The 84,879-nt window shown below is 58.3% G+C and carries 76 protein-coding genes and 1 tRNA gene (1 of these 77 only partly in view); 37 read left to right on the forward strand and 40 right to left on the reverse strand.

What is annotated here, in order from left to right:
* Positions 1 to 505, forward strand: the 3' end of a protein-coding gene (locus AB8804_RS06715) for an inosine/guanosine kinase (RefSeq protein WP_371184443.1). It extends 800 nt beyond the left edge of the window; 505 of the gene's 1,305 nt are visible here — the last part of the coding sequence; its start codon lies beyond the left edge, outside the window; its stop codon occupies positions 503 to 505.
* Positions 506 to 623: 118 nt separating this feature from the next.
* Here AB8804_RS06715 and ybaL read toward each other — a convergent pair whose 3' ends face one another.
* Complete coding sequence (ybaL, locus tag AB8804_RS06720; RefSeq protein WP_371184446.1) at positions 624 to 2,300, reverse strand: YbaL family putative K(+) efflux transporter; 1,677 nt, start codon at positions 2,298 to 2,300, stop codon at positions 624 to 626.
* Positions 2,301 to 2,532: 232 nt separating this feature from the next.
* A complete protein-coding gene (locus tag AB8804_RS06725) occupies positions 2,533 to 3,735 on the reverse strand; it encodes an MFS transporter (protein WP_371184449.1) in 1,203 nt (400 codons plus the stop codon).
* A gap of 163 nt (positions 3,736 to 3,898) precedes the next feature.
* Here AB8804_RS06725 and ushA point away from each other — a divergent pair, with 163 nt between their 5' ends.
* Positions 3,899 to 5,551, forward strand: coding sequence for a bifunctional UDP-sugar hydrolase/5'-nucleotidase UshA (ushA, locus tag AB8804_RS06730; protein ID WP_371184451.1), 1,653 nt, complete (start codon positions 3,899 to 3,901; stop codon positions 5,549 to 5,551).
* A 90-nt stretch (positions 5,552 to 5,641) separates the two neighbouring features.
* Here the strand turns inward: ushA and ybaK are convergent, their stop codons facing one another.
* The 3 genes from ybaK to copA all read right to left on the reverse strand — a co-directional run bounded on the left by ybaK (position 5,642) and on the right by copA (position 9,665).
* Positions 5,642 to 6,121 carry a Cys-tRNA(Pro)/Cys-tRNA(Cys) deacylase YbaK gene (gene ybaK, locus AB8804_RS06735; RefSeq protein ID WP_371184454.1) on the reverse strand — a complete coding sequence of 160 codons (480 nt, stop codon included), beginning with the start codon at positions 6,119 to 6,121 and terminating at the stop codon, positions 5,642 to 5,644.
* 200 nt (positions 6,122 to 6,321) lie between these two features.
* On the reverse strand, positions 6,322 to 7,116 hold the full coding sequence (locus AB8804_RS06740) for a TraB/GumN family protein (protein WP_371184456.1): 795 nt from the start codon (positions 7,114 to 7,116) through the stop codon (positions 6,322 to 6,324).
* A 50-nt stretch (positions 7,117 to 7,166) separates the two neighbouring features.
* Entirely contained in the window at positions 7,167 to 9,665 is a 2,499-nt protein-coding gene (gene copA, locus AB8804_RS06745; protein ID WP_371184458.1) for a copper-exporting P-type ATPase CopA, read from the reverse strand.
* A gap of 108 nt (positions 9,666 to 9,773) precedes the next feature.
* On the opposite strand from copA, the gene cueR reads away from it, so the two are divergent.
* Positions 9,774 to 10,184 (forward strand): Cu(I)-responsive transcriptional regulator, encoded by a 411-nt coding sequence (gene cueR / locus AB8804_RS06750; protein ID WP_371184460.1) that lies wholly within the window; start codon positions 9,774 to 9,776, stop codon positions 10,182 to 10,184.
* On the opposite strand, the gene AB8804_RS06755 is transcribed toward cueR, so the two are convergent.
* From AB8804_RS06755 to AB8804_RS06770, 4 genes are read right to left on the reverse strand one after another with little or no spacing between them, the layout of a single operon-like run.
* Entirely contained in the window at positions 10,163 to 10,885 is a 723-nt protein-coding gene (locus AB8804_RS06755) for a DUF3142 domain-containing protein (protein WP_371184462.1), read from the reverse strand. The genes cueR and AB8804_RS06755 overlap by 22 nt on opposite strands.
* Entirely contained in the window at positions 10,855 to 13,002 is a 2,148-nt protein-coding gene (locus AB8804_RS06760) for a hypothetical protein (RefSeq protein ID WP_371184464.1), read from the reverse strand. The genes AB8804_RS06755 and AB8804_RS06760 overlap by 31 nt, the downstream gene beginning before the upstream one ends.
* A gap of 19 nt (positions 13,003 to 13,021) precedes the next feature.
* A complete protein-coding gene (locus AB8804_RS06765) occupies positions 13,022 to 13,480 on the reverse strand; it encodes an NfeD family protein (protein ID WP_371184466.1) in 459 nt (152 codons plus the stop codon).
* The gene (locus tag AB8804_RS06770) at positions 13,477 to 14,391 is read right to left on the reverse strand and encodes an SPFH domain-containing protein (RefSeq protein ID WP_371184468.1); all 915 of its coding nucleotides are present in this window, start codon (positions 14,389 to 14,391) and stop codon (positions 13,477 to 13,479) included. Before AB8804_RS06770 ends, AB8804_RS06765 begins: the two co-directional genes overlap by 4 nt.
* Before the next feature lie 135 nt (positions 14,392 to 14,526).
* On the opposite strand from AB8804_RS06770, the gene fetA reads away from it, so the two are divergent.
* A complete protein-coding gene (gene fetA / locus AB8804_RS06775) occupies positions 14,527 to 15,195 on the forward strand; it encodes an iron ABC transporter ATP-binding protein FetA (RefSeq protein WP_371184470.1) in 669 nt (222 codons plus the stop codon).
* Positions 15,188 to 15,970, forward strand: a complete 783-nt coding sequence (gene fetB / locus AB8804_RS06780) for an iron export ABC transporter permease subunit FetB (RefSeq protein WP_371184472.1) — start codon at positions 15,188 to 15,190, stop codon at positions 15,968 to 15,970. The genes fetA and fetB overlap by 8 nt, the downstream gene beginning before the upstream one ends.
* A 67-nt stretch (positions 15,971 to 16,037) precedes the next feature.
* Here fetB and AB8804_RS06785 read toward each other — a convergent pair whose 3' ends face one another.
* Genes AB8804_RS06785 through tesA form a run of 3 tightly spaced genes read right to left on the reverse strand, consistent with a single transcriptional unit; the run spans position 16,038 to position 18,374 of the window.
* Positions 16,038 to 16,892: a co-chaperone YbbN gene (locus AB8804_RS06785; protein WP_371184474.1), complete on the reverse strand. Its 855-nt coding sequence runs from the start codon at positions 16,890 to 16,892 to the stop codon at positions 16,038 to 16,040.
* A gap of 59 nt (positions 16,893 to 16,951) precedes the next feature.
* Complete coding sequence (locus AB8804_RS06790; RefSeq protein ID WP_371184476.1) at positions 16,952 to 17,761, reverse strand: SDR family oxidoreductase; 810 nt, start codon at positions 17,759 to 17,761, stop codon at positions 16,952 to 16,954.
* Positions 17,742 to 18,374: a multifunctional acyl-CoA thioesterase I/protease I/lysophospholipase L1 gene (gene tesA, locus AB8804_RS06795; protein ID WP_371184623.1), complete on the reverse strand. Its 633-nt coding sequence runs from the start codon at positions 18,372 to 18,374 to the stop codon at positions 17,742 to 17,744. Before tesA ends, AB8804_RS06790 begins: the two co-directional genes overlap by 20 nt.
* Between tesA and ybbA the strand changes: the two genes are divergently transcribed.
* From ybbA to AB8804_RS06810, 3 genes are all read left to right on the forward strand, one after another.
* Positions 18,345 to 19,031, forward strand: a complete 687-nt coding sequence (gene ybbA / locus AB8804_RS06800; RefSeq protein ID WP_371184478.1) for a putative ABC transporter ATP-binding protein YbbA — start codon at positions 18,345 to 18,347, stop codon at positions 19,029 to 19,031. The genes tesA and ybbA overlap by 30 nt on opposite strands.
* Positions 19,028 to 21,442 carry a putative ABC transporter permease subunit YbbP gene (gene ybbP / locus AB8804_RS06805; RefSeq protein ID WP_371184480.1) on the forward strand — a complete coding sequence of 805 codons (2,415 nt, stop codon included), beginning with the start codon at positions 19,028 to 19,030 and terminating at the stop codon, positions 21,440 to 21,442. The genes ybbA and ybbP overlap by 4 nt, the downstream gene beginning before the upstream one ends.
* 182 nt (positions 21,443 to 21,624) lie before the next feature.
* Positions 21,625 to 22,770, forward strand: a complete 1,146-nt coding sequence (locus AB8804_RS06810; protein WP_371184482.1) for a porin — start codon at positions 21,625 to 21,627, stop codon at positions 22,768 to 22,770.
* A gap of 87 nt (positions 22,771 to 22,857) precedes the next feature.
* Here AB8804_RS06810 and mnmH read toward each other — a convergent pair whose 3' ends face one another.
* The 5 genes from mnmH to ppiB all read right to left on the reverse strand — a co-directional run bounded on the left by mnmH (position 22,858) and on the right by ppiB (position 26,924).
* Positions 22,858 to 23,928: a tRNA 2-selenouridine(34) synthase MnmH gene (gene mnmH / locus AB8804_RS06815; RefSeq protein WP_371184484.1), complete on the reverse strand. Its 1,071-nt coding sequence runs from the start codon at positions 23,926 to 23,928 to the stop codon at positions 22,858 to 22,860.
* Between the two features lie 83 nt (positions 23,929 to 24,011).
* On the reverse strand, positions 24,012 to 25,079 hold the full coding sequence (purK, locus tag AB8804_RS06820) for a 5-(carboxyamino)imidazole ribonucleotide synthase (RefSeq protein ID WP_371184486.1): 1,068 nt from the start codon (positions 25,077 to 25,079) through the stop codon (positions 24,012 to 24,014).
* Positions 25,076 to 25,585, reverse strand: a complete 510-nt coding sequence (purE, locus tag AB8804_RS06825; protein ID WP_371184488.1) for a 5-(carboxyamino)imidazole ribonucleotide mutase — start codon at positions 25,583 to 25,585, stop codon at positions 25,076 to 25,078. Before purE ends, purK begins: the two co-directional genes overlap by 4 nt.
* Before the next feature lie 118 nt (positions 25,586 to 25,703).
* Positions 25,704 to 26,426: a UDP-2,3-diacylglucosamine diphosphatase gene (gene lpxH, locus AB8804_RS06830; RefSeq protein WP_371184490.1), complete on the reverse strand. Its 723-nt coding sequence runs from the start codon at positions 26,424 to 26,426 to the stop codon at positions 25,704 to 25,706.
* Between the two features lie 3 nt (positions 26,427 to 26,429).
* Positions 26,430 to 26,924, reverse strand: a complete 495-nt coding sequence (gene ppiB / locus AB8804_RS06835; RefSeq protein ID WP_028017583.1) for a peptidylprolyl isomerase B — start codon at positions 26,922 to 26,924, stop codon at positions 26,430 to 26,432.
* 174 nt (positions 26,925 to 27,098) lie between these two features.
* Between ppiB and cysS the strand changes: the two genes are divergently transcribed.
* Complete coding sequence (gene cysS / locus AB8804_RS06840; protein ID WP_371184492.1) at positions 27,099 to 28,484, forward strand: cysteine--tRNA ligase; 1,386 nt, start codon at positions 27,099 to 27,101, stop codon at positions 28,482 to 28,484.
* 86 nt (positions 28,485 to 28,570) lie between these two features.
* Here cysS and AB8804_RS06845 read toward each other — a convergent pair whose 3' ends face one another.
* The 5 genes from AB8804_RS06845 to folD all read right to left on the reverse strand — a co-directional run bounded on the left by AB8804_RS06845 (position 28,571) and on the right by folD (position 33,129).
* Positions 28,571 to 29,092, reverse strand: a complete 522-nt coding sequence (locus AB8804_RS06845) for a metal-dependent hydrolase (RefSeq protein WP_371184494.1) — start codon at positions 29,090 to 29,092, stop codon at positions 28,571 to 28,573.
* A gap of 73 nt (positions 29,093 to 29,165) precedes the next feature.
* Positions 29,166 to 30,182 carry a Mal regulon transcriptional regulator MalI gene (gene malI / locus AB8804_RS06850; RefSeq protein WP_371184496.1) on the reverse strand — a complete coding sequence of 339 codons (1,017 nt, stop codon included), beginning with the start codon at positions 30,180 to 30,182 and terminating at the stop codon, positions 29,166 to 29,168.
* Between the two features lie 84 nt (positions 30,183 to 30,266).
* The gene (locus AB8804_RS06855; RefSeq protein WP_371184498.1) at positions 30,267 to 31,766 is read right to left on the reverse strand and encodes a PTS transporter subunit EIIC; all 1,500 of its coding nucleotides are present in this window, start codon (positions 31,764 to 31,766) and stop codon (positions 30,267 to 30,269) included.
* 282 nt (positions 31,767 to 32,048) lie between these two features.
* A complete protein-coding gene (gene ybcJ / locus AB8804_RS06860; RefSeq protein ID WP_010428256.1) occupies positions 32,049 to 32,261 on the reverse strand; it encodes a ribosome-associated protein YbcJ in 213 nt (70 codons plus the stop codon).
* 1 nt (position 32,262) lies between these two features.
* Entirely contained in the window at positions 32,263 to 33,129 is an 867-nt protein-coding gene (gene folD, locus AB8804_RS06865) for a bifunctional methylenetetrahydrofolate dehydrogenase/methenyltetrahydrofolate cyclohydrolase FolD (protein ID WP_371184500.1), read from the reverse strand.
* Positions 33,130 to 33,436: 307 nt separating this feature from the next.
* On the opposite strand from folD, the gene fimA reads away from it, so the two are divergent.
* The 6 genes from fimA (at position 33,437) to sfmF (ending at position 39,477) form a co-directional block, all read left to right on the forward strand.
* Positions 33,437 to 34,000: a type 1 fimbrial major subunit FimA gene (fimA, locus tag AB8804_RS06870; protein WP_371184504.1), complete on the forward strand. Its 564-nt coding sequence runs from the start codon at positions 33,437 to 33,439 to the stop codon at positions 33,998 to 34,000.
* A 67-nt stretch (positions 34,001 to 34,067) separates the two neighbouring features.
* Complete coding sequence (gene fimI / locus AB8804_RS06875) at positions 34,068 to 34,613, forward strand: type 1 fimbrial protein subunit FimI (protein ID WP_371184625.1); 546 nt, start codon at positions 34,068 to 34,070, stop codon at positions 34,611 to 34,613.
* A gap of 43 nt (positions 34,614 to 34,656) precedes the next feature.
* On the forward strand, positions 34,657 to 35,349 hold the full coding sequence (gene fimC / locus AB8804_RS06880) for a type 1 fimbria chaperone FimC (RefSeq protein WP_371184506.1): 693 nt from the start codon (positions 34,657 to 34,659) through the stop codon (positions 35,347 to 35,349).
* A gap of 14 nt (positions 35,350 to 35,363) precedes the next feature.
* Positions 35,364 to 37,925 carry a fimbrial biogenesis usher protein gene (locus AB8804_RS06885; RefSeq protein ID WP_371184508.1) on the forward strand — a complete coding sequence of 854 codons (2,562 nt, stop codon included), beginning with the start codon at positions 35,364 to 35,366 and terminating at the stop codon, positions 37,923 to 37,925.
* A gap of 22 nt (positions 37,926 to 37,947) precedes the next feature.
* Positions 37,948 to 38,946 (forward strand): type 1 fimbria D-mannose specific adhesin FimH, encoded by a 999-nt coding sequence (fimH, locus tag AB8804_RS06890; protein WP_371184627.1) that lies wholly within the window; start codon positions 37,948 to 37,950, stop codon positions 38,944 to 38,946.
* 9 nt (positions 38,947 to 38,955) lie between these two features.
* On the forward strand, positions 38,956 to 39,477 hold the full coding sequence (gene sfmF / locus AB8804_RS06895) for a fimbria assembly protein (RefSeq protein ID WP_371184510.1): 522 nt from the start codon (positions 38,956 to 38,958) through the stop codon (positions 39,475 to 39,477).
* A gap of 51 nt (positions 39,478 to 39,528) precedes the next feature.
* On the opposite strand, the gene fimZ is transcribed toward sfmF, so the two are convergent.
* From fimZ to AB8804_RS06910, 3 genes are all read right to left on the reverse strand, one after another.
* Complete coding sequence (fimZ, locus tag AB8804_RS06900; RefSeq protein WP_371184512.1) at positions 39,529 to 40,161, reverse strand: fimbria biosynthesis transcriptional regulator FimZ; 633 nt, start codon at positions 40,159 to 40,161, stop codon at positions 39,529 to 39,531.
* A gap of 810 nt (positions 40,162 to 40,971) precedes the next feature.
* On the reverse strand, positions 40,972 to 41,688 hold the full coding sequence (locus AB8804_RS06905) for a helix-turn-helix transcriptional regulator (RefSeq protein WP_371184514.1): 717 nt from the start codon (positions 41,686 to 41,688) through the stop codon (positions 40,972 to 40,974).
* A gap of 24 nt (positions 41,689 to 41,712) precedes the next feature.
* Positions 41,713 to 42,411: an EAL domain-containing protein gene (locus AB8804_RS06910; RefSeq protein ID WP_371184516.1), complete on the reverse strand. Its 699-nt coding sequence runs from the start codon at positions 42,409 to 42,411 to the stop codon at positions 41,713 to 41,715.
* 267 nt (positions 42,412 to 42,678) lie between these two features.
* Here AB8804_RS06910 and AB8804_RS06915 point away from each other — a divergent pair.
* Positions 42,679 to 42,755: transfer RNA gene (locus tag AB8804_RS06915), tRNA-Arg, on the forward strand.
* Between the two features lie 48 nt (positions 42,756 to 42,803).
* On the opposite strand, the gene iraM is transcribed toward AB8804_RS06915, so the two are convergent.
* On the reverse strand, positions 42,804 to 43,175 hold the full coding sequence (gene iraM / locus AB8804_RS06920) for an anti-adapter protein IraM (protein ID WP_371184518.1): 372 nt from the start codon (positions 43,173 to 43,175) through the stop codon (positions 42,804 to 42,806).
* A gap of 822 nt (positions 43,176 to 43,997) precedes the next feature.
* On the opposite strand from iraM, the gene AB8804_RS06925 reads away from it, so the two are divergent.
* The 7 genes from AB8804_RS06925 (at position 43,998) to AB8804_RS06955 (ending at position 53,073) form a co-directional block, all read left to right on the forward strand.
* Positions 43,998 to 46,172 carry a TonB-dependent receptor gene (locus AB8804_RS06925; protein ID WP_371184520.1) on the forward strand — a complete coding sequence of 725 codons (2,175 nt, stop codon included), beginning with the start codon at positions 43,998 to 44,000 and terminating at the stop codon, positions 46,170 to 46,172.
* A gap of 101 nt (positions 46,173 to 46,273) precedes the next feature.
* On the forward strand, positions 46,274 to 47,662 hold the full coding sequence (gene pheP, locus AB8804_RS06930) for a phenylalanine transporter (RefSeq protein ID WP_371184522.1): 1,389 nt from the start codon (positions 46,274 to 46,276) through the stop codon (positions 47,660 to 47,662).
* Positions 47,663 to 47,782: 120 nt separating this feature from the next.
* Complete coding sequence (locus tag AB8804_RS06935) at positions 47,783 to 48,427, forward strand: hypothetical protein (protein WP_371184524.1); 645 nt, start codon at positions 47,783 to 47,785, stop codon at positions 48,425 to 48,427.
* A gap of 184 nt (positions 48,428 to 48,611) precedes the next feature.
* On the forward strand, positions 48,612 to 49,850 hold the full coding sequence (locus AB8804_RS06940; protein ID WP_371184526.1) for an MFS transporter: 1,239 nt from the start codon (positions 48,612 to 48,614) through the stop codon (positions 49,848 to 49,850).
* 15 nt (positions 49,851 to 49,865) lie between these two features.
* Positions 49,866 to 50,891, forward strand: coding sequence for a sugar phosphate isomerase/epimerase family protein (locus AB8804_RS06945; RefSeq protein ID WP_371184528.1), 1,026 nt, complete (start codon positions 49,866 to 49,868; stop codon positions 50,889 to 50,891).
* On the forward strand, positions 50,884 to 52,026 hold the full coding sequence (locus AB8804_RS06950; protein WP_371184530.1) for a Gfo/Idh/MocA family protein: 1,143 nt from the start codon (positions 50,884 to 50,886) through the stop codon (positions 52,024 to 52,026). The genes AB8804_RS06945 and AB8804_RS06950 overlap by 8 nt, the downstream gene beginning before the upstream one ends.
* 75 nt (positions 52,027 to 52,101) lie before the next feature.
* Complete coding sequence (locus AB8804_RS06955) at positions 52,102 to 53,073, forward strand: LacI family DNA-binding transcriptional regulator (RefSeq protein ID WP_371184532.1); 972 nt, start codon at positions 52,102 to 52,104, stop codon at positions 53,071 to 53,073.
* Here the strand turns inward: AB8804_RS06955 and AB8804_RS06960 are convergent, their stop codons facing one another.
* Together AB8804_RS06960 and AB8804_RS06965 are read right to left on the reverse strand one after the other, a co-directional pair.
* Positions 53,074 to 54,318 carry a mechanosensitive ion channel family protein gene (locus AB8804_RS06960; protein ID WP_371184534.1) on the reverse strand — a complete coding sequence of 415 codons (1,245 nt, stop codon included), beginning with the start codon at positions 54,316 to 54,318 and terminating at the stop codon, positions 53,074 to 53,076.
* 66 nt (positions 54,319 to 54,384) lie between these two features.
* On the reverse strand, positions 54,385 to 55,821 hold the full coding sequence (locus AB8804_RS06965) for an MFS transporter (RefSeq protein ID WP_371184536.1): 1,437 nt from the start codon (positions 55,819 to 55,821) through the stop codon (positions 54,385 to 54,387).
* 107 nt (positions 55,822 to 55,928) lie between these two features.
* Between AB8804_RS06965 and AB8804_RS06970 the strand changes: the two genes are divergently transcribed.
* Both AB8804_RS06970 and AB8804_RS06975 read left to right on the forward strand, forming a co-directional pair.
* Entirely contained in the window at positions 55,929 to 56,798 is an 870-nt protein-coding gene (locus AB8804_RS06970) for a helix-turn-helix transcriptional regulator (protein WP_371184579.1), read from the forward strand.
* 152 nt (positions 56,799 to 56,950) lie between these two features.
* On the forward strand, positions 56,951 to 57,553 hold the full coding sequence (locus tag AB8804_RS06975) for a hypothetical protein (RefSeq protein ID WP_371184581.1): 603 nt from the start codon (positions 56,951 to 56,953) through the stop codon (positions 57,551 to 57,553).
* 27 nt (positions 57,554 to 57,580) lie between these two features.
* On the opposite strand, the gene nfsB is transcribed toward AB8804_RS06975, so the two are convergent.
* The 3 genes from nfsB to AB8804_RS06990 form a co-directional block, all read right to left on the reverse strand.
* Positions 57,581 to 58,234, reverse strand: a complete 654-nt coding sequence (nfsB, locus tag AB8804_RS06980) for an oxygen-insensitive NAD(P)H nitroreductase (protein WP_371184583.1) — start codon at positions 58,232 to 58,234, stop codon at positions 57,581 to 57,583.
* Between the two features lie 120 nt (positions 58,235 to 58,354).
* Positions 58,355 to 58,723 carry an MmcQ/YjbR family DNA-binding protein gene (locus tag AB8804_RS06985; RefSeq protein ID WP_371184585.1) on the reverse strand — a complete coding sequence of 123 codons (369 nt, stop codon included), beginning with the start codon at positions 58,721 to 58,723 and terminating at the stop codon, positions 58,355 to 58,357.
* Complete coding sequence (locus AB8804_RS06990) at positions 58,713 to 59,303, reverse strand: TetR/AcrR family transcriptional regulator (protein WP_371184587.1); 591 nt, start codon at positions 59,301 to 59,303, stop codon at positions 58,713 to 58,715. The genes AB8804_RS06985 and AB8804_RS06990 overlap by 11 nt, the downstream gene beginning before the upstream one ends.
* A gap of 190 nt (positions 59,304 to 59,493) precedes the next feature.
* Between AB8804_RS06990 and AB8804_RS06995 the strand changes: the two genes are divergently transcribed.
* Positions 59,494 to 60,600 carry an MBL fold metallo-hydrolase gene (locus tag AB8804_RS06995; RefSeq protein ID WP_371184589.1) on the forward strand — a complete coding sequence of 369 codons (1,107 nt, stop codon included), beginning with the start codon at positions 59,494 to 59,496 and terminating at the stop codon, positions 60,598 to 60,600.
* A gap of 29 nt (positions 60,601 to 60,629) precedes the next feature.
* On the forward strand, positions 60,630 to 60,971 hold the full coding sequence (locus AB8804_RS07000; protein ID WP_371184629.1) for a RamA family antibiotic efflux transcriptional regulator: 342 nt from the start codon (positions 60,630 to 60,632) through the stop codon (positions 60,969 to 60,971).
* Between the two features lie 56 nt (positions 60,972 to 61,027).
* On the opposite strand, the gene AB8804_RS07005 is transcribed toward AB8804_RS07000, so the two are convergent.
* On the reverse strand, positions 61,028 to 61,276 hold the full coding sequence (locus AB8804_RS07005) for a DUF1158 domain-containing protein (protein WP_371184591.1): 249 nt from the start codon (positions 61,274 to 61,276) through the stop codon (positions 61,028 to 61,030).
* 488 nt (positions 61,277 to 61,764) lie between these two features.
* Between AB8804_RS07005 and AB8804_RS07010 the strand changes: the two genes are divergently transcribed.
* From AB8804_RS07010 to AB8804_RS07020, 3 genes are all read left to right on the forward strand, one after another.
* Positions 61,765 to 64,473, forward strand: a complete 2,709-nt coding sequence (locus AB8804_RS07010) for a cation-transporting P-type ATPase (protein WP_371184630.1) — start codon at positions 61,765 to 61,767, stop codon at positions 64,471 to 64,473.
* Positions 64,474 to 64,662: 189 nt separating this feature from the next.
* Complete coding sequence (locus AB8804_RS07015; RefSeq protein ID WP_371184593.1) at positions 64,663 to 65,727, forward strand: efflux RND transporter periplasmic adaptor subunit; 1,065 nt, start codon at positions 64,663 to 64,665, stop codon at positions 65,725 to 65,727.
* 9 nt (positions 65,728 to 65,736) lie between these two features.
* The gene (locus AB8804_RS07020) at positions 65,737 to 68,871 is read left to right on the forward strand and encodes an efflux RND transporter permease subunit (RefSeq protein ID WP_371184595.1); all 3,135 of its coding nucleotides are present in this window, start codon (positions 65,737 to 65,739) and stop codon (positions 68,869 to 68,871) included.
* Here the strand turns inward: AB8804_RS07020 and AB8804_RS07025 are convergent.
* Both AB8804_RS07025 and AB8804_RS07030 read right to left on the reverse strand, forming a co-directional pair.
* Positions 68,822 to 69,943 (reverse strand): YbdK family carboxylate-amine ligase, encoded by a 1,122-nt coding sequence (locus AB8804_RS07025; protein WP_371184597.1) that lies wholly within the window; start codon positions 69,941 to 69,943, stop codon positions 68,822 to 68,824. The genes AB8804_RS07020 and AB8804_RS07025 overlap by 50 nt on opposite strands.
* A gap of 360 nt (positions 69,944 to 70,303) precedes the next feature.
* On the reverse strand, positions 70,304 to 70,834 hold the full coding sequence (locus AB8804_RS07030; protein WP_371184599.1) for a helix-turn-helix transcriptional regulator: 531 nt from the start codon (positions 70,832 to 70,834) through the stop codon (positions 70,304 to 70,306).
* A 513-nt stretch (positions 70,835 to 71,347) separates the two neighbouring features.
* Here AB8804_RS07030 and AB8804_RS07035 point away from each other — a divergent pair.
* On the forward strand, positions 71,348 to 71,983 hold the full coding sequence (locus tag AB8804_RS07035; RefSeq protein WP_371184602.1) for a LuxR C-terminal-related transcriptional regulator: 636 nt from the start codon (positions 71,348 to 71,350) through the stop codon (positions 71,981 to 71,983).
* Between the two features lie 40 nt (positions 71,984 to 72,023).
* Here the strand turns inward: AB8804_RS07035 and AB8804_RS07040 are convergent, their stop codons facing one another.
* Both AB8804_RS07040 and AB8804_RS07045 read right to left on the reverse strand, forming a co-directional pair.
* On the reverse strand, positions 72,024 to 74,696 hold the full coding sequence (locus tag AB8804_RS07040; RefSeq protein ID WP_371184604.1) for an autotransporter outer membrane beta-barrel domain-containing protein: 2,673 nt from the start codon (positions 74,694 to 74,696) through the stop codon (positions 72,024 to 72,026).
* A 625-nt stretch (positions 74,697 to 75,321) separates the two neighbouring features.
* On the reverse strand, positions 75,322 to 75,777 hold the full coding sequence (locus AB8804_RS07045) for a hypothetical protein (protein ID WP_371184605.1): 456 nt from the start codon (positions 75,775 to 75,777) through the stop codon (positions 75,322 to 75,324).
* A gap of 505 nt (positions 75,778 to 76,282) precedes the next feature.
* Between AB8804_RS07045 and AB8804_RS07050 the strand changes: the two genes are divergently transcribed.
* Entirely contained in the window at positions 76,283 to 76,675 is a 393-nt protein-coding gene (locus AB8804_RS07050; protein WP_371184607.1) for a DUF1294 domain-containing protein, read from the forward strand.
* A 123-nt stretch (positions 76,676 to 76,798) separates the two neighbouring features.
* On the opposite strand, the gene AB8804_RS07055 is transcribed toward AB8804_RS07050, so the two are convergent.
* The gene (locus AB8804_RS07055) at positions 76,799 to 77,668 is read right to left on the reverse strand and encodes a LysR family transcriptional regulator (RefSeq protein WP_371184609.1); all 870 of its coding nucleotides are present in this window, start codon (positions 77,666 to 77,668) and stop codon (positions 76,799 to 76,801) included.
* Between the two features lie 102 nt (positions 77,669 to 77,770).
* Between AB8804_RS07055 and budA the strand changes: the two genes are divergently transcribed.
* The 5 genes from budA (at position 77,771) to AB8804_RS07080 (ending at position 82,446) form a co-directional block, all read left to right on the forward strand.
* Positions 77,771 to 78,550, forward strand: coding sequence for an acetolactate decarboxylase (gene budA, locus AB8804_RS07060; protein WP_371184632.1), 780 nt, complete (start codon positions 77,771 to 77,773; stop codon positions 78,548 to 78,550).
* A complete protein-coding gene (gene alsS / locus AB8804_RS07065) occupies positions 78,522 to 80,243 on the forward strand; it encodes an acetolactate synthase AlsS (RefSeq protein WP_371184611.1) in 1,722 nt (573 codons plus the stop codon). The genes budA and alsS overlap by 29 nt, the downstream gene beginning before the upstream one ends.
* Before the next feature lie 20 nt (positions 80,244 to 80,263).
* Positions 80,264 to 81,034 (forward strand): (S)-acetoin forming diacetyl reductase, encoded by a 771-nt coding sequence (locus tag AB8804_RS07070; protein ID WP_371184613.1) that lies wholly within the window; start codon positions 80,264 to 80,266, stop codon positions 81,032 to 81,034.
* A 130-nt stretch (positions 81,035 to 81,164) separates the two neighbouring features.
* On the forward strand, positions 81,165 to 81,638 hold the full coding sequence (locus AB8804_RS07075) for a cold-shock protein (RefSeq protein WP_371184615.1): 474 nt from the start codon (positions 81,165 to 81,167) through the stop codon (positions 81,636 to 81,638).
* Between the two features lie 109 nt (positions 81,639 to 81,747).
* A complete protein-coding gene (locus AB8804_RS07080; RefSeq protein ID WP_371184616.1) occupies positions 81,748 to 82,446 on the forward strand; it encodes a GNAT family N-acetyltransferase in 699 nt (232 codons plus the stop codon).
* A 210-nt stretch (positions 82,447 to 82,656) separates the two neighbouring features.
* Here AB8804_RS07080 and AB8804_RS07085 read toward each other — a convergent pair whose 3' ends face one another.
* Genes AB8804_RS07085 through AB8804_RS07095 form a run of 3 tightly spaced genes read right to left on the reverse strand, consistent with a single transcriptional unit; the run spans position 82,657 to position 84,462 of the window.
* On the reverse strand, positions 82,657 to 83,304 hold the full coding sequence (locus AB8804_RS07085) for an anti-sigma factor domain-containing protein (RefSeq protein ID WP_371184618.1): 648 nt from the start codon (positions 83,302 to 83,304) through the stop codon (positions 82,657 to 82,659).
* Entirely contained in the window at positions 83,301 to 83,855 is a 555-nt protein-coding gene (locus AB8804_RS07090) for an RNA polymerase sigma factor (protein WP_371184620.1), read from the reverse strand. The genes AB8804_RS07085 and AB8804_RS07090 overlap by 4 nt, the downstream gene beginning before the upstream one ends.
* A 43-nt stretch (positions 83,856 to 83,898) precedes the next feature.
* Positions 83,899 to 84,462: a fasciclin domain-containing protein gene (locus AB8804_RS07095; RefSeq protein ID WP_371184621.1), complete on the reverse strand. Its 564-nt coding sequence runs from the start codon at positions 84,460 to 84,462 to the stop codon at positions 83,899 to 83,901.
* Positions 84,463 to 84,879: the final 417 nt, after the last annotated feature.

The raw sequence follows: 84,879 nt of genomic DNA on the forward strand, positions 1-84,879 counted from the left end.
GCTGCTGGCTTCTGATAAAGCGCTGGACTGGGTCGACCTGGTGCTCTGCACCGCCGGGCCGGTGGGGCTGTATATGGCGGGCTTCACCGAGGAAGAGAGCAAGCGTAAAACCCAGCATCCGCTGCTGCCGGGCGCAATTGCCGAGTTCAACCAGTACGAGTTCAGTCGCGCAATGCGCCACAAGGACTGCGAAAATCCGCTGCGCATTTTCTCCCATATCGCCCCGTACATGGGCGGGCCGGAGAAGATCATGAACACCAACGGCGCGGGCGACGGCGCGCTGGCGGCGCTGCTCCACGACATCACGGCTAACGCTTACCACAAAACCAACGTGCCGAACTCCAGCAAACACACGTTCAGCTGGCTGACCTATTCGTCGCTGGCGCAGGTGTGCAAGTACGCGAACCGCGTGAGCTATCAGGTGCTGAACCAGCACTCGCCGCGCCTGACGCGTGGCCTGCCGGAAAGGGAAGACAGCCTCGAAGAGGCGTATTGGGACAGGTAAAAGAAGACCCCTCACCCTAACCCTCTCCCCATAGGGGAGAGGGGATCGCTCGGAGCCGTCTTTTCTCCCTCGCCCCTATGGGGAGAGGGCGGGGTGAGGGGGTATCAGGGCACAAAACCTACCCCGTTACCGCCTCTTCTACCGGCGGTTTCTCCAGCAGCGTCAGCATCGTATTCGCAATTTCACGCTCGCCCATCACCACCTGATTCGCACCGCGCTCGGTGATGTAGTCCACCTCGTCGTCATAGTGCGCGCGGGCGATAATCTCGATGGTCGGGCATTTTTCCCGGGCGGTAGCCACAATCTCACCCGCTTCATAGCCGTTCGGAATGGTCAGGAGCAGCCAGCGGGCGCAGTCCAGATGCGCCAGATTCATGATCTCTTCGTTGGCCGCATTGCCTAACACCGCGCGAATGCCGCGCTCGCGCAGCTCGTCAACGCGGGTGCGCGAGGTTTCAATCACCACCAGCGGAATGCCCTGCGCCATCAGCTTCTCGCCGAGCAGGCTGCCGACGCGGCCAAAGCCGACCAGCAGCGCGTGGTTGCAGATATCCACCGGGATCTGCTTCTCTTCTTCCGTCGCCTCTTCCAGCGTCTGCTCTTCAAGGGTTTCGGTTTTCTCGAGGTATTTCTCCAGCAGGGCAAACAGCACCGGGTTGAGCATAATCGAGAGGATCGCCCCCGCCAGCACCAGGTTTTGTCCGGCCTGCGGCAGCAGGTCCAGCGCCATGCCCAGGCCCGCGAGGATAAAGGCAAACTCACCGATCTGCGCCAGGCTGGCGGCAATGGTCAGCGCCGTGCGCGGCGAGTGGCCAAACATCCGCACCAGGAAGAAGGCGGCAACAGATTTACCGAAGATAATGATCGCCAGCGTGCCCAATACGGCCAGCGGCTGCTGAATCAGGATCAGCGGGTCAAACAGCATCCCCACGGAGACGAAGAACAGAACCGCGAAAGCATCGCGCAGCGGCAGCGTGTCGTGCGCGGCGCGGTGGCTCAGCTCGGATTCGTTCAGCACCATCCCGGCGAAGAACGCGCCCAGCGCGAAGGAGACGTCGAACAGCTCGACGGCGCCGAAGGCAATGCCCAGCGCCAGGGCCAGAACGGAGAGGGTGAACAGCTCGCGCGAGCCGGTCGCCGCGCTGCGGGACATGATCCACGGCACCAGGCGACGGCCCACCAGCATCATAATGGCAATAAACGCCACCACCTTACCGATGGTGATACTCATATCCAGCGCCAGCGAGGCAAAGCCGACGTTGTCTTTTTCCATCATTCCGGCGACGGCCGGCAGCAGAACCAGCGTCAGCACCATCACCAGATCTTCAACAATCAGCCAGCCAATGGCGATTTGCCCGCGCTGGCTGTCTATCAGCTGCCTCTCCTCAAGCGCGCGCAGCAGCACCACGGTGCTGGCGGTTGAGAGACACAGCCCAAAAACGATGCCGGTCATCAGCGACCAGCCAAGCAGTGCCGAAAGCGCCATCCCCAGCAGCGTCGCCACGCCGATTTGGGCGATTGCGCCGGGTATGGCGATGGACTTTACCGCCATCAGATCCTTCAGCGAAAAGTGAAGACCGACGCCAAACATCAGCAGAATCACGCCTAATTCCGCCAGTTCGGGAGCCAGTTTGGTATCCGCAACAAAACCTGGCGTAAACGGTCCCGCCAGCACACCCGCTAACAAATAGCCTACAAGAGGAGAAATACGAAGTTTATTGGCAATCATGCCAAGGATAAAAGCAAGCACAAGTCCACCAACAATGGTGGTGATAAGCGGTGTGGCGTGGTGCATTCCGTCTCCTTTCGTTGTGGGTGTTCCATTTTTGGCGAAAAACCAAAAAAACCGAGTAATAGTTTATGACAATTTATGCGCTTATGTTTATGAATAATTGTTGAAGTTTGATTAAAACAGCAATATCCGTGAAAAAAAGCGCATTTTGACAAATTCGAAGGAGAGGGTGAGAGGAAACCCTTATGGCAACAGGGGGGAAGGTCGCCAAAGTTACACTTTGGCGACCGGTAAATCAGGCTTTGTGACGGTTATCAGGCAGGAATATGGTCAACATCCCAAGAAGCGGCAGGAAAGCGCAGATTTTATAGACCAGGAAGATGCTGGTGTGGTCCGCAACCATCCCCAGCACCGCTGCGCCAAGGCCGCCCATCCCGAAGGCAAAACCGAAGAACAGCCCAGAAACCATGCCGATACGGCCCGGCAGAAGCTCCTGCGCATAGACCAGAATCGCCGAGAAGGCCGATGCGAGGATAAAACCAATGATCACGGTTAAAATGCCCGTCCATTCAAGGCTTGCGTAGGGTAAAACAAGGGTAAACGGCGCTACGCCGAGGATAGAGCCCCAAATGACGTATTTACGCCCAATTTTATCGCCAACAGGCCCGCCAATGACCGTACCGGCGGCCACCGCAAATAGGAAGGCAAACAGGTGGAACTGCGCGTTTTGTACCGATAATCCGAATTTTTGCATCAGATAAAAGGTGTAATAGCTGCTGATGCTCGCCATATAGAAGTATTTCGAAAAAATCAGCACCAGCAGCACGCTAACGGCCAGAATAACCTTATTGCGAGGGAGGGGATTGATTACCTTCGCTACAGGTTTGCCTTTATTAACGCGGTGCTGAGCGGCGTACCAGCGGCTGATCTGAATCAGCACGATAATCGCCAGCAGGGCGGCCAGCACGAACCACGCCACGTTGCCTTTGCCGTAGGGGGCGATAATGACCGCGGCCAGCAGCGGTCCGAGCGAGCTGCCGAAGTTGCCGCCCACCTGGAACAGCGACTGCGCCAGGCCGTGGCGGCCGCCGGAGGCCATCCGCGCCACGCGGGATGATTCCGGGTGGAACACCGACGAGCCGGTGCCCACCAGCGCTGCCGCCACCAGCACGGCTTCAAAGCTGCCCGCCATCGCCAGCAGCACCAGCCCGCTTAGGGTGAAGCACATGCCAATCGGCAGCGACCACGGCATCGGATATTTATCCGTCCAGTAGCCCACCACCGGCTGCAGCAGCGAGGAGGCGAGCTGGAAGGTGAGGGTGATCATGCCGATCTGCACGAAGGTTAATGAGAACTCTGACTGCAGCAGCGGATAAATCGCCAGAATCAGCGACTGGATCATATCGTTGAGCAGATGAGAGAGACTGATTGCGCCTAAGACCTTAAAAGAGGTGCGCGATTTTGGCGGCGAGGCCGGAGTTGTTTCACTGATTGCCATAAATACCACGTTGTTTTGTTATTAGAAGTGCAGGGAGTCATTATTATCCGACTAACATACCCGTCCGTGACTTTTGATGAAAGTCGCAATTCTGAAAACATATTTGTCTATTCTTATTACTCATTGTAATTTTTGCGTTTGTTTACGGGTCAGGGAGAGAGAAATGAAATTAATGAAGCGTGGCGTTGCGCTGGCGCTGTTCGCCGCATGGGGCATGGCAAGCCTGCCGGCGCAGGCCTACGAGCAAGATAAAACCTACAAAATCACAATATTGCATACCAACGATCACCACGGCCATTTCTGGCGCAGCGAATATGGCGAATACGGTTTGGCGGCGCAAAAAACGCTGGTGGACGGCATTCGCAAAGAGGTTGCGGCGCAGGGCGGCAGCGTGCTGCTGCTTTCAGGCGGCGATATTAATACCGGCGTGCCGGAATCGGATTTACAGGACGCGGAGCCGGACTTCCGCGGCATGAATTTAATCGGCTACGACGCGATGGCCGTCGGCAACCACGAGTTTGATAATCCGCTCTCGGTTTTGCGCCAGCAGGAAAAGTGGTCCAAATTCCCGTTCCTCTCGGCCAATATCTATCAGAAAAGCACCGGCGAGCGCCTGTTTAAGCCGTGGGCGCTGTTTAAGCGCCAGGATCTGAAAATTGCCGTGATCGGCTTAACCACCGACGATACGGCGAAAATCGGTAACCCGGAGTTTTTCACCGATATCGAGTTCCGCAAGCCCGCGGATGAAGCGAAGCTGGTGATTCAGGAACTTCAGCAGAACGAGAAGCCGGACGTGATCATCGCCACCACGCACATGGGGCATTACGACAACGGCGAGCATGGCTCCAACGCGCCGGGCGACGTGGAGATGGCGCGCAGCCTGCCTGCGGGGTCGCTGGCAATGATTGTGGGCGGTCACTCGCAGGATCCGGTCTGCATGGCCTCTGAGAATAAAAAGCAGGTGGACTACGTGCCGGGCACGCCGTGCGCGCCGGATCGCCAGAACGGCATCTGGATCGTGCAGGCGCACGAGTGGGGCAAATACGTGGGCCGCGCGGACTTTGAGTTCCGCAACGGCGAGATGAAGCTGGTGCACTATCAGCTGATTCCGGTCAACCTGAAGAAAAAAGTCACCTACCCGGACGGGAAAAGCGAGCGCGTGCTGTACACCCCGGAAATTGCCGAGAACCCGCAGATGCTCTCCCTGCTGACGCCGTTCCAGAACAAGGGCAAAGCGCAGCTGGACGTGAAGATCGGCACGCTCAACGGCCGCCTTGAAGGGGACCGCAGCAAGGTGCGGTTCGTTCAGACCAACATGGGCCGCCTGGTGCTGGCCGCGCAAATCGCTCGCACCGGCGCCGACTTTGGCGTGATGAGCGGCGGCGGCATTCGCGACTCCATCGAAGGCGGAAACATCACCTATAAAGACGTGCTGAAGGTGCAGCCGTTTGGCAACATCGTGGTGTATGCCGACATGAGCGGAAAAGAGGTGATTGAGTATCTGACCGCCGTTGCGCAGATGAAGCCGGACTCCGGGGCCTATCCGCAGTTTGCTAACGTCAGCTTCGTGGCAAAAGACGGCAAGCTTAACGATCTTAAAATTAAGGGCGAGCCGGTCGATCCTGGCAAAACCTACCGCATGGCGACCTTAAGCTTTAACGCCACCGGCGGCGACGGCTATCCGCACATCGATAACAAACCGGGCTATGTGAATACCGGCTTTATCGATGCGGAAGTGCTGAAGCAGTATATTCAGGAGAACTCGCCGATTGACGTGAATGCCTATGAGCCGAAAGGCGAGGTGAGTTGGCAGTAGCGCGGTTGTGTTGCCGGGTGGCGGCTATGCCTTACCCGGCCTACATTCGAATCGTAGGCCCGGTAAGCGCAGCGCCACCGGGCAATTTTCTCACTCCCGGCGCGCAATATCCGCAAATTTCGCGTCCAGCATTTTCGCCAGATCGCTCGCCGCCAGCTCAATATCCAGCCCGCGCTTGCCGCCTGAAATGTAGATGGTGTCAAACGCCTGGGACGGCGCATCAATCAGCGTCGGCAGCCGCTTTTTCTGCCCGAGCGGGCTGATCCCACCGACCAGATAGCCGGTCGTGCGCTGCGCCACCATAGGATCTGCCATATCGACCTTTTTCGCGCCCAGCGCTTTGGCCACCTTTTTCAGATCCAGCTGCCCGGCGACGGGCGTCACCGCAACGGCGAGGTGCTTCATGTCGCCGTTTACCGCGACCAGCAGCGTTTTGTAAACCTGGTCCGCATTCAAACCCAGCTTACGCACCACTTCATCACCAAAGTTGGTCTCGTGCGGATCGTGATCGTAGGTGTGGATCGTGAAGGGAATCTTGTTTTTTTCGAGTAATTTAACGGCGGGAGTCATAGCTATCCTTCTTACGACAGACAATTCATGCTGACAGCATACGCCTGACGTTTGTCTAAAAAATAGCACCATCTTGCGCATATAGTGTTGGCAGTGATGGTCACTTTGAGCGACAATCGGCTCAACCGAAGGTCTCCTTCGGCATAATAAAAACGATGAAATTCCTCTTTGACGGGCCAATAGAAATATTGGCCATTTTTTTATTTCAGCAGCGACGGCAAATTTCCTTCCCCGTACAAATGCAGCGCCCCAACCGCCACCACGTATCGTCCGGCCGGAAGATCGTGCAGCGTTTCTCGCCATGCCTGGTTACGCGCGTTCATCAGCACATCATACAGCGACGCGCTGAACGTTGACGGCAGGGAGAACTTTCCGTCCGTCGGCGGCGCGTCCAGCCACCAGCCGATCATCGTTTGCAGCAGTCGGGCGTTGGTGTGCCAGTGGGTGAGGGTATCATCCAGCAGCAATTTGCCATCGTCCGGCAGCTGGCGCAGGAGCGCTATCTGGCTGTCTGCGCCCTCCAGCTCAATCACCGGCAGGCTACGCGCGCGCGCAACGTTCAGAAGCTGGTAATCAATGCCGTAATCACCGCGCAGGCCCAGACGCTGCGCCTGCGTGGCTTGTAATACCATCGCGATTTGCCACAGCGGCAGGGTATCAATCATGGAGAGCGAGACGCCAGTCTCATCCGCGACGCGCGTCAGTTCCGCAAGCTGGGCTTCATTCAGGCGTTCCGCCAGCGGAACGTCGCTTTCCAGCCCGGCAAACGGCGATTCATGGCCGGAGATATCGGCCTCAACCACCAGCGCGTCGGCCTGCTTCATCAGCGTTAACAGGCCGGGAGGCAGCGGAGACATATCCTGCGTGCCCATATGGATGCTGCCCACCAGGTGCAGATGCTGGCCGCCGGGCAGCGAGATGTCCATACCGGGCCATGCATAGCGGCGGGGGAACAGGGCGCGAAAGGATGATTTTATACGATTAAACAGGCCCATACGCGCTCCATGAACGGAAAGGTTCATGCTAGCGCGTACGGGTACAAGGTTCAATCCTTCGGTTTAAACCGCAGCAGCCGGTTGGCGTTGCTCACCACGGTGATGGAGGAGAGCGCCATCGCCGCGCCCGCCACGACCGGATTCAGCAGGGTGCCGGTGAGGGGCCACAAAATCCCGGCGGCAATCGGGATGCCGAGCGAGTTGTAGATAAACGCCCCGAGCAGGTTCTGCTTCATGTTGCGCAGCGTGGCTTTTGAAATCGCCAGCGCGTCCGCCACGCCCATCAGGCTGTGGCGCATCAGCGTAATGGCCGCGGTTTCGATGGCAACGTCGCTGCCGCCGCCCATCGCGATCCCCACGTCCGCCTGCGCCAGCGCAGGAGCGTCGTTGATGCCGTCGCCGACCATAGCGACCTGACGCCCCTGGGCCTGCAGCCGTTTAATCGCCTCCGCCTTGCCGTCCGGCAGCACGCCCGCGATCACCTCGTCAATGCCCGCCTCTTTGGCGATAGCGTTGGCGGTAGTCGGGTTATCCCCGGTCAGCATCACCAGGCGATAGCCCGCGCGGTGCAGGCGAGCAAGCGCGTCGACGCTGTCCTGGCGCAGCGGGTCGCGAACGGCCAACAGCGCGGCGGTTTTGCCGTCTATCGCGAGCAGAACCGGCGTCGCGCCCCGGGACGCCTGGGCCGTCAGTTCGCCGTCGAGCGCGGAGGTATCAATGCCGTTTTCATTCAGCAGCGCCTGGTTACCCAGCAGCAGCGTATGGCCTTCGGCGTCACCGCTAACGCCAAGCCCGCGCAGGGTGCGGAAGTTAGTCACCTCCGGCAGGGCCGCATTGCCCGCTTTGTCGAGTATCGCGCGCGCCAGCGGATGGCTGGAGCCCTGCTCCAGCGCGGCGGCAAGGCGCAGCGCGTCGGCGTCTGATAAGCCAACGGCGGTCACGGCCACGACCTGCGGCTTACCTTCCGTCAGCGTTCCGGTCTTATCGAACACCAGCGTATCGAGCGTGCTGGCGCGCTGCAGGGCGTCGGCGTCGCGTACCAGCACGCCGAACTCGGCGGCGCGACCCACCCCGGAGATAATCGACATCGGCGTCGCCAGGCCGAGCGCGCACGGGCAGGCGATGATCAGCACCGTGGTGGCAATCACCAGCGTATAGACAATCTGCGGCGCCGGGCCGAAGACGTACCAAATCGCGGCGCTCAGCAGGGCGATACCCACGACCACGGGCACAAAAATGGCGGAGATTTTATCGGCCAGCTGGCCAATTTCAGGCTTGCTGCTCTGCGCCTGGCGCACCATGCGGATAATGCGCGACAGCGTAGTGTGGCTGCCGACCGCGCTGGCGCGGAACAGCACGCTGCCGTCCTGGACGACCGTCCCGGCATGAACCGCATCGCCCTGCGATTTTTGCTGCGGAATCGGCTCCCCGGTCAGCATCGCTTCGTCAAGCCAGGCTTCGCCCTGGGTAATTTCACCGTCAACCGGGACGCGGTCGCCGGTGGTCAGGCGCAGCGTCATGCCGGGTTGAACGTCAGACAGCGGAACGCTTTTTTCGCCGTCGTCGGTCACGACGCGCGCGGTTGGCGGGGTTAAGTCGAGCAGTCGTTCCAGCGCTTTCGAGGAGCGCTGGCGCGCGCGCGCTTCCAGCATATGGCCCAGGTTAATCAGGCCGATAATCATCGCGCTCGCTTCATAGTAGAGATGGCGCGCCTCCATCGGGAACCACTGCGGCCAGACGTTAACGCTCATCGAATAGAGCCACGCCGCGCCCGTGCCGAGCGCGACCAGCGTGTCCATCGTCGCGGTGCGGTTTTTCAGGCTTTTCCAGGCGCTGGTGTAAAAATGCCCGCCCGCAAAGACCATCACGCCGAGCGTAATCAGGCCAATCACCAGCCACAGCGTGCGGTTGTCGTCGGTGACCATCATGTTGTCACCGATCATGCCCCACACCATCACCGGAATACCGACCAGCAGGGCAACAATCGCCTGCCAGCGGAAGCGCTTCATGGTGGCGATGGCGGTTTCCTGCTGGCGCTCGCGACGCTTGATGTCATCCTCAATCGCCTCTGCGCCGTAGCCGGCTTTTTCTACCGCCTGTACCAAATCTGCGGCGGAGGCGCTGCCCATCACCAGCGCAGTGCGCTCCGCAAGATTCACCCGTGCCTGCGCGACGCCCGGTACGGCCTGCAAGGCGTTTTGTACCCGGGAGACGCAGCTGGCGCAGCTCATGCCGTTGATCAGCAGCTGTTGGCTGTCATCAATATCATCCGCTGCCGGAAGCTCAGGAGTGGCCGCTGTCAGTGCTTCCGACGGGAGTGATGACTCTGCCAGCGGTTTAGCCTTTGGGTGGCTCAGCTCCGCTCCGTAACCCGCCTGCTTAACGGTGTCGATCAGCGCATCCGCGCTGGCGCTGCCGATAACGACGGCGCTATCGACGGTCACATCAGCGCTTTCCACGTCTGGGCGCTGCTCCAGGCTTTCTTTTACGCGTTTGACGCAGTGGCCGCAGGAGAGGCCGTCCAGCGTCAGGTTGATAGTGTGAGACATAGCAAAACTCCCGTATAATGATGTGGTCACTTATTGACCTGTAGCATGCTTTTCGCTAACTGCTATAAAGGTTAAACCTTCCATCAAGGGGAAGGTCAAGGGGGAAATGTGAATATCAGCGATGTTGCCAAAAAAACCGGGTTAACCAGCAAAGCGATCCGCTTTTATGAAGAGAAGGGGCTGGTGACGCCGCCGCTGCGCAGCGAAAACGGCTACCGCAGCTATACGCAGCGGCACCTCGACGAGCTGACGCTGCTGCGCCAGGCGCGGCAGGTGGGGTTTAATCTTGAAGAGTGCGGCGAGCTGGTGAACCTGTTTAACGATCCGAAGCGCCACAGCGCCGACGTGAAAAAGCGTACGCTGGAAAAGGTAGCCGAAATCGAGCGCCATATTATCGAGCTGCAGGCAATGCGCGAACAGCTGTTACAGCTGGCGGATTCCTGTCCGGGTGATGACAGCGCCGAATGCCCGATTATCGACAACCTTTCCGGCTGCTGTCACCGCAAAATTCCGGGCTGACGGGGCGTTAACATGAATACCACCGTGCCGCGATACCACCTGGAGTGAAGCGGGGTACGTTGCTCATCCCACTCGCCATGCTGGACCACGCCAATTTTGAACGGGATGCGTATCTTATTCAGCGCGGGGAGGTAGTCGGCATAATGCGTAACGGTTTTACGACCCTGATAGGTTTGCACTACGATCTCATCGACAGGCAGCGCATTAAGCACATCCACCTCGCCCGTTTTAGCCCAGTCCAGTAAGCCCGTCACGCCTAACGCATATTTCCGCGGTATTTCCGCCCTCAGGCGGTGCAGGAATGTAGCATAAAGGTCTAATCGTGGGGTTGCCGCATCAAAATCAACCTGCAACCCTATCACATGATTTCCGGCATTACGCCAGTTTTCCAGCAGCCTCGTCAGCCGCTGCAGAACAGGTGTTGGCACATCAAGCGTGGTAAAGCGAACGGTTAACCAAAGTGCAGGGAAATGAAGCTTACTTACCGGTAGACCCAACTTTTGAAAGGTCACCCTTTTTCCACCTGCATTGATTTCTCCCTGGTGAAGATAAACCGTATGGGCATTTTTCATTTCAGACGTAGGCGTGACACCTGACCAGAGCCAAAACTCCTGATAGTGAGCGGCATTAACTCCGGCGCTAGCGCCGGATGTTAATAGCAGAGCGCCGATTACCAGTAGTATTTGAGCTTTTGCGCCCATGGGCTTCCGGGATACTGGGTTTTGAGCTGGTTAAACCACCCTTTACGCTGGAGCAGATCTACGTCCTCCCCGCCGCAATCGTTATAGCCGGAGGGGCTATAGCACATGATTGCGCGATAAAGCGCGAAGCTTTTGTCTTCATGTTCAGCTTTTGAGTCAGTGATAATCTGTTGGTAATAGCCCTGGCGCCCATCTGTCGCGGGGGAATTGGCATCAGAAATTGCGTCATCAAGAATATCGTTGCCGTAGAATTCTGACTCTATATCTATTTTTACGTTCGTTGTGCGGAAAAATTCTCCCAGACAATTAAGCGCATGCGCATCCTGAGGCTTTTTACTTAACGTAACTACCGTCTCTTTCAGTGCCGGACAGAAATAATTTTCTTCCGCATCCGTTCCATCCCAGTCAAATACCGCGAGATTCACATCAGAAAAGTTCTTCGTGATAACCGGCTGGAGAATATGGCTTTGTAATGCGATGTCATCCAGCCATTCTTTATAATTGCCGTAGATTAAATCTTTTAACAGCAGAGTGTGTAACGCAATGGTCTGCTCTTCCTTATTGGGACCTTGTTTGGCCTGCTGACGCAAAAGTTGTGGTGAAGCGACGGTTTTGAGCACCAGGGAGCGATAGCGGAGGTTCGTCACCTGGCTGTCCGGCATAAAGATGCGATCTATATGATTATCATAGATTTCTGTTGCCGCCAGATGAGCCTGCAGATATTGCTGCTGTTCAAAGCTCCGGTTCAAAGTCATTAATTTCAGCCAGTGCTTGCGTGCCGTTGGCCATTGATTGAGCATCATCAACGCTTTGCCATACAACACTTGTTCGCTAAAGCTTAATAACGTTTCGGACGGTGCCGTCGCCGGTACGATTGCATCAACAATGGACTGATAATTTTGTTGAAAATAGTGCCGACTGAGAACGAGATAATTCCAAAGCGGCAAGTTATGACTGGCCTCGAAGCCTGGCTTGATCTTCTCAAGCAGTGCATCATCTACAAGTATCGCATCACTACCACGAGCTTGCTCGCGCAACAGGCGTAAAATCTGGGTAAAGGTAATCAAAGGCGCTTCCGGGGCGCTAATAAATAACGTCTGCTGCTGGGTGAGATCTTTACTTTGCAGTTTGGCGTCATTTTCTGCCACAAGCGCAATAAGCTGCTCTGCCGTTTTCGCCTGCTGCATTTCCGTTTCATACAGTTTAGCGAGGGAATCCCAGTCCTTCAGATACCAGTTTATGCGACGTAAAAGCCCGCGGGTCGAGGCTGCATATTTGCCTTCAGGCCATTGTTTAAGATAAACATCAGCCCAGCTAAGCGCCTCAAGTGCAGCATCCCCTGAAATGTTGTTCACAGTAAACTCCCCATAACGCCCATTGGCATGCTCGCTACTTTGGTTCAGAGCAGTGCGCATCAGCATGTAGGTGGCGGTTTCTGCCAGCCAGGGGTGCTTTGCGTCTTTTAGCTTTGTGAAAAACTCTTTTGCAGTGAGATATGAGCCAGTATAAAAACTGTTGGCACCCAACAAATAATCTCGATACTGGGCGGCAACGGAATTCTCAGGCAGCGGGAGTTCGGAAATGAGCTTTTGATTATAGTCATTGCCCGTCGTCAGCAGTCTGGCTTTTGCCAGCACGGTACGTTGTTCAGACGTTAGCGCGTCGTCAGCAAGGATGGCGGCATAAAATTGAGAAAAAGCATCGATGTTATTTGATGCAAACCGATCGGATGAGTCATCATTCCTGAATTCAGCAGCGCTGAGCATGTCATTCGTGATATTCAGCGCTTTTAACTGCTCATCGAGTACAGGGTTTACGACGGGTTCGGCATCCTCTTTGTAAGGACGGGTATACCAGTCGTCAAGATGAAAAGCGAAGTAGTAGTCCCGGCTGCGTGAAATGTCGGGTGGTTCCGTTTGTGTGGTTAATGCTATATGCGCTCTATCTGCTGTGAGGCGAAGTAAATTATCGCGCGTATCATTAGTCATTGAGAGGAAAGGGGGACTTGTCAGGACACAATTTTCTGTCCCCCAGGAGCAATAGCTTACATCTACAGATGCGAATGCTTGGGTACTCAATAACAGTGTCAGTATCATCCCTGATTTACGTACAAACATATCCCTGCCTTAAGAAACGTTATCCCTGATACGCCTTCACCCGCAGCGTAATCCCTTCGACAGCCACGACCTCAACCTGCGTTCCCGCGCTGAGGTCGGCGTCGGCGATCACCGGCCACGAGCTGTCGCCCACGCGCATGTGCCCACGTCCGTTCACCAGCGCGTTATCCAGCGTAAAGCGTTGGCCGACGATCTGCAGACCGCGCTGGTTGAGCCTGGCGTCCGCGGGCTTTTGCGCCTTCACCTGGCGGTTCAGCCAGCGCCACCACAGCCAGGCGGCGGCCAGCGTCAGGACGGCGAACAACGCGCCCTGCGACGCCCAGCCGAAGGGCAGTATCCAGATAATCAGGCCCGTGATCACCGCGGCGATGCCGCTCCAGAGCAAATAGCCGTTACCGCCGAGCATCTCGGCGGCCAGCAGTAGCCCGCCAAGGCTCAGCCAGAAGGCGTGAGGATGCGCGACGATAATCTCGATCATTTTTTACGCTCGCTGCCGCTGTCTTTTATCAGTTCAGCGATCCCGGCGATCGATCCCATCAGGCTGCTGGCTTCCAGCGGCATCATCACCACTTTGCTGTTATTAGCAGAGCCAATCTCCTTCAGCGCGTCGGTATATTTCTGCGCCACGAAGTAGTTCACCGCCTGGATATCACCGGCGGCAATCGCCTCGGAAACCATCTGGGTTGCGCGGGCTTCCGCTTCGGCTGAACGCTCGCGCGCTTCTGCCTGGAGGAACGCCGACTGGCGATCGCCCTCGGCCTTCAGGATCTGCGACTGCTTTTCACCTTCAGCTTTCAGGATTTCGGCCTGGCGGATGCCTTCAGCCTCAAGAATGTAGGCGCGCTTGGTACGCTCGGCCTTCATCTGGGCGTTCATCGATGCGATCAGCTCTGCCGGTGGACGCACGTCGCGGATCTCAATGCGCGTAACCTTGATGCCCCACGGATTGGTTGCCTCATCGACGATATGCAGCAGGCGGGTGTTGATGCTGTCGCGCTGGGAGAGCATCTCGTCCAGCTCCATTGAGCCGAGCACGGTGCGGATGTTGGTCATCGTCAGGTTCACAATCGACAGTTCCAGATTGCTGACCTCGTACGCGGCCTTCGGCGCGTCGATCACCTGAATAAAGCAGACCGCGTCAATGGTGACGTTGGCGTTATCTTTGGAGATGATTTCCTGAGATGGAATATCCAGAACCTGCTCCATCATGTTGATCTTGCGACCAATTCTGTCCATAAACGGCACAATCAGGTTCAGACCCGGCGGCAGGGTATTGGTGTAGCGACCGAAGCGCTCGACGGTCCACTGGTAACCCTGCGGCACGGTTTTGACCCCGGCACCGACGACAACCAACACAACGAGGATAAGGACCGGAACAACGATGAGCATAAAAACCTCCTGTTTTGCATGCTGCTGTGGAAAAACGTGCGTGTTTGTTGACCCCCAGTATACGAGGAAAGTCGCATTACAATCACTAATGCCGTTAGACTACTCCTAATTATTAGGATAAAGACAGGGAATAGCATGAAAGATAACGACGCGATGCTAAACGTCGCGGATGTGGGCTACCGCGTGGGTGAAACCACGATTCTGGAGAGCGTCAGTTTCACCCTCTCGCCGGGCGAGTTCCGGCTGATTACCGGGCCGTCCGGCTGCGGTAAAAGCACGCTGCTGAAAATCATTGCCTCGCTGCTAAGTCCAACGTCGGGCACGCTTTTTTTCGAGGGAAAGGATATCGCGACGATCTCCCCTGAAGCGTACCGCCAGCAGGTCTCGTATTCGGTGCAAACGCCGACGCTTTTTGGCGATACGGTGTATGACAACCTGATATTTCCCTGGCAAATCCGCAGCAAAACGCCCGATCCCGAGCGCCTTTCCGCCGATCTGGAGCGCTTTGGCCTGTCGGGTGACACGCTCACTAAGTCCGTTTCCGAACTTTCGGGCGGCGAAAAGCAGCGCGTCTCGCTGATCCGCAACCTGCAGTTTTTGCCCCGCGTCCTGCTGCTGGATGAAATTACCAGCGCGCTGGACGAGGTAAACAAGCGCAACGTGAATGATATTATTCATCGCTACGCAAAAGAGCAGAATATTGCCGTGCTGTGGGTCACACACGACGCAAGCGAAATAGAGCACGCGGACGACGTCATAACGCTGCGTCCACACCGCAGCACGCAGGAGGCACACCGTGGGTGAACACAACATTACCAACGAATCGCTGGCATTTTCGATGGTGCTGGTACTGGTTGCGATTATCGTCAGCAACCGGGAAAAGCTGGGGCTGGAGAAGGACATCATCTGGAGCATTTGCCGCGCGGTGATCCAGCTGGTGATCGTAGGCTACGTCCTTAAATACATCTTCAACGTCGACCACGCGGTGCTCACGCTGCTGATGGTGCTGTTCATCTGCTTCAACGCGGCGTGGAATGCGAAAAAGCGGAGCAAGTACATTGACAGGGCCTTTACCTCCTCGTTTATCGCGATTACTGCCGGTACGGCGCTGACGCTGGCGGTGCTGGTTTTCTCCGGCTCAATTGCCTTCACGCCGATGCAGGTGATCCCCATTTCCGGGATGATTGCGGGCAATGCGATGGTGGCGGTCGGGCTGTGCTACAACAACCTTGGACAGCGCTTTAGCAGCGAACAGCAGCAGATTCAGGAGAAGCTCAGCCTGGGCGCCACGCCGAAGATGGCTTCCGCGCGGCTGATACGCGACAGCATTCGCTCGTCGCTGATCCCGACGGTGGATTCTGCAAAAACGGTGGGGCTGGTAAGCCTGCCGGGGATGATGTCCGGGCTGATTTTTGCCGGGATCGACCCGGTGAAGGCGATTAAGTATCAGATTATGGTGACGTTTATGCTGCTGTCGACGGCGAGCCTGTCGACCATTATTGCCTGCTACTTAACCTATCGGAAATTTTACAACGCGCGCCATCAGCTGGTGGTCACGCAGTTGAAGAACGTGCGCTAAGCGCGCCACCGTCAAGTTCATCAGCTTTTGTAGGCCCGGTAAGCGTCAGCGCCACCGGGCAATTTCGTTAGTACAGCAGAGCGTAAAGCTGACGACGATACTTCGACGCCAGCGCGTCACCCGTTCCCAGCGCGGCGAGAATTTCCTGGAACATCTTGCGCGCCTGGCCGTCCGCGGCCGCCAGATCCGTTTTCAGATGGCTAAACAGCAGCTCAAGCGCCTCTTCGTTGCGCCCTACCTGATGCAGCTGCAGCGCCAGCTGGCTGGCCAGCGCGGCGTCGGCCGGGTTGTCGGCAACCTGCTGCGAAAGCTGCTGGATCTCCGGCGTATCCGCCGCCTGCTTGAGCAGGTCAATCTGCGCCACCAGGCCCTGATAGCGGGTATCCTGATCCTGCATTGGGATAGTTTTCAGCACCGCTTCTGCATCCTCCGAGCGGTGCAGGGCAATCTGCGTTTCCGCCAGCAGCAGGCCAATCTGGCTCTCCTGATTCGACAGCTGCCACGCCTCTTTCAGCAGCGGCAGCGCCTCGTCGTACTTGCCTTCCTGCATCAGCGCCATGGCTTGCTGCGCCTTCAGCTCTTCTTCGCGCGGCAGCACTTTATCCAGCAGGGCGCGGATCGCCTCTTCAGGCTGCGGCCCCTGGAAGCCGTCCACCGGCTGGCCGTTCTGGAACAGGTAGACGGTTGGAATGGCGCGCAGGCCGAACTGCGAGGCCACTATCTGCTCGGCGTCGCAGTCGAGCTTTGCCAGAAGGAACTGGCCGTTGTACTGCGCGGCAAGGCGTTCAAGCACCGGCGTCAGCTCAAGGCAGTGCTGGCTGCGTTCAGACCAGAAGTAGAACAGCACCGGTTTCGTCACCGACTGTTCGAGCGTCTGGTGCAGGTTTGCTTCGTTAATGTTTACGATATTCTGTGCGGACATGCGGCCTTCTCTGTTTATCGGTTTGTTCTATACATGGGGATGCGCGACGAGGCTTCAACTCACCCCTGTAAAATTTTGTCCATCAGGCGGCCCGGCAGCAGGCGCTTGAGCAGGCCCACCGCGTGGGTGACCAGCGTCACCGGATAGCGAAGTTTTGGACGCTCGCTCTCAAAAGCGTGGCGCACTTTGGCGACAACGGCGTCGGGCCCGAGGGTAAATCGGGCGGCAATGCCCGGGTTTTCGACCGGTTTATCCGCCTGCGTCTGGTTAACGTTTTCGGTAAAGCGGGTGCGGATGGGGCCGGGCTCAATCAGGCTGACCTTAATCCCGCTGTGGCGCAGCTCCATGCGCAGGGCGTCGGACCAGGCCTCCAGCGCATATTTGCTCGCCGCGTAGGCGCCGCGCCCCGGTGTGGAGATCAGGCCCATGACCGAGGAGGTCATCACGATGCGCCCCTCGCCGTGGGGCAGCATGGCGGGCAGCAGGCGCATGGTGAGCTGATGTACGCCAAAGAAATTGGCGGAAAACTGCTGCTCAAGCTGGTCGCGGGACAGCGTTTGCAGCGGGCCGTACACGCCGTAACCGGCGTTATTAAACAGCCCGTACAGACGGTTGTCGGTCAGGGCGATAACCTCATCGGCGGCGCGTTCGATGCTCTGCGGCGAGTCCAGATCGAGCTCCACGCCGGTTAAGCCCATGCCGTTCATGCGGGCGACATCTTCGGGCTTGCGGCAGGCCGCCAGCACCCAAAATCCCTGGCGCTTCAGCTCAAGGGCGCTTTCAAGACCAATACCGCTGGAACATCCTGTAATTAAGACCGATTTTTGCATAACTTTACCTGTCATGAACTCAGCTTTTTGACGAGTCATGGTTAACTAAAGGGGCGAGCCGCGTTGCCATCCAGTCGGCAATAAACGGCTGCGCGTCGCGATTGGGGTGGATCCCGTCGTCCTGCATCCACTGGGGCTTCAGATAAACCTCTTCCATGAAAAAGGGCAGCAGGGGAATATCGAACTCCTTCGCAAGCTTAGGGTAGATTGCGCTAAAGGCTTCATTATAGCGGCGTCCGTAGTTGGCGGGCAGGCGAATTTGCATCAGCAGCGGCTCCGCGTTAGCGGCTTTGATAGACTGCAGGATGGTGCGCAGGGTTTGTTCGGTTTGCTGAGGCTGAAAGCCGCGCAGGCCGTCGTTGCCGCCGAGTTCGACCAGCACCCAGCGCGGCTGGTGCTGCTTGAGCAGCGCGGGCAGGCGCGAAAGCCCCTGCTGCGACGTATCGCCGCTGATGCTGCCGTTTACCACCGCCGGTTTGGTCTGCCATTTATCGCTGAGCAGAGCGGGCCAGGCGGCATTCGCCGCCATGCGATAGCCTGCGCTCAGGCTATCGCCGAGAACAAGTAACGTGTCCGCTGCCGCCGCGCGGAAGGTCATTAGCATCAAAAACAGGAAGGGCAAATGCCAGCGGAAAACAGTGTTGAAGTTCATCATCTTAAGAAGTCCGTCGGTCAGGGGGAACACGAGCTTTCCATCCTTACCGGAGTTGAACTCGTTGTCAAACGCGCCGAAACCATTGCGCTGATCGGTGAGTCAGGGTCCGGCAAGTCCACGCTGCTGGCGATTTTAGCCGGGCTGGACGACGGCAGCAGCGGCGAGGTGCACCTGGTGGGCCAGCCGCTGCACGCCCTGGACGAAGAGGCGCGCGCCGCGCTGCGGGCACGCCATATCGGTTTCGTCTTTCAGTCCTTCATGCTTATTCCCACGCTCAACGCGCTGGAAAACGTCGAGCTGCCGGGCCTGCTGCGCGGCGAACATACCCGCCAGAGCCGCGATCACGCCAAAGCTCTGCTGGAACAGCTGGGGCTGGGAAAGCGTCTCGATCATCTTCCGGCGCAGCTTTCCGGCGGCGAACAGCAGCGCGTGGCGCTGGCGCGCGCGTTTAACGGCCGCCCCGAAGTGCTGTTTGCCGACGAGCCGACCGGCAATCTGGACCGCAAGACCGGCGACAAAATTGCCGATCTGCTGTTTTCGCTCAACCGCGAACACGGCACCACGCTGATTCTGGTGACGCACGATCCGCAGCTGGCGGCGCGCTGCGACCGACGCCTGCGGCTGTTTAACGGCGTTCTTCAGGAGGAAGCATGATTGCCCGCTGGTTCTGGCGCGAGTGGCGCTCGCCCTCGCTGCTGATCGTCTGGCTGGCGCTGAGCCTGGCGGTGGCGTGCGTGCTGGCACTCGGCAGCGTGAGCGACCGCATGGAAAAGGGCCTTAGCCAGCAGAGCCGCGAATTTATGGCGGGCGACCGCACGCTGCAAAGCTCCCGCGCAATCCCTCCGGACTGGACGGAAGAAGCCCGCAGGCTGGGGCTGAAGGTGGGGGAGCAAATCACCTTCCAGACCATGACCTTCGCGGGGGATACGCCGCAGCTTGCCAGCGTTAAGGCCGTCGATGGCATTTACCCGATGTACGGCGAGCTGCAGACCAGCCCGCCGGACCTGAAGCCGCAGCCCGGCACGGTGCTGCTGGCCCCGCGCCTGATGGCGCTGCTTAACTTAAAACCGGGCGACAGCATCGACGTCGGCGACGCCACGCTGGAAATTGCCGGGGAGGTGGTGCAGGAGCCTGATTCCGGCTTCAACCCGTTCCAGCTTGCCCCGCGCCTGCTGATGAACACCGCGGACGTGGCGAAAACCAGCGCCGTTCAGCCGGGAAGCCGCGTCACCTGGCGCTACAAGTTTGGCGGCACGCCCAGGCAGCTGGCGGCGTATGAAAAGTGGCTGCTGCCGCAGCTTAAGCCGGAACACCGCTGGTTTGGGCTGGAGCAGGACGAAGGCGCGCTGGGCAAATCCCTTGAGCGCTCCCAGCAGTTCCTGCTGCTTTCGGCGCTGTTAACCCTGCTGCTGGCCGTGGCGGCCGTCGCCGTGGCGATGGGGCACTACTGCCGCAGCCGCTACGATCTGGTGGCGATCCTCAAAACCCTCGGCGCGGGCAGGGCGCAGCTGCGCAGGCTGATCGTCGGCCAGTGGCTGATGGTGCTGGCCCTATCTGCCGTGACCGGCGGCGCGATTGGCCTGCTGTTTGAAAAGCTGCTGATGGTGCTGCTGAAGCCCGTGCTGCCCGCCGCGTTACCGCCGGCAAGCCTCTGGCCGTGGCTGTGGGCTATCGGGGCGATGACCGTGATATCGCTGCTGGTGGGGCTGCGTCCGTACCGGCTGCTGCTGGCGACCCAGCCGCTGCGCGTGCTGCGCCGCGACGCGGTGGCTAACGTCTGGCCGCTGAAGTTCTATCTTCCGGTCATCATCGCCGTGGCGGTGGGCCTGCTGGCCTGGCTGATGGGCGGCAGCACGCTGCTGTGGGCGGTGCTGGCGGGGGCCGTTGTGCTGGCCCTGCTGTGCGGCGCGGTGGGCTGGCTGCTGCTTAATCTTCTGAAAAAACTGACCGTGAAATCCCTGCCGATCCGGCTGGCGGTGAACCGCCTGCTGCACCAGCCGTGGTCAACCCTGAGCCAGCTTTCGGCGTTTTCGCTGTCGTTTATGCTGCTGGCGCTGCTGCTGGTGTTGCGCGGCGATCTGCTCGACCGCTGGCAGCAGCAGCTTCCGCCGGAAAGCCCGAACTATTTTCTGATCAACATCGCCCCGGAGCAGGTGACGCCGCTGAAGGCGTTCCTTTCCGAGCATATGGTTGCCCCGGAATCGTTCTACCCGATCGTTCGCGCGCGGCTGACGCAAATTAACGGTCAGCCGACGGAGGGGAATAAGGACGAAGCGCTTAACCGGGAGCTAAACCTGACGTGGCAGGACGCGCGCCCGGACCATAACCCGATTACCGCCGGGAGTTGGCCGCCGAAGGCGGGCGAGGTCTCGATGGAGGAGGGGCTGGCGAAACGCCTGAACGTGGGGCTGGGCGACAGCGTGACCTTCACCGGCGACACCCAGGACTTCAGCGCCAAGGTCACCAGCCTGCGCAAGGTCGACTGGGAAAGCCTGCGGCCGAACTTCTTCTTTATCTTCCCTTCCGGCGCGCTGGACGGACAGCCGCAGAGCTGGCTGACCAGCTTCCGCTGGGAGAACGGCAACGGCATGCTGACGCAGCTTAACCGCGAGTTTCCGACGGTCAGCCTGCTGGACATTGGCGCGATCCTCAGGCAGGTAGGGCAGGTGCTGGAGCAGGTGAGTCGCGCGCTGGAGGTGATGGTGGTGCTGGTGACGATCTGCGGCCTGCTGCTGCTGCTGGCGCAGGTGCAGGTCGGGATGCGTCAGCGCCACCAGGAGCTGGTGGTCTACCGCACGCTGGGGGCCAGCAGGCGCCTGCTGCGCACCACGCTGTGGAGCGAGTTTGCCCTGCTGGGGCTGGTGGCCGGTCTGGTTGCCGCCGTCGGCGCGGAAACCGCGCTGGCGCTGCTGCAAACCCGGGTCTTCGACTTCCCGTGGCAGCCGGATCTGCGGCTGTGGCTGGCGCTGCCCGTCTGCGGCGCGGTGCTGCTGTCGCTGTGCGGCGGCTGGCTGGGAAGTCGGCTGCTTAAGGGCAAGGCGCTGTTCCGCCAGTTCGTGAGTTAGTTTACGGTCGTGATGATTACGCACCGGTTTGTATGCCGGTGCGTAATCCCTTGGTAGCACAAAAAGATAATACCCGGACGTTTAGTAGCACAAATCATTAAAAACCTGCCGACACAGCCCCTTTATTTCCAGTTAATATTCATCCGCTAAATATTTAGCAGCGTGTCTATCAAGGAAAAATAATGACTATAAAAACAACAGCGCTGGCAGCAGCTATTGGCGCAGCGGTGGCATTAACATCTTTCGCTTCTCAGGCGGAAATCACTGTTCTGAAACAAGATCCGCAGGCGGGTAACCCGCTGAGCCGTCTGAACTTCACCGTTGGCGGCAGCATCCGTCCACAGTTCCAGAACATGACCGGCAACGACGGTAAAAACAGCTACAAGCGTAACGGCTTCGACGGCGGCACCCGTTTCCGCTTCGCGGCAGATTACTACCTGTTTGATGACATTAGCTGGATCAGCTACTACGAGCTGGGCGTGAACATTCCTGCTCAGTTCAACTGGGATAACCACTACGCCGACGGCGCGCACGACACCAGCCGCCGCATGCTTTACACCGGCCTGAAGAGCGATACCTGGGGTACGCTGACCTTCGGCCAGCAAAACAGCGTTTACTACGACGTGGTGGGCGCAAAAACCGATATCTGGGACTACGACATGATCGGTCAGGCACCGGGTAACGGGATCAACGGCGACTACGACGGTTCCTACCGTTCACGCCAGATGCTGAAATACAAGAAAACCGTAGGCGATGCGGACATCTATGCATCCTACCTGTTTGAAGACAGCGAATACCTGCCGGGCAACGGCCTGCGCTACAAGCGTAAAGGCGGCGGCTCGCTGGGTCTGGATTACCACCTGACCACGGACCTGACCTGGGGCGCGGCGTGGAACTACACCCGCGCGGATATGCGTAACCCGCAAAACGGCGACAGCAAATCCTACGATCAGAACATCCTGGGTACGGCCCTGAGCTGGACGCCGGATAACTGGACCTTCTCCGCAGGCGGCGGCTGGTACCAGAACTTCCTGACCACCAAAAAAGTGTCTACCGATAACTACTTCGCGGGCGACGCGTGGGGTATTGAATACTTCGCAGGGTACAAATTCCCAATCGGCCAGTACGCGGTGAAATCTATCCAGCCTTACTTCATGGGCGATCGCATCGAGTACGTGAACGGTCGTAACTACCAGCGCATCGATAACGGCGTGGGTATCAGCTTCCAGCTGGACTACGGCTTCCGCGTGGATTACGAGCACGTGTTCACCTCAAGCACCGACAACTTGGGCGATATGAACCTGGTGCGTCTGCGCTACGACTTCTAAGGTCGTCAGTCCCCGGTGGCGCTGCGCTTACCGGGGCTACAAAAGCAATCGTAGGCCGGGTAAGGCGCAGCCGCCACCCGGCTTTTTTTAGCTCTTAAGCCAGTCAGCGACCTCGTCAAACGTGCCGCGATACACAATCTTCTCCGCTTTCTTTTCCAGCTGATAGCGATACATCGGATCGTAATAGTCGTTAAGCAGCGGCGCGAGCCAGCTGAAGTGCGCCTCGGTGCTGCCTGAACGCTGCTGTTCCGCCAGCGCGGCATCGAGCAGCGACGTAAACTCCGCAAAGCGCTGCAGCCCCAGGCGGCGGCGAATGGCGAACAGGCCGTGGTGCAGGTATTCTCTGTACTCTTTCCAGCCCGCTTCTTCACCGTATGCGGCGGCAAAATCGGCCCACATGTGGTCGAAATACTCTTCGCGCAGGCGCTCAAGACGAATATCAAACGGATCTTCGACGACGGCGATAGGGGCTTCAACCATGCGATCCCGCAGGCACTCCGGCAGGTGGTTAGAGCCAATCATCCGGCCTTCGTCCTCCAGCACCCAGCGCGCCGCGTCTTTTTTCAGCAGCTCAACCGCAAGATGGTTCTCGAAGCTCGCCTGAGAGAGCTGCGGCGTCAGCGTGCGGCCAAACGACGAGCCGCGGTGGTGCGCCAGCCCCTCGAGATCCACGCCCTGCGCGTGCTGCTTCACCAGCAGCGTTTTGCCGCTGCCGGTACAGCCGCCGATCAGCACCATCGGCTTTTGCACCTGCTCGGCGGTGGCCTGAATCGCCGTCTGGCGCAGGGCTTTGTACCCGCCTGTGACCAGCGGATAATCCACGCCAGCCTCCTGAAGCCAGGCCTGCGTAATGTGCGAGCGTTGCCCGCCGCGCGCGCAGCAGAGGTAGCCGCCGGGGTTGGCAAGGCAGGCCTCGCGCCAGGCGTTGATTCTTGCCTCGCGGACGTCTCCCTTTACCAGACTATGGCCGAGCGCGAGCGCCGCCTCGGGCCCCTGACGCTTGTAGCAGGTCCCCACGGCGGCGCGTTCGTCGTCGTTCATTAAGGGCAGGTTGACCGCGGCGGGCATCGCGCCCTGGGCAAATTCGATCGGCGCGCGAACGTCGATTAAAGGGGCATCGGACGCGAGGATCGCGCGATAGTCCGTTCCATCGTTCATGGTTATTCCAGAAGAAAACTGAGCAGCAATGGGCGGGATTGTACGCCGGGGAAGGGGAAGGTCAACTCCCCGGCGGGGGATACTTACTTCAGTTTTGACTGCGCCCAGACAATGCCGCTGGCATATTCAGGTGGCAGCAGAGGAACTATCGCTTCCAGCGTGGCGCTGAGGCGCTCGGTATCGGCGTCGTTCAGGTTCAGGTGGCCGACCTTGCGGCCCGGGCGCACCTCTTTATCGTACCAGTGCAGATGCACCAGCGGCAGCTTCAGCCAGTCGTCGTTCAGATCGGTGCCGATCAGGTTGATCATCACCGACGGGCTGTTCATCACCGGCTGCGGCATCGGCAGGCCGGTAATGGCGCGCAGGTGCAGCTCAAACTGGCTGATAGACGCGCCGTTTTGCGTCCAGTGCCCGCTGTTGTGCACGCGCGGCGCCAGCTCGTTGATCAGCAGCCCGGACGGGGTGACGAAGCACTCCATCGCCATCACGCCCACGTAGCCCAGCTCGTGCATGATGGCCGAGAGCATCTCTTCCGCCTGCGCCTGCTGGGCGGCATTGGCCTGCGGGAAGGCCACGCTGGTGCGCAGAATGCCGTCCTGATGCAGGTTGTGGGTCAGCGGGTAGAATACGGTGCTGCCGTCGTTTGCGCGCGCGCCCACCAGCGACACTTCGCCGCTAAAGTTGATGCCCTGCTCAACGATGCACTCGCCGTAGCACTCTTCCGGCAGCTCGGCGGTTTCATCGGCGCGCAGCCGCCACTGGCCGCGGCCGTCGTAGCCGCCTACGCGGCGCTTAACGATCGCCAGATCGCCGAGCATGGCGAAGACGTCGTTCCACTCGCTTTTATCCGAAAGCAATTGCCACGGCGCGGTGGCAAGCCCGAGCCTGTCGAACAGCTGCTTTTGCGTCAGGCGGTCGGCAATGATAGGGAAGACGTCGCGGTTCACGAAGGCGTTATGGCGCGCCAGCTCGCGGGTCAGGGCGGTCTCCGGCCAGCGCTCAATCTCGGCGGTGATCACGCTCTGGTGAAAGGGAACGGCTTCCGGTTCGGCGTCCAGCCCGACGGGCCAGACGGCGATGCCCAGCGGCTCGCCGGCCTGGCGCAGCATGCGGCCCAGCTGGCCGTTACCCAGTACGCAGACCTGCCTCATGCCGCACCCCGCGGGTCCGGATTGTCCAGCACCTCATCGGTCTGGGCTTGACGCCAGTCCGCCAGGCGCTGGCGCAGATCTTTGTCGTGGGTTGCCAAAATCTGCGCGGCCAGAAGGGCGGCGTTGGCCGCGCCCGCTTTGCCGATCGCAAGCGTGCCGACCGGAATACCGCGCGGCATCTGCACGATGGAGTAAAGGCTATCGACGCCGCTCAGCGCGGCGCTTTGGACCGGCACGCCGAGCACCGGCACCAGGGTTTTCGCGGCAATCATGCCCGGCAGATGTGCTGCGCCGCCCGCACCGGCAATAATCACCTCGTAGCCGTTCTCTTCGGCACCTTCGGCGAAGCTGAACAGCCTGTCGGGAGTGCGGTGTGCGGAGACCACTTCAACATGGTGCGGAACGTTCAGGATGTCAAAGATTTCGGCGGCAAACTGCATGGTGGCCCAGTCGCTTTTGGACCCCATCACGATGGCGACACGCGCCGGATTATTGCGGGAAGACATGCGTCTTAAAACTCCTGTGGTGCGAAACACACTGCTTTCGAGGGCACAGAGAATAGCATGGAATATCGGCAAGGAAAACGGTTGCGCGGCTAAAGACGCCGCAAAGTCGTGCGGATAATTAGAACGGGAAAGCGATAAGTTCGACGCCGTCAGGCGTGACTTTCACCATCGATCCTTCGCTGTGCCAGGCGCCTAATACCACGCGATGCGCGGGTTCGCCGTTTGCGATCAGTTCGTGGACGTCCGGACGATGGGTGTGGCCGTGGATCAGCCACTGGACGCGGTGCTTTTCCATTACGCCAATCACCGCCTGCGGGTTAACGTCCATGATGGTCACGGATTTGCTGCTGTTGGCGGCCTTGCTGCCCGCGCGCATTCTGGCGGCGATGCGGCGGCGGATAAACAGCGGCAGGGCGAGGAACAGCTTTTGGATCCACGGGGTGTGGACCTTCGCGCGAAACGCCTGATAGCCCGCGTCATCCGTGCACAGCGTGTCGCCGTGCATGATCAGAACCTTGCGGCCGTAGAGATCGAGAACCTGCTCTTCCGGCAGCAGCGTCATGCCGCTTTCGCGCGCGAAGCGCCTGCCGATCAGGAAATCGCGGTTGCCGTGAATGAAGTAGCAGGGGACGCCGGAATCAACCAGCGCCTTAATGGCCGCAGCCATGTCGCGGTGCAGCGGGTTAGGGTCGTCGTCGCCAATCCAGGCTTCAAACAGGTCGCCCAGAATGTACAGCGCGTCGGCGCTTTTCGCTGCACCACGTAAAAAACGCAGAAAACCGGCGGTAATCGCCGGTTCTTCCGTTTGCAGGTGCAAATCTGCAATAAAGAGTGTCGCCACGAATTACTCGCTGACGGTCACGCTTGTAATCACAACGTCTTCTTTTGGAACGTCCTGATGCATGCCGCTGCGGCCGGTGGAGACGGCTTTGATCTTGTCAACCACGTCCATACCTTCAACCACTTCTGCGAACACGCAGTAGCCCCAGCCCTGCAGGCTTTCGCCGGAGAAGTTCAGGAAGTCGTTGTCGGCCACGTTGATGAAGAACTGCGCGGTCGCAGAGTGTGGCGCCTGAGTACGGGCCATTGCCAGCGTGCCGCGGGTGTTTTTCAGGCCGTTGTTCGCTTCGTTTTTGATCGCTTCTTTGGTTTCTTTCTGGTGCATGCCTGGTTCAAAACCGCCGCCCTGGATCATAAAGCCGTTGATCACGCGGTGGAAAATCGTGTTGTTGTAGAAACCTTCGCGGCAGTAGTCCAGGAAGTTTTTAACTGTTTCAGGCGCTTTGTCATCAAAGGTTTTGATTACGATATCGCCATGATTAGTGTGGAAAGTGACCATTTTTTCATCCTGTTCCGTTATTGTGGTGCGTCGACCCGCGTTCGGGTCACATATAGGGGCTTGTTATAGCATAACCACAGGACGCGATCACCTTGCATTGTGTGCTGCTTCGGCGATGAATAATGGGTATGATAGAAAAGTTACTATCCACACACGTCTCACATGGAATCTTCGATGTTAAAAATCTTTAATACAATGACGCGCCAAAAAGAGGAATTTAAGCCTATCCATGCCGGGGAAGTCGGCATGTACGTGTGTGGAATCACGGTTTACGATCTCTGTCATATCGGCCATGGCCGTACCTTTGTCTCCTTCGACGTGGTGTCGCGCTACCTGCGTTTTCTGGGCTATACCCTGAAGTACGTGCGCAACATCACCGATATCGATGACAAAATCATCAAGCGCGCGAACGAAAACGGCGAAAGCTTTGTGGCGCTGGTCGATCGCATGATCGTCGAGATGCACAAGGACTTTGACGCCCTGAACATTCTGCGCCCGGACAGCGAGCCGCGCGCGACGCACCACATCCACGAAATTATCGAGATCACCGAAAAGCTGATCGAACGCGGCCACGCCTACGTGGCGGAAAACGGCGACGTGATGTTCTCCGTACCAACGGACCCGACCTACGGCTCGCTCTCCCGTCAGGATCTGGAGCAGCTCCAGGCCGGCGCGCGCGTGGACGTGGTCGACGTGAAGCGTAACCCGATGGACTTCGTGCTGTGGAAGATGTCGAAAGCGGGTGAGCCGAGCTGGCCGTCTCCGTGGGGCGAAGGGCGTCCGGGCTGGCACATTGAATGTTCGGCGATGAACTGTAAGCAGCTGGGCAAGCACTTCGACATTCACGGCGGCGGTTCGGACCTGATGTTCCCGCACCACGAAAACGAAATCGCCCAGTCCACCTGCGCCCACGGCGGCGAATACGTGAACTACTGGATGCACTCCGGGATGGTGATGGTGGACCGCGAGAAGATGTCAAAATCGCTGGGCAACTTCTTCACCGTGCGCGACGTGCTGAAGTATTACGACGCGGAAACCGTGCGCTACTTCCTGATGTCCGGCCACTATCGCAGCCAGCTGAACTACAGCGAAGAGAACCTCAAGCAGGCGCGCTCGGCGCTGGAGCGCCTGTACACCGCGCTGCGCGGCACCGACAAATCCGCTGCGCCTGCGGGCGGCGAGGCGTTCGAAGCGCGCTTTATTGAGGTGATGAACGATGACTTCAACACCCCGGAAGCCTACTCCGTGCTGTTCGACATGGCGCGCGAGGTGAACCGCCTGAAGTCAGAAGATATGGCCGCGGCCAACGCGCTGGCGTCGCATCTGCGCAAGCTCTCTTCCGTACTCGGCCTGCTGGAACAGGAGCCGGAGGCGTTCCTGCAGGGCGGCGCGCAGGCGGACGACGGCGAAGTGGCGGAGATTGAGGCGTTGATCAAGGCGCGTCTGGAAGCGCGTCAGGCGAAAGACTGGGCGGCAGCGGATGCGGCGCGTAACCGTCTGACCGAGATGGGCATCATTCTGGAAGACGGCCCGCAGGGAACGACCTGGCGCCGTAAGTAAGTCCTTAGTGCCCGGTGGCGCTGACGCTTACCGGGCCTACGGGTAAAAGTAGGCCGGGTAAGGCGCAGCCGCCACCCGGCTTTTTTTTACCTTCTTTTCCACCACAGCAACCCCATCAGCACTACCCCCGGCAGCCACACCCACTGCAGTTCCGAGATAATTACCTGATGCCCGTACGGCGTAGCGTAGCGCGACAGCGCAAACGGCGCGACCTTGATCACCTGCCACGGCGCGAAGAACCGTTCATCCGACCACGGCCACAGCCAGCCGACGCCTTTCCCCCCCGTGGTGATCGAATCCAGCAGGCTGTGCGACAGCAGCGAGACGGTTAAAAACAGCCAGCACCGCGTCAGGCTGGCCCTGAACCATCGTCGGCCAATCAGCACGCAGAGTATCGGCACCGCAAAGGCGAACAGCAGGGAGTGGGTAAAACCGCGATGGCCGAAAATATTTCCGTAGGCGACGCCGAATTTAAACGCCAGCACGTCGGCGTCCGGCAGCATCGCGAGCATGACGCCGGCAAACAGCAGGCGGGGAGGGATGACTTTAGTTCCCAGGCCTAAGCCCAGGCAAAGAGGTACAGCGGCGTGAGTGATAACGGTAGGCATCGCAATTATTCCCGGCAAATCATGGAAATATAGCAGCGAATTCGCCCCATCAAACCTGCGCCAAATTCTGAATTTACGCCGACTCGCGCGCGATAAGCTGCCCGGAAAGGGTAATGCGCTGGGTTTGCAGCTCCGGCTCCCTGAGCCTGCGGATCATCAGCCCGGCGGCCTGACGCCCGGTCTCTTCGCTGGCGGAAGAGACGTAGGTGAACGACGGCGAGGTCAGGTTGACGTGCAGCATGTCCTCAAAGCCCACCAGCGCCACTTGCTGGGTTAAAAACACGTCTTTCCCCACGGTGCGCCCCACCTGTTGAATGCCCGAAAGGGACCCAATTATCGCGTCCGGCGAATGGCAGAGCAGGGCGGTGATGGTATTGTTCTTTTCCAGCAGCTGGCGGGTGGCGAAACCGGCGGCCATCGTGTCGTCGCTGCAGGCGGGGGAGTAGTCGTCGCGCCAGACCAGACCGTTTTGCGTCATCGCGCTGCGAAAGCCGAGCAGGCGCTGCTCGCGGATCAGGCAGCCTTCGCGCCCGCCGATGTAGGCGATGTTGCGGTGCCCGCGTTCGATCAGGTAGCGCGCGGCCAGGTTTGCCGCCTGGCGGTTGTCGCGCATCACCAGGTTACATTTTTCATCAAGCAGCGATTGCGAAACCGCCACCAGCGGCAGCGGACACTGGCGGATCTGCTCCGGCAGCGCGGAGGTGCGGGTATCGGAGGCCAGATAGATCACACCCGCCACGCCCTGCTGCTTGAAGGAGAGCAGGCAGCGTTCGAGATGTTCGCCGTCGTTCAGCGGCTGGCCGAGGAACACCATGTACCCCTGTTTTTCCAGCTCCTGAACGATGCTCGCCATCACCTTAATGGAAAAGCTGTCGCTAAAATCACGCAGGATCAGGCCGATCAGGTTGGAGGTGTTGGCGCGAAGGTTTGCGGCGGCCACGTTGTGCACGTAGCCCAGCGTCGTGATGGCATCATTGACCTTTCCGATGGTGGCCTCAGAAATTTTCCCTTTCTGGCGCAGCACCAGCGAGACGGTAGAAACCGACACGCCCGCGTGCTTTGCCACATCAATGATGCTGACTTTCTTCAAAACCGCTCCCTGAAATTCACTGATTATCAGCCAGATAAGACAACGTCTCCCAGCGTACAGGAGACGTATCCTCCCGGCATCTTATTATTTGCCGATCATCGTGGACATGGTCTGGGCGATAAACTGTGCTCTGGCACCAAAAATCACCTGAATGCCGGTATCGCCGACGAAGACCACGCCGCGCGCGCCGAGCCCGTTCAGGCCGTCTTTGTCTACCGCATCGCTCTTCGCCACTTCCAGACGCAGGCGGGTGATGCAGGAGCCAACGGAGTCGATGTTCTGCGCGCCGCCCAGCAGGCCGATGATCTCGGTGGCGATTTCAGTATCGGTTTTATCGTCGGCGCTGGCGGTCACTTCGGTACGCCCCGGCGTTTTCACGTCGAAGCGACGGATCACGAAGCGGAAGGTGAAGTAGTAAATCAGCGCCATCGGAATGCCGATAATCACGGCGTTCAGGAAGTTGGTCTGATAGCCGTTGAACGACGGCAGGATGCCGAACGACAGGTAGTCGATAAAGCCCGCGGAGAAGGACTTGGCGATATGCGCATGCATCAGGTACATGGTCATGTAGGCCAGGCCCGCCATCACGGCGTTAAAGACGTAAAGGATGGGCGCCACGAAGATAAAGGTGAACTCGACCGGCTCGGTGATCCCCGTCAGGAAGCAGGTAAGCGCGGCGGAGAACAGGATCCCGGCAGCGATCTTTTTATTCTTCGTGTGGGCTTCGTGATACATCGCCAGGCACGCGGCGGGCAGCGCGAACAGCATCAGCGGGAACTCGCCCTGCATGAACTTGCCGGCGTTCTGGTAGGAGTCGCTGCTGAAGGACTTCACGCCTTCTTCCAGCATCTTGAACCAGATGGTCTGGTCGCCGTGGATCACCTGGCCCGCCTGCGTGGTGTAGTCGCCAAACGAATACCAGAACGACGGATACCAGATGTGGTGCAGGCCGAGCGGGATCAGCGCGCGCTCCACCAGCCCGAAGATAAAGGTTGAGGCCGCCTGGTTATCGCCGTTGACGACAACGGAGAGCGCGTCAATGCCGGACTGAATGTGCTGCCAGACGTACGGCAGCAGCAGCCCGAGCAGGAACGACAGAAACGCCGTCGCAATCGCCACAAAGCGCTTGCCGGAGAAGAAGCCGAGGAACTCGGGCAGCTGCATGGTGTGGAAGCGGTTATAGCACCAGGCCGCGAGAATACCGCAGATCAGGCCGCCGAAGACGCCCATCTGCAGCGTCGGGATGCCGACGACCATCGCGTATTTCCCGCCCTGGGACGCCATCTCCGGCGTGATGCTGAGCACGGTGCTGATGGTAATGTTGGTTACGAACACCGACACCGCCGCGGAGAGCGCCGCAATGCCGGATTCCGACGCCAGACCGACGGCGGAGCCGATGGCAAACAGCATCGGCAGGTTATCAAAAATAACCCCGCCCGCGTTCATCATCAGCGGCAGGTGGAACTTATCGCCGAAGGCCAGCAGCAGCCCCGCGGCGGGAAGCAGTGAAATTGGCAGCATTAGGGCGCGACCAATCATCGATAACTTAGACAGCGATTTAACAAACCCTGATATCAGACTCATGCTGATTTCCCCCGAGTAGCGCTTTTTTAGGCGCTGTTATTGTAAGTAGAACGTTTTAGTAGAACGTTCTACTTATCGTGAGGAAAGCCTGAAATTCGCGCAACAACATTTTCACCTTTCATCAGATGAAATAGTGATTATTTGAAGTTGATCGATAATTAACCTGAATGGATGTGGGGGATTGGCAGGGTATTGCCGGGTGGCGGCTTCGCCTTACCCGGCCTACAAACGGCGTTCGGACTGTTCCCTCTCCCTTTTGGGGAGAGGGTTAGGGTGAGGGGATCAGGCCGTAACCGTCACGCTCTGGCCTTCAAAGCTCACGGTCTGGCCCGCGACGATTTTGCAGCGCTTGCGGGTTTCCACCGCGCCGTCGACCTTAACCCGCCCGTCGGCAATGACGATTTTCGCCTGCGCGCCGCTTTCACTCCAGCCTTCCAGCTTAAGCAGATCGCACAGCTCTACGTGCGGGTGTTTACCTAATGAAAATGTTGCCATCTTACGCGTCCTCTACGTCGTGATACTCCTCGCAGGCCTGCAAGGTATTCTGAATTAATGTGGCTACGGTCATCGGGCCTACGCCGCCCGGCACCGGGGTAATGTATGACGCGCGCGCGGCGGCATCGTCGAACACCACGTCGCCGACCACTTTGCCGCTTTCCAGACGGTTAATGCCGACGTCCACGACAATCGCGCCTTCTTTAATCCACTCGCCCGGAATAAAGCCCGGCTTGCCGACCGCGACGATCAGCAGATCGGCGTTTTCGACGTGGTGGCGCAGGTTTTTGGTGAAGCGGTGGGTCACGGTGGTGGTGCAGCCGGCCAGCAGCAGCTCCATGCTCATCGGACGCCCGACAATGTTTGATGCGCCGATCACCACGGCGTTCAGGCCGTAGGTATCGATGTTGTAACGCTCAAGCAGGGTAACGATGCCGCGCGGGGTGCACGGACGCAGGCGCGGCGCGCGCTGGCACAGGCGGCCCACGTTATACGGATGGAACCCGTCTACGTCTTTATCCGGCGCGATGCGCTCGAGCACCTTCACGTTGTCGATGCCCGCGGGCAGCGGCAGCTGAACCAAAATCCCGTCGATCGCTTTATCGGCGTTCAGGGTGTCGATCAGCTCAAGCAGTTCTGCCTCGCTGGTGGTTTCAGGCAGATCGTAAGAGCGGGAGACGAAGCCCACTTCCTCGCACGCTTTACGCTTGCTGCCGACATAGATCTGCGAAGCGGGGTTGCTGCCAACCAGCACAACCGCCAGCCCCGGGGCGCGTTTTCCGGCGGCTGTTCGCGCCTTCACTTTTTCCGCGACCTCAGAGCGCACCTGCTGCGCAATCGTTTTACCGTCAATAATTTTTGCTGCCATCAGAGAGAGGATTCCGTCTGTAACGTTTGAAAGGGGGGATGGCTATATTTTGTCAGAAGCGAGCGCCGCTGTCAGTCATCCTTTGCGAGATTTCGGCGGTTGACGGTAAACCCCGGTGATTACAGGGCCAATTTCCGAGGCCGGATTAGGATGTGTCCTGGTGGAATCGCAGCGTTTTGACATATTTAAATATCACTTCCTGAGCTACTTTATCTCCTCCGAAATAAGCCTTCAATTGCACAATTGAATGTATTTCAATATTCCCGACGAGCACGGGAAGGGTTATTTATATTTTAAAGGAATAGACATGAAACTCAGCAACATTGCTACGACTGTTATTGCAACTTTGGCCCTGGTCGCGGGCGCCGCTCACGCAGAAGATCCAAAAACGCCGGTTTCCGTTAATGGCGGTACCGTGCATTTTAAAGGTGAATTAGTGAATGCCGCATGTTCAGTAAATACTGAATCTTCCGAGCAGACCGTTAACCTGGGTCAATATCGCACGGCGAAATTCACTAAAGTGGGCGACACCACGTCGAATATTCCCTTCAACATCGTGCTGAACGATTGCGATCCTACCGTTGCAACGACCGCTTCCGTAGCGTTCACCGGTCAAATCGACGCAACCGATAAGACCCTGCTGGCGGTCACCTCCGGCAGCAACGACAACACCGCGAAAGGCGTAGGTATCGAGATCCTCGACAGCAAATCCACCACGCTGACGCCGGACGGCGCGACCTTCTCCGCGGCGAAAACGCTGATCCAGGGCACCAACACCCTGAGCTTCACCGCGCGTTACAAAGCGACCGCTGCGACCACGTCACCGGGTCTGGCAAACGCCGACGCGACCTTCGTGATGAAGTACGAGTAAGACCTTCTTTACAGGGATGTTTCGGCCTCAGGGATGAGGCCCGTCATACGCTAACGCTGAGAATATGATGATAAGGATCGGAACACTGCTGCTGTTAACGCTGGCGATGGTTCATCAGGCAGTCGCGCACACCGTGGTCATAGACGGCGGGAAGGTGTACCTCCGCGGGGAGTTAGTCAACGGCGGCTGCGCGGTAGCGCCTGACAGCGAGAATATGCGCATTGACATGGGGCAATATCGCACCAACTCCTTTTCCGGCGTGGGCAGCTTTTCTACGGTCAACGTGCCGTTCACCGTGCGCTTGCTCGACTGCAGCGTGGACGTCTCTCGCACCGTGGGCATTCAGTTTCAGGGCGTTACGCCGACGGAAGATCCTCAGGTCTTTCTGGCGACATCGCGGCCCGGTGAAACGCCCGTCAGCAGCGGCGTAGGGCTGGCGCTATTTGACGAACAGCAGCGCCAGATTGTTCCCAACGCGGCCGCCGTCAGCTTCTTGCCCATCGACACCAGCGAGCTGGCCTTTCATTTTAGCGCCCGCTATCGCGCTATTTCCGAACACCTCGTGCCAGGCCGTATTCAGTCAGACGTCTGGTTTACGTTGATTTATCCATAACGCCTTCTACGCCTGCGAACACATTAATAAAGGTATTGTTGTGATGAACACCCTAATTAAACCAGGACTGATTTTTTCTTTTATTTTGATGATGATTTCCACCTGCGCAAATGCATCGGGTGGAATTGCGCTGGGGGCCACGCGCGTTATTTATCCGGCAGACGCCAAGCAAACGTCGCTGGCCATCACCAACAGCAATAAAAAAGAGCGTTATTTAATTAACGCGTGGATTGAAAATGCGAGCGGGCAAAAAGAAAAAACCTTTGCCGTCACGCCGCCGCTGTTCGTCAGCGAGCCGGACAGCGAGAACACGCTGCGCATCATTTATGCCGGTCCGGCCCTGCCCGCCGATCGCGAATCGCTGTTCTTTATGAACGTGAAGGCCATCCCGTCCGTGAGCAAAGCCGCCCAGGACGGCAATAACGTCCTGCAGCTGGCGATTCTGTCGCGCATTAAGCTGTTTGTGCGCCCGAACAACCTGGCGATGCAGCCGGAAGAGGCGCTGTCGCACCTGCGCTTTGAGCGCGCGGGCAACCATCTTAAGGTCAGCAACGCGTCACCGTACTACGTCACGCTGGTTAACCTGAAGATGGGCGGCCAGACGCTGGAAAATCTGATGGTGGCGCCGAAAAGCAGCGCGCAGCAGGTGATTCCTGCCGGTGCGGGCGGCGCGCTCTCGTGGCAGAGCGTGAATGATTACGGTGCCATTACCCCGGCGCGCAGCGTCAATCTGTGAGCAGAGTCAGGGCGATGACAAATCACCAATGGCGATACTGCCCGGTTGCGCTGGCGCTGATGAGCACGCTCTGGCCGCAGGCCGGCTGGGGCGAAAGCTACTTTAACCCGGCGTTTCTCTCCGACGACACCGCGAACGTGGCGGATTTGTCGCGTTTTGAACAGGGGCACCAGCAGGCGCCGGGCGTCTATCGCGTCGATATCTGGCGTAACGATGAGTTTATCGGAACGCAGGACGTGCGTTTTGAACAGGCTGACAACACCCCGCCCGTGGCGGGCGGGCTGGCGGCCTGCGTGACGCGCGCGATGCTCGACCGGTTCGGCGTGAACATTGCCGCCTTCCCCGAGCTGGCAAACCTTCAGGGCGACGCCTGCGTGCCGCTGGAAACCGCCATTCCCGGCAGTGAAATGGCGTTCAACTTCGCCTCCCAGCGCCTTAACGTCAGCCTGCCGCAGGTAGCGATGGCCAACAGCGCGCGCGGCTACATTCCGCCCGATCAGTGGGACGAGGGGATCCCCGCCGCGCTGCTGAACTACAGCTTTTCCGGCAACCGGGGAAGCAATGACGACAGCTACTACCTCAACCTGCAAAGCGGGCTGAACTACGGGCCGTGGCGGCTGCGCAACAACGGGGCCTGGCGCTACTCCCAGAGCAGCGGCGAACGGCACAGCAGCTGGGAAAACATCGGCACCTGGGCGCAGCGCACCGTTATTCCGCTCAAAAGCGAGCTGGTGCTCGGCGACAGCAACACCGGCAACGACGTCTTTGACAGCGTCGGCTTTCGCGGCGGTCGGCTTTACTCTTCCGACAGCATGTATCCCGACAGCCTGCAGGGCTACGCCCCCACCGTGCGCGGGATTGCCCGCACCCCGGCAAAAGTGGTTATCCGTCAGAACGGCTACGTCATCTATCAGAGCTACGTTCAGGCCGGGGCGTTTGCCATTACGGACCTGAACCCGACGTCATCGAGCGGTGACCTTGAGGTGACGGTTGAGGAAAAGGACGGCAGCAACCAGCGCTACACCGTACCGTACTCCACCGTTCCTCTGCTCCAGCGTGAAGGACGCTGGAAATACGACCTGGTGGCGGGGGACTACCGCAGCGGCAACGGCGAGCAGGATACGCCGTTCTTCTCGCAGGGCACGCTGATTGCGGGCCTCGCCAACGGCTATACGCTGTACGGCGGCACGCAGCTTGCCTCGCGCTATACCGCGATGGCCGTCGGCGCCGGGAAAAACCTGGGCGACTGGGGGGCGGTATCACTGGATATCACCCACGCGCGCAGCCAGCTGGCGGACGACAGCCGCCACGAGGGGCAGTCTCTGCGCTTCCTGTACGCAAAATCGCTGAACGGATTTGGCACTAACTTCCAGCTTCTCGGCTATCGCTACTCCACGAAGGGGTTTTACACCCTGGATGACGTTGCCTGGCGCACCATGGAAGGCTATCAGTACGGCGACGGCAAGGACAACGACGGCGTCCCGGACGTGCAGAGCTACCACAACCTGACGTGGAACAAGAAGGGGCGCTTCCAGCTGAATATCTCCCAGTCGCTGGGGGATTACGGTTCGCTCTACGTTTCCGGCAGCGAGCAGACCTACTGGGGAACGGATCAGACCAACGTCTGGTATCAGCTGGGCTACGCGGGCGGCCTGAAAGGGGTGAGCTACTCCGTCTCGTGGTCCTGGAACAAGGCCGTGGGCATCGACGGGACGGATCGCATTGCGTCGTTCAACGTCTCCGTGCCGCTCAGCCTCTTTACCGGCCACGGCTATCGCCGCGATAACGCCATCGACAGGGCTTACGCCACGGCGTCGGCCAGCCGCAACAGCAGCGGCGACAGCAGCTGGCAGACCGGGGTCAGCGGCACGCTGCTTGAGGATCGTAACCTCAACTACAGCGTCACGCAGGGGCACGCCAGCAATAACGGTGCGAGCGGCAGCGCCAGCGCCAACTGGCAGGCGACCTACGGCACGCTGGGCGTCGGGTATAACTACGCGCGCGACCAGCACGACCTCAACTGGCAGGCTTCCGGTGGCGTGGTTGGGCATGCGGACGGCGTGACCTTCAGCCAGCCGCTTGGCGACACCAACGTCCTGATCAAAGCCCCGGGCGCGACGGGCGTGAGCGTCGAGAACCAGACCGGCGTGAAAACGGACTGGCGCGGCTACGCGGTAATGCCTTACGCCACCGTGTACCGTTACAACCGCGTCGCGCTGGACGTCAACTCAATGAACAACAACACTGACGTTGAGAATAACGTCTCGAGCGTCGTCCCGACCAGCGGCGCGCTGGTTCGCGCCAGCTTTGACACCCGCATCGGCGTTCGCGCGCTGATGACGGTCAAGCGCGGCGGCCACCCCGTGCCGTTTGGCGCCGTGGTGCGTGAAACGCGCAGCGGCGTGACCAGCATGGTGGGCGATGACGGGCAGATTTACCTGAGCGGCCTGCCGCTCACGGGGCAGCTGCTGATTCAATGGGGCAACGGCGCAAGCATGCAGTGCCGGGCGTCCTACAGCCTGCCGGAAGAGAGCCTGAAGCAGGCGATCGCGCAACAGGAGATTACATGTGATTAATCATCAAAATACGCGCCGGGCGCTGCTGGCGCTGGCGCTGGTGAGCCTCCCGGTGACGCACGCCCTGGCTACCGTCTGCGTGAATGAGAACGGCGTGGCCACCGATATTTTCTACGACCTGACCGATAAATTTAACAGCTCCAACAACCAGGTCGGGCAGATTGTCACCCTCAGCGAGAAATCGCAGTGGGTAGGGGTCAACGCCGTCTGCCCGAAGGGCACGTCGGGCACCACGACCAAGCGTAGCTACGTGACGAACTTTCCGGTGACGTCGACGATCGATGGCTATAAGTACCTCAAGCTGAATGATTACCTCGACGGCGCGATGAAGATCACGGACAGCTATGCCGGCGTTTTTTATCCCCCGCAGAATTTCATTCAGATGGGCAGCCACCCGAACGTCGCAAAGAATCAGCCGTTTCCGGTTAAGGACTCCAACCTGGTGTTTCGGCTCAAGGTGACGCGCCGGTTTATCAACATGGTGGAGATCCCGCGCGAGACGATGTTCCGCGTGTATGTCACCACCTCGTCGTCGGATCCCATCAACGGCACGCCGGTCTATACCATCAGCTACAGCGGCAGGGTTCAGGTGCCGCAGAGCTGTGCCATCAACGCCGGGCAAATCGTCGAGTTTGACTTCGGCGACATTGGCGCATCGCTGTTCAGCCAGGCGGGGGCGGGCAATCGGCCGCAAAAGGTGTCGCCGCAAAGTAAAACCATCGCCATCAAATGCACCAACGTTGAGGCAAACGCCTACCTGACGATGCGCATTGAGGCGGACAGCGGCAGCGTGAACGGCAACATGCTGGTGTCGGACAACAAGGACGTGGGGTTTATCGTGGCTAACAGCAGCGGTACGCCGTTAACGCCAAACAGCCTGAGCAGCAAAATTCCGTTCCGCCTGGACGACAGCGCGCAGGCGCAGGTCGGCATCCGCGCCTGGCCGGTGAGCGTGACGGGTAACAAGCCGGCGGAAGGCCGCTTCACCTCGCGCGGCTACCTGCGCGTGGATTACGATTAAGGAGGCGCGATGCGGAAACTAACCCGATATGCGGCAGCAGCGCTGCTGATGCTTCACGCCAGCGCCGAGGCGAACGACGCGCTGGGCGAAATTAACATCCAGCTTTACGGCAACATCGTCGATTTCACCTGCGTGGCGGAAGGAAGCGATAGCGACAAGACGGTGCAGCTGGGCACCTGGCCGACGAAGCAAATCAGAACCGCAGGCAGCCGCACCCAGGCGGTGCCGTTTACGCTGAAGCTGACCGGCTGTCCGCCGGGGTCCGCATCGATCACCTTTTCGGGAAAACCGGCAGGCAGCGATAACAGCCTGCTGGCGCTTAACGACGCCAGCGCGGCCAGCAACGTGGCGGTGGAGATTCGCGATCGCGATAAAACGCGGCTGGCGCTGCAGCAGGCGAGCCAGGAGGTGGCGGTGGATGCGCTGGGGAATGCGGAACTGTCGTTTTACGCTAACTATATTGCCACTGCGGATAATCCCCAGCCGGGGCGGGCGGATGCCGATGCAACCTTTATGATTAATTATAATTAGCCCTAACCGCACTCCCTGCAACTCACGCAAGTTGCAGGGAGTGATTTCAGGTTATAGCAGCTCGTGCGCCTTCGCGTAATCAATTAATTCCACGATGCTTTGCACGCCGAGTTTTGAATAGATATTTGATTTGTGCGCGCTAATCGTTTTATTGCTTAATAAAAGTTGTTCAGCAATCTCCTTATTCGATAATCCATTTGCCAGATAGCGCAGAACCGTCACTTCCCGATTTGACAGCGGCATATCCACGGCGGCCCCCGTACGTGACCCGAGGTGGTTTATAAAGCTCAGCGTCTCGGATGGGAAGAATGAATAGCCGGTTAATATCATCTCGACCGCATTGTAGATCTCACCTAAATCTTTACGCTTGCTGACAAAGCCGTTTGCCCCGGCGCGGATAGCGCGTCCGGCGTAAAACGCTTCCGATTTTGATGAAAGAAACAGAACCTTAATGTCTTTGTTTAAGTTCCTGATTCTTTTGAGTAAAGCAAACCCGTCGGTTCCTGCCAGTTCAATGTCGAGGATCACCAAATCAATGGCGTGATTGCGTATGCAGTCGAGCACTTCGTGACTGTCGCCAGACTTCAGTTTGACGATGATGTTTTTATTTTTCTGTAGCAGGACTTCTATCGACATTCTGACGATAGGGTGTTCGTCCATAATGATAACGGATGCCGGTTTCATTTTTTATGCCTCAGATTGTTAAAAGCGTTATGTTGAGTTTTGTAAAACTCTCGAAAAGCCGGAAGGATAATTGTGCAGATCCTTATACGGTAGTATTTCCCTGGAAAGAGCGTGAGCATCCTTGTTTACGTAGTGATGAAGTCAATGCCTTAGCGCGGTTATATCATTTGGCTATTAACGGCAAAAGGTTTTTTCTTATTAATGTTTGAAACACGTCTTATTATACCGTTTAAGCTTTCTCCGAAAAGACTGTAAATTAATTTCGATTCCTTGTTGTATATTATGTTCTGGATATTATGATCTAAGTTTTTAAATTTAGCGGAATTATCCTGGTATTCCAATTACCGCAATTTTTCATCTTTATGTAATAACAAAAAATAAAACATATCTCTATATGTTGATCATTTGTTAATGAAATGGAGGCGCATTTTCCTGTTCCTCTTTCCTCCTGAGGGCGGAAGTTTTCCTTCCTCACGCGTCTCGCCTTCAGTTGAAAGCCGCAATGCTCCCCCGTCAACGCCCCTCAGACCAACAGAAGGATATGCTGGGCGAACGGGCTCACCCGCGCCGGTCAATCCGTCAAAATGTCTGTTTTAAAAGAAAATATATCCTGACGAGGCTAGTTTGTTTTGCATCAAAAATGAAATAAAGCCCTGGCGTTATGGCATTTTTCAGCATTAATAAGGGTTGGGCGGAGGAAATTAGGAATAGTTTTAATTTTTAATAAAATGTTAAAATTAAACAGAAATAAAACATTGTTGATAAGTAATTTCTTAAAGGTCTTTAGGAATGAAGGGGTTAGTGCGTGAGTTAAAGTGTGAAGTCTGAGAGGTTATTGAGAAGATGCAGTAGCTCCTGCCGATGGTTCAGCCCAAGCTTCGTCAGAATACAGCTAAGACGATAAATAATGCGGTTATAGGGGCGGTTGTGCAGAAGCGCAATTTGACGCAGCGAGCGGCCGCGGGCCAGCTCCTGTACGATGGGCCACTCCTTTCGCGAAAACCACTCCTTTTGATTACGCTGAACCGGCTGGGCTTCCAGCAGCGCCTGCTGCAGGGTTTGCGCCGTGAGCTGGCGCTCCAGCACGTTAAACGGGCCCGCGGCCTTGCAAAAAAGCCGGGCATCATAGTCATCGGCGCGAATTAACAGATTGGGCATGATAAACGGCGGGTACAGGCTGTGGCGCCTGAGCCTGTCCAGAAGCTCAATCATCGGGCTGGCGCGGCCGTCAATGTCTACGACAAGCCGGGCTGAAGGCCAGTGGTTAAGGGCGAGCAGCGCCGCGTCCAGCGTGGTGTAATCGCAGCAGTTGCTTAAGGGAGATTGCCCCTGTAAAAGCCCGGCGCGAAGGAAGTTATCCTGCGTGACCAGGATGATAAAAGGCGAATCGGTTTTGCGAGTCTGGTTGATAGACTGGCTCAAAAATTCAAGGCGATCGAAAAAAGGAGGAGCAAAAGGCGAATGTGTAAATCCCAGTGAATCACTTCCCGTTCGACGCCGCCTGTAACGGCGTACTGTCATTCGCATGGCTTCCCTCTCGGCGATGACCGCTTATTCCTCCGGCCATGTCCAGGATGGCCAGTAAAATCCCTGACCGAGTCCCGCGCCAGCCTGCCGCGCGCAGGCATAATCTTCGTCTGTCTCAATACCTTCAATAAGGACGTGCCGGGCAATCTGTGAACAGAGCGTAACCAGCTTCGCCAGCGCAGGCGTGCCGCGCAGCCGCCAGAATGCCAGCTTATCGATCTTGATCCCGCTTAACGGTAGCTGACGGGATAAAAACGGTAGCGCCATGACTTCGTCAACGTCGTCGAGCCAAATCTGATGTCCCCGTCGGTGCAGCCACCTTAAACGCCGGATGACGTCACGCTGGCGCGGGGCAGGGAGAGCAAAAAAGGCCTGCGGATCGACAATCTCAACGTTCAGCGGAGGCGCGTTGAGCGCAAGCAGCCGCTGAAAATTTTCGCGCCCGCTAAAAACCGTTATCGGCAAATTGACGAAAAGGCTGTAACGGGCAAGCGCGCTTTGCAGCACGGCAAGCTGGGCCTCAAGCAGCATAAGCGACTGTTCGGCCGATCGATCGCGAAAAAAACGTTCACTTTGCCGGTGTGGAGATAGCACGCTCAGCACCTCCACCCCCACGCGTCGCGATGAGGCGAGGGCGACGATGGGTTCAAGCTTGATTCCGGTAATATCGTGAGAGATGTGCTGCAAGCGGGAAGAGGTTGATGCCAGATTTAACGCAGTCACTCCGTTGTCCTGTTGTCTGCCGTTCAAGATGCCTTAGCAGAGTGTGACGGGGTGATTTGAAAGAGAGTAGCGGGCGTTACTTAAATGTGACCAGGCTTTTTCGCAGCGGGCGTGCGGGTGCTGAAAAGAGAGGGAAATGTTGAAAAAACAGCCGAATTTACAACCAGCTAGCCCTTCACGGCGCAGAAGATGGAAAAGGCATTGACTCACCTGTCATTGACCGTATAATTCCACGCGTTTCATGCCGCGAAGTTCACTCTTCTCCGTGCGCCCTTAGCTCAGTTGGATAGAGCAACGGCCTTCTAAGCCGTAGGTCGTAGGTTCGAATCCTACAGGGCGTACCATTCAATCGTACATCACGTTGCTTTAGTTCAGCCCTGTTTACCACATCCTTAATGCTTTACGTCCCTGATATTCAGCGCCAGCGGGTTCGTCATGAAACCGTGAGGGCATTTCTTCGCCCGACAGTGCAGGGAATAGGTGCAGACGGTATTTTCCACTTGCTTATTAAACGGGCAGGTCATTTTGTCTTCGATCTCTTTCCACAGCGTTGCGTTAAACGGTGAAACATTATAGACGATCAGAGATTGATGAACGCCGTTGATTATCATCCCGTTTTTAGATGGCTTGATGATGTCTCCGGCCCGCAGGAAAACATTGCTTTCATACCAGATGATCATTTTGAGAAATTTCAGACCAACAATGGCGGTATAAACAATCCCTGTGTTTGGGCAAATTACCGAGCTCATCACTTTCCAGGCCATAGGAGTACCTTATATGCAGCGTGATAGACGAAATAACGGAGTGTAAAAATCACTGAGCTTAATTTTTAACATGAGTGTGGATTACAGGCAAACATGTAACTGATTGATATAGATCATATTTTTATTGTTCTTAAGTGAAATTACTTTTATTTCATGGAGATAAGTAAATTCTTTCTTGTGTAAATTTTTATGGCATTTACAAATCGTTTACCTTTTTCTGTTCGATTTTTGATCACCGCGAAAATCTTATAAAGAATATATTCTTTACATGATGGCGCTTTCTTATCTCGTGCCTGAGGTCACATTTTTCGGGGCATCTCGTCCGGCAGGTAATGTTTCAGTGAAAATGCACCTTATATAGACTGTGCCTCTCTTTAATTTTATAAGAATATAATGATTCCTGTTTTCTCGTCTACCAAATAAGCTTATTCCCTGTAATCCTTAAAATATATTTTAATATCCTCGCACCTTTTTTAAATTGAACGCGAGAATTAGCTGCAATGTTGTTTTCTTTTTACGCGTTAGCCGGACGCGCCGGTTTCTCATCCAGCAGCCCTCTGCGGAATGGGCATGTAGTGCGCGTGGCCCCAAAGAGTGCGAAGAGGATTTACGCTTGATCATAGAAAGATAATGAGTATAGTTCTCATTCTCTTTAGTGGTTGCGGGCTTTGACGGACATTTCCCGCCTTTTCAGTGAGCAGATCTCACACGGACACTGAGTATACGGTGGATCCTGCTCGGGCCCTGCGGCCTGCCAACACAACTCAAACAGCAGCCCGATCCTCCCCTCTGATTTTCTTTGAATGGTAAAGGAAGTTCCTGATGACCAAAACACTGTCCGTGCTCGCGCTTGCGATCGGCGCGGCTACGCACTCCGCCTCTGCGACGGACGCCCCAAAAGAGGACACCCTTGTTGTCCAGTCAGCTCCGGCTAAAGATTTCAAACCCGGCGGTGACCAGCTGGTTCCGGCCTTCCTTGACGGACAGGTCGCCAACGGTGGACGCATGGGCATGCTTGGCCAGCAGAACGCCATGGACGTGCCGTTCAACGTCATCAGCTACACCTCGAAGCTGGTAGAAGACCAGCAGGCTAAAACGATTGCTGACGTTGTCGCAAACGACGCGGGCGTGCAGTACGTGCAGGGCTATGGCAACAGCGCGGAAAGCTTCCGCATTCGCGGCCTGAAGTTCGACGGCGATGACATGACCTTCGGCGGCCTCTCCGGCGTGCTGCCGCGCCAGGTGGTGGATGCGCAGATGGTGGACCGCATTGAGATTTTCAAAGGCGCGAACTCGCTGATGAACGGCGCGGCAAGCTCCGGCGTAGGCGGCATGATCAACCTCGAGCCAAAGCACGCGGGCGAAACGCCGCAGGCCAAAGTCGGCGTGGATTACACCTCTGATTCACAGTTTGGCACCACCCTGGACGCGGGGCGCCGCTTCGGCGACAGCGACCAGTTCGGCGCGCGCGTTAACCTGGTCCACCGCGAAGGGGAGACGCCAATCGCCAACGATCGCCGCCGCACCACGCTGCTCTCGACCGGCCTCGACTACAGGGGCGACAGCTTCCGCACCTCGCTGGACGTGGGCTATCAGAAGAAAACCTTCCACGGCAGCCCGACCAGCGTCAATATTTCGGCCGTGGATTTCATTCCGACGCCGCCGAAAAACGACCGCAACTTCTCGCAAAAGTGGGCCTATAGCGACATCGAAAACGAATTTGGCATGTGGCGCAGCGAGTACGACATCACCGATAGCTGGACCGCCTACATGGGCCTTGGCGCGCAGCACGCGCACGAAGAGGGACTCTACAGCGCGCCGAAGCTGCTCAGTGCGGACGGTACGGCCCAGGCCAGCCGCCTGGACACTAACCGCATCAGCGATTCCGTCAGCGGCATGGCGGGTATTCGCGGAAACTTCGATACCGGCTTCGTCTCGCATAAGGTCAACGTGGGCTACTCGGCGATGACCAAAAACGAAAAAATCGCGTGGAAGATGTCGGCGACGGCGGATAACCCGTATACCAACATCTATCACAATACCGGCGTGAATCCGCCGGACAGCACCAACTTCAACGGCTCGGGCGGCAACTACAGCGATCCGCTGACCAGCGGGCGCACCCGCACGCAGGGCTGGCTGCTGAGCGATACGCTTGGCGTGCTGGACGACACCCTGCTGTTCACCGTCGGCGCGCGTCATCAGAAGGTTGTTATCCGCGGCTATAACAAAGCGACCGGCGCGGAAAACGAGGCGGACGGCTTCGACGGCAGCCGTTGGATGCCTACCTACGGCGTCGTCTACAAGCCGTGGAGCGAAATTTCGCTTTACGCCAACCATACCGAAGCGCTCCAGCCGGGTAAAACCGCGCCCAACACCGCCACCAACTACGGCCAGAGCACCGGTATTGTGCACTCTAAGCAAAACGAAGTGGGCGTGAAGGCGGACTTTGGCCGCATGGGCGGCTCGCTGGCGCTGTTTGAGATCAAAATGCCGTCGGCGATCCTCGACGGCAATAACCACTACGGGCTGGACGCCGAGCAGCGCAACCGCGGCGTGGAGCTGAACGTGTTTGGCGAGCCGATGCTGGGCATGCGCCTGAACGCCAGCGCCACCTGGCTGCAGGCGGAGCTGACCAAAACCAAAAACGGCGTGAACCAGGGCAACGATGCCATCGGCATTCCGAACTTCTACGCCGTGCTGGGCGCGGAGTATGACATCAAGCCGATTGACGGCCTGACCGCCACCGCGCGCGTTAACCACTCGGGCTCTCAGTATGCGAACCTGGCGAACACCAAAAAGCTGGATAGTTACACCACGCTGGATCTGGGCGTGCGCTATCGCTTCGCGGTTAACCACAACGAAAATCAGATGACCGTTAGGGCGGGCATCGACAACGTGACCGACAAAAACTACTGGGCCGCCGTCGACGACTCCGGTACCTACATCACCCAGGGTGAGCCGCGAACCTTTAAGGTCTCGGTCGGTTACGAGTTCTGAGTTCCACCTCGTTATCCGGGGCAGGGATGCCCCAATCCCTTGCTACCTCCAGCATGAAGTGTTAAAACGTGCCCCTTCTAAAAAAGAGACAGGGGTAAGACGTGAAAGACGCGTCATCCGCTTCAGGCAACGGCAGCGCTGAAGCCACGTCGGAACAGAATCCGACGCTGCAACGTGGTTTGCAAAATCGACATATTCAGTTAATCGCCCTCGGCGGCGCAATTGGCACCGGGCTTTTCCTGGGCATCGGACCCGCCATTCAAATGGCCGGTCCCGCGGTCATTCTGGGCTACGGCATCGCCGGCATCATCGCCTTCCTGATCATGCGCCAGCTCGGCGAAATGGTGGTAGAAGAGCCGGTGTCCGGCTCGTTCGCCCACTTCGCGTACAAATACTGGGGCCCGTTTGCCGGCTTCCTTTCCGGCTGGAACTACTGGGTGATGTTCGTCCTCGTGGGCATGGCCGAGCTGACCGCCGCGGGCATCTACATGCAGTACTGGCTGCCGGACGTCCCGACGTGGATCTGGGCGGCAGGCTTCTTCATTATCATCAACGCCATTAACCTCGTGAACGTGCGCCTTTACGGTGAAACGGAGTTCTGGTTCGCGCTGATCAAAGTGCTGGCGATTATCGGCATGATCGGCTTCGGCCTGTGGCTGCTGTTCTCCGGCCACGGCGGCGAGCGGGCGACACTCGATAACCTGTGGCAGCACGGCGGCTTTCTGGCCACCGGCTGGAAAGGGCTGATCCTTTCTCTGGCGGTGATTATGTTCTCCTTCGGCGGGCTGGAGCTAATTGGCATTACCGCGGCTGAAGCGCGCGATCCGCATAAAAGCATCCCGAAAGCGGTTAACCAGGTGGTGTACCGCATCCTGCTGTTCTACATCGGTTCGCTGGTGGTCCTGCTGGCGCTTTATCCGTGGGGTGAAGTGAAGTCCGACAGCAGCCCGTTCGTGATGATTTTCCACGATCTGAACAGCAACGTGGTCGCATCGGCGCTGAACTTCGTCATTCTGGTGGCGTCGCTGTCGGTGTATAACAGCGGCGTTTACTCCAACAGCCGCATGCTGTTTGGCCTCTCCGTGCAGGGCAACGCGCCGAAGTTCCTGACCCGCGTCAGCCGTCGCGGCGTGCCGGTAAACTCCCTGATCCTCTCCGGCGCGATCACCTCGCTGGTGGTGCTGATCAACTACCTGCTGCCGAAAGAGGCCTTTGGCCTGCTGATGGCGCTGGTTGTCGCCACGCTGCTGCTGAACTGGGTCATGATCTGCCTGGCGCACCTGCGTTTTCGCGCGGCAATGCGCCGCAAGGGGCGCGATACCCAGTTCAAGGCGCTGCTTTACCCGGCGGGGAACTATATCTGCATCGCCTTCCTGGCGATGATCCTCGTACTGATGTGCACCATCGACGATATGCGCCTGTCGGCGATGCTGCTGCCGGTATGGGTGGTCTTCCTGTTTGTGGCGTTTAAGCTCTCGCGTAAAAAGTGACACATAATAGCCCCCTCCGGGGGGCCATTTTGAAAATAACGCCTGCTCAGAAAGCACATTCAGTTGAAAGGGGTTTGTTATACTGCTGCGCATTAACCAGCTGATTCAAGGATGAGTAAAATGAAAATTATCAAGTATTTATGGGTGTTAGCGATCTTGTTCTCAAATGTTAGCAGTGGTGCTAACGTCCGATGGAAACATCCCACCCCGTCCAGCACGCTCGTCAACGCCGCGTTAAAAGAAGCGCAAGTGATACGCAGCGCAAAGGGAAAAGAGATCAATCTTGAGAACGTCTCAAGCCTGACGGCACTGGCAGCTGACGATCAACAAGATGATTTTTTTCTGACAACAGTCGACCCTGACTTAACCCTTTATACGAAGGGCTTTTCCCGTAATCCGGGGCTGATTGGCTTAATATTTGAGGAAAGCTTTCAGCGGGCGGGTATACCAGACAAACCCGTGAAGGGATTTGTATATCATTACAAAGGTAAAATCATTGGCGCAACGTTCTCCTTGCCGCACATGACCCATTCAGAAAATGAGCGCAGTTCAATGATTCTGCATACTCAGCCTCTTTCGCCGTTCACTATCACTGTATTGTATCAGGATGGCACAACGGCGAGCTATGACGTGAAGTCTGTAGAAACGACAGCGCGTTTTGGCGGTGGTTTTAAGAGCAGGCAGCTGGACTCTTTTGATGGCAAGCTGTGGCTCGACTTTGATGAGAAATATCACTATTTCGTTGGTATGCCGTACAACCGGTAGTCAACGCAGGGGAGCGTCAGCAAGTGCGACGATCTGTTTCTGAATGCTCCCCGTCTTCCCCTTTAAACGATATCGTGACCCCTCTCTCAATTCTGTTTCGATCCGCAGGATCTTTGATTTGTAATCGATTACTTTTTACCTGAACCGTTTTGTAATCGATTACTTTTTCTGGGTGAGGCTCGTTATGGTGTCAACAACTGAAAGTAGTGGAAAGGCGATAGCGCAGCATCGGCTGCTGGTCCCGCGGCTGTCGCTCATGATGTTCCTGCAGTTTTTTATCTGGGGAAGCTGGTCGGTTACCCTCGGCCTGGTGATGACCCAGCACAACATGTCTTTGCTGATAGGCGACGCGTTCTCCGCGGGGCCGATCGCGTCCATCCTCTCGCCGTTTGTGCTCGGCATGCTGGTGGACCGCTTTTTTGCCTCGCAGAAGGTGATGGCGGTGATGCACCTGGCGGGCGCCGCAATTCTGTGGTTTGTGCCGGGCGCGCTGATTGCTGAAAACGGCGCGCTGCTGATCGGCCTGCTGTTTGGCTACACGCTCTGCTATATGCCGACGCTGGCGCTAACCAACAACATCGCGTTTCACAGCCTGACGAACGTCGATAAAACCTTCCCGGTGGTGCGCGTGTTCGGCACCATCGGCTGGATTGTGGCGGGGATCTTTATCGGCGTTACCGGCGTGGCCGCAAGCGTCACCATCTTCCAGGTGGCGGCGGCCAGCTCCGTTCTGCTGGCGCTCTACAGCCTGACGCTGCCGCACACGCCGGCCCCGGCGAAAGGGCTGCCGGTGAAAGCGCGCGACCTGTTCTGCGCGGACGCTTTCGCGCTGCTGAAAACGCGCCACTTTTTCGTCTTCTCCGTCTGCGCAATGCTGATCTCCGTCCCGCTCGGCACCTACTACGCTTACACCGCCTCGTATCTGGCGGATGCGGGCATCGCCGACGTCAGCACCGCCATGTCCTTCGGGCAGATGTCGGAAATTTTCTTCATGCTGGTGATCCCGCTGCTGTTCCGGCGCCTGGGCGTGAAATATATGCTGCTGATCGGCATGCTGGCGTGGTTCGTGCGTTACGCCATGTTCGCGATGGGCGTGAGCGAAGAGGGGCGTTTCCTGCTGTACCTTGGCATTCTGCTGCACGGCGTGTGCTATGACTTCTTCTTCGTGGTGGGCTTTATCTATACCGACCGCGTGGCGGGCGAAAAGGTCAAAGGCCAGGCGCAGAGCATGATCGTGATGTTCACCTACGGCATCGGTATGCTGCTCGGCTCGCAGATTTCCGGCGCGCTCTATAACCGGCTGGTGGCAGGGCAAACCGTGCCGCAGGCGTGGGTGACATTCTGGTGGATCCCGGCGGTGGCCGCGGCGGCGATCGCGCTGATTTTCCTGCTCACGTTCAGGTATGACGATGACAGGGCGTAACGTTCAGGAGGCGGTATGAGAACGATGAAGGGACCGGGTATTTTTTTGTCGCAGTTCATTGGCGGGCAGGCGCCGTTCAACTCCCTTGAGGGGCTGGCGGGCTGGGCGGCAGGCAAAGGGTATAAGGCGCTGCAAATCCCCTGCAACCATCCGCACATTTTCGACGTGGAAAAAGCCGCGGAGAGCCAGACCTACTGCGACGATATCGCGGGCAGGCTTGCCGCGCGCGGGCTGGTCATCAGCGAGCTGTCCACCCATCTTGAAGGACAGCTCATGGCGGTCAATCCTGCCTACGGCGACGCGTTTGACCACTTCGCGCCCGCGTCAGTGCGTGGTAACGATGCGGCCCGTCGGGCGTGGGCGGCGGAGAAACTGAAGCAGGCTGCAAAAGCCTCTGCCCGGCTAGGCTTAACCGCGCACGCCACCTTCTCCGGCTCGCTGGCGTGGCCGTTTTTCTACCCGTGGCCGCCGCACAGCGAGCCGCGCTTTCAGGACGCGTTTCAGGAGCTGGCAAACCGCTGGCGGCCCGTTCTGGACGCCTTCGACGAGCAGGGCGTTAACGTCTGCTTTGAGCTGCATCCGGGGGAGGACCTTCACGACGGCGTGACCTTTGAGCGTTTTCTGGCGCTGGTGGATAACCATCCGCGCTGCAACATTCTCTACGACCCGAGCCATATGCTGCTCCAGCAGATGGACTATCTGGCCTTTATCGACATCTACCACGCCCGGATCAAGGCGTTTCACGTCAAGGATGCCGAGTTCCGGCGCAACGGGCGCAGCGGCGTATACGGCGGTTACCAGCCATGGCTTAACCGCGCCGGGCGCTTCCGCTCGCTGGGAGACGGCCAGATCGATTTTAAAGGCATCTTCAGCAGGCTTGCCGAATACGACTACGACGGCTGGGCGGTGCTGGAGTGGGAGTGCTGCCTGAAGGACGGCGAAACCGGCGCGCGCGAGGGCAGCGCGTTTATCCAGCGCCACATCATCCCGGTGTCGGATCGCGCGTTTGATGATTTTGCCGCAGGAGGCAGCGATGATTAAGGTTGGGATCGCCGGCAGCGGGTTCATCGGCCCCGCGCACATTGAGGCGCTGCGCCGCCTCGGCTTCGTGGAGGTGGTTGCGCTGTGCGACGGCTCGCTCGCGCAGGCGCAGGAAAAGGCGCGCGCGCTTAACGTCCCGCACGCCTACGGCAGCGTGGAGGAGTTGCTCGCGCACCCGGATCTGCACGCGGTGCACAACTGCACGCCAAACCATCTGCACGCCGCGATTAACCGCCAGATTGTGCAGGCGGGTAAACACGTGTTTTCCGAAAAGCCGCTGTGCATGACCCCGGACGAGGCGCGCGAGCTGGTCGCGCTGGCGGAAAAGGCGGGGGTGGTGCACGGCGTGAGCTTTGTCTACCGCCAGTTTGCAATGGTGCGCCAGGCGGCGAGCATGATGCAGGCGGGAACCCTCGGGCGGCTGTTTGCCGCTCACGGCAGCTACCTGCAGGACTGGATGCTGCTGGAAACCGACTACAACTGGCGCGTGGATGCCGCGCTCGGCGGCGTGTCGCGCGCGGTGGCGGATATCGGCTCCCACTGGTGCGACACGGTGCAGTTCGTTACCGGCCGACGGATCGTTGAGGTGATGGCCGATCTCGCTATCGTCTGGCCGACGCGCAGGGCTAACGTCGCGGGGAATCACACATTCTCCCAGGACGCATGCGCGAGGTACGAGGAGAAGCCGGTCACCACCGAGGATTTCGGCTCGGTGCTGTTCCGCTTCGACGACGGCAGCAAGGGCAGCTTTAGCGTCTCGCAGGTGAGCGCCGGGCGTAAAAACCGCCTGACGTTTGAGATCAACGGCAGCGAGCGGTCGGTAGCCTGGGATCAGGAAATCCCCCAGCGGCTGTGGATCGGCCATCGCGGCCAGGCGAACCAGACGCTCACCGACGATCCGGGCCTGCTGAACCGTGACGTGGCGGACAGCGCCCACTTTCCCGGCGGGCATATTGAGGGCTGGCCCGACGCGTTTAAAAATATGATGGCGCAGTTCTACCGCGCCGTGCAGGTGGGCAGGATGCCGGACGCGCCGCCGTTCGCTACCTTTCACGACGGCGCAAGCGTCATGTATATCGTTGATGCCATTGTGAAAAGCCATCGGCAGCAGCGCTGGGTGAGGGTGGAACGCTGACGAGCAGCCCGGTTCGCCGGGCCGCGAATTTATGGTAGCCTGCACAAAACGCTAACCGCAGGATGTGTCGTCGCTATGTCAATTCAGAAAATCGCAAAGCTTGCCGGGGTGTCCGTGGCAACGGTCTCCCGCGTGCTGAATAACAGCGATACCGTAAAGGAAAAAAACCGCGAGCGCGTTCTGCAGGCCATTAAAGAGAGCAACTACCAGCCTAACCTGCTGGCGCGCCAGCTGCGAACCGCCCGCAGCCACATGATTCTGGTGATGGTCTCAAACATCGCCAACCCGTTCTGCGCCGAAGTGGTAAAGGGAATCGAAGAAGAGGCCGAGAAGAACGGCTATCGCATCCTGCTGTGCAACTCCGGCTCGGACATCGCGCGCTCCCGCTCGGGCCTGAGCCTGCTGTCGGGAAAAATCGTCGACGGCATTATCACCATGGACGCCTTCTCGAAGCTGCCTGAACTTTCCGCCCTGATTGGCGCCGCGCCGTGGGTGCAGTGCGCCGAATACGCCGATGCCGGAACCGTGTCCTGCGTCGGGATCAACGACGTCGACGCCTCGCAGCACGTGGTCAGCCAGCTCGCGGACGGCGGCCGCAAACGTATCGCGCTGATTAATCACGACCTGAGCTACAAATATGCCCGCCTGCGCGAGCGCGGCTATAAAAGCGTTATCCACCTTCGCGACCTGGACTATCAGGCCGTGGAATACGCCAGCGATCTCAGCGCCCGCGCCGGCACGGCGGCAATGCAAAAGCTGCTGAAGGACAACCCGCCGGACGCGGTGTTCGCCGTCTCCGATACGCTGGCCGCAGGCGCCCTGCGCGCCATTCAGCAGGCAGGGCTGCGGGTGCCGCAGGATATCGCGGTCGCGGGTTTTGACGGAACAGAGCTGGCGGAGATGATTTCGCTGAGCACCATCGAGCAGCCGTCGCGCGAAATCGGGCGCAGGGCGGTCGAATTACTGCTGAATAAAATCGACGTCCCGGACGCGCCCGCGGAGAGGGTCATGATGGACTGGCGCTATATTTCCCGCGCCAGCACCTGATTAACTGGCGTTGACGCCGGCGAGCGAGCGAATATCATTCCCGGTCGGCGACTGGTGAATACGCAGCCCGAACTCGTCCACCACGGCAAATATATGGTCGAAAATATCGGCCTGAATTTCCTCATATTCCGCCCAGACAACCGTGTTGGTAAAGGCGTATATTTCAATCGGCAGGCCGTTGGCGTCCGGCGCAAGCTGGCGCACCATCAGCGTCATATCCTTGCGAATGCGCGGGTGGTTGCGCAAATATTCACTCAGGTAGGCGCGGAAGGTGCCAATATTGGTCATCTTGCGCAGGTTTAATACCGATTCCCCTTCGCCGTTCTGCTGATTCCACAGGTTAATTTCCTCATGGCGCGCGGCCAGATAGGGCTTCAGCAGCTTCGCCTGAATCAGCTTTTGCTGCTCCTGCTCGTCGAGAAAATGGATGCTGGTGGTATCAATATTCAGGCTGCGCTTGATGCGACGCCCGCCGGAGGCAGACATCCCGCTCCAGTTGATAAACGCGTCGGAGACCAGCGCCCACGTCGGAATGGTGGTGATGGTATTGTCGAAGTTGCGCACCTTAACGGTGGTCAGGCCGATATCCGTCACCGTGCCGTTAGCGCCGTATTTCGGCATCTCCAGCCAGTCGCCAAGCTTGAGCATGTCGTTGGCGGAAAGCTGGATCCCCGCCACAAGCCCTAGTATCGGGTCCTTAAACACCAGCATTAAGACCGCCGCCATGGCGCCCAGGCCGCTGATCAGAATCGCGGGGGACTGGCCTATCAGCAGGGAGATAATCAAAATCCCGACCAGAATGGCGCTCACGAGCTTAACGCCCTGGAAAATGCCCTTCAGCGGCAGCTGCGAGGCGGTCGCCATTTTCTGCGACAGGTTGAAAATCACGTCCAGCAGCGAGAAGAAGGAGAGCAGGGCGTAGACCATCACCCACAGCTTCGCGCAGGTGGTGAGTATTTCCGCCGCTTCGCTCCCTTTTTGCAGCCACAGCACGGCCTGAACGTTAACGATTATCCCTTGTAGGGTAAACGCCAGGCGGTGAAATAATTTATTTTGCGTAATGATCTGTAGCCACAAATGGCTGCTGGCCTGCGCGCGTTTTTCAAACGCCCTAAGAACCAGCTTGTGCAGTATAAAATGAATAATGATGGCGGTAAGAAAAATAATACCAAAGATAATCACTAGCGAGGTGGTGTGATTAATTTCAATGCCTAACTCTTCAACCTGAGCAATTAATTCCTGCATAACGTCTCCTGTATTGATGCAGCCCCATAATGGCGGCTGCGGATCTATTATGCAAATTCATTGGGGTTATTTTGCCACGGTGCAGGCTCTGGCCGCCGGCAGGCACAGATGACGGCGCATGCGCAGGGTTACCAGCGCCAGCACGATCATCATGCCGGTTTCGACGCTTAAGAAGACGTTAATCGCCGGAACGTAATCGCCGCGATGGTCGTGCAGCGCGTGCAGCAAAATCGCCCCGAAGATCGCCGGGCCAAGCCCCAGCGCGGCCTGCTGGAGGGTGCTTAAAATCGCGCTCGCGGCGCCTGCGTCATCAGGCTGAATATCGCGCATGCCGATGCGATAGAAGCTGTTGACGATCAGCGCCTGCCCGTAGCCGACCAGCCCGGTGGCCGGGGCCAGCGTCAGCGCGGTGTTGCTCATGCCCCACGTCCGGAAGGTGGCGACCAGCGCCAGCAGGCCGACAATCTGGATCGCAAGGCCGGTCAGCAGGATCGTGCTGGTGCTGTAGCGGGCGATCAGGCGCGGGGCGAACCATGCGGAAACAAAATAGGTCACGCCGAGCGCGATAAAGCTGTTCCCGGACTGCCACGGCGCCATCCCAAGCCCGGTCTGCATCGTGAGCGCCATGCAGAACATAAACCCGGACCAGGCGCTAAAGAAAAGCATCGCAATCAGCACGCCGAAGCGAATGCTGCGAAGCGCAAGAAGGCGCGGCGGGATCAGCGGGTGCGCCTCCTCGCGCTCTTTCTTACGCGCGCTGAGCGCCATCAGCCAGGCCAGCGGAATAATGGCAACCAGCGCCGCCTTCAGCGGCCAGGACCAGTGCCACTGCGGGCCGAGCGCCATCGGGAACAGCAGGCAGCAGAGGATGATGGCCAGCAGCGCGGTGCCCTGCCAGTCAATGCGCGACGGCGCGTCGCGCCGCGTTTCCGGCACGTAGCGGCGGCTCAGGGCCAGCACGATCAGGCAAATCGGCACGTTGATAAAGAACGCGTTGCGCCAGCCCAGCCCGGCGATATCCGCCGACACCAGCCAGCCGCCGCCCATCTGCCCAACGATAAACGCAATCCCGCCGATGCCGCCAAACAGGCTAATCGCCTTCGCGTGCGCGGTGCCTTTCAGCGTCACGTGCAGCGTGGCGAGGATCTGCGGCATGATGAGCGCTGCGCCCGCGCCCTGAACGACGCGCGCGGCAAGCAGCTGCTCGATGTTGCCCGCCATGCCGCACAGCAGCGAGGCCAGGCCGAAGCTCGCCACGCCCCACATGAACAGACGGCGGCGGCCAAGGTTATCTCCGAGCCTGCTGCCGAGCGCCAGGCAGACGGCAAACGCTACGCCATACAGCGCCACGATCAGCTCCAGCTCGGTGGCCGTGGCGTGCAGCGAGCGGGTAATGGAATCCAGCGCCACGTTGGTGATCGACGTATCGATCAGCGGCAGCATCTGGCCGGTTAAGAGCAATACCAGGCCTGCGCGACCCGGTGAAATAGCTGACGTATTCATGGTAACTCCATTGCGTCAAACGGCTGAGGGACGTAGCATCGTCTATCTGATAAACGGGTACCAGTTCTTGCTTATACTGGTACTGGCACTACCACGCAGGAGGATTTATGGCGCTGATGTCTGAACCCGTTACCTCGCTTCAGGATGACACCCGCAAGCAGCTCGGGGCGTTTTTACGCGCGCGCCGTGAAAGCCTCGATCCGCAGCGCCTCGGCCTGCCGCGCAGCGGCCGTCGCCGCACGCCGGGCCTGCGCCGCGAGGAGGTGGCGATGCTCGCCGACGTGGGGGTGACCTGGTACACCTGGCTGGAGCAGGGCAGGGACGTGAATCCGTCGAGCGCGGTGATGGCGGCGGTGGCGAAAGCGCTCCAGTGCACGCCAACCGAGGCCCGGCACCTCTTCGTGCTGGCCGGGTTGCCGCCGGGCGAAGCGCCGCAGGCGGTCTGCTGTGAAGGGATCAGCGAAGGCACGCGCCGCCTGCTCGATACGCTAATGCCGAAGCCCGCCAGCATTCAAAAGCCGAACTTCGACATCGTGGCGTGGAACGACAGCTTCGGCCATCTGATGGGCGTCGACTTTAACGCCATCCCGCTGGAAGATCGCAACTGCATCTACCTGTTCCTCACCCATCCGGCGTGGCGCGCGCGGCTCGGCAAGCGCGACGACGTGCTGCCTATTTTCGTCTCCTACTTCCGCGCGGCGATGGCCGAGCACCGGGGCGATCCGCAGTGGGAGGCCAAGCTGGCGCGCTTCTTTGCGGTATCCGAGGAGTTTAAAACCCTGTGGCACCAGCGCAACGACGTGCGCGGCGTGGAAAATCAGCTCAAGCTGTTTACCCACCCCGAGCTGGGGGATTTTCACCTGCAGCAGATGTACTGGTACTCCGCACCGCGCAACGGCTCGCGCCTGCTGGTCTATCTGCCGGTGGACGAGGCGGGGGAAAGGGCAATGGACTGGCTTGCCGAGCAGGGGAAATAAGATTTTTGCGAGGGGCTTTCAGGGAATCATCACGGTTTCGGCTTGAGCGCGTTAAAGCGTGTAGGTTGACGTCTTAATGAAAACAACCCGCTGAATTTACGTCATTTCGGCGGGATGTTAAGTCGTCTATACTTGCGTGATGAGAAACCACCGTGCCGCCGCTAATGATTGATTCTGCAGATTTCAGCCAAAAACTGGGGCTTATCTCCCGTAACGTTGAGCATACCGACGCTTTCCTTGCGCGCGGAACGGCAGATTTTCATCTGCCCGGCTTTGTGCTGCCGGTAGGCTATCGTTTGTTAAAATCCCTCTACGGTAACGAATACAGGCTGGTCACCACTGAGGACGGTAAGCCCTACACGGCCTATGCCGTGAAGCTGGCGTTTCATAAGGAAATCACATTTCCTCACGGCGCGGCGACGCAGGTTATGGTCTGGCGCACGCCGCGCGTCGTGCATCAGCGCGTCATTAGCGGATTCCCGCAGCTGTTTTTTCAGTGGGTGCTAAACGAATATGACATCGTCGTTTCTGACAGCGAGCAAACCGGAGACGGGCAAAGGTTTTGGCTGAGAATGATCGACTGGGCGTTTACGATGGATTATCGGATAAGCGTTGCGGACGGTACGGTCGGTGAAGAGTGGGCCCTGACGCCCGTGCATACCTACGCCGAGCTGGAAGAACGCTGGATTGCCTTTGCCTGGGGGCACGATCGCGATGTACATCCGCACCGCAGGCTGGTTATCAGCAGAACGTAACGGGCCGCAGTCCGCGGCCCGTCAGTCTTAGCACTCGGTCACAATGGTGCTCAGCGGCAGGCGAGACTTCGGCAGCGTGGCGTTGAAATCTTCCACGCTGTGATGGCCAACCGGCACCACCACCAGGCTGGTAAAGCCTTTCTCTTTCAGGCCAAACTCTTCGTCGAGGATAGCCGCGTCAAAGCCCTCAATCGGTACCGCGTCGAGGCCCATCGCGCCTACGCCCAGCAGGAAGTTACCCACGTTCAGGTATACCTGTTTTGCCATCCACTGGTCGTCATCTTTCAGATCCACGCGGTGCATGTCGGCGAAAAAGGTGCGGCCCTTATGGTTGGCGGCTTTGGCTTCCGGCGTGTTGAAGCGGCCGTCGGCCTCTTCCTGATCCACCACGCGGTTCAGCCACGCGTCGTCCATTGCGGTTTTCGCGCAGAACACCACCACGTGAGAGGCATCCAGCATTTTGCGCTCGTTGAACACGTAGGTGCCCGCCGCGGATTTCGCCACGCGCGCTTTACCTTCGTCCGTGCTGGCAACGATGAAGTGCCACGGCTGGGAGTTGGTGCTGGACGGGCTGTACTGCAGCAGCGTTTTGATTTTTTCCGCTTCTTCCGCGGTCAGTTTTTTGCTTGCGTCGAACGCCTTGGCAGAGTGGCGTTTCAGCGCGACAGAAATGATATCCATAACAACTCCTGGTCAGTAAATTCGCCCGCTTGCGGGCGCGAAAGGAAAGCAGATTACAAGGGAAAATGACAAAAGATAAGTGCATTTCGAGCGCTTAAACTGTTCGTCTGAGGTGAACAATCACGCCGGGCGTATCCACTTCTGGGTTGTTTTAGGCAGCTTATCCACCACCAGATTCCACGAGTCGTTGACCAGATCGGCCACCAGTTCCGGGGTGATATCGTCCGTGCCGTAGAGCGAAATCCAGTGCTTTTTATTCAGATGGTAACCCGGCTCAACGCCGCGATAAATGTGCTGATTAAGCAGTGATTTTTCCGGATCGGATTTGAGGCTAACGTGCAGACGGCCGTGAGCCTCTGCGGCGATCATAAAAATCTTTCCGCCTACCTTAAACACGTCAAACTCCGGGCCGAAGGGCCAGCAGCGCTCCGTGAAGGGGAGGTCCAGCGCCACGCCTATGGCGTGTTCCTGCAGTGATTTACTGTCCATCGGCATTCTCTATGGCAAGGCCGCGCCACATCACTTCAAAGCCCAGCGCCTTAAAATCGACCGCGCGCGACGGATCGCGGGTGGCAAATTCCATGGTGGTTTCGGCCAGCGACAGGAAAATCGCATCGCCGAAGGTTTTAAACTCGTCGGACATAAATACCGGGCGCACCGAGCGGCGGCAAAGCTCGTTTAGCTCCGGGAACATATCGTGAACGGCCTGTTCGGTCTCGGCGCTGAGCTTCTCGCTGACGCCAATCTGGCGAATGGCGGCGTGGGCGACGGGGTTGCGAATGCCCCAGTCGACGTAGCTGTTCCAGATATTGCGGGTATGATCTTTGGGAAGCGTGATGGTGCGGTCCAGGTTGGCCAGCATGGTCTGGCACAGATCCTGCTTCAGGTGCAGGTAGAGGGCGTTAAGCAGATCGTCTTTGGTAGCAAAGTAGCGAAACAGAGTGCCTTCGGCAACCCCCGCGCGTCGGGCGATGGTGGCCGTTGACGCGGCAATCCCCGACTGCGCAAACGCAGCGGTTGCTGCCTCCAGTAACGCCTGTTTTTTATCTTCACTCTTCGGACGTGCCACTAAAAACTCCTCTTTGTCAAATGTAAAAAAACGTATTGAAGCACGCGGGGCATCACCCTGCAACGCGGAATGTCAAAGATCGAAAACGTCTTGACGACTTTCTCGTCCTATCTATAATGAGTGCTTACTCACTCATAATCAAGTTCAGCCCGCGCAAACCATCGGACGGGGCGCGTCAACGGGTCAGGAAATGAAAAAGCCTCTTCTCATCTGCGTGGTGTTTGTCATGTTTATTGCTTCAGCTGCAAGTTTGCCGTTTGTTCTGAATGCCGGATTTGGCCAACCCCCGCAGGGGGAGCAGCTGACGGAAGTGGAGGCCTCGCCACGCTACCGCGACGGGAAGTTTCACAACGCGCTGCCGACCCCGGGCTTCACCGGGCAGCAAAATATGCTGGTGGCGTGGTGGCAGTTTCTGACCCGTAAAACCGAAAACGCGCGTCCCGCACGGCCGTTGCCGCTGGTGAAAACCGATCTCGCGAGCCTGCCGCTGGAGCAGGACACGCTGGTCTGGCTGGGGCACTCGTCCTGGTACATGCAGCTGGCGGGCAAACGTATCCTGATCGACCCGGTTCTCGGCAACTATGCCGCGCCGTTCTCGTTCCTCAACAAGGCGTTCGAGGGGGAATACCCGTGGCGCGCGGAGAGCATGCCGGACATCGACCTGCTGATTATCTCCCACGATCACTATGACCACCTGGATTACGCCACCATCAGGGCGCTGCTGCCGAAGGTGAAGCGCGCGGTGACGCCGCTCGGCGTGGGCTCGCACCTGCGCTACTGGGGCATGAACCCGGAGATTATCGACGAGCGCGACTGGGACCAGCAGGTGCGCATCAGCGACGCGCTCACGGTACACGTGCTGCCCGCGCGCCACTTCTCCGGGCGCGGCATCAAGCGCGACCAAACCCTGTGGGGCAGCTTCATGTTCGTCACGCCGGAGCAGAAGGTGTACTACAGCGGAGACTCCGGCTACGGCCCGCACTTTAAGGCCATCGGCGAGCAGTTTGGCGCGGTGGATTTAGCCATCATGGAGAACGGGCAGTACGATCAGGACTGGAAGTACATTCACATGCTGCCGGAGGAAACCGCGCAGGCTTCGGTAGATCTTAACGCCAGGGCGGTGGTGCCGGGCCACAACGGGCGGTTCGTGCTGGCGAAGCATACCTGGAACGATCCGCTGATCCAGCTGGCCAACGCCAGCAAAGGCAAAAACTATCGGCTGCTGACGCCGGAGCAGGGCGAGCCGGTCCGCGTGGGCGATACCGCGCAGGAATTTCATCAGTGGTGGGAATTATGATCAACCGAGAAGCCGAAGGGGAGAGCAGTATGACCATTTCCGCTCAGGTCATCGATACCATCGTCGAATGGATCGACGACAACTTGCACCAGCCGCTGCGCATTGAAGAGATTGCCCGCCACGCGGGCTACTCGAAGTGGCATTTACAAAGGCTGTTTATGCAGTACAAAGGGGAGAGCCTCGGGCGCTACATTCGCGAGCGCAAGCTGCTGCTGGCGGCGCGCGACCTGCGCGAATCGGACGAGCGGGTGTACGATATTTGCCTGCGCTACGGGTTCGACTCGCAGCAGACCTTTACGCGTATCTTCACCCGCACCTTCCATCAGCCGCCGGGCGCGTACCGCAAGGAAAACCACGGTCGGACGCACTGACATTGAAAAAAGCAGGCCGGGTAAGGCGAAGTCGCCACCCGGCTTTTTTTATGCTCTTAAGACGCCAGCGAAAACCAGCGGCGCCAGACGAAACGCAAAATGAAAAACTCGATGGCGCCCAGGGCCAGAAACCACAGGCAGAACAGAATGGTGTAAAGCTGGTTGAGATCGACCATGTGGAAGGTCGCAACCAGCTTCTGCGCCAGCACCAGGCCCAGCGACGGCGCGGGCAGCAGCAGGCAGGAGAGCAGGGCCAGCAGCAAAATGCCGCCTGCGATGAGCAGCGATTCTAACGGGTGTTTCATCTTAATGTTAATCGTCAGTTAAAAAAGTAATTGTCGGGCATATTGATTCGTAAAGCAATATAAACCCGGCTGCGCTTTTTTGATAAAACGAAGCCTTAATTCTGCGCTGAAAAAACAGAAAAATAAAAATTAACCTGAGACGCTTAAACTATTATTGTGTTGTGTAAATAAATGTCGTCCTCAGGAAAATAATTTTACAAAGGTGTAGGTGCTGTACCCAATTAACGTCGCAATAACAATGGCGGCGAAGATGTATAACGCCAGGCGGCGCCCGCGATAAATACCAAACATGCATCCTCCTCGTTTAGGATTGGTTTAGAAATATTTTGTAAAAATCATCTCATCGAAATAGCGTTAATCAGTTTTGAATAACCCGTCGTTAAATATATTGCGGTAGATCAATTTTAGTCGCAAGTATTAAAGATGAATATATTTAAGCCCGAAAGGAAATCAGGCTTCCGCCCATCGGAAATTAAAGGAACATGATGATGACCAAAAACATTCCATCTCAGAATCGACCACCGTCAGGTGGGCTGCCTTACCAGCAGACCGTAGAGCAAGTGCTTGCTAACAAGCAGAGCCAGGCTAGCGGCCTGGATCGCGAAGAGGCGCAGGCGCGTTTGCAAAAGCATGGCCCAAACGCGCTACCGGAGAAAAAAGGCAAACCGGCCTGGCTGCGTTTTCTTGCCCACTTTAATGACGTCTTAATTTACGTCCTGCTGGCCGCTGCCGTATTAACGGCCGTGATGGGCCACTGGGTCGATACGCTGGTTATTCTGGGCGTGGCGGTTATCAATGCCTTAATCGGCCATATTCAGGAAAGCAACGCGGAAAAATCCCTGCAAAGCATTCGCAATATGCTCTCCAGCGACGCGCGGGTGATTCGTTGCGGCAGCCATGAAACGATTCCCACCACGGAAATCGTGCCGGGCGATATTATTGTTTTACGCGCGGGCGATCGTATTCCGGCGGATATGCGTTTAATTGAGGCGCATAATTTACGCGTGGAAGAGGCGATTTTGACCGGCGAATCCACGGTTGTGGATAAGCATATTAATCCGCTTAGCGGTGAGCTGCCGCTCGGCGATCGCACCAACCTGGTGTTCTCCGGCACGACCGTGAGCGCGGGCGGCGGCGTTGGCGTGGTGATTGCCACCGGCCAGGAGACCGAGCTCGGCCACATCAACCAGATGATGGCGGGCATTGAGAAGCATCGTACCCCGCTGCTGGTGCAGATGGACAAGCTGGGCAAAGCGATTTTCGTCATTATTCTGGTGATGATGGCGGCGCTGTTCCTCTTCAGCCTGGTGTTCCGCGAGATCCCGATGGGCGAGCTGCTGCTTTCCCTCATTAGCCTGGCCGTGGCCTCCGTGCCGGAAGGTCTGCCGGCGATTATCTCCATCATCCTCTCGCTGGGCGTGCAGGCGATGGCGCGCAAGCGTGCGATTATCCGCAAGCTGCCGACGGTTGAAACGCTGGGGGCGATGACGGTGGTCTGCTCGGATAAAACCGGCACCCTGACCATGAACGAAATGACGGTGAAGGCCATTATCACCGCCGACGCCTGCTACCGCGTGGACGGCAACAGCTACGAGCCGACGGGCAGCCTCTACCTGGAAGGCAGCGACGAGCCGGTGCAGATCCAGCCGGGCACCGTGCTGGAGCAGTACCTGCGCACCATCGACCTGTGTAATGACAGCCAGATGATTCAGGACGAGCGCGGCCTGTGGGGCATCACCGGCGGGCCGACCGAGGGCGCGCTGAAGGTGCTGGCGGCAAAATCGAACCTCGCGCCGGTCATGACCACGCTGGTCAGCAAGATCCCGTTCGACTCGCAGTACAAGTACATGAGCACCCACTACCAGATCGGCAGCGAGGAGCAGATCCTGGTCACCGGCGCGCCGGACGTGATTTTCGCCCTGTGCGCACAGCAGCAGACCCGCAACGGCACCGCTGATTTTGACCGCGCGTACTGGGAGGCCGAGATGGAGCGCTATGCGCGCCAGGGGCTGCGCATGGTTGCCGCAGCGTTCAAGCCGGCGAGCGGCGAGCAGGAATTAACCCACGACGACCTGAGCCACGGCCTGATCTTCCTCGGCATCGCCGGGATGATGGATCCGCCGCGCCCGGAAGCGATTGACGCCATTGCGGCCTGCCAGCAGGCGGGGATCCGCGTGAAGATGATCACCGGCGATCACCCGCAGACGGCGATGAGCATCGGCCAGATGCTGGGGATCGCCAACAGCGAGCAGGCGGTGACCGGCTATCAGCTGGAGAAAATGGACGACGCCGAGCTGGCGGACGCGGCGGTGAAATATGACATCTTCGCCCGCACCAGCCCGGAGCATAAGCTGCGCCTGGTGAAAGCGCTGCAGGATAAAGGCGAGATTGTCGGCATGACCGGCGACGGCGTGAACGACGCCCCGGCCCTGCGCCAGGCGGACGTCGGCATCGCGATGGGCATTAAGGGCACGGAAGTGACCAAAGAGGCGGCGGACATGGTCCTGACGGACGATAACTTCGCCACCATCGCCAGCGCGGTGAAGGAGGGGCGTCGCGTCTACGACAACCTGAAGAAGACCATCCTGTTCATCATGCCAACCAACCTGGCGCAGGGCCTGCTGATCGTGATTGCGCTGCTGGCGGGGAACATCATTCCGCTGACGCCGGTGCTGATCCTGTGGATGAACATGGCGACCTCCGCCACGCTCTCCTTCGGCCTGGCCTTTGAAGCCGCCGAGCGCAACATCATGCGCCGTCCGCCGCGCCAGACCGGGCAGCACGTGATGGACGCCTACGCCGTATGGCGCGTGGCCTTCGTCGGCACCCTGATCGCCATCGCCGCCTTTGCGCTGGAAGCCTGGCTCGGCCCGCGCGGCCACAGCGCGGAGTTCATCCGCACCGTGCTGCTGCAGATGCTGGTTACCGCCCAGTGGGTGTACATGATTAACTGCCGCAACACCGAAGGTTTCTCGCTGAACCGCGGCCTGCTGGCGAACAAGGGCATTTGGCTGGTCACCGGCGTGCTGTTCCTGCTGCAGGCGGCGATTATCTACCTGCCGTTTATGCAGATGCTGTTCGGCACCGAAGCCCTGCCGCTGCGCTACTGGTTTGTGACCCTGGCCGTTGCGGGCGCGATGTTCTTTATCGTCGAGATCGAGAAGCGCCTGACCCGCAGGTTCCGTAAGGCTGCGTAACTGAAACCTTAAAACCTTACCCCTCACCCTAACCCTAACCCTCTCCCCATAGGGGAGAGGGGACCGTCTGGTACTCCCCCTTGGGCTCGGTTTTCTCCCTCGGCTTTGAGGGGAAGGGTCGGCTCGGTTTTCTCCCTCGCCCCTTTGGGGAGAGGGCCGGGGTGAGGGGAACACATCTGAGGTACTCCCATGAAACTCCCGCTCCTGTTCGCGCTCCTCGCCAGCACCCTGCAACCCGCCCTCGCCGCCGCTGTTCCCGTGCGCGTCGCCGTCGTCGAGCAGACCGCCCACGCCGCCGAGCGCCAAATTCCCGGCCGCATTGAGGCCATTCACACCGTTGAGCTGCGCGCCCGCACGGAAGGCGTCATCACCAAAATCAATTTCCGCGACGGGCAGTACGTCAAAAAAGGCGACGTGCTGTTCGAGCTGGACGACGCCGAGCCGCGCGCCGCCGTGCGCCTGGCGCAGGCCGAAGTGAAAAGCGCCGCGGCCACGCTGCGCCAGGCGCAGCAGCAGCTTTCCCGCTTTGAAAGCCTGGGCAGCGGCAACGCCATCAGCCGTCACGACGTGGACAACGCCCGCATGCAGCGCGACGTGGCGAGCGCCGCGCTGGAGCAGGCCAACGCGCGGCTTGAAGCCCGCCGCGTGACGCTAACCTACACCCGCATCGCCTCGCCGATTGACGGCCGCGTGGGGCACAGCCGGTTCCACGCGGGCAGCCTGGTGAATCCCGCCAGCGGCGTGCTGGTGGAGATCGTACAGCTTGACCCGATCCGCATCGCCTTTGCCCTGGAAGAGGGGGCGTTTGCCGACAAGGCCGGTCAGCATGCGGATCTCGGGGCGATGAAAAAGGCCTGGCAGGCGCTGATCGACAGCAGCGGTCAGCGCGTCGGCGGGGTACTGACCTCGGTGGATAACCGCATCGATCCGCGCACCGCGAGCGTGATGCTGCGCGCCGAGTTCGCCAACCCGCGCCATCAGCTGCTGCCCGGCGGCAACGTTAATGTTTACCTGCGTCCGGCGGGCGAGCAGCCGGTGCTGACCCTGCCCGTCGCGGCGGTGCAGCAGAACGGCGACGGATTCTTTGCCTGGGTTATCAACGCCGACGGCAAAGCCGAAATGCGCCCGCTGAACGTGGCCGGGCAGATTGGCCAGCAGTTTGAGATTGCCTCCGGCGTCAGGCCAGGTGAGCGAGCGATCACTGACGGCGCGCAGCGCGTGCAGCCCGGCGCTGCCGTCCAGATACTGAATTAAGGAGCCACCATGCTGACGTTTTTCATCAAACGCCCGCGCTTCGCGATGGTGATCGCGCTGGTGATAACCCTGCTTGGCGCCATCGCGCTGAAGATTATCCCGGTTGAGCAGTACCCGCAGATTGCGCCGCCGGTGGTGAATGTGTCAGCGTCATGGCCGGGCGCCAGCTCGGCCGACGTGGCCGAGGCCATCGCCACGCCGCTGGAGACCCAGCTGAACGGCGTGGACCACATGCTCTACATGGAATCCACCAGTTCGGACGAGGGCAGCTACAGCCTGAACATTACCTTTGCGGCGGGCACCGACCCGGACATGGCGGCCATCGACGTGCAAAACCGCGTGGCGCAGGCCGTGGCGCAGCTGCCCGCCGAGGCGCAGCAAAACGGCGTGGAGGTCCGCAAGCGCGCCACCAATCTGATGATGGGGGTAAGTCTTTACTCACCGAATAACACCCACGCGCCGCTGTTCGTCAGCAACTACGCCAGCACCCAGGTGCGCGAGGCGCTGTCGCGCCTGCCGGGCGTTGGGCAGGTGCAGATGTTCGGCGCGCGCGACTACAGCATGCGCATCTGGCTGCGTCCGGACCGCATGAACGCCCTGAACGTCACCACGGACGACGTGGCCCAGGCGCTGCGCGAGCAGAACGTGCAGGGCGCGGCGGGGCAGGTCGGCACGCCGCCGGTGTTTAACGGCCAGCAGCAGACGCTGACCATCAACGGCCTCGGCCGCCTCAACCAGGCGGAAGACTTCGCCGACATCATTATCCGCGCGGGCGAGATGGGCCAGCTGGTGCGCCTGAAGGACGTCGCCACCATCGAGCTGGGCTCGCGCAGCTACAGCTCCGGCGCGCAGCTGAACGGGCATGATTCCGCCTACCTCGGCATCTACCCCACGCCGTCCGCCAACGCCCTGCGCGTGGCCGACGCGGTGCGCGCCGAGCTGGAGCGGCTGTCGACACGCTTCCCGGACGATCTGGTCTACGAGATCAAATTCGATACCACCGCCTTCGTTGCCGCCACCATCAAGGAGATTAGCGTCTCGCTGGCGCTGACCCTGCTGGCCGTCGTGGTCGTGGTGTCCCTGTTCCTGCAAAGCTGGCGCGCCACGCTTATCGTCGCGCTTGCCATTCCAGTGTCGCTGGTGGGCACGTTTGCCGTGCTCTATACGCTCGGCTACTCCGCCAACACGCTGAGCCTGTTCGCCATCATTCTGGCGCTGACCATGGTGGTGGATGACGCCATCGTGGTGGTGGAGAGCGTTGAAACGCTGATGGCGGAAGGGCAGAGCCGCACCGCGGCGACCGCGCTGGCGCTGCGCCAGATTGCCGGGCCGGTCATCGCGACGACGCTGGTGCTGCTGGCGGTGTTTGTGCCGGTGGCGCTGCTGCCGGGGATCGTCGGCGAGCTGTACCGCCAGTTTGCGGTGACGCTCTCCACCGCCGTCACCCTTTCAAGCCTGGTCGCGTTGACGCTCACGCCCGCGCTGTGCGCGCTGCTGCTGCGCCCGCGCCCGGCGCGCCCTGCGGCCATTTTCCGCGGCTTCAACCGCGGGCTGGACGCCACGCGCGGCGGCTACGCCCGCATCGTGAGCCTGTTTACCCATCGGCCGTGGCTGGCGCTGCTGGCAACGACGGGGGCGGCCGCCGTGGTGGCGTTCAGCGTGACGTCGATGCCGAAAGGCTTCCTGCCGCAGGAGGATCAGGGCTACTTCTTTGCCAGCGTCCAGCTGCCGGAAGCGGCGTCGCTGGAGCGCACCGAGGCGGTTATGGCCACCGCGCGCGAACTGATCGCTAAAAATCCGGCGGTGGAAGACGTGATTCAGGTGTCCGGGTTTAACATTCTCAACGGCACCAGCGCCTCCAACGGCGGGTTTATCTCCATCATGCTGAAGGACTGGAGCGAGCGTCCGCCGCTGGATGAGGTGATGGGCGCGCTGCAGCGCCAGCTGCTGGCCCTGCCGGAAGCGACGATCATGACCTTCGCGCCGCCGACGCTGCCGGGGCTGGGCAACGCCTCCGGCTTCGACCTGCGCATTCAGGCGCAGGCGGGGCAAAGCCCGGCGGAGCTGGAGCGGGTCACGCGCGAGGTGCTGGCAAAAGCCAACCAGCATCCGCAGCTGAGCCGCGTCTTCACCACCTGGAGCAGCAGCGTGCCGCAGCTGACGCTGACGGTCGATCGCGAGAGCGCGGCCCGGCTCGACGTGCCGGTCTCGCGCATCTTCAGCAGCCTGCAAACCGCCTTCGGCGGCACGCGCGCCGGGGATTTCAGCGTCAACAACCGCATCTACCACGTGGTGATGCAAAACGAGATGCAGTGGCGCGAGCGGGCGGAGCAGATCAGCGAGCTGTTCGTGCGCAGCAGCGGCGGCGAGCGGGTGCGCCTGAGCAACCTCGTCACCATCACGCCGACCGTCGGCGCGCCGTTCCTGCAGCAGTACAACCAGTTTCCGTCGGTGTCGGTGAGCGGCTCGGCGGCGGCCGGAGTGAGCAGCAGCGCCGCGATGGCGGCAATGGGCGAGCTTCTGGAAGAGAACCTGCCTGCCGGGTACGACTACGCCTGGAGCGGCATATCGTATCAGGAGCAGCAGACCGGCAATCAGGCCCTGTGGATTATGCTGGCGGCGGTGGTGATGGCGTGGCTGTTCCTCGTCGCGCAGTACGAGAGCTGGACGCTCCCGGCGAGCGTGATGCTCTCGGTGCTGTTCGCCCTCGGCGGGGCGCTGGTTTGGCTATGGATCGCCGGATACGCCAACGACGTGTACGTGCAGATTGGCCTGGTGCTGTTGATTGCCCTTGCCGCCAAGAACGCGATCCTGATCGTCGAGTTCGCCCGCGCGCGGCGCATGGACGGGATGACGATTGTCGATGCCGCGCGGGAAGGGGCGTCGCGCCGCTTCCGCGCGGTGATGATGACCGCCGTGTCGTTTATTATCGGCGTCCTGCCGATGATGCTGGCGACCGGAGCGGGCGCCCAGAGCCGACGCATCATCGGCACCACGGTGTTCAGCGGGATGCTGGTGGCGACCGTGGTCGGCATTCTGTTTATCCCGGCGCTGTTCGTGCTGTTCCAGCGGCTGCGCGAGTGGGGCCACGGCCTTACGGACTCGTCGCCCACAGCTCGCAGTGCTTCTGAACCAGAGAAATAAGCGAGCCGCCGTCGGCGATAAAGTCCCGCATGCGCTGCGCCTCGCTCTTGCCCTGCTTTAACAGCAGGGCAATTTCCTTGATTGCGCTCGTCGCGCCGAGCTTTTCGGCCGATGGCGCAACCTGCTCCAGCAGCCACGCGCAGTCTTCCGCCACGGTTTTATGCTCGCCGGTATGCACGTCCGTCAGGATCCCCTCCAGCCCGTAGCGACACGCCTGAAAGCGGTTAAAGCGGTACAGCAGAAAATCTTTTTCCTGATGCTTGTAGGGCCGCGCGGTCAGCAGCCAGTGGGACGTTGCCTGGATCAGCCCGGCGATATTAATGGCGTGGGCGAGCGTCAGCGGCGTGTCCATCACCCGCACCTCGACGGTGCCGAAGTGCGGGCTAGGGCGAATATCCCAGTGCAGATCTTTGATGCTGTCGATCATGCTGGTGGAACTGAGCCGACGGAACAGCCCTTCAAACTCCTGCCAGCCGTTGACCCACGGCATCTGGCCGTTGTCCGGGAAGCCGGAGAAGATATTGAGCCGCGACGAGGCGAACTTCGTGTCGGTGCCCTGCATATACGGCGACGCCGCCGCCAGCGCGATAAAGTGTGGCACGAAGCGCGACAGGCCGTGCAGCAGATAAATGGCGTCATCCCCGGTGCGGCAGCCGACGTGGACGTGCTGGCCGAACACAGTGGCCTGCAAAATCAGATAGCCAAAGCGCTCAAGGGTGGCGTTATAGCGCTCGTTGTCGCAGACCTCCTGCCGCTGCCACTTCTGGAACGGGTGCGTGCCGCCGCCGCAGATCTGGATATGCTGTTCCGCCGCCGCGCGCAGGATGCTCTGCTGCATCACCGAGAACTGCGCCGCCGCCTGGTCGATGTTCTCGCACACGCCCGTCGCAATCTCGAGCATGCTTTCGGTGATGTCGTGTTTAACTTCACCGCCCTTAATGTCGTCTTTGACGGCGGCGATAAGCGCGGAAGAGTCCTGGCTCAGATCGTAGCCCGGCGGGTTGACCACCTGCAGCTCGAGTTCGATGCCCAGGGTGAAGGGTTCAGAGGCGTGGAAGTCGGGTAAGGACATGGCGTGCTCCGTTGTCGGGTATGGAATGAGTATAGACAACGGGGCATTACGCCCATTACTGACAGGGAAGGGGATTTGCGGTGAGAAGCGTTACAAAACTAATACCCGCGTTATATGGTATTACCACTTTGTGGTTATATTTAAGAGTGCGATCGACTGAGGGGGAAATATCATTGTGCAGCGGCAAGGATACTCTGCATATGAGCACAGAATCATTTAAAAAGCCGATCTCAAAGAGCGTGAGTTAACGAAAGATTTCTCCTGAAGAACGGCAATATTCAAAAAAGATTAATTAGCTCTAAGCGGTTTGCGCAAACAGGATTAGGTGGGAAAGAATTGATTTTCTCAAATAAGGTACCGCTACAGAATAATCATTTCCTTTAACGTCTTGCCAAGCTTGCGCTCCAGAGAATATTGCAGGTTAAAAACGTTTTTTGACGAAATGTTCAGCATTTCGCCCACTTCCCGCGCGTTGTGACCCGACATCAGCAGCTCCAGGACCTTAACTTCCATCAGCGTGGCGGGTTTAATCCCTCTGTTTCGGTTAATTGATCCTATGCGCGCCCGGTTCTTTACGGAGAAAGGGCGATGCTTCCTTACCGACAACGCATCGGTAATTCGTTTGTCATGATTCTTCCAGAAATGGGCGAGAGGCTCCATGGTCTGGTCGGCGAGTAATATGATATCCATCGGCACTTTTTCCAGCATATTTAGCCAGGAATCGTTGCTGAAAATAGACAGATAGTAATGCGTAAAATCGACAAAAAGTAATCCCCTGGAGTGATTATTGGGATGCGTATCTTTAAGTAGACTCGCTATGCCTCTTGCTAAATAAGCATTTTCGGCAGGCCAGATAATGTATTGGGTTCCCACGCAATCGAGCAGTTGCATACTAAAAAATTCAGTTAAGTTGCAATTAAAAACGCAACCCTGGCATTTTATCAGGTAATTTTCAGGCTTTCTCACAGTACGTCCGTTATAAGTACAGATCCTTATCTCCATGTTACGGATATATCTCATCGAGTCCTAGTGAAATTTTATTACCCAAATAACAGTTAATGTGATGGAATATTCCTGGTGTTTACGCGCGGAGACTTGCTTGCTGTCACGAATTAAAGAAAATAAGCCCTGTTTGAATAGGATTTTTACTGGTAATATTAGGATTATTGCTTTTAAGGGTGTTCTCGCGGAAGCTAAAACAGCACAAATTGTTAAGAGCCTGTATGTGATTTCATAAAGCTTAAATACGCACTGATAATGTGGTTATAGTGGCGTATTACCTCTACATATCATCTTTATTGTATAACCACGTAAATAAACTAACTCAAATGTCGTTGTTTACTATTTGTTCACCTGGGTGCTTTTATGTTTCAGCATCCTGTTAAATAGCGACGAAGGTGCATAATGAAACACGATTGCATACCTGATGTAACTTGCTGCATTGGATGTGGGCTTAAATGCCCGGTTGGGAAAGATAACAAATTTGAGTCTGTACTTTGCGAAAACAAGAAGATAGCCATTTGGCCTGAGGATAATTTTTTCTTTACCGCTTCATTAAATAGTCTTTTACTCAAGAAGGTAGAATGCCATATCACTGAGGACGTGATTCTGGTTGATTTTTGTATAGAGAACATCCTTTTTTTCCTCAACGACAGTTGGATTAAAAAGCTAAGCGGATTCAACATGAAAATTATTCTGATTTCCGACAGGAAGATGAAATCAATGGCCCGCTATTGGTTTAACAGAAAGGAGGAAATCAGCGAGTTTCTGGTGGTGGGAGAGGGAATGGAGAAATTTATTCATGACGCAAAAAAGGTCTTGTGCGGTAAGAAGATCGATCATCGGGGTATTGCAGAGATTACCGAAAAAGAGATGGACGTTTTAAGGTTGCTGGCGAAAGGGACGGCTATCAACGACATTTCTAAAAAACTGGGTTGTCCGGTGAAAAGCATTTATAACCACCAGTATTCGCTGTGCAGTAAATTTGGTGGGCTAACGCGTTTAGATCAGTTGCGCTTAAAGCATCGAGTGAGCTGGTAGATATCCGGCACAACGTACCGGATATCCATGAGGTTATAAATCAAAAACTGTAACGGAAGCCCAGGTTAGCCTGAATCGGATCTTCCTGTTTATCCCCTTTTGCATAGTCAATCTCTGCAAAAAGCGAAAGCTCCTTGTTGAAGGACGCGTTAACGCCTGCGCCGACTTTACCCATATCACCGGAAAGATTGGTAACGAAGGTATTACGATCGTTTATTTTCGTTTCATTGTTATCCACATACTCATGTACCCAGGCTGCCTTAACATACGGTGCAACAGTGGTGTTTTTATCCAGCAGGAAGGTCTTCCCAAGATGGACGCCCAGCTCGGTAGACAGCGAGTTCTGATCGCTAATATTACCTTTCATCCCGTTGTTCAGCTTAACGTCCTTACCTTGTACCTGAATAGCAGAGAGTCTCGCATACGGCTCAGCCCAGATGTTGTTCTGGAAATGGATGCTCTTTCCAGCTTCGACGGCTGCGCCTAACGCATTTTGGCTATAGTCCGCGGAAATACCGCTGCCGTTGGTCGAAATGGCATTCAGAGCGTTATCGAAGCGGTTGTACTTAAGCACGCCATCAACATACCAGCCCTGCTGGTGGAACCACGTAGCCTGAGCGCCGACGCTTATGCTATCGATGCGGCTGACGCCTCCGCGGCCATGCTTCACTCTGCCGCTGTTATAACTGGTGAACAGACCCGCGCGCGTTTTTGCATCGCCTGAATCGATGATGTGATCCACACCGATCTCTAACCCGGACTGCTCTAGGGCAAAGTCAGTATGTCCACTGTCTACGTTCGAGCGTCCCCCCGTGAAACGAACCCAGGCGCCGTTGTCACCTTCCGTTTTTTCCGACAGCCCCTGTCTGAAGCGAAGGTTCTGCATCTCGTTTTTAAACATCAGCACGGGTGCCACTGACATTGAAAGTACTGCATCAGTGCCGGGCGTTGTTTTCGGCTTGCTGACCAGCCCCGGATTTTCCGGCTCGGTGATGGATGGCTTTTCCGGCTCGGTAATGGATGGTTTTTCCGGCTCGGTAACGGTTGGTTCTTCCGGCTCGGTAACCGGCGGTTTTTCCGGTTCGGTAACGGGTGGTTTTTCCGGTTCGGTAACGGGCGGCGTTTCCCCACCGGGCTCGGTAACAGGCTCCTTATCTGCCGCTAAATACCAAATTTTACCGTCGCTTTCGTCCCTGTCGTACAGCGAGTACATATACGTGCCGCCATCAACCGCGTTGATGTTGGTTCCGGTAAGCGAAGCCAGGTTGAAGCGTGCGCCGCCGCTGGCGTCGGTAATAATGTCCAGACTGCGCTGATCCGGTTCCGTGATTTCTGCACCAGTGTCAGCGACGGTAACATTATGGTTGCCCGTACCCTGATTGATCGCAAGGTAGTCACCTTTCCCACCTTCAATAGACGTATTGAAGGTGAAGTGCAGGTTCCCGGAAAGCGAATCGACGTTCAGCTTTGAGTACACGGGCGCATCGGCTGTTGCACCGCTGGACGGATAGAACCTGACGTTACCATCCCCCGCCAGCTCGCCGACCGTGGCTGCGCCAGCGTCGCTGTCGCCAGCGATAATTAGCAGCGTGGAATCTCCGCCGTTCAGCGTCACGCTCTCCGCGCTGGCTCCGCCCGTGACGGAGGTGGATAACTGCAGCTGACCGCTATTATTAATCTGCGTCGCGCCGGTTATTTTCGCCCCATCGGCCAGCCAGGATTTGGCGCTGTCGTTGATGGTGACGCTGTCAGCCGAGGCGTCGGCATTAACGACCTGCACAGCGCTGTCGTTCAGGGTGACGTTTTCAGCCGACGAGTTAGCATGAATGGTCTGCACGGCGCTGTCATTCAGCGTAGCGCCGGAAGCCTTACCGCCTTGCTGTATAATCTGTGCCCCAGTGCCGTTGAGTGTCGTATTAACGGCGACACCGGCGACGGCCGCCGCATCTGAACCATTCACGAACAGATATTGAGTGCCGCCATCGTTGACGACCGTATCATTCGCTGTGCCGCCGTTATACACATACTGCATACCGCCCGCGTTAACGGCTGCGCCGTTGGCAACGCCCTGGGAGGTGACGTACTGATACCCTCCGTTTATTTGCGCGTTTTCGGAGACGCCACCCTGCTGGGCATATTCATAGCTGTCTTTATTAACGACTGTCCCGTTACTGTAGCCATTGCTAAATACATATAATTTGCCGCCGTTGCTGACTTCATTATCGATTGCTTTTCCGGTGCTGCCCGTATTTCCCGAATTCGAAACATACGCCATCCCTCCATCTAATAATGAATTTTTAAGGGTGCCGCCGTCATATACGCGCGCCAGGCCACCGCTCAGGATGGTGATATTGGATGCCGTTGCGGGAACCGTGCTATCAAAACCGCCGTTGGCAATTTTTGAAACCTGAGTGATATAAACTTCTGCCCCTGAATTAACGGTAGAATCTTCCATAAAACCGAGGACGTTCATCAGGCTACCGCTCAGCATGTTGACATTCAACGCCTTTCCCGCGTATCCGCCTTCGCCGCCGTAGTTCCAGGCACCAATTTCGATGCAGCGATTTTGATTGAGATCGCCGGTTACGGTCGCTGCACCGCCGTAAGATACGCTCGTACGATTCCCGCAAAAGCCTGCTGCCAGCGCCGATTGCGAGAGCGATATCGCAGTCAAAAAAGCAACTATTGTGAGTTGTGTTTTCAGTTTCATCATTAAATCCCATAGTGAGGTAAAATTAATTTTGAAAAAAAGAACCCACTCCGAATGGTTAAGTCGAAGACATTATCTGGTGTGGGTTTTTTAACGATATGCTTCCCTGCGTAAAAAGATATTCATACGCATGAAGAGAAATAATCATGAAAGTAGATTTGCGGCTTTTAGCTCCATGCTAAATAATTATTTCCTTTAAGCGCATGTTAGGAACTTTCCGGGTGGGGATCAAGGTATAAAAAATAGGCATCGAGGACGGATTATGATGGAATATTCCTAATCGATGCGCCGTTGTCGCGATTAAAATTTTTGTTAATGTTTGAATTAGGATATTCAAACAGAAAAATGTTCTCTTTTTCTATCGGGTAAAACGCATCGACTTAGGAATTTTGCTGCTTAAAGTGGTCATTAAGGTCTTTCTTAAACAGCACGTTTTGCTAAAAAGGTTGAGAGCCATTGAAACCCTGACCTGCTCGCCGTGTGGCTGATGCCTGCTTTCCGGTAATCACCGCCGCCCCGGGGGTTTTTCTTCCCGGCTGGTTTGATGGCATCGTTGATATTCTCAAAACGCCAGCGTTGGTACAGCCGGGAGTACCTTTACCGCGCGCGACCCATTCTCTCAGGCCTGTCAGTGCGCCGTAAAATACGGCTCCTTTATATATTCAGCCAGCATCCACACCATATCGTGCAGCAGCCGGGTCAGCGCTTTTGCTACCTCTGGCATCAGCGTTCCCGCCATCAGCGCCTTCGTCAGCGCCAGCGCGTAGTCCACCTGTAGCCCCGTCTCCAGCCAGCAGTCCGGCACGCAGGAACCGCTCTTTTCCCCCGCAATCAGCTGTTCAACGAGGTACGGCGAGAGGTCGTCCTTGCACCTTTCGCGCAGCGTTTCGAGGGCCGCAAACAGCCGCGTGTAAAGCGCGGCCCTGGCGTCATCGCTATCGGATTCAACCAGCACGCTGACGCAGGCGGTGCAGACGTTCGCCAGCTCAAAGAGATCCGCAGATTCTAAAACCGGCAGGGTGAGAAGCGGGCTAATTACAGTCTCTTCAGAAAGTGCGTAATTCTCAGATGAAATTGTTGTCATGTTTTTTCCTTTTTAAACTAACTCCAGACCAGCCTACGAGTTCCTACGCTCATGGGGGTTACGCTGACGGAGGTAGGAATACCGCACACGACAAGACGGCCAGCCTATAGGCTGCTCCGCCAGCGCAACCGAACGTTAGGGGGCTGAGCGCTGCCGCATCATAATAATTGTCGTGTCGTTATGTACGGGTTCCTACGCCCCATTGCGCGTGTTCCGCAACGCAGGCACTTTACGACCATGAAGACGGTAAGAAAAGAAATAACCCTGAGTTACACAAGGTTACTTTCAGGTTTGCGAGGCGTCTTCCAAAAAGCCTTTGCTGACAACGGCCTTGACGCCAGAAAAGGGTAATGTGCAGCGCTCATATTTTGTTTTCGACGAGCAACGATCCTGTGTTGCAGCGTTAATGATTGTCTGCGATGGGGAGCGGCAATCCGCTCATGCCGCTATGCTGCTTTGTGTATAATGCGGACACAAAATTCCTGCTTCATGCTGTACATACCTTATGAATCTCAATCGCTTTTGCTATCTGCTCCTTGTCCTTGCGGCGATCGCCAGCCTGCTTACGCCGCATCCCGTTCCCGCGTGGCTGCTGCTGGTGAACGTCCTGACGCTGGCGATCTACGGCGGGGATAAGCTGGCGGCGCGCAGGGCCTGGCGTCGGGTGCCCGAATCCACGCTGCTGGTGTTTGGCGTGCTGGGCGGGTGGCCCGGCGCAATTGTCGGCCAGCAGCTTTTCCGCCATAAGACGCAGAAGCAGCCCTTCAAAACCTACTTCTTCATCAGCGTTGTCTTGAGCCTCGCGGCGATGGCGGCGGCATACGCGTTCTATCCTGTTAACGCCTGGCACCTTTCCGCTGTTCTCCCTTACCCTCAAGGGGGGAGTATTCTGTGCTAGCCCAGGCGAGGAAAAAGTAAGCTCCTCAGTGCGACTTCACCCACATGCTCGCCAACGCTGAAACCTGCCGGGCAGTTCGGTGGTGGACGTTCAGGACGATCGGAACGTTCGCCAGCGCAATTACTACGTCGCCAGAAAGCGCTTCACCGTGCGCGAGCGCTCGAAGCGCCGCCAGCAGATCGCGATGTCCGTAAACAGCTCGGGCGAGGAGAGGGCGTGATAGGTGACGTTTGGCGGGGAAATCGACGCCATCGACTGCGGCACCAACGCGAATCCGCCGCCCGCCGCGACCATGCTCAGGGATGAGGAGAGCTGAGACGCCTGAAGCGTATTGTGCATATCAATGCCGGCCCGCTCGCAGCAGCCGTACACGCGGTCGTACAGTCCCGGCGCCACCTCCTGCGGGAACATAATCAGCGGCGTATCGCTAAGCTGTTCCAGCGCCAGCGCCTCGCTCCCGGCCAGCGGGTGCGAACGGTGTAGCGCCACGACCATCGCCTCACGATCGAGTATTTTCAGATCGAACGCCTTGCTGCTTTCGCACGGCAGCCGCACGAACGCTAAATCCAGCTCCCCTTCGCCCAGCCTGTTCATCAGCGTTGCCATGTTCGCCTCCACCTGATTCACCGTCACCGCCGGGTTCTGCTGCTGAAACTGGCGGATCAGGGTAAAGATCTGGGGATGAAAGGCGTCCGAGCTGGTGATCCCAATCGACAGGCTGCCGATCAGGCCGCGCGCGATGCCGCGTGCCTTCTCCAGCGCGGCGTCGCTCATCGCCAGAATTTTGCAGGCGTCCTCGTAAAAGGCTTCTCCCGCTTCGGTCAGCTCTACGCCGCGCGTCAGGCGTCGGAGCAGCGGCGTGCCCACCTCGTCTTCCAGGCGTTTGATTTGCTGACTGAGCGGCGGCTGGGAAATGCCCAGCGCTTTGGCCGCCCGGGTGAAGTGTCGCTCGCGGGCCACCGCGACGAAATAGCGCAGGTAACGAAGTTCCATATCAAAAACGTCTCAAACCAGCAGGATTTCTATATTGGAACTCTGTGCTGAATCGGGTCAACATTTATTTAACCTTTCTAAAAAAGTTGAAGAGGACGCATGATGACCCATTCACCTGTATGTGACTGTGAGGAAAGCCTTTGCGAGACCCTGCGCGGGTTTTCAGCGCAACATCCTGACAGTGTGATATATCAAACATCGCTCATGAGCGCCCTGCTAAGCGGCGTTTATGAAGGGGAAACCACCATCGCCAGCCTGCTCGCGCACGGTGATTTTGGCCTCGGCACGTTCAACGAGCTGGACGGGGAAATGATCGCCTTCAGCAGCCAGGTCTATCAGCTGCGCGCCGACGGCAGCGCCCGCGCCGCGAAGCCGGAGCAAAAAACGCCGTTCGCGGTGATGACCTGGTTTCAGCCGCAGTACCGCAAGGTTTTCGACGGGCCGGTGAGCCGCCAGCAGGTCCACGACGTTATCGACCAGCAGATCCCGTCGGATAACCTCTTTTGCGCCCTGCGCATCGACGGCCATTTCCGCCATGCGCACACCCGCACCGTGCCGCGCCAGACGCCGCCGTACCGCGCGATGACCGACGTGCTCGACGACCAGCCGGTGTTCCGCTTTAACGCGCGCGAGGGCGTGCTGGTGGGGTTCCGCACGCCGCAGCATATGCAGGGCATCAACGTGGCGGGCTATCACGAGCATTTCATTACCGACGATCGCCAGGGCGGCGGCCACCTGCTGGACTACCAACTGGAGAGCGGCGTGCTCACCTTCGGCGAAATTCACAAGCTGATGATCGACCTTCCCGCCGACAGCGCGTTTTTACAGGCCAACCTTCACCCCAGCGATCTCGATGCGGCGATCCGCTCCGTCGAAAACTAACAGGAGAACAACCGTGAACAGTGAAAAACATGCGCGCCAGTGGGCGCACGGCGCCGATTTGGTCGTCAGCCAGCTGGAAGCGCAGGGCGTGAAGCACGTGTTTGGTATTCCCGGTGCGAAAATCGACAAGGTGTTTGATTCGCTTCTCGATTCGCCGATTGAACTGATCCCGGTGCGCCACGAGGCGAACGCCGCGTTTATGGCGGCGGCGGTCGGGCGGCTGACCGGCAAGGCCGGGGTGGCATTAGTGACCTCGGGGCCGGGCTGCTCGAACCTGATCACCGGCATGGCAACGGCCAACAGCGAGGGCGACCCGGTAGTGGCGCTGGGCGGCGCGGTGAAGCGGGCGGATAAGGCCAAACAGGTTCACCAGAGCATGGACACCGTTGCCATGTTTAGCCCGGTGACCAAATATTCCGTGGAGGTGAACGCGCCGGACGCCATCGCCGAGGTGGTGTCGAACGCGTTTCGCGCCGCCGAGCAGGGCAGGCCGGGCAGCGCCTTCGTCAGCCTGCCGCAGGACATCGTTGACCAGCCCACCACGGGCGCGGTGCTGCCCGCAGGCAATGCCGCGCTGATGGGCCCCGCGCCGGAGGCGGCGATTAACGACGTGGCGAAGCTTATCGAAAAGGCCAAAAATCCGGTGATTTTGCTGGGCCTGATGGCGAGCCAGCCCGCCAACAGCGCCGCGCTGCGCCAGCTGCTGGAGAAAAGCCGCATCCCGGTCACTAGCACCTATCAGGCCGCCGGGGCGGTGAATCAGGCGCACTTTACCCGCTTTGCCGGGCGCGTCGGGCTGTTCAATAACCAGGCGGGCGATCGGCTGCTGCACCTGGCGGATCTGATTATCTGCATCGGCTACAGCCCGGTTGAATACGAGCCCGCCATGTGGAACCGCGGCGACGCGACCCTGGTGCACATCGACGTGCTGCCCGCCTACGAAGAGCGCAACTACGTGCCCGACCTCGAGCTGGTGGGCGACATCGCCGCGACGCTGAGCGCGCTGGCGGGGCGTCTCGACCACACGCTGGCGCTGAGCCCGCAGGCGACGGAGATCCTCGTTGACCGCCAGCACCAGCGCGATCTCCTCGACCGTCGCGGGGCGTCGCTCAACCAGTTTGCCCTTCATCCGCTGCGCATCGTGCGCGCCATGCAGGACATCGTGAACAATGACGTGACGCTCACCGTCGACATGGGCAGCTTCCACATCTGGATCGCCCGCTACCTTTACAGCTTCCGCGCGCGCCAGGTGATGATCTCCAACGGCCAGCAGACGATGGGCGTGGCCCTGCCGTGGGCGATCGGCGCGTGGCTGGTCAACCCGGGCCGCAAGGTGGTCTCCGTCTCCGGCGACGGCGGCTTCCTGCAGTCGAGCATGGAGCTGGAAACCGCCGTGCGCCTTAACGCCAACGTGCTGCACATCATCTGGGTGGATAACGCCTACAACATGGTGGCGATCCAGGAAGAGAAAAAATACCAGCGCCTCTCCGGCGTCGAGTTTGGCCCGGTTGATTTTAAAGCCTACGCCGACGCGTTCGGGGCGAAGGGCTTTGCGGTTGAAAGCGCCGATGCGCTGGAGCCAACGCTGCGCGCGGCGATGGACGTTGACGGCCCGGCCGTGGTGGCCATTCCCGTCGACTATAGCGATAACCCGCTGCTGATGGGCCAGCTCCATCTCAGCCAGATTTTGTGACTCAATATAAGGACAGAATGATGCAAAAGGTTGCTCTCGTAACAGGCTCCGGCCAGGGGATCGGCAAGGCGATTGCGCTGCGCCTGGTAAAAGACGGTTTTGCCGTGGCGATTGCCGATTACAACGAAGAGACCGCGAAGGCGGTTGCCGATGAGATCGAACGCAGCGGCGGCAGGGCCATTGCCGTGAAGGTAGACGTATCCGACCGCGATCAGGTGTTTGCGGCGGTGGAAAAAGCCCGCACCGCGCTGGGCGGCTTCAACGTGATCGTCAACAACGCGGGCGTTGCGCCGTCCACGCCGATCGAATCCATCACGCCGGAGATCGTCGACAAGGTGTACAACATCAACGTCAAAGGGGTGATCTGGGGGATCCAGGCGGCGATTGACGCGTTTCGCAAGGAAGGGCACGGCGGCAAGATCATCAACGCCTGCTCCCAGGCGGGCCATACCGGCAACCCGGAGCTGGCGGTCTACAGCTCCAGCAAGTTCGCGGTGCGAGGCCTGACCCAGACCGCCGCGCGGGATCTCGCTCCGCTGGGGATCACCGTTAACGCCTACTGCCCCGGCATTGTGAAAACGCCGATGTGGGCGGAAATCGACCGTCAGGTGTCCGAGGCGGCGGGCAAACCGCTCGGCTACGGTACGGAAACCTTCGCCAAACGCATCACGCTTGGCAGGCTCTCCGAACCGGAAGACGTGGCGGCCTGCGTCTCCTATCTTGCCGGGCCGGACTCCGACTACATGACCGGTCAGTCGCTGCTGATTGACGGCGGAATGGTATTCAACTAATAAAAAAATAAGCTCTGACATGATTTTCCCCTGCACCCGTGCAGGGGTTTTTTTTGTCTGTTCGGACATTGTGCATTACACTGCGCGCTGCAAAAATTGAGTTAACGATCGACAGACGGGCGGAAGCAGCATGAACGGTACAATCACAACGTGGTTTAAAGATAAAGGCTTTGGATTTATCAAAGATGAAAACGGCGACAACCGCTATTTTCACGTGATTAAGGTCGCCAACCCCGATCTGATTAAGAAAGACGCGGCGGTGACCTTCGAGCCGACAACCAACAACAAAGGCCTTTCCGCGTACGCGGTGAAGGTGATCCCGGAAAGCAAACACCTCTACATTGCAGGCGAGCGCGTGAAGCTCACCTCGATCAAATCGTACGTGGTGTTCAGCGAAGAAGAGCCGGTCGACAGCAAAATCGACAAAGAGAACGCGGTGCTGTCGGTGGGGCTGCTGATGAACAGCATCAAGCCGAAATCCGAGAAAAAGCCGGGCGAAATGCGCACGGTGAAGAAGCTGGCGATCACCACCTTCCAGAACTCGACGCTGATTTTCACCGAAGACGAGATCGACATCGACGCCACGGTGAAGCTGCTGAAGTAACCCTTTTGCCGGGTGGCGGCAGCGCCTTACCCGGCCTACCTTTTCCGATCTTTTCGTTCTCTTTTTAGCCTGCTATAACAAACTCCTTACCTTTCAGGGAGTCTTCGTCGTGCCAGAAATTAATCAACACGGTCAGCTTGTTAACGATATCGTTCGCGACTGGGCAGGCGCGCGCGTCCTGACCCGCACGCCGCTGTTTGGCCAGTACTGCCGCCTGGATCCGCTGGACATTGAGCGCCACGCGGCCGATCTCTATGAGGCCTACGCGCTGGGCGACGATAGCGACTGGACGTGGCTTGCCAGCACAAAGCCCGCGAACGTTGAGGCAACCGCCCACTGGGTGCAGGGAAAGGTGATGGACGACGCGCTGGTGCCCTACGCCGTGATTGATTTGCGCACCGGGCGCGCGGTGGGGCTGGTGAGCTATATGGCGAACGAGCGGCTGCTCGGATCGGTTGAGATCGGCCACGTCACCTGGTCACGGAAGATGAAAGGTTCCCGAATCGGCACCGAAACGGTGTGGCTGCTGCTGAAAAACGCCTTCGAGCACGGCTACCGTCGGCTGGAGTGGAAGTGCGATTCGATGAACACCGCCTCTCGCCGCGCGGCGGAGCGGCTGGGATTCGTCTGGGAAGGGCGGCTGCGCCAGAAGCTGGTGCGCAAAGGGCGCAACCGCGACAGCGATATGCTTTCTATTATTGATGGTGAATGGCCGCAGCGCGATGCGGCGCTGCGCGCCTGGCTGGCAGCGGAGAATTTTGACGGGGAAGGGCGGCAGGTTAAGCGGCTGGAGGCTTTTCGGGAATAAAGGGCTTGCCCCTCAGCGTCTCACCGGTGCCCCATTCGACACATAATACGCCGCGGTGCTCTTCGCCAACGGCTCGCGCCCGCGAATGGCATCTAATCAAAATAAACTTGGGGATTGAAAACATTGCCATTTAAGCCGGACGTCCAGGTTATTTTTGAACAGATTGTCATTTTTGCATCATGAATGCGGCCTTGCGAACAAGGCCCGTGATTATAGTTTTCCACTGTACAGCACCGGGCCGGTGGGCAGGCCGGTGGGCGAGCCTCCCTTTGGCTCAAGGCTTATGGCTAGCGTCGCGTCCGGAGCGAGCGCCGCGTGCCTGAGGGTAACCTGCGTCGGCGCGTCGGCCTGGAGCAGACCCAGAGATATCGGGGCCTGCCCGCCGGGGATCAGCCAAAGCTGCAGGCTGTTTTGCGTAGCCAGGGCGTTCGGTTTAAGCGGCGTGACGCTCAGGTGCTGGCGCTGTGCGTCCGCGCTGACAACCCACTGCCCGCGCTGCTGGGCGTCGTTAAGCACCACCAGCGGTGCAAACTCCGGCGCGCGGGTGGAATACCAGGCGATGACGGTAAGGGCGGCGAGGCTGGCCGCGACCAGCCAGCCGAAATAGGGTCGGCTTTTGCGCGCGGGTCTTTTGTCCGGCAGTTCGAGGGCGATTCGCTTCCACACGCGTTCAGGCGGCGCGACTGGCGCAAGATGGTCGTCGAGCGTGCTGAACATGTTCTGCCAGCGCGCCACGCGGGCGGCCAGAGCCGGTTCCGCGGCAACCCTTTTCTGAAACTGAAGCCGCGCGCCTCCCCGCAGGGTGCCGAGGGCATATTCCGCGGCCAGCATCTCATCGCGCTTTTCATCGTGTTTCATAGGCCCACACACTCCCGAAGATGGTCCATTGCGCGGCGTAGCCAGCTTTTTACCGAGCCGACAGGCTGCTGGAGCCAGTCGGCAATATCGCTGTGAGACATCCCCTGATAGTAGGCGAGCGTGATGCTCTGGCGCTGTTCGTTGCTCAGGTGCGCCAGGCAGTGCCGGAGCCGTTCTGCCTGCGCGTCGTCGTGCCAGCTGTCAGGCGCGTCGTTTTCGCTCAGCAGAAGCGCGTCGGAATACGGGGCCTCGCGGGCCGCCGCGCGAATTTGCCCGCTGCGCAGCCAGTCAATACAGCGGTTGCGCACGATATGCGTAAGCCAGGTCATCGGGGAGCTTAGCGCGGCGTTATAGGTTTCGGCTTTACTCCAGACGGTGATAAAGCAGTCGTGAAGGATCTCTTCCGCCCAGGCGCGGTCGCGCAGCATGCGCAGCGCAACGGCAAACAGATGCGGCGAGGTGAGTCGGTAGAGTTGTTCAAATGCGCGGCGATCGCCGTTAGCGACCGCCTGCATTAATTTTTGCTGCTGTTCAGCCAGCGCGTTATCCATGTTTTTCCCGGAAGGCGACGTCACACTTCCGAAGTATAGACAACTACTTAGGCATCAGGACGGTATCAATCACATCGATCACGCCGTTTTTTTGATGAACGTCATAGGTGCTGATATTCGCCACGTTGCCTTTACCGTCCTTGAGCTGAATATTGTGCGGGCCGTTGCTCATGATCCACAGCGGCTGGCCGTTAACGGTCTTCAGCTCCGCGTGACCGCCTCCCTGTTTAATTTTTTGCTCCAGCGCTTTCATATCGTAATTACCGGCGACCACGTGATAGGTCAGGATGCTGGTAAGCTGCGCCTTATTCTCTGGCTTCACCAGGCTATCGACCGTGCCCGCAGGCAGCTTCGCAAAGGCCGCATCGGTAGGCGCGAAGACGGTGAACGGTCCTTTACTTTGCAGCGTATCTACCAGTCCGGCCGCTTTGACGGCGGCGACGAGGGTAGTGTGATCTTTTGAGTTCACGGCGTTTTCAACGATATTTTTGCTCGGGAACATTTCCGCTCCGCCCACCATCACGGTGGCTGACGTCATGGCTGCTGAGGCGCCTGCACTGAAGAGTAAAGCGCTGGTTACGAAGGCAACACGGGTTAGCTTTTTCATCATCATTCCTCGGATTGGGGAGCAAAGGAGTTGCTCACATACCCATATACGAGGGAAGGGGGAAAACTGGATGCAGGGAAATGAAAATAAATGTAGGAGACGTTTATTCCCTCTCCCCTATGGGGCTGAGGGATCCCCAGAAAAAAATAGTGCCACGGTCGGCCCCCTCTCCTCTTTGGGGAGAGGGCTGGGGTGAGGGGAAACATACGGCTATGGTGGTAATTCCGTTCACTTTACGAGCCTTGCTACTCTGAAATCTCGTTACTTGTGAACGTGTGAAGGGGGCTCGCCGCCGCCCCCTTCACTATCCCGGCTCCCGGCAAAGAAAATCGCCGCTTCGCGGTACCTTCGGCTTATTCCCTTCGGCTATCGGGTCGGGCGTGATCCTACATCCATGTAGGTCACGCCCTCTCGGCG

The organism is Enterobacter sp. KBR-315C3_2022 (assembly GCF_041399425.1).
In the GTDB taxonomy this organism is placed as follows: domain Bacteria; phylum Pseudomonadota; class Gammaproteobacteria; order Enterobacterales; family Enterobacteriaceae; genus Enterobacter.

Bases quoted from the DNA above. Each gene is read 5' to 3' on its own strand.
- ybaL (WP_371184446.1), bottom strand. From the start codon at position 2,300: ATGCACCACGCCACACCGCTTATCACCACCATTGTTGGTGGACTTGTG.
- AB8804_RS06725 (WP_371184449.1), bottom strand. From the start codon at position 3,735: ATGGCAATCAGTGAAACAACTCCGGCCTCGCCGCCAAAATCGCGCACC.
- ushA (WP_371184451.1), top strand. From the start codon at position 3,899: ATGAAATTAATGAAGCGTGGCGTTGCGCTGGCGCTGTTCGCCGCATGG.
- ybaK (WP_371184454.1), bottom strand. From the start codon at position 6,121: ATGACTCCCGCCGTTAAATTACTCGAAAAAAACAAGATTCCCTTCACG.
- AB8804_RS06740 (WP_371184456.1), bottom strand. From the start codon at position 7,116: ATGGGCCTGTTTAATCGTATAAAATCATCCTTTCGCGCCCTGTTCCCC.
- copA (WP_371184458.1), bottom strand. From the start codon at position 9,665: ATGTCTCACACTATCAACCTGACGCTGGACGGCCTCTCCTGCGGCCAC.
- AB8804_RS06755 (WP_371184462.1), bottom strand. From the start codon at position 10,885: ATGGGCGCAAAAGCTCAAATACTACTGGTAATCGGCGCTCTGCTATTA.
- AB8804_RS06760 (WP_371184464.1), bottom strand. From the start codon at position 13,002: ATGTTTGTACGTAAATCAGGGATGATACTGACACTGTTATTGAGTACC.
- AB8804_RS06765 (WP_371184466.1), bottom strand. From the start codon at position 13,480: ATGATCGAGATTATCGTCGCGCATCCTCACGCCTTCTGGCTGAGCCTT.
- AB8804_RS06770 (WP_371184468.1), bottom strand. From the start codon at position 14,391: ATGCTCATCGTTGTTCCGGTCCTTATCCTCGTTGTGTTGGTTGTCGTC.
- fetA (WP_371184470.1), top strand. From the start codon at position 14,527: ATGAAAGATAACGACGCGATGCTAAACGTCGCGGATGTGGGCTACCGC.
- AB8804_RS06785 (WP_371184474.1), bottom strand. From the start codon at position 16,892: ATGTCCGCACAGAATATCGTAAACATTAACGAAGCAAACCTGCACCAG.
- AB8804_RS06790 (WP_371184476.1), bottom strand. From the start codon at position 17,761: ATGACTCGTCAAAAAGCTGAGTTCATGACAGGTAAAGTTATGCAAAAA.
- ybbA (WP_371184478.1), top strand. From the start codon at position 18,345: ATGCCAGCGGAAAACAGTGTTGAAGTTCATCATCTTAAGAAGTCCGTC.
- tesA (WP_371184623.1), bottom strand. From the start codon at position 18,374: ATGAACTTCAACACTGTTTTCCGCTGGCATTTGCCCTTCCTGTTTTTG.
- ybbP (WP_371184480.1), top strand. From the start codon at position 19,028: ATGATTGCCCGCTGGTTCTGGCGCGAGTGGCGCTCGCCCTCGCTGCTG.
- AB8804_RS06810 (WP_371184482.1), top strand. From the start codon at position 21,625: ATGACTATAAAAACAACAGCGCTGGCAGCAGCTATTGGCGCAGCGGTG.
- mnmH (WP_371184484.1), bottom strand. From the start codon at position 23,928: ATGAACGATGGAACGGACTATCGCGCGATCCTCGCGTCCGATGCCCCT.
- purK (WP_371184486.1), bottom strand. From the start codon at position 25,079: ATGAGGCAGGTCTGCGTACTGGGTAACGGCCAGCTGGGCCGCATGCTG.
- purE (WP_371184488.1), bottom strand. From the start codon at position 25,585: ATGTCTTCCCGCAATAATCCGGCGCGTGTCGCCATCGTGATGGGGTCC.
- ppiB (WP_028017583.1), bottom strand. From the start codon at position 26,924: ATGGTCACTTTCCACACTAATCATGGCGATATCGTAATCAAAACCTTT.
- cysS (WP_371184492.1), top strand. From the start codon at position 27,099: ATGTTAAAAATCTTTAATACAATGACGCGCCAAAAAGAGGAATTTAAG.
- AB8804_RS06845 (WP_371184494.1), bottom strand. From the start codon at position 29,092: ATGCCTACCGTTATCACTCACGCCGCTGTACCTCTTTGCCTGGGCTTA.
- AB8804_RS06855 (WP_371184498.1), bottom strand. From the start codon at position 31,766: ATGAGTCTGATATCAGGGTTTGTTAAATCGCTGTCTAAGTTATCGATG.
- ybcJ (WP_010428256.1), bottom strand. From the start codon at position 32,261: ATGGCAACATTTTCATTAGGTAAACACCCGCACGTAGAGCTGTGCGAT.
- folD (WP_371184500.1), bottom strand. From the start codon at position 33,129: ATGGCAGCAAAAATTATTGACGGTAAAACGATTGCGCAGCAGGTGCGC.
- fimA (WP_371184504.1), top strand. From the start codon at position 33,437: ATGAAACTCAGCAACATTGCTACGACTGTTATTGCAACTTTGGCCCTG.
- fimI (WP_371184625.1), top strand. From the start codon at position 34,068: ATGATAAGGATCGGAACACTGCTGCTGTTAACGCTGGCGATGGTTCAT.
- fimC (WP_371184506.1), top strand. From the start codon at position 34,657: ATGAACACCCTAATTAAACCAGGACTGATTTTTTCTTTTATTTTGATG.
- AB8804_RS06885 (WP_371184508.1), top strand. From the start codon at position 35,364: ATGACAAATCACCAATGGCGATACTGCCCGGTTGCGCTGGCGCTGATG.
- sfmF (WP_371184510.1), top strand. From the start codon at position 38,956: ATGCGGAAACTAACCCGATATGCGGCAGCAGCGCTGCTGATGCTTCAC.
- fimZ (WP_371184512.1), bottom strand. From the start codon at position 40,161: ATGAAACCGGCATCCGTTATCATTATGGACGAACACCCTATCGTCAGA.
- AB8804_RS06905 (WP_371184514.1), bottom strand. From the start codon at position 41,688: ATGCGAATGACAGTACGCCGTTACAGGCGGCGTCGAACGGGAAGTGAT.
- iraM (WP_371184518.1), bottom strand. From the start codon at position 43,175: ATGGCCTGGAAAGTGATGAGCTCGGTAATTTGCCCAAACACAGGGATT.
- AB8804_RS06925 (WP_371184520.1), top strand. From the start codon at position 43,998: ATGACCAAAACACTGTCCGTGCTCGCGCTTGCGATCGGCGCGGCTACG.
- AB8804_RS06935 (WP_371184524.1), top strand. From the start codon at position 47,783: ATGAAAATTATCAAGTATTTATGGGTGTTAGCGATCTTGTTCTCAAAT.
- AB8804_RS06940 (WP_371184526.1), top strand. From the start codon at position 48,612: ATGGTGTCAACAACTGAAAGTAGTGGAAAGGCGATAGCGCAGCATCGG.
- AB8804_RS06945 (WP_371184528.1), top strand. From the start codon at position 49,866: ATGAGAACGATGAAGGGACCGGGTATTTTTTTGTCGCAGTTCATTGGC.
- AB8804_RS06950 (WP_371184530.1), top strand. From the start codon at position 50,884: ATGATTAAGGTTGGGATCGCCGGCAGCGGGTTCATCGGCCCCGCGCAC.
- AB8804_RS06955 (WP_371184532.1), top strand. From the start codon at position 52,102: ATGTCAATTCAGAAAATCGCAAAGCTTGCCGGGGTGTCCGTGGCAACG.
- AB8804_RS06960 (WP_371184534.1), bottom strand. From the start codon at position 54,318: ATGCAGGAATTAATTGCTCAGGTTGAAGAGTTAGGCATTGAAATTAAT.
- AB8804_RS06965 (WP_371184536.1), bottom strand. From the start codon at position 55,821: ATGAATACGTCAGCTATTTCACCGGGTCGCGCAGGCCTGGTATTGCTC.
- AB8804_RS06970 (WP_371184579.1), top strand. From the start codon at position 55,929: ATGGCGCTGATGTCTGAACCCGTTACCTCGCTTCAGGATGACACCCGC.
- nfsB (WP_371184583.1), bottom strand. From the start codon at position 58,234: ATGGATATCATTTCTGTCGCGCTGAAACGCCACTCTGCCAAGGCGTTC.
- AB8804_RS06985 (WP_371184585.1), bottom strand. From the start codon at position 58,723: ATGGACAGTAAATCACTGCAGGAACACGCCATAGGCGTGGCGCTGGAC.
- AB8804_RS06995 (WP_371184589.1), top strand. From the start codon at position 59,494: ATGAAAAAGCCTCTTCTCATCTGCGTGGTGTTTGTCATGTTTATTGCT.
- AB8804_RS07000 (WP_371184629.1), top strand. From the start codon at position 60,630: ATGACCATTTCCGCTCAGGTCATCGATACCATCGTCGAATGGATCGAC.
- AB8804_RS07005 (WP_371184591.1), bottom strand. From the start codon at position 61,276: ATGAAACACCCGTTAGAATCGCTGCTCATCGCAGGCGGCATTTTGCTG.
- AB8804_RS07010 (WP_371184630.1), top strand. From the start codon at position 61,765: ATGACCAAAAACATTCCATCTCAGAATCGACCACCGTCAGGTGGGCTG.
- AB8804_RS07015 (WP_371184593.1), top strand. From the start codon at position 64,663: ATGAAACTCCCGCTCCTGTTCGCGCTCCTCGCCAGCACCCTGCAACCC.
- AB8804_RS07020 (WP_371184595.1), top strand. From the start codon at position 65,737: ATGCTGACGTTTTTCATCAAACGCCCGCGCTTCGCGATGGTGATCGCG.
- AB8804_RS07025 (WP_371184597.1), bottom strand. From the start codon at position 69,943: ATGTCCTTACCCGACTTCCACGCCTCTGAACCCTTCACCCTGGGCATC.
- AB8804_RS07030 (WP_371184599.1), bottom strand. From the start codon at position 70,834: ATGCAACTGCTCGATTGCGTGGGAACCCAATACATTATCTGGCCTGCC.
- AB8804_RS07035 (WP_371184602.1), top strand. From the start codon at position 71,348: ATGAAACACGATTGCATACCTGATGTAACTTGCTGCATTGGATGTGGG.
- AB8804_RS07040 (WP_371184604.1), bottom strand. From the start codon at position 74,696: ATGATGAAACTGAAAACACAACTCACAATAGTTGCTTTTTTGACTGCG.
- AB8804_RS07045 (WP_371184605.1), bottom strand. From the start codon at position 75,777: ATGACAACAATTTCATCTGAGAATTACGCACTTTCTGAAGAGACTGTA.
- AB8804_RS07050 (WP_371184607.1), top strand. From the start codon at position 76,283: ATGAATCTCAATCGCTTTTGCTATCTGCTCCTTGTCCTTGCGGCGATC.
- AB8804_RS07055 (WP_371184609.1), bottom strand. From the start codon at position 77,668: ATGGAACTTCGTTACCTGCGCTATTTCGTCGCGGTGGCCCGCGAGCGA.
- budA (WP_371184632.1), top strand. From the start codon at position 77,771: ATGACCCATTCACCTGTATGTGACTGTGAGGAAAGCCTTTGCGAGACC.
- alsS (WP_371184611.1), top strand. From the start codon at position 78,522: ATGCGGCGATCCGCTCCGTCGAAAACTAACAGGAGAACAACCGTGAAC.
- AB8804_RS07070 (WP_371184613.1), top strand. From the start codon at position 80,264: ATGCAAAAGGTTGCTCTCGTAACAGGCTCCGGCCAGGGGATCGGCAAG.
- AB8804_RS07075 (WP_371184615.1), top strand. From the start codon at position 81,165: ATGAACGGTACAATCACAACGTGGTTTAAAGATAAAGGCTTTGGATTT.
- AB8804_RS07085 (WP_371184618.1), bottom strand. From the start codon at position 83,304: ATGAAACACGATGAAAAGCGCGATGAGATGCTGGCCGCGGAATATGCC.
- AB8804_RS07090 (WP_371184620.1), bottom strand. From the start codon at position 83,855: ATGGATAACGCGCTGGCTGAACAGCAGCAAAAATTAATGCAGGCGGTC.
- AB8804_RS07095 (WP_371184621.1), bottom strand. From the start codon at position 84,462: ATGAAAAAGCTAACCCGTGTTGCCTTCGTAACCAGCGCTTTACTCTTC.